Here is a 115,343-nt window from a genome sequence, read left to right as displayed (position 1 = left end):
CCGGTTTGAGCATGTTGGGCTACCTGGCGACCGATATGTATTTGCCCGCCTTTGGCGCCATGCAGCAAGAACTGCAAACCTCCGCCGGTTTTATCAGTGCCAGTCTCAGCATTTTTCTCGCCGGTTTCGCTATCGCCCAGCTCGTCTGGGGGCCAGTTTCTGATAAATTAGGCCGTAAACCCGTGTTGTTAGCAGGGTTGAGTTTATTTGCCATTGGCTGTCTGGGGATTTTATGGGTTGAAACGGCAACACAATTACTGGTTCTGCGTTTTATTCAAGCAATTGGTGTCTGTTCTGCCGCCGTGAGCTGGCAAGCATTGGTCGTAGATCGCTATCGTGACGGCAAGGCCAACCGGGTGTTTGCGACCATTATGCCATTAGTGGCGCTATCCCCGGCGCTGGCCCCATTACTGGGCGCGTGGTTATTAAACCACTTCAGTTGGCGGTCAATTTTTGTAGTTTTATTGATAACCACATTGCTATTGCTTATCCCGACTGCATTGCTTAAAGAGCGGAAAAAGACCGCGTCAGACAGCGCAACTAACAGCAAAACTGCCCTTAGTTTCTGGCAGTTGCTCAAATTCCCGACTTTCAGCGGCAACGTGATGATGTTTGCTGCATGCAGCGCAGGATTTTTCGCCTGGCTAACCGGATCTCCGTTTATTTTAGGTGATATGGGATATAGCCCGAATGTCATTGGCTTGAGTTATGTTCCACAGACATTAGCTTTCCTGTTGGGGGGATTTAGTTGCCGCGCAGCACTGAGCCGAATGAAAGGCAACACCCTGCTACCGTGGTTGTTAGCCGGTTATGCTCTCAGCATGATTGCGCTCTATCTGATCGCAACGTTGACCACGCCTACACTGATTACCTTACTTATTCCATTCTGCTTAATGGCGCTGGTGAATGGTGCCTGCTACCCTATTATCGTAGCAAATGCATTAATGCCCTTTCCGGCCAATACGGGCAAAGCGGCCGCCTTGCAAAATACGCTGCAACTGGGCTTGTGTTTTATTGCCAGCATGTTGGTTTCGGCCTATATCAGCCAGCCCTTACTGGCTACCGTCACCGTGATGCTATCGACGGTCGTTTTGGCTGCATTGGGTTATGGCATCCATTGCTACGCGTTAAAGAAAGAAAAAAGCCATACTAACAGTGCTGACTATAATTGCGCGGAGTCATAATTCTCAATAGAAATAGTCACTAAGGAACATCGAGGCCGGGGGCGATTTATTATTGAGAAAGCATCCCGGCAAGCCTATACTCGATAAAACCGATTAGAATATCATTAAAAAAAAGCATTATCTTAAGCACTTTCTGAGCGCGTGGATTGCGTCACATTTACTCTTATGGATGAGTCACCCTAAATTAGGGTTTCTTCTTAATCTTCCTCTTTTACTCAAAGTCATTGAGGTTGCAGCCAGGCAGTAAGCGAATAACAAGTGGGTTACAAACCCTTTTGAACGGCGCTTGAATTGGCTCTTTGGGTGGGCCTCTGGTGAGGTTCATCAATCCGATAGCTTGCATAAGCAAGTGATTCGGATGGTGAGAGCCGCAAATACCGCTGCAACTTCAAGTACAAAGGGTATATCCGTAATGGATACCAGACACCAACTTTATTGGTATGTATTCGCGTGTAAAAGTGAATTGCGCGGGTCATAAGTCAGAAGAAAGTGATGGAGAAGCTATGAGTTCATCCTGTATAGAAGACCAGAGTATTCAAGAAAATCCGTGGTTCCGCATTGTTCAAGAAATGCTGAGCCGGGCTGATATTGAAATCAATGGCTCACGCCCCTTCGACATTAAAGTTAATAACCCAGACTTCTTTAAGCGGGTATTACAAGAAGGATCTTTGGCATTAGGTGAAAGTTATATGGATGGCTGGTGGGAATGTGACCGGCTGGATATTTTCTTCCAGCGGGTTCTCAGAGCTGGCTTAGAAAATCAACTTCCACACCATTTCAAAGATGTTTTACGGATTGCTGCCGCCCGTATTATCAATTTGCAGTCAAAGAAAAGAGCCTGGATTGTCGGTAAAGAACATTACGACCTGGGTAATGATCTGTTCAGCCTCATGCTCGACCCGAATATGCAATATTCTTGCGCTTATTGGAAAGATGCGACGACACTTGAGCAAGCTCAGGAAAACAAATTGCAGATGATCGGTGAGAAGCTGCAATTAGCGCCGGGCATGAAGTTGCTTGATATAGGTTGTGGCTGGGGCGGGCTTGCCGCATATGCTGCCCGCCATTTCGGGGTGTCAGTCACCGGTGTAACTATTTCAGCTGAACAACAAAAATTAGCGCAAAAACGTTGTGAAGGCTTGGATGTCACTATTTTATTGCAGGATTATCGTGATCTAAATGAGCAATTCGATCGCGTTGTCTCTGTGGGAATGTTCGAACATGTCGGGCCAAAAAACTATCGCACCTACTTTGATGTGGTTAAACGCAATTTGAAACCTGACGGATTATTCTTGTTGCATACCATCGGGGCTAATCGGACTGATTTGAGTGTTGACCCGTGGATTGATAAATATATTTTCCCCAATGGCTGCCTGCCCTCAGTACAGCATATAGCAAAAGCCAGTGAGCCTTATTTCATCATGGAAGACTGGCATAATTTCGGGGCTGATTATGACCGAACACTGATGGCGTGGTATGAACGTTTCCAAGCCGCATGGCCGACTTTAGCGGAGAATTACTCGCCGCGATTTGAGCGGATGTTTAGCTATTATCTGAATGCCTGTGCGGGTGCATTCCGCGCCAGAGACATTCAATTGTGGCAGGTATTATTCAGCCCAAATGGGGTAGACGGCGGTATTCGCGTTCCGCGTTAATCTCTTGAAACGTTATTTCTTAAAGCAGGAGGAATCGCCTCCTGCTTTTTATTATTCTATTCTCGAACAGCTTTTTCTGCGGCCACGACCATCTGATCTATATCGCGTTGCGCCAAGACGCGCTCAACGGTATCCACAACCGCCTGTGTTTGTGGATCTATCTCAATATTCACCCGATGCCCCAGGCGCTTTTTACCCAAAGTGGTGCGTGCCAGCGTTTCTGGAATTAAATGTACGCAAAAACGGTTTCCCACTACTTCACCAATAGTCAGGCTGATGCCATCAATACCAATAAAGCCTTTGTGTAATACATATTTCATCAAGTCAACATTTGGCATCCGGAACCAGATCTGACGATTATTTTCTGATGTATATATTTTGGCTATTTCAGCAGTACAAATAATGTGTCCGGACATAAGATGACCGCCAATTTCATCACTGAATTTAGCCGCCCGCTCCAGATTAACCACATCGCCAACTTTAATATCACCCAAATTGGTAATACGCAGGGTTTCCTTCATTAAATCAAAGCTGACTCGATTCCCGTCAACTTCTGTCACTGTCAAACAGCAACCATTGTGGGCCACAGAAGCCCCTAAGGCTAATTCAGGTAACATCTCACTTGGCATTTCTACCACATGGGTGCGGAAGTTGGACTTTTCCTCGATGGCAACCACTGGCGCGGTGCCTTGGACAATACCGGTAAACATACGCCATGCCTCTTGTCTGTTATCTATAGAAAGAAAATGTCATTACGCTAATTTTGCCTCAGAAGATAAGGAAAACCAAACCACTTACACTAAAAATCTGAATTCGAGGTATTTAGTTGATATTTAATTACAAGGATTGCTTAAGCTCGGTGAGAAGGTACAATCTTTTGTACTCTTTATGCTGCAAGAGTATGACGTTTTCCCGCTATTTTATTTATTGCTCAGTGCGATAAATAGTCGTTGTTGAAATTATAACTAGGTTATACCCCAGTCACGTCGAGATGCAGACTAGCGGCAACCGAGCAAATTCCCTGAAACTTAGGTAGCTAAGTGATTGGGATGAGTCAGGGTTCCCTGCATATTGAAGGGCAACGGGTAGAAAAAGGTGCATACGTGCAGAAGTATATCGTCGAAGCGCGTAGCTTATTGGCTCTCGCTATTCCTGTTGTTATCGCGCAATTGTCCCAAACTGCCATGGGCGTGGTTGATACTATAATGGCCGGTTCTGTCAGTGCGACAGATATGGCTGCCGTGGCGGTGGGAACCTCCATCTGGCTACCGGCAATTTTATTCGGTCACGGATTATTGTTAGCACTGACACCCACCGTCGCGCAACTTAATGGCTCAGGGCGACGCAACCAGATTGCTCATCAGGTCCGGCAAGGGTTTTGGCTGGCATTATGTGTTTCACTGCTCATTATGGTGGTTATCTATAATAGCGACCACGTCATTAAGCAGATGCACAATATTGACCCGGTGCTGGCCGATAAAGCGGTTGGTTTCTTGCATGCCATTATGTGGGGTGCGCCCGGCTACCTCTTTTTCCAGGTATTACGCAATCAGTGTGAAGGGTTGTCCAAAACCAAACCTGGGATGGTCATTGGTTTTATTGGCTTACTGGTCAATATTCCGATTAACTATATTTTCATCTACGGTAAGTTTGGTGCGCCGGCATTAGGCGGCGTTGGGTGCGGCGTAGCCACCGGGACCGTTTACTGGGTGATGTTCCTGATGATGCGCTGGTATGTCACTCGCGCCCGCTCACAGCAAGATATCAAGCTGGAAAAAGGGTTTGCTGCACCAGACTGGCAGGTGATGAAACGCCTTGGTGGCCTTGGATTGCCCGTGGCGCTGGCACTGTTTTTCGAAGTTACCTTGTTCGCCGTTGTGGCCTTGTTGGTTTCACCGCTGGGTATTGTCGCCGTGGCTGGGCACCAAATTGCACTCAACTTTAGCTCATTAATGTTTATGTTGCCGATGTCACTGAGTGTCGCGGCGACCATTCGCGTGGGCTTTCGCCTCGGACAAGGGTCTGTTGAAAATGCCAAAGTGGCCGCTTATACCAGTATTGCGGTGGGTTTAATGCTCGCGTGTGTCACCGCAGTGTTTACGGTGGTGTTTCGTGAACATATTGCCCTGCTGTATAACAAAACGCCTGAAGTCGTGGTGATGGCCTCACATCTTATGCTGCTAGCGGCGCTTTACCAATTATCGGATGCTATTCAGGTGATCGGCAGCGGTGTATTACGCGGTTATAAAGATACTCGCTCAATCTTCTTTATTACCTTTACTGCATATTGGCTACTGGGGCTTCCAAGTGGTTATATACTGGGGCTGACCGATTATATTGTGCCGGCTATGGGGCCAAGTGGTTTCTGGATTGGGTTCGTTATCGGCCTCACCTCGGCGGCCATATTAATGGCGTTGCGTATCCGTTGGTTACAAAAACAGCCAGCCGCTTTGATTCTACAAAAAGCCGCACACTAATAGCCCATTATTCTGGGCATTAATTGCTGGAGCCGATGCCGGCAGTTAATGCCCAAGTAAATGAGAAAAGATGGAGAAAAAAACAGCGCAATGAGTAAAAGCGCAGCAATTACGTGAGTTTGCGGTGAATATTACGTTTTTCCCCTTGCCAGCAGACGGGCGGCTCGTTAATATTCGTCCCCGCTGTCAGGCAATGATGGTTGGTAATAAGAGTAGAAGTCAGGGGTAAGCTACCCGGTAGAATGTGCGTCCGTAGCTCAGTTGGTTAGAGCACCACCTTGACATGGTGGGGGTCGATGGTTCGAGTCCATTCGGACGCACCAACATATCGTGTTACCCGAAGTGCTAAGAGTATAATGCGCGTCCGTAGCTCAGTTGGTTAGAGCACCACCTTGACATGGTGGGGGTCGATGGTTCGAGTCCATTCGGACGCACCACTCTCTGGTACTTTTCAGCAATATCAGATTGATAGTCTCCTATGCGTTCTTAGCTCAGTTGGTTAGAGCACCACCTTGACATGGTGGGGGTCGATGGTTCGAGTCCATTAGAACGCACCATTTCGTTATTCTCGATTTTCTCTCCCGTTAATCACTCCCTTGTTCGAATCCCTTAAATAACTCACATGGCTTTCTACAAAATTCATGCGTTTACTTGTTAAAATTGTTAAAATTTTTTTTTGTTGCGCAACAACCCCGGCATTATTGTAAGAGTTTGCGCGACTAATGGCCCGTTTTTATAAAAAACGGCAATGAGTTTCTGTTTTCTATTTCATTTCCCATTACTTACCGCTTATAATACGAACCGTCGTTTCAGTTGAATGGTTTCAGCATCTTGATCTGCCGATACGCTAAAAAAATACAACTCACATTTACGCCATCGTATACCGATCATGCGTTTAGCCTCGTGCTAAAGTTTTCCGCTCAATTTCCGCAACTGTCATCTATTCTTAGTAATGCTTTGCTTCTTGGTCACGTTTCGCTACACCAGACACTAATCAAATCTCACTCCGTTGCTGTAAATAACGGAACATTCGCTTTTTATCCATCACAACTTGTAGAAAAAATCCGTCATGAAAAAGACTAAAATTGTTTGTACTATCGGCCCAAAAACTGAATCCGAAGAAATGCTGACGAACCTGCTGAATGCAGGTATGAACGTTATGCGCTTGAACTTCTCTCACGGTGACTATCAAGAACATGGTCAACGTATCAAGAATATCCGTGCTGTTATGGCAAAAACTGGCTTGAAAGCCGGTATCTTGCTGGACACCAAAGGGCCTGAAATCCGCACCATGAAATTGGAAGGCGGCAAAGACGCGGCTCTGGTTGCAGGTCAAACCTTCACTTTCACGACAGACCAAAGTGTGATTGGCAACAACAACATCGTTGCTGTCACCTACCCGGGTTTTGCCGCTGACCTGAAAATTGGCAACACCGTGTTGGTTGACGATGGTTTGATCGGCATGGAAGTGACTGAAGTCACTGAAAGCACTGTGGTCTGTAAAGTGCTGAACAACGGTGATTTGGGTGAAAACAAAGGCGTTAACTTGCCAGGCGTTTCTATCCAACTGCCAGCATTGGCTGAAAAAGATAAAGCTGACTTGATCTTTGGTTGTGAGCAAGGTGTGGACTTCGTTGCGGCCTCCTTTATCCGTAAACGTTCAGACGTATTGGAAATTCGCGAACACCTGAAAGCTCATGGTGGCGAGCACATCCAAATCATCTCCAAGATTGAAAACCAGGAAGGTCTGAATAACTTCGACGAAATCCTGGAAGCATCCGACGGTATCATGGTTGCCCGTGGTGACCTGGGTGTTGAAATCCCGGTTGAAGAAGTTATCTTCGCGCAGAAGATGATGATTGAGAAATGTAACCGCGCACGTAAAGTTGTTATCACTGCAACTCAGATGCTCGATTCCATGATCAAAAACCCACGCCCTACCCGCGCAGAAGCTGGCGACGTTGCTAACGCCATTCTCGACGGTACAGATGCCGTGATGCTGTCTGGTGAAAGTGCTAAGGGTAAGTACCCATTAGAGTCTGTCACCATCATGGCGACCATTTGTGAGCGTACAGACCGTATCATGCCTAGCCGCATCGAATCGCTGAACGACAACCGCAAAATGCGTATTACTGAAGCCGTTTGCCGTGGTGCGGTAGAAACCGCAGAAAAACTGGAAGCCAAAGTAATTGTTGTAGCGACTGGCGGCGGTAAATCTGCCAAATCAGTACGTAAATACTTCCCAACGGCCACCATTTTGGCGCTAACCACTAATGACACCACTGCACGTCAGCTAATTCTGACCAAAGGTGTGATGACTCAGTTGGTCAATGAGATTGCTTCAACAGATGACTTCTACCGTATCGGTAAAGAAGCCGCTCTGGCTAGCGGTCTGGCACAAAAAGGTGACGTCGTCATTATGGTTTCTGGCGCATTAGTGCCAAGTGGCACCACCAATACTTCTTCCGTGCACGTTTTATAATCGTAACGCACGACCAAACGCTAATTAAAAACGCCGCTTTCAATAGCGGCGTTTTCTTTTTAAACACGTCAAAATAAACTTTTCGAAAGTCCATTTTACCCCAAGCCCACTAAAGCCATTTTTCTGAGTAGGACTTATCTGAAAGAATCCGGCTGTTTTGCCTCGTTTTTTTAACTTTTTTTTAAAACAAGATGCTTCTTTGAGCGAACGATCAAAATAAACCCCTCTAATACTAAAAATTTATTCTCTTTCGAAAAAACTTTGTGTAATACTTGTAACGCTACATGGAGATTAACTTAATCTAGAGGGTGTTAATAATGAATCGTACTAAACTTGTACTGGGCGCGGTAATTCTGGCTTCTACTATGCTGGCTGGTTGTTCAAGCAATGCTAAAATCGATCAACTGTCTTCTGACGTTCAGACTCTGAACGCTAAAGTTGACCAACTGAGCAACGACGTGAACGCAATCCGTTCAGACGTTCAAGCAGCTAAAGACGATGCAGCACGTGCTAACCAACGTCTTGACAACCAAGCTCACGCTTACAAGAAGTAATATTACTTCCTGAATGAAAAATGGCGCACATTGTGCGCCATTTTTTTTGCCTCGTAGAAACTCGTTCTGATTGTTACCTTCCCTGAAATCCTCTGTCTGTCCTTACGACATGGTCATCATCGACGCATTTCACAGTACACAAGTGCTATAAAAAATTTTGCCACGACACCTTGATGGCTGTCGTGGCAAAAATAGCACTGCTTAAGACTTAGTTTGCAGCGGAGTAAACCGGGCCTGGCTGGACCAATTTAGGGATTGCTGGTTCAGCAGAGGGTTCTTCAGTCTGCGGTTGGGCCTGTTGCTCGCCCTGAGGCGCTACAGCAGCCGGAGCTTGCGCAGGGGCAGTCTCACCTACGGTTACGATAACCGGCATGCCAGCACGGCGTACAATCGCTTCCTGAACTACTTGCGCATCAGTCTGGCCGTCGTTAATAAACTTCTGCAGGCTGCTGCTGATTGCAATTGGCATTGTTTGTGGGTCATCACTGTCTACACGAGACAATGGCTGATGAACTTCCACATAACGTTTACCATCGGGTTCAACGGAATATTTGACTGGCTCATTGATGATTTGCACGCGAGTACCTTTAGGTACTGATTTGAACAGCGCTTCAATATCACCTGGGCGCAAACGAATACAACCCGAGCTAACACGCATGCCGATACCAAAGTTGGCGTTAGTACCATGAATCAGGTACTCACCACCACCCGCAGCCAAACGCATGGCAAACAGGCCCATAGGGTTTTCCGGCCCCGCAGGAACGACGGCTGGTAAGGTGACGCCGTCAGCCAGGTAGTGCTTACGGATATTGGCTGTTGGTGTCCAGGTTGGGTTCGGGATCTTCTGGCTGACAGATGTGGTCATGGTTGGGGTATTACGCCCTAACTGGCCGATACCGATTGGGTACACAATCACTTTGTTCTGGTCTTTAGGGTAATAATAAAGACGCAGTTCAGCCAGGTTGATGACGATACCTTCACGTGGGGTATCCGGCAGCAACATCTGAGTCGGGATAGTTAACACTGAACCCGGCAAAGGCAAATACGGGTCAGCACCTGGGTTTGCTTCCAACATCCCCAACAAACCGATTTTATAATCGGCAGCAATAGCCTCAAGCGGACGGCCATCATTTGGAACGGTATAAGTAGTATTTTCACCAATCAGACGACTATTGGCTGGTGGCAGAGGATACTCGGTCGCATTGGCAGCAGTGATACTTCCCGCCAGACAAGTTGCGAATAACATACCAATCAAAGTTAATGCACGTTTCATGCTTAGTTCCTACATCACTTCTTAAAATTCGGTTTACACGGCTATCTACGTTAATTTTAGCAGCCAATAATAAGGCCACCATATAGTAACAGCCCTTATTATAAAGGCAATTTATATCTCTAAAAATCAAGGTGTTACAATGTAATTTATTGTGCTTTTCCCAGCATGATGCCTGATTTAAGCTGCTGAAATTTCACCATTTTAATACTGTGACTGATGACGCAAAAATACTCAGTCACCGATGAATAAAGCACAAAATGTTGGCGGAGTTTAGTGGGTTTTTAAGGTGGCCGCTTTCGCACGAATCGCACGAATCATGGCTTCAAGCCCTTGGGAGCGCGAGGGAGTCAGATGCTGACTTAGCGCTAAATCGGCAAAAAATGGCCGAACGTCCAAATCCACGATCTGTTGCGGGGTCAAACCCTGATAGAGAATAAAGACCACGGCAACCAAACCTTTGACGATAGCGGCATCACTGTCACCCGCAAAAATCACCTGCCCCTCGGTTGACTGCGTCATGGCGATCCAGACCTGACTTTGGCAACCGGAAATAAGATTCTCGGGCTGGCGCTGTTGCTCAGTTAGCGGCGGCAACTGTGCGCCCAGCTCAATAACATACAAGTATTTCTCTTCCCAATTTAAGCAACGGGAAAAGTTACGAATCAATTTATCTTTATCTGGCAAACCCGCCATAACATGCTTCCTGTTCTTGAATAAACGCCAAAATAAAAGCCGACTGTCTAAAATGATAGTCGGCTTCAGGGGGCATTGTCGCGGACTGTCTGCGCTTAGCCCAGCAATTTTTCGATGCGTTGTAGCCCACTGACCAGCCGGTCAACTTCTTCGCGGGTATTATAAAGTGCCAGTGATGCGCGGCACATGCTCGGCACCTGGTAAAACGCCATTAGCGGCATGGCGCAATGATGCCCGGTACGAATAGCAATCCCGTATTGATCAAGGAAACTGCCGACATCATAAGCATGATGCTGGCCCAGATTGAAAGCAATAACCCCTGCCCGCTTGGCCGGGCCGTAAATTTTCAAACTCGGGATCTGGCTCAGTTGCTCCAATGCATACTGCATCAGCGACTCTTCATACTGCTGTATATGGGTCAGACCTAACTGATTCACATAACTGATAGCCGCACCCAGCCCCAAAATTCCGGCGGTATTCGGCGAGCCCGCTTCAAAACGCCACGGCGCGTCAGCAAATGTGGTGCCTTGTGTCAGGCTGACGGTTTTAATCATCGAGCCGCCCCCTTCCCATGGTGGCATTTGCTGTAATAATTCGCCCTTGCCGTACAAAATGCCAATACCCGATGGGCCATACAATTTGTGGCCCGAGAACACATAGAAATCACAGCCCAGCGCTTGTACATCCACGGGTTGATGCATGATGGCTTGTGCGCCATCCACCAGCACCACCAAGCCCGCAGCTTTAGCTTGCGCGACGATGTCTTTGATAGGATTCACCGTCCCCAACACATTGGAAACCTGAGTGATAGCCAGTAATCGGGTGGTGTTATCAATCAAACTGGCCAACGCGGTGAGCTCAAGCTCACCTGTTGCCGTCAGCGGCCAAACACGGATTTCAATACCGATATCTTTTGCCAGCATCTGCCAAGGCACGATATTGGCGTGATGCTCCATCTCGGTGATGATGATGCTGTCACCGGCTTGCAGGTAATGGCGACCATAACTGTTAGCCACCAAATTAATGGCCTCAGTCGTACCTTTAACAAAAACAATCTCTTCGACCGCCGCGGCATTGATAAAACCGGCAACCTGACTGCGAACAGCCTCCATCTGTTGGGTTGCGTCGGCACTCAGGGTGTGGATACCCCGATGCACCGCCGCATAACTTTCGCTATAAAAGTTAAGTTCTCTATCAATAACCACTTGTGGCTTCTGTGCGCTGGCGGCGCTGTCCAAATACGCCAGCGGCTGGCCATTAACCTCACGGCTAAGCAGTGGAAAATCGGCTCTGACCTGTTCAATTGGGAAATTCATAGCGTCTCCCTGGCCAGCCGCTCAGCAATTCGTGCCAACACCACTTTGCGAATGGACTCATTGTGGATGGCTTCGGTCAATTCGGCAGCAAAAGCAAAAATAATCATTTGCTGTGCATCCGCTTGATTGATACCTCGCGATTGCAGATAAAACAGTTGCTCCGTGTCAATGCGCCCAACGGTGGCCCCGTGGCTGCATTTCACGTCATCGGCGTAGATTTCCAGTTGGGGCTTGGTATCCACTTCAGCCAACTTGCTCAGCAACAAGTTATTGTTGGTCATCTGACCGTCGGTTTTTAGTGCGTGCTGAGCCACTTTAATCATGCCATTAAAGACCGCTTTCCCCCGCTCACGCACTATGGTTTTATGCAGTTGGCGGCTTTCACAATAGCCCTTGTTATGTTCCAGATAAGTGCGGGTGTCACAAATTTCGCGCCCTATTGGCAACAACAGACTGTTAATGGATAACGTGGCGCCCTCACCATTTAACTGGGCGCTGGTATTGTGGCGGGTTAGCCCTGCGCCGAGCAAGAAACTATAACTCCTAGCCCGCGCATCGCGGCTAAGGACGATATCATTATGGGCAAAATGGTAACTTTGAGGAGCTTCAAATGCCAGTTTGCAATGGCTCAACTCGGCGTTGTCGCCCACTGAAATCGTCAGCCGCGCGCCGGTAAAATGGGGCCGCTCATTGAGGCTAACAAAATGCTCAATGACCTCGGCCTGTGCGCTCGCCTCAATCGCCAAATGGTGACGGTAATGACTGGTATTCACGAAATCAGAACCATTGCCTGAACTGATATGCAGCAGATAAAGCGGCTTATCACTGTGTTTCCCGGCAGGTAACCGGATGTGTAAGCATTGCTGAGCCAGGCTTTCGGTCAGATGTAAAAAGACTTCCGATTGAATAGCCGCCGGAAACTGAGCATTTTCAGTGAGATGTGTCAGTTGGTAAGGGCCGCATTCGCTGTCACTCAATTCTGGAGCATATCGCCCATCAATGAAAACCACACGATGGGCATCTTTGATCAACGAAAAATCATCCCGCTGAGCCGCCGTGACTTCCGCCGCGCTGGCAAAGCTGAAATTGTGCGCGAGTAACCGCTCCAGTGGCGTATATTTCCAATCTTCATGCTTGATGCTGGGGAAACCCAATGTCAGCACCTGTTGCCAATGCGCCGTAGCTTCAGCGCCCTTGCCACTTTGGTGCTGTTTAAACAGTTGACCAAAATGCATCAAGGCATCAGTGCGCTGTTTTTCAAGAATACGCTGCTGTTCCAGCATATTACTGTTGGTCGGTAAGCCAGCCATAGCCTTGCTCCTCCAACTGTTTCACCAGTGTGAAATCACCAGATTTAATAATTCGCCCCTGATACAACACATGCACAAAGTCAGGTTTGACGTAATCAAGGATACGCTGATAGTGAGTGACAATAATAAATGCGCGATCTTGATTACGCAGCGAGTTCACCCCGTTGGCGACAATTTTCAGCGCATCAATATCCAGGCCGGAGTCAGTTTCATCCAGAATGCATAATGAAGGCTCCAGTGCTGCCATCTGCAAGATATCGTTGCGTTTTTTCTCACCGCCAGAGAAACCCACGTTAACTGAGCGCGTCAGCAAATCTGCGGGCATTTTCAGCAACTCAATTTTCTCTTCGATGAAATCGGCAAAATCAAAACGATCCAGTGGTTCTTGTTGGCGATATTTGCGCACCGCATTGACCGCAGTTTGCAGGAAGAAATGGTTGCTGACGCCCGGAATCTCTACTGGATACTGGAAAGCCAGAAAAACCCCTTCGCCCGCGCGATCTTCCGGGGCCAACTCCAGTAAGTCTTTCCCTTTGAATAGCACGCTACCGTCAGTGACTTCATATTCTTCACGCCCGGCTAACGCCGCAGACAAGGTACTTTTCCCAGAGCCGTTTGGCCCCATAATGGCATGCACTTCACCGGGTTTGATCTCCAGATTCAAACCTTTGAGAATCTCGTTACCTTCAACACTGACTTTTAAATTCTTAATGCTTAACATAGGTTTCCTTGGTGCGCAGAAGCGCAAAACTCTGCGGATACTGATTCAACTCACGCTTAACCAACACTGTGTTCCAAGCTGATGGCTAACAATTTCTGTGCTTCGACGGCGAATTCCAGTGGCAATTCGGAGAACACGTCCTTACAGAAACCATTAACAATCATTGAGATGGCATCATCTTCGCTGATACCGCGCTGCAAACAATAGAACAGTTGGTCGTCGCCAATTTTTGAAGTTGTCGCCTCGTGCTCTAACTGCGCCGTGTTATTGCGCACTTCCACATAAGGGAAGGTATGCGCTCCGGAATCCGGGCCAATGAGCATCGAATCACATTGCGTGAAATTACGGGCGTTATCCGCACCGGGTAAGATTTTTACCAGTCCACGATAAGTATTTTGGCTGTGTCCGGCGGAAATCCCTTTGGCGATAATGGTTGATTTGGTGTTTTTGCCAATATGGATCATCTTGGTGCCGGTGTCCGCTTGCTGATGACCATTGGTCAGTGCGACGGAGAAAAACTCCCCAATGGAGTTATCGCCCTGCAAAATCACACTGGGGTATTTCCAGGTAATGGCCGAGCCGGTCTCAGATTGGGTCCACGACATTTTGGAACCCTCGCCTTCACACAGCGCCCGTTTCGTCACAAAATTAAGAATGCCGCCGGTACTGTCAGCCCCCGCAAACCAGTTCTGGACAGTCGAGTATTTCACTTCGGCATTTTTGTGCAAAATGACCTCAACCACCGCCGCATGCAATTGATAGCTATCACGAACTGGTGCAGAACACCCTTCGATATAACTGACATAACTGCCTTCGTCAGCAATCAGAATGGTGCGCTCAAACTGGCCTGTTTTGGCCGCATTAATGCGGAAATAGGTGGATAACTCCATTGGGCAGCGCACACCTTTGGGCACGTAGACGAAGGTGCCGTCAGAGGCGACTGCTGCATTTAGCGCGGCAAAAAAGTTATCTTTGGGCGGAACCACGGACCCCAAATACTGGCGCACTAAATCTGGGTATTCCTGAATGGCTTCACCGAATGAACAGAAAATAATGCCTTGTTCAGCCAGTTTCCCACGGTAAGTCGTCGCCACAGAAACCGAGTCAAAAATAGCATCAACGGCCACCTCAGACCCTTCACGCACCGGCACCCCTAGCTGGGCAAAGGCAGATTCCACCTCAGCGGTAAGGTACTCATTCATCTCGTGTTCAGACAAGTCTCGTGGTGCTGCGCTGTCGGCAGACGATTGCTGTACCGCACCGGGCTGCGAATCACAGCTATCATCACAACTGCCACATGATGGTGCCGAGTAATAGCTGTAATCCTGATAATCCAGACTCTTATAATGTGCTTTCAGCCAGTGCGGCTCTTCCATTTCCAGCCAGCCTCGATAAGCCCCGAGACGAAATTCCAACATCCATTCGGGTTCATTACGTTTGGCTGAAATGGCGCGAATGACATCCTCATTGATGCCCTTAGCCAACTCATCAGTCGCAAGTTGTGTAAAAAAACCTTCTTTGTAGCGACCATCGCTGACCCAAGCCTGCACATCATCTGGAACTTCTACATTGCTTCGTGTCATTTCGTTTACATCGCTCAAACGCCAAAGCTCTCGCCGCACCCGCAGGAATGCTGAGCTTTAGGATTATTAAATTTAAAAATCTGATTGAGTCCTTCGCGGACATAATCCACCTCGGTGCCATCGATAAATGGCATCGCTTTCAACGGCACGTAAAGTCGGGCGCTACCTTGCTCGAAAACCAGTGCGTCGCTAGCTGGCTCCTTAGCCATATCCATGACATAAGCAAAACCGGCACACCCGGATTGCTTGACCCCAAGCTGCAACCCTTTTATTTCAGGGTCTTGCTGCATGAGCCGCGTAATTTGTGCTGCTGCACTGTCTGTTATCGTAACGCCTTGCCAAACATTATCATCGAGGGAAAACGTCCCGACTGATTCCTGTTGCATATGCCCTACCTTATCTTTAATCACTTAACGATTAGCTGGCTGATTATAAGTAAATCAACACAGATTGTTCACAATGGTAGTGATAATAATTATCACTTCAACCGTTTGTTTTGCAGGGATATTAAGAAAAGTGCCGTTTAGCCCCCAAATGAGGCGGCAACGAATGAGCATGCTGCGATGGCCGGAGAAGTTTGGATAAACAAGTACACTTTTATCGCCATGAAATAAAAGAATAATTATGACAGCGATGCTCGAATCCCTTGCTATATCAGAGGCTAATCATCGTTAGCCCCTGTCTTTTTAAACATTCATAAAAAATACCTATTTCTCCATTAACTTTAGCTGAAAACCCCCTCAGGTGAAACCTATCAGAGAGATTCGCCGCATTTATCGGATAAACAAAATTATTAGGGGGCGAAATAAGAGGAAAACGATGGGGGATTTACATTGCTCCAGGCCAACAAATAGCCCGGAGCAATATATAGACTTGTATTATTGAGGGTTATTCCGTGGGCGATAGCACCGCAGTTGTTAAGCGGGAAGTACAACACAGGCGATTTTGTTGATCAAAAATCTCAATCTGCCAAACCTGATGACGGCGGCCGACATGAATAGCACGACAACAACCACGAACCTTTCCAGACCGCACGGCTTTCAGGTGATTGGCATTGATCTCCAACCCCACTATATGCTGCCCCTCAGTGGTACATAAATACCCGGCCATTGAACCCAGTGATTCCGCCAACACCACTGACGCCCCGCCATGCAGCAGGCCAAAGGGTTGCGTTGTCCGGTTATCTACCGGCATAGTGGCTTCCAGTTCGTCATCGGAAAGTCGTGTAAATTCAATGCCTAAATGCCCGACCATGCAATCTTGGCTCTGTTGATTTAGCTGTTCCAGTGTCGCCGTGCGTTTCCATAACATCCACGATCCCTCTCATTAGTGAGTTATAGCCTTTGCCGAGCATTAAACCAGTTCAAGCAGCGCCTGCAATGGATGCCGCAGCCCGTTGCCTTCAATGCGCTTAACTTGACTGCGGCAAGAATAACCGGTGGCCAAACAACGTTTACTCGGCAACTTTTGCAATGCCTGCTGCCAGGATAATGCATAAATACCTAATGAATTATCGATGTTTTTTGCTTCGTGACCATAGGTTCCGGCCATGCCACAGCAGCCAACGCTGATATTTTCCAGCTTAGCACCATAGCGGGAAAATATCGAAGCCCAGTGCTGGCTACTGGCAGGCAGTGCGGTGGTTTCGGTGCAATGGCCGAACAGATACCAAGATTCACCGGTCATTTGTTGTTCGGGCAGTTCAACCACTGCCACCTGTAGCCACTCATGAACCAGTTGCACATTAAAATCACCCCGGCTATCACCCAGAATCTCTTTATATTCATCGCGATAACACAGCACCAGCGCCGGATCAACCCCGACCATTGGCATCCCCAATAAAGCAATGCGATTCAGAAAATCTGCGGTTTTCCGCGCCGTTTTGGCAAAACGTTGCAGGAACCCTTTGATATGCTGCGCTTTACCGTTGGGCGAGAATGGTAGCAATACCGGATTGAACCCCAGTTTCTCCACCAGCCGGACAAAATCGGCCACAACCTGGGCATCGTAGTAACTGGTAAAGGGGTCTTGCACTATTAAGACATGCTGGCTGCGCTCAGACTCGGGCAGTTTTTCCAACTGTTCCAATGTCATAGTGCTGGCATAATGACCGGATAATGACTGCTTCAATGTTGGGCTGGAAAGCTGCGGGAGATCCACCATGCCGATGCTTTTGCGGCTTAACGCGCCAACCCAAGGTTGCTTGAGGAAGAAGTTAAACACTTTGGGCGCTTTAGCCATCAACGGGGCATAGTCTTCCACCCCCGCGACAACATAATCACGCAGCGGACGATGATAGCGAGTGTGATACAACTGCAAGAAGCGGGAGCGGAACCCCGGCACATCAATCTTTATCGGGCATTGCGTCGAGCAAGCTTTACATGCCAGGCAACCGGACATCGCGTCTTTGACTTCATGAGAGAAATCATAATCCCCTTTGCTGGCATGCCAGGTATTTCGCGTTTTTTCGATTAACCCGCGTAAACTCGGCCGCTTAGTCGCCAGCCCATTCTCCAACGCCACCGGGTCAACCCCTTGCTCGGATAGCAGCCGTAACCATTCGCGCACCAAAGTTGCCCGCCCTTTTGGCGAGTGAATTCGGTCACCGGTTATCTTCATTGACGGGCACATTGGGCTACGAGCATCAAAGTTGAAACATAACCCGTTGCCATTGCACTCCATCGCCCCACGAAATGAGGTTCTGACATCCAAAGGAATACGCCGGTCCATGGTGCCGCGTTTATCCGGCGAGTCGACTTTCATCATCGGAGCATCGCTACCCAATGGAGAGCAAATCTTCCCCGGATTGAGCCGGTTATCGGGGTCAAATGCTGATTTTATCTGTCGCAATTCATGATAAAGCACGTCACCAAAGAACTCAGGGCTGTATTCTGCACGGAATCCTTTACCATGCTCGCCCCACAACAACCCGCCATAGCGCGCCGTCAACTGCACCACTTGGTCCGAAATCTGCTTCATCAGCATTTCTTGCTGCGGAGAGCACATATCCAGTGCTGGACGGACATGCAACACCCCCGCGTCTACATGCCCAAACATGCCATAGGTCAGATGATGACTATCCAATAATTGACGAAATTCAACGATATAATCGGCTAAATGTTGTGGCGGCACACAGGTATCTTCGGCAAATGGGATAGGTTTAGCCCGCCCTTTACTGTTTCCGAGCAACCCTACCGCCTTTTTGCGCATACCATAAATACGCTCAATTCCGGCTAAATCACTGCAAATCTGATAGCCAATCACCCCGCCCTCACTGGCCGCCATTAAATCGTCCAACCGCTGACAAAGGGACTCCATTTGGCTGTCAATCAGCGCCTTATCATCACCAGCGAACTCAACAATGTTCAGCCCCAGCATCTCTTTATCAGGAACATCAGTAATCAGTTCTTTGACCGAGTGCCAAACAATATCCTCTTTCGCCAGATTGAGGACTTTGGAGTCTACGGTTTCCACCGACAGCGCTTTGGCTTCCACCATAAAAGGGGCATTGCGCAGTGCGGAATCAAAAGAGTCATACTTCACATTCACTAAGCGGCGAACCTTCGGCAGCGGCGTAATATCCAATGTCGCCTCGGCAATAAAGGCAAGCGTACCTTCAGAGCCGGTTAGAATGCGAGTTAAATCAAATATTTGCAGATCATCACTGAACACGTGACGCAAGTCATAACCCGTCAGGAAGCGATTTAATTTAGGAAATTTCTCCAGAATGAGCGCGCGTTGGTCACGACAGCGATTGAGCACGGTCTGGTAAATTCGGCCGGTGACGGAATCCTCCTGCGCAATCGTTTGTGCCAGCGACGTCGGCATCGCGCGGGTGTCCAACATCTCACCACCCAGTAAAATAGCGCGCAGCCCAAGGACATGGTCGGACGTTTTGCCATAGACCAAGGAGCCCTGACCGGAGGCATCCGTGTTAATCATGCCCCCCAATGTGGCGCGATTACTGGTAGATAATTCCGGTGAGAAGAAATAGCCAAATGGCCGCAGGTATTGATTAAGCTGGTCTTTAATGACGCCAGCTTCAACCCGCACCCAACCTTGCTCGACATTGATCTCGAGTATCCGGTTCATATGGCGTGACATATCCACCACAATACCCGTGTTCAATGCCTGGCCATTCGTCCCGGTTCCGCCACCGCGTGGGGTGAAGACCAATGATTTAAAATTCTCCTGCCCGGCCAAACGGCCAATTAATGCAACATCCGCAGTTGAACGCGGAAAAATGACAGCATCGGGCAGCAGTTGATAAATACTGTTGTCTGTCGCCATTGTCAGGCGATCGGCATAATTAGTGGCGTTATCGCCGGTAAATCCGTTTTGCTTCAAAGCATCCAAAAAATCCAGCACCAATTGAATAACGCCCGGCGCTTGAGAAATCTGTGGGATCATTAGTGTGACCCTATCTATAGTGTGTTTGTTTTAAGAACTGTTCGCTGAAAGATTATCTGCTAGCAATCACCTTTGTCGAACGATTTATACCAATACAGAATGATGCGAAAGTGATGGCTATCCGCTAAGGTCAAATACAGTCATAAACTATTCAGTATCAAAATTTTATATTGCACAAATAATAGTCAAAACATCAACAAGGCGCGCTATTTAGACACTTTTCCTGTTATCAAATTTATATTATGCCGAGCGCCTTGCCATTTTTAGATAAAATTGCAGGAGTAAAACTCAAGTGATCTGTTAAAAACGGGGGAAATACACCATGATTACTCCTAAGGCTTAATGAGATTGGTGCAAATACCTCATTAGTGCAGAATCTAATGAGTAAAGAGAAAACAGTGCGATGGCCACCTTGCCATGATTTGTGAAGTGAGAACCCTCTGATGAATTACCCGCAACTACGTCGTCTCGATTTACCTAAACTGATGTTTGGGGTGATGTTCATTATGATAATGATTATCGCCAGTGTTTGGGTGGTGCAGCCTTTTATTATGGGCTTTGCCTGGGCTGGCATGGTGGTCATTGCCACTTGGCCGCTGCTGATTAGGCTACAAAATGTGCTTTGGGGCAAACGCTGGTTGGCCGTCATTATTATGACCCTCTTGCTGATTTTACTGTTTGTTATCCCCATTGCACTGTTAGTCAGTAGCTTGGTTGAGAACAGCGGCCCGCTTATCCAGTGGGCATCCAGCCCCTCTAATTTGAAAATACCCGATGTCACCTGGTTGAAATCAATACCCATGGTGGGCAACAAGTTGTATAGCAGCTGGAATTCATTGATTGCGGGGGGCGGGAATGTGCTTATCGCCAAAGTTCAGCCCTATATCGGTGCCTCCGTAACTTGGTTGGTCGCGCAAGCCGCTCACATTGGCTATTTTTTGATTCATTTGGCACTGATGGTGCTGTTTAGTATTTTGCTCTATTTCCATGGCGAGCAGGTCGGCTTGGGTATCCGCCATTTTGCGGTGCGGGCTGCTGATAAACGCGGTGATGCGGTAGTTGTACTGGCGGCAAAAGCGATTCGAGCAGTGGCATTGGGGGTGGTAGTGACCGCATTGGTACAAGCCGTGTTGGGCGGGATTGGCCTGGCCATTGCCGGGATTCAATACGCGACGTTGTTTACAGTATTAATGTTTATTTGCTGTGTGGCGCAACTCGGGCCACTGCTGATACTGATCCCCGCGGTCATCTGGCTCTACTGGACCGGTGACTCAACCTGGGGCACGATATTGCTGGTATGGAGTTGTATCGTCGGAACAATGGATAACGTCTTGCGGCCTTACCTGATTCGTATGGAAGCAGATATGCCGATGATATTAATTCTGTCCGGCGTTATTGGCGGCTTGCTGTCATTTGGCATGATTGGCTTGTTTATTGGCCCAGTCGTGCTGGCTATCTCCTATCGATTGACATCAGCTTGGGTCAATGAAGCGCCGGAACCCGAAGAAAGCATTACCGAAGTCGTTAAACATTTAGAAGAGCTTTGATATGTAATAGGGGTTTTGCGGTTATGCTGCCGAACCCCTATTATCCAGCAACATCCGCTACCGGCAATAAATAATAGCCTTTTAAATATTCACATTTATATTTGAAACAACCGTTCGTATCAGTGATTAAATAAAGTCGTCATTAATAACAATATGAAATCACTTTTATTATAAATATATACATTCAATTATATTCAGAGGATTCTTAATGACTAACCCACGGAATTTACTTATTATTATCAACTAGTGTTTCCCCTGTAAAATTTAAATAAATCATCTAATAATGACTTATTTAAATATCTGCAATCAAATACACGTATTGCTGTGTGTAGTCTTTGCCTGTCACCTAAGACGGGCTTTTTTTTTATATTCTGCTTAATTAAAATGACAGCTGGGTTAGCCACAGTGATTCACTTCGATCATTTGTATTACTGCTGGCAAGAGCAAAAAAATCCGCAACCTAAGCTGCGGATGATAAATATATTGCCGTTAGCGCCCTCTGATCAATGTTTAGTATGCTCGGCCAGACTTAACCAGGTTTGCACCACGGTATCGGGGTTAAGAGACAAACTGTCAATCCCTTGTTCCATCAGCCACAAAGCAAAGTCTTCATGATCTGATGGGCCTTGCCCACAGATACCGACATATTTTCCCTGACGTTTAGCCGCTTGAATTGCCATTGATAACAATGCTTTTACTGCCTCATTGCGCTCATCAAACAATGCTGACACCACGCCAGAGTCACGGTCTAGCCCCAGAGTTAACTGAGTCATATCATTGGACCCAATGGAGAAACCATCAAAATGCTCAAGGAACTGATCGGCCAGTAAAGCATTCGACGGGATTTCACACATCATAATGATCTTCAGGCCATTTTCGCCACGTTTAAGCCCCTGCCGGGCAAGTTCCGCCACGACTGCCTCCGCCTGAGCCACAGTGCGCACGAAAGGCACCATCACTTCGACGTTGGTCAAGCCCATCACATTGCGCACCCGCTTAACTGCGTCACACTCAAGTGCAAAGCAGTCACGGAAACTGTCTGCGACATAACGCCCCGCCCCACGGAAGCCCAACATCGGGTTCTCTTCGTGTGGCTCATAGGCTTCCCCGCCGACCAGATTGGCATACTCGTTAGATTTGAAATCTGATAAACGCACAATCACGCGTTTCGGCCAAAATGCCGCCCCCAAGGTTGAAATCCCTTCAGTTAAGCGGCCGACATAAAACTCAACCGGATCGTCATAACCATTCATCAGAGCTTTGATTTCGGCCTGAATAGCCGGCGATTGAGTATCAAACTCCAGCAGGGCTTTAGGATGCACACCAATCATGCGGTTGATGATAAACTCCAGCCGCGCCAACCCAACCCCTTCATTTGGCAAGCGAGCAAAGTCGAATGCCCTGTCCGGGTTACCAACGTTCATCATGATTTTTAAAGGCAAATCAGGCAATTCAGTGACTTGTGAGCTTTGAATAGAGAAGTCGAGCAACTCATGGTAAACATAGCCGGTATCCCCTTCAGCACAGGAAACCGTCACATTTTGCCCTTCATGCAAGATGTCAGTGGCATTACCGCAACCCACAACTGCGGGTATCCCCAACTCACGGGCAATAATCGCCGCATGACAGGTTCGCCCACCACGATTAGTGACGATGGCAGATGCCTTTTTCATGATGGGTTCCCAATCAGGATCGGTCATGTCTGTTACCAGAACATCACCAGGCTGAATTCTATCCATCTCGCTGATATCGTGAATGACCTTAACTGGCCCTGCACCGATGCGATGGCCAATAGCACGGCCCTCCACCAGCACATTACTCTGATTATTTAGCTGATAGCGCTCCATGACCTGTTCATTGGAACGTACCGTTTCCGGACGCGCCTGCACGATAAACAGCTTGCCAGTATGGCCATCTTTCGCCCACTCGATATCCATCGGGCGGCCATAGTGTTCTTCAATCAGCAATGCCTGATGGGCCAGTGCTTCAACTTCATCATCACTCAGAGCGAAACGATTGCGTTGGGCATCTGGCACATCTTCAATTTGGACTTGTTTACCATGCTCCTTGTTTTCGGCATAAACCATACGGATCTTTTTCGACCCCATATTACGGCGCACAATGGCCGGATTGCCATTTCGCAATGTCGGTTTATGCACATAAAACTCGTCAGGGTTTACAGCGCCCTGCACCACCATCTCCCCCAGCCCATGGGCGGCGGTGATAAAGACGACTTGATCAAAACCCGACTCGGTATCAATGGTAAACATAACACCAGAAGAGGCGAGATCTGAGCGCACCATCCGTTGTATACCCGCCGACAATGCCACGCCGCGATGGTCATACCCCTGATGTACCCGATAAGAAATGGCCCGGTCATTAAACAGTGAGGCGAAAACATGCTTGATGGCAATCATCACCGCATCAATTCCCTGCACATTAAGGAAAGTTTCTTGCTGTCCGGCAAAAGAGGCATCCGGCATATCTTCCGCCGTTGCGGATGAACGCACAGCAAATGAGGCTTGCGGATCATCCGCTAATTGCTTGTACGCATCGTGAATTGACTGTTCGAATTCAGGATGGAATGGCGTCTCAATTACCCATTGACGAATCTGCGCACCGGCTTTGGCTAACGCCGCAATATCATCAACATTGGTTTGGTCCAACAGTTGATAGATGCGGTTATTCACGCCGCTTTGCTCCAGAAAATCATTAAAAGCCTGCGCGGTGGTCGCAAAACCATTGGGCACCGAGACACCCAGTTCAGAAAGATTGGTTATCATTTCACCCAGGGAGGCATTTTTGCCGCCAACCCTTTCAACATCGTGCATGCCAAGCTGGTTGTACCAAAGCACATTACACAGATTTAGGCCATTGTTGGACATCGAAACAATCCTTTTTACATTGTCATTAGTTACGGACGATCAGTAGGGTACGGCTAGAGGTTATCAGGCCTCTCCCCGATGTCATTTGGGCGGCAAGTTAGCTGGATAAACTGACTCACGGATAATCGAGCACAGCTCACGTCTCAGCAACGCCCAATGGCAAAGGAGATAATTTCAGACTAGCACAATCATCCATAGCCCATGGACAGGTGAATCGATCAACCCAACAAGAAAAGTTATTTTCAGGCGATTCTGACAGCAAACTCTTTACCGATAGGCTGAATAAGGCACACTGATGCAGATAATCAGCCGCAACATCAGCCAGAGAATTATTCAGGAGTCTGTGTGGAAAGAAGTGTGTTTTATATTTCAGATGGGACGGCAATCACGGCGGAAGTTCTCGGCCATGCGGTTCTGTCACAGTTTCCGGTTAAGGCCACCACCTTTACGCTGCCCTTTGTTGAAAGTGCTGCGCGAGCCCAAGAGGTGTGTGAGAAAATCAATGAAATATATCGCGAAACTGGGGTCAGACCTCTGGTTTTCTATTCGATAATCAGCCCTGAAGTTCGGGAACTCATTCAGCATAGCAATGGATTCTGCCAAGATATCGTGCAGGCGCTGGTCGCCCCCCTTCAGGGCGAATTGGGGGTATCACCACAACCCATACTCAACCGCACCCATGGTTTAACAGAAAGCAATCTGGGCAAATATGACGCGCGCATCGCCGCCATCGACTATGCACTGGCTCACGATGACGGTATTTCTCTGCGCAATCTTGATCAAGCCCAAGTGATTTTACTAGGCGTTTCCCGCTGCGGTAAGACCCCCACCAGCTTGTATTTGGCCATGCAATTTGGCATTCGTGCTGCAAACTACCCTTTTATCGCCGATGATATGGACAACCTACAGCTTCCCGCGGCACTGAAACCCTTTCAACATAAATTATTTGGCTTGACCATTAACCCCGAGCGACTGGCGGCAATTCGTGAAGAGCGGCGAGAAAACAGCCGCTATGCATCCCTGCGCCAGTGCCGGATGGAAGTCGGAGAGGTCGAGGCGCTGTTTCGTAAAAATCAGATCCGCTATCTGAATTCCACCAACTATTCGGTCGAAGAAATCTCAACCAAAATTCTGGATATTTTGGGTATGAGCCGCCGGATGTTCTGATTTAGAGCATTCGCTAGAAATATTGTTTACAGTTTATTTCATCAAAATTTCTATGAATCATGACTCTGGCGGTTGAATTCATTTGTTTTTGGTTTATTGTGATCGCCATCACTTCCCGGTATTCCTGCCGCAGAGAAGAACAGATTTAGAGAATTTTCATGCACAAAACTGATGAACTGCGGACAGCGCGCATCGATAGCTTGGTCACGCCACAACAATTGGCAGAAAAGTTACCGATTTCTGAAGCCGTTGCCGATAACGTGACAGCGTCACGCAAGCGAATTGAAAAAATACTGACCGGCGAAGACTCACGTCTTTTAGTTATTGTTGGCCCCTGTTCAATTCATGATCTGGATGCTGCAATCGATTATGCAACCCGGCTGAATGTATTGCGGGTTCGTTACCAAGACCGCCTCGAAATCGTCATGCGCACTTATTTCGAAAAACCGCGGACGGTGGTCGGCTGGAAAGGGTTAATTTCAGATCCCGCCCTCGATGGCTCATGCCAGGTCAATTTGGGCATCGAGATGGCGCGCCGGTTGCTGCTGGCCGTCAATGAGTTGGGCTTGCCCACCGCCACCGAATTCCTTGATATGGTGACCGGACAGTATATTGCCGACCTAATTAGCTGGGGTGCGATTGGGGCGCGGACCACCGAAAGCCAAATCCACCGGGAAATGGCCTCGGCCCTTTCCTGCCCGGTGGGTTTCAAAAATGGTACAGATGGTAATACCCGCATTGCGATTGATGCTATTCGTGCTGCGCAAGCAAGCCATATGTTCTTGTCTCCGGACAAAACCGGCCAAATGACAATTTACCAAACCAGCGGCAACCCCCACGGGCACATCATTATGCGCGGCGGAAAAACCCCCAATTATGGTGCCTCAGATATCGCCGCAGCTTGCGATAGCTTACGTGAATTTGATTTACCCGAACATTTAGTCATAGATTTCAGCCACGGCAATTGCCAGAAAATGCATCGCCGCCAATTAGAAGTTGCCGCCGATATTGGTCAGCAGATCCGTGCGGGATCCACCGCTATCGTCGGTGTGATGGCGGAAAGCTTCCTGGTTGAAGGCACCCAGAAAATTGTTGCCGGCCAACCTCTGACTTACGGGCAATCCATTACCGATCCTTGCCTGAATTGGGTGGATACTGAGCAGCTATTAAGTTTATTAGCAGATGCTGCCAGCAGTCGGTTTTAAGACGTATTAGCTTGACGTAACACAGTGATGGAATGACTTTAGTCCCGTGGTTATTCCATCACTGATATAAATGTATTTACCCATCCAATTGATACCCCCCATTTCTTACCCTCCCGGTTCATTCAAAATATACATAACTAATGAAAAATAACGTTTTGAAATAACAACTAATAGAGATTAGGATTGAAACAGCTCGCAAATGGAGATGATAATCATTATCAATTTATAATGATATGAACCCTAAAGAAACACCTTATGCACAAAGCAACATATCGCACTCAAAAATACGCAGACCAGACATCTTCCGCAGTGCCATTTTCATTCATTAACAGCCAACAATTGCTTGGGTTACATGATGTCGTCGCCATCAACCACCAAGGTCAGATTTATTATTTGCGCCAAACCAAAGCAGGAAAACTCATATTGACTAAATAACGCTGAGTCAATTCTCTTGCCATACACAATATTCACCACGCCAGCCACCTCATGCTTAGCACTAAGGCAGCCAGCAATCCATTGATTATATTAAACAATATATGGAGAGCTGTTTATGCCACATTACTTTCGTTTGTCTACATGCAGTTTGGTTATCACCTGTGCTTTGTCGTCAATGGCAACCGCCAGCCTATCGACAAAAAGCCACTATGACACGCTAAAAGTGACGGGTATCCAGGCGATGCCCGACAGCTTTAATCAGCCCGGCATTCTGACCGTCATTGATGCTTCACTGCCACACAAGCAAACGGCCACCAGCGCCATCGACATGCTAAAAAATGTGCCGGGGGTGAATGTCACCGGGGCCGGTCGTACCAACGGGCAGAATGTCAATATCCGAGGTTATGACCAATATGGTGTACTGGTGCTAATCGATGGCATCCGTCAGGGAATCAAAGGGGCGCACTTTAATGGCACTTTCCTTGACCCGGCATTAATAAAGAAAGTCAGTGTTATCCGTAGCCCATCAACCTCTCTATTTGGTAGCGGTGCGATGGGCGGCGTTATTGCCTACCAGACGGTTGATGCCGCTGACTTACTGACCGGTTCACAAAAGTTGGGGCTGCGCGTCAGCCACCATAGCGCCAGTGCATATCATAGTCAGGGTATGGCAATGTCTGCTTTTGGCCGAACTGAACATCTGGACGGTATTATTGCCTTGAGTAAACGCGGGGTGGGAAATATTCGCCAAAGTAATGGTTATATTGCGCCCAACAGTGAAGCCATTGATAATCTGATGCTTAAGAGCACCCTCTTCTTTTCTGATAGCCAGTCATTAACCACGGCTCTGCGTTATTACAATAACCATGCCCAAGAACCACGAATGGCCAATCAGAGTGCGCCAGACCCAAAACATAACAAAAACCCAATGATGGCGCGCTCGACTATCCAACGCGACGCCGAGCTAACCTATCGCCTGCAACCGCAGCATCTTTCCTGGCTGGATGCCACCACTCACATTTATGCTTCTGAAATTCATGTCAATGATGATGTGCGTTATGAAGGTTATGGCAGCCGCCGACAGCTGACCCGTGGTGCAAAACTGGAGAATCGCAGCCAGCTTTTAACCGACAGCCCGGCAGCGCATTTACTGACTTATGGTGTGGAGGCTTATCACCAGCGGCAAATCCCCAAAGGGTTTATCCGCAGCTTTCCACCGGCTGAAATCAAATTTTCTTCCGGGTGGCTACAAAATGAAGTGACCATTCGCGATTTGCCGATAACTTTGCTGGTCGGCACCCGTTTTGACCGCTATAAAAACAGCCGCGAAGGGTTTGCGGATAGAGAGGCCAAAAACCAATCAACACGCGGTGCGGTCACTCTCAATCCAACCGATTGGTTAATGCTGTTCGGCGCATACAGTCAGGCGTTTCGCACCCCCACATTGGCTGAGCTTTATAACAATTCACAGCATTTTCCTTTTAATTATTGGACACCTAACCTAAATCTAAAACCGGAAAGTAACGTCACACGTGAAGCCGGTTTTGGGTTGCATTTTGATAATCTGCTGGCCGATAACGATACCGTCAAATTTAAGGCCAGCTATTTCAATATTGACGCCAAAGACCGTATTACTAGTGAAGTTAAGGTTGGATTTGATAAGTTTAAATTTGGCCCTAAAGATAATTATTCCACCTATATCAATATCCCCAATAGCAAAACCTGGGGCTGGGATGCCTCACTGGATTATCAAAATCGCTGGTTTGACTGGAGTTTGGCCTATAACCGCACCCGTGGCATCAATCTTGATACCCGCCAATTTATTAACAGCATCAACCCCGACACGGTTACCAGCACCCTAAATATTCCTATTGCAAACAGTGGGTTGAGCGCTGGCTGGATAGCCACACTAGCGGAAAACACCAAATTTATGAAAGACAATGATGCCAATTCATCACCCAACCCCGATAAATCGCAAGCCGGTTATGCCGTGCATGACTTTTATATGAGCTACCGCGGGCAAGGTGCATTCAAAGGTGTCACCACCACGGCCGTGCTGGCGAATGCCTTTGATAAAGAATACTACTCGCCGCAGAACATCACGCAGGATGGACGCAATGCCAAGTTATTAATCAGCTATCAGTGGTGATTTTTCATCCATTCAAACATGGTAACTGGTCAATAAGTGACCATAATTAAGTAGCGCAATGGACCCTGTCGCAGTGATACAAGCTGCGACACTATATGATAAAGGAATTCATAAATGGAAATGACACTGTCCCAACACTATCTCAACACCAAGCAATCTCACCCAGAGCTTTCCCCCCGTGAATTAGCACACAAGCTGAAGATCAGTGAGGCGGAACTGGCCTATGCCCGAGTGGGTGAAGATGCGCAACGGTTAGATATCAGTGCCAGTATCTTGCTTACCGAGTTAGAAAATGTCGGCCTCACCCGCGCCATTACGTCTAATCAACATGCAGTACATGAGGTTATAGGGGAATATCGGAACTTACGCCTACATGGCCATCTCGGTTTGATTCTTAACCCCCGCGCGCTGGATTTAAGATTATTCTTTCGCCACTGGAACTCTGTTTTCAGTCTGCGCGAAACAACAAAACGAGGTGAAGAACTCAGCATTCAGTGTTTTGATTTCCAAGGTAATACCGTTCATCGAATCTATTGTATTGAGGAAACCAATCTGGATGCCTGGCAGGCGTTGGTAGAAAAATACCGCACCCCCGATAATCCGCTGCTGGTATTAGAACCCGCCGATGAAATCCCCCATGCCGAACCTGATATCGACGGTGCCATCATTGATGCCGAATGGCGAAAAATGAATGATATTCATCAATTTTTCATGCTGCTCAAACGCCATAATATCACCCGCAAACAAGCTTTCCGGGCTGTCGGAGACGACTTAGCTTATCGCGTCGATAATAAAGCCTTAATACAAATAATTAACGCCGCACATACTTGCCGGAATGAAATCATGCTCTTCGTGGGAAACAACGGATGCATGCAAATATTCACCGGCATCATTGAGAAGTTCGATATTTCTGATGATAATCATTCGGTTAAAGTGAAAAGCCATCAGTTTGATTTGTATTTAAACCAACAGGCCATCACCGAAAGTTGGGTAACACGTAAACCCACCAAGGCGGGTTTTGTCACGAGTCTGGAATTGCTTGATAAGCACGGTAAGCATATTTTGCAAATTTTTGGTCAGCGCAATGAAGATCAACCCGAGCAAAGTCAATGGCATGAGCAAATTGCCGCATTGGCTGCCATAGGTTCTGTGAATGAGTAAATTGGTCGTTGCACTTATATTTTTTCTTTCAATGAACTGCATTGCCACGCAACGTATTGTCACTATTGGCGGTGATGTTTCTGAAATCGTCTATGCATTGGGAGCTGGCGAACTTATTGTCGGCCGGGATAGCACCAGCCTAAACCCGGTGGCGCTAAAAACATTGCCCGACGTCGGCTATATGCGACTGCTCAACACGGAAGGCATTCTGGCGCTAAAACCCACATTGATTTTAAGTAGTGAGCGCGCGGAGCCATCACGAGCATTAAGACAAGTCAAGGAATTCGGGGTCCAGCTTATCTATGTTCCGGCCGATAAATCGCCGGAAAAAGTGATAGATAAGATACAGTTAATTGCCGCCGCCGTGAATCAAGAAGAAAAAGGCCAACAACTGATAGAACATTACCAACAGCAGTTGGCCACAGTTGTGTCAACGCCGCTGCCAGTAAAAGCCTTATTTGTCATGATTCATGCGGGAATCCCCCCGTTGGCGGCCGGTTTGGATACCGCTGCTGATAGTATGTTCAGGGCTTCAGGATTGAAAAATGCAATTGAGGGATTTAGCGGGTATCGGCCCTTATCTCAAGAAGGGATCATTGCCAGTGCTCCCGACTTGCTGATTGTGACCACCCATGGGGTCGCGGCACTTAAGGACATAGACAATGTCTGGCGTTTACCCGGCCTCGCGCTAACACCTGCGGGTCAACAAAAACGGCTGTTAGTGATTGATGATATTGCTTTACTGGGGTTCGGCTTGCAAACCCCGGATATCCTCAAACAACTTCGTGCGGCGGCGCAATCACATTGACGTGGTGCCCAAACGTCGAGCAAGACGGTGGCAGGGATGTTAAATCTGCCACCCATACTGACTAACTGGAACAGGAAATTTCCAGATGTTTTCCCCAATCCGGTGGCAATGCTGCGAACTCATTGAACTCAGGTTGGTCAGCAAAAGGTTGCTGTAAGGCCTGATGCAAACGTTGCAATGGCTGAATATCATCCTTTTCTGCGTGATCGATAGCAAGTTGTGCCAAATAATTCCGCAATATGTACTTAGGATTGACCGCTTTCATGGCTTGTTGGCGCTGTGCATCACCAATTGATTCTTGTTGCAAACGTGTGCGATAACGGCGGAACCAACTGTCAAAAGCCGCTCGGTCGATAAAATCATCCCGCAATGGCGATTGCGCCGAGTGTATTTCAACGTCACTCAGCATGCGGAAGGTTCGGGTATAATCTCGCCCTTCTTTTATCATCAAACTCAATAATCCCGCCAGTAAGTCATTATCCTGACTGTCACGTTCAAAAAAGCCTAATTTTGCGCGCATTTGCTGACCGTAAGCCGCCATTAATTCTGGTTCATAAGCTTCTAACGCCCGCTGCAATTGCCCAGTGGTCAGTAAACCTGACAGCGCCTGCCCCAGCCGATGCAAATTCCACAGTGCAACCGCGGGCTGATTGTCGAAAGCATAGCGCCCTTGATGATCTGAATGGTTACATATATAACCGGGCACATAATCATCAAGAAAACCGAATGGGCCATAATCCATGGTAATGCCCAGTATCGACATATTGTCGGTGTTCATCACTCCATGGGCAAAACCAATGGTTTGCCAATGCGCCATCAGCCGTGCAGTGCGCTCGACCACATCAGTAAACCACAGCAGGTAGCACTCCTCTTGTCCGACAAGTTGCGGCCAGTGCCGGGCAATCACATAATCCGCAAGCTGTTTGACTTGCGTGGGCTGTTGCCGATAGTAAAAATGCTCGAAATGGCCAAAACGAACATGACTTTCAGCCACCCGCAGCAACATCGCCCCTCTCTCTGCTTGCTCGCGATAAACCGGATGGTCGCTGGTCACGATGGTTAATGCACGGCTGGTGGGAACACCTAAGTGGTGTAAAGCTTCGGAGGCTAAGAACTCGCGGACGACTGAGCGCAGCACCGCCCGTCCATCCCCCATTCGAGAATAGGGCGTTAATCCGGCCCCTTTCAAATGCCAGTCCATATGGCGGCCATCACTAAGTTGTTGTTCACCCAGCAAAATACCGCGCCCATCGCCTAACTGCCCAGCCCACATACCAAATTGGTGACCACTGTACACTTGTGCCAAAGGATCCATACCGGGTAATAGCGTTTCGCCCGCCCACACCGCCGCTTTCGGCGCACGGAACCAACTGGCATCAAGTTCCAGCTCTCTGGCAAGCGGCTCACTGTGATATAGCAGGCGCGCCCCTGTTAAGGGGGTTGGCTGCAAGTGAGTATAAAAACCGCTCAGTTGTTGCGCATAACTGTTATTAAACTGAGGTGTTTTATCATTCATACTCATATGCCCTAAATAATTCGAGTTGCCGAAAGGCGACAACTGAGTGACAAAGTGTTCGAACGGCGTTTATGCCAGCCCGTGGCTAAGCCTCTAATAAGGCTCATTATAAACATCAGCGTAATACCTCCGCCAACCAGTGGCGAACTTGCAGTAACTCAGCTTGTGACTCGGGAAAGTCTTCACTTAATCGCAAGCAAACGGCATTAATGGCATCAGGACGATAAGTCACTCCCTGTAATCGTTCAGCGAGTGCCTCCAGCGGGGCCGGATTCAAGCTGTCAGTGAATATCTGGCAGCGATCAATTGCACCGTGCAATACATCAAAATGTAGTTCAATTCCGCCCCAGATAAAGCGGGTATCGACCAGATGACTAAATGCCGGGGCCTGACCGAAATTCCATTCCCAGCTACTCTGCCGGGCAAATTGTTCAGCGAAACCGGGGAGATCGGGTAATGCTTGTGGAGAGATTATTTCTGCGGGGACTTTTTCATCATAATAGTTGAAGAAAGCATGCTCAATGGCGGCGCAAATTTTCTCGTGATCAATGCCCGGTAACAACTCTACCAAGTTAGTCACTCGTGATCGTACGGAGGTAATCCCTTTCGCTTGTAATTTTTTCGGGTCTGGATTGAGATAATCAGCCAAACGATTGAGGTCGGCATTCAGTAACAATGTCCCATGGTGAAAACCGCGATCTTTGGTTTCTTTATAAGCGGAGCCAGAGACTTTGCGCTCACCATCATCCGTCACCACCACCAAGTCGTTACGACCTGATGCTGTGGCCTGGACGCCAAGGGCGGCTAACGCATTCAGAATAATTTGAGTTGATATCGTTTTATCATATTCCGGCTTACCCGCCATAAAGGTGAAGCAGGTGTTACCCAAATCGTGAAATACCGCCCCGCCGCCGCTGCTACGCCGAGCCAGCTTCACACCGTCTTGTTCCATGCGCCGGGTATTACACTCTTTCCATGGATTCTGCGCACGGCCGATAACCACGGTATCAGCATTACGCCATAAAAACAGAACCCGTTGTTCCGGTGACATTTGACGGAAAATACACTCTTCTACCGCCAGATTAAACCAGGGATCATAGGAATCAGAAATGAGTAACCGAAGGGATGACATAAACGCGGCTCCGAACCAAAATAAGCAGCCACTAAGATAACATAACCGGCATAGATATCTTTAAGTTCGGCCTATCGATTCAATGCCCTATTCACATCCGACGCGCTTGCCAATACACACGTTTCCAGTAAACATTCTCGAGCGAAGAGCGAATGACCCCTTTGCTTGTTGAGGCATGGATGAATTCATCATTGGTATCATAAATACCAACGTGTAATCCATTCTGGCCGCTACCGGTTTTAAAGAACACCAAATCACCCGGCATCAGTTCATCACGGGAGACTTTGGTGCCTAAGGTGGTTTGCGCGAGAGTCGTGCGAGGTAATTGCATATCAAACCGATCGCGGAATGTGCGGTAAACAAAACCAGAACAATCAACGCCGCGTTGATCTAACCCGCCATTACGATAAGGTGTACCTTCCCATTGGCGCAGTTGTTCATTCAGCTTGGCAACCACCACAATTGAATCAGACAGATGGCCACTGGGTGTTGGGGCATGGCTGCTACAACCCGCGAGGATCATACTGATAAGAAAGATCCAGAAACGTATCCGCATCGATAATTCACCAAAGGTAAGACTTAGCCAATTCACCAGACAATCAGCTATTGGCTAATGAACGACTTCTATAGGGGTAATTTAGCTATCGAGTTTGGAAAAAACAAGTAATATGAATGAGATAATAGATTTAACCCTTTTTTACTGGTTTTGTATTAATCAGCCATATTCCCAACAGGATAAAACCGGCGCCTAATGTTTTCAGTAAGGTTGCAGACTCACTGAACCAAGGCAGTGATACCGCCCCCAAATAAACTAACGCATAACTCAGACTCAACAGTGGATATGCGCGATTAAGTGGCAAATATCTTAATGCAAAAAACCAACACAGCATTGATAAGGCATATCCCACCAGCCCACAAATAACCGCAATTAATTGTGGCAGATGATTGACTAAGAATTGCACATTAATATCAGCCAATGACATTAATGGTGTATTCATCATGCCCCATTTGAGTATTAGTTGGGCGGCAGTCACCAGCACCACACTTCCTATTCCCCAGCAATACCCTTTCATAAATGCCAACTAATCAAAAGAATACCCAACATAATGGCAGCAATCCCTAACCAATGGCGAGAAGTTGCCTTCTCACCATAGAACAGTTGGGCCGCCAAAGTGACCAGCACGAAATTAAAGCTGAGGATCGGATAAGCGACACTCAGGGGCAAATGTTGCAGTAAACGTAACCATAGCAACATCCCCACCCCGAGTAACAACACGGCACTGGCAAGCCAGCACAATGTGGGCGTCAGCCGTTCTTCTCGTGACAGCGCCCAAGATTGCACCGCTTGCTTTTGACACAATTGCCCGGCACAGGTCAATAAACTGACCATTATCAAGAGCAGATAACTTGTCATGGTGTTTTCTTGTACCACAAAAGTGCCAAGCGATTCATTAGGTTAACCTTATCTGCTGCGGGTAGATTATCTGGAATTTTCTCATTACGAGATAATTGAATCACCAGAGAAACGTCACCTTGCTGCCGGGCATGAGCCAACCAGTCATTGAAATCTTGTCCATTGATAAAATTATCTTTACTGTCAGCATAATTCAACCCATAAGTCAGCTCGCCTTTCTCGCTGAACATCAAGATATCACTACGTTTGAGTTCCCACGCCAACCCAGCCGCAACACCCACACTGTCGGCCGCCACATAACGGCTGCTATTGAGCTCATCAAAATTTCTCTGAATAAAGTTTTGCGGCTGTTTGGAGTCAATGACCTGTTGCGGAATCAAATAGCCAACCAGCAAAATAAACAGTAATGGGCAAGCCGCAGCCCAGCGCCAATGCCGTGCATTATGACGTAAAGTGACAAAACCAACGCCCCCCCACACGGCAAAAGCCACGGTCGCCAGAATGACTTTTTGCTGCTCATGAGGTTCGTAAGCCACCAGATGAGCCACCCATCCCATACCAATAACGAGGATAGCCAGTGCGCAAATAAGCCCAAAAACCAGATTTATCGCGCCATTAATCCTCAGTGCGCGCATCCGCATCTTATCAGCACAATCAGTGGCATAGGCGGCCATCAGCAAAGATAATGGTGCCATACAGGGCAGGATATAGGTTGGAAGCTTGCCTTTGGCCACACTGAAAAACAGTAGTGGCATTAACACCCAACTGAGCAGGAAGAATAACTCAGGTCTGGTAACCCGCTCGCGCCACCCTTTAAGTAAGGCACCGGGTAATAATCCTAGCCATGGCAAAACACCCGCGGCCAAAACGGGCAGGTAATACCAAATAGGGGCTTTGTGCTGAGCATCCTTTTCCGCAAATCGCTGAATATGTTCAACCCAGAAAAAGTAATGCCAAAAATCAGGCTCGCGTTGAGCAATCGCTAATGCCCACGGCAAGCTCAATATCACCGCCCCCACAATGGCTATCGGACCAAAAACGACGAGATCTTTTATCCTTTTTTGCTGTATCACAATCGGCAATACTGAGATAACCGGCACAGCCAATGCCAGAAAGCCCTTGGTCATAAAGCCCATACCGCAAGCCAAACCGAGGAGAAGATAGGCACCTGCTTTTTGTTTCGTCGTCTCAGCGCGTAAAGTGAGATAAAAACAGACCATTGAAGCGGTGAGCCACAATGAAATCATCGGATCCAGCACGGCATAAGAGCCAATACTAAATACTAATAGCATGGAGAGGTAAATTAAGGCGGCCAAAAATGAAGTGGAGCGATTACGCCACAATAAGTTGGCCAACCAATACACCAAGACAGCACTCAAAGCGGTACTGAATATTGAACCAAATCTTACGGCGAAATTAGTATCACCAAAAATCCACTGGCTAATATTATTAAACCAATAGCCCGCGATAGGTTTTTCAAAATAACGAATCCCGAGCAAATGCGGGACGACCCAGTCGCCGCGCTGTAACATCTCACGACTGATTTCAGCATAACGAGTTTCATCGGGCTGCCATAATAAACGGCTATTAATCGGTAAGAGATAAACCAGAGCAAAAAACAGTGACAGCAGCGCAGCGCCACTTCCTTTTAACAACTTCATTGCGTACCCTTTATATCTGACTGACACCCTAACCACCCCTCTCGGCCTGGAAAGGCAGCACGCACAACTTTCCCCACAGGGAGTGAGTCCTGATTTTCTGGCAATAGCGAACTAAGAGTACAAAATTGGATACCGCGCGCTCTCGCCATAATTAATAATTGCTCGAACATCAATGCCTGTGACATCCCTTCGACCTCAGCATGAATGGTGTAAACCGGCACACCGTTATCGTGCAAAATGGCATTCATGATGAAATCATTAAAATCTTCCGCTCGAACCTCACTGCCCACGACTTCATCGTAAGTAGGTAAAGTCACAGGGATTTGTACGCTGCCAATGCTGCCATCGGGCAGTAATGGGCGGAAAGGATGCGTACCGCGACAATCACTGTTATAGCTGAATGCGAACAACTGCTTGACGGCCAGAACGCGTTCATCTGCGCGCCAGCCAGCCGCCGCCGAACAAGTCACTGGCTGCTGAATGCTCTTTTGTAATGCATCAACGCCTAATTGTACTTGTTCAGTTAATTGTTGTTCCGACCAGGTCGCCACTTTAGCTTGCCACCCTTGATGATCCCAAGCGTGCAAACCAACCTCGTGCCCCGCCTGTAAAGTCTCTTTCATCAACGGGCCAAAGTCCTTGGCGATCTGTTTGCCCGGCCACGCAGTGCCAGCCAGCAAAATATCCCAGCCATACAATGAGGCGGCATTAGAACGTAGCATTTTCCACAAGAAACGCGGGCGGAAAAGGCGCCATAAATGGCGCCCCATATTGTCCGGCCCGACACTGAAGAAAAAGCTGGCACTAATCTCATACTTTTCCAGTACAGCGAGCAATGATGGCACACCCTCCTTCGTTCCTCGGTAGGTATCTACATCAATCCTCAAGCCAACTTGCTTCATACGTGATGCTCATCCTTCGGTGTTTCATGCTGCTCAAATACAACGCCACGCAGGAAGAAATCCAATGTTTCGGTGACAGTTTGTTGCAAGGCGATTTCTGGCTGCCATTGCAGGATACGGCGCGCATTGCGAATGCTTGGCGTACGATGTTCCACATCCTGATAGCCTTTGCCATAATATGCGCTGCTTTCAATATCTTTAAAGCCGGCAAATGGCGGGAATTTATCGCGTAATTCGTGTTTTTCGAAACTGCTTAATAGCATTTCCGCTAACTCACGAATACTGGCCTCATTCGTTGGGTTACCAATATTGATTATCTGACCATCACAAGCGCCATCACGGTTCTCTATAATACGGAATAAAGCTTCGATACCATCATGAATATCGGTAAAGCAGCGTTTTTGTTCCCCACCATCGACAAGTTTAATTGGAGAGCCTTCGACCAGATTCAATATAAGCTGGGTAATCGCACGGGAGCTGCCAATACGGGCGGCATCAAGGTTATCCAGTCGCGGCCCCATCCAGTTGAATGGGCGGAACAATGTAAATTTCAGATTTTCTTTAGCGCCGTAGGCCCAGATAACTCGGTCCAAAAGTTGCTTAGACACGGAGTAAATCCAACGTTGTTTATTGATTGGCCCAACAATCAGTCGCGAACTATCTTCATCGAATTCCTTATCATCGCACATACCATACACTTCGGACGTCGATGGGAAGACAATACGCTTATTGTATTTCACGCAATCACGGACAATTTTTAGATTTTCTTCAAAATCCAATTCGAAAACGCGCAGCGGATTACGGGTATATTCAATTGGCGTCGCAATTGCCACCAACGGCAAAATAACGTCACATTTTTTAATGTGGTATTCAATCCATTCAGAATGAATACTGATATCGCCCTCGACAAAATGGAAGTAAGGGTTATCCAGGAAACGGCTGATGGCATCCGAACCGATGTCTAAACCATAAACTTCGTAGCGGTCATCACGTAACAAACGCTCAGTTAAATGGTTACCAATGAAACCGTTGACACCCAAAATCAGTACCCGAGTCCGTCTTTTCAGGATATTGCTTGGCTTATTACCCAGACGGATGTCAGTGACAATACCCATCTCTTGCGCCAAACGGTTGCCCTGAACATATAGGCCGTCCTCGCCCTGACCCGTCACAATTTCCAATGCACCGTTACCACAAGCCACCACCAATGGAGATGTTGATAACACAGTACCGGGTTGCTTGCTATGAGCAATGTCGAGTGGGCGTGAGCGCCAGATGATCAACTTGCGTTGCCCAAGATAACTGAATGCGCCGGGGTAAGGCTCTGTCACTGCGCGCACCAGATTATTGATTGCTGATGCTGATTTTTGCCAATTAATCTCGCCATCGGCTGCCGTGCGGCGGCCAAAATAGCTGGCTTCCGCTTCTTTTTGCGGCACCAAGGGCAGAGAGATGTTTTTCATCTTAGGCAGTAAATCGCTCAGTAATTCATGAGCAGCATCGCGCATTTTTGCATGCAGAGTTAATGCTGTATCTACCTCACTAATCATGACTTTATGCTGACCAACAATCGGGCCTGCATCGGCTTGCTTCACCATTTTGTGCAGGGTTACGCCGGTTTGCGTCTCACCATTGACTAAAGCCCAATTGATCGGCGCCCGCCCGCGATATTTGGGTAGCAAGGAGCCATGTAAATTGAACCCTCCACGCGAGGCCGATGATAAAAGCTCATCACAAAGCATATTGCGGTAGTAGAAAGAGAAAATGATATCCGGTTGTAACTGCTGAATGCGTTCAATCCACAATGGGTGGTTAACATCTTCCGGTGCAAATACAGGCAATTCTAAATCCGCCGCCACTCTGGCAACGGAAGAGAAGAAACGATTCTCATTAGGGGAGTCAGTATGGGTAAATACTGCCTGAATATCGTAACCTGCATCAACAAGGGCTTTCAGACCAACACAGCCAATATCATGATAGGCAAATACAATCGCTTTCATTTTTCTACTTCCTGATTATTTTCGGTCTGCTCAGCGCCGACCACTTTCTGTATGAAATAACGCGGGCGCGCACGCACATCGTTATAAATACGACCGATATATTCACCGAGTAACCCCATACCAACAAATTGGGCACCAATGAACATAAACAACACGGCAAATAGGGTAAAGACACCGCCGCCGGCCCATTCAGGGCCAAATACCAAGCGTAAAACCACTAACAATACGGCGAGAGTGAAACCAGAAAGTGCAATGACACTGCCAACCAGACTTAATAAACGTAATGGTGTTGTCGTCAGGCAAGTGATCAAGTCATACATCAGATTGATGAGCTTCATCAGGCTATATTTTGAATCACCAAACTCACGCTCTGCGTGATGGACAGTAATTTCAGTAGTACGGCGGGCAAATGTGTTTGCCAGAATGGGGATAAAGGTACTGCGTTCGTGACAGTGTAACATTGCTTCAACGATATGGCGGCGATAGGCGCGTAACATGCAGCCGTAATCGCCCATCGATTTCCCGGTGGCACGTTGAATCATCATATTGATCATGCGCGAAGCTGTTTTGCGGAACAAAGAATCTTGGCGATTCGCGCGCACAGTCCCCACGACGTCATAACCCTCTTGCGCAACACTGACTAACCGAGGTATCTCCTCCGGTGGGTTTTGCAGGTCAGCATCGAGGGTAATGACTAAATCCCCACTGACCTGATTGAACCCCGCCATAATGGCTGAGTGCTGCCCATAATTACGGTTAAGTAAAACAGCAAGAATATGGCTTTCCGGCGCCTTTGCCGCCGCCGTCAGAAGCTCAGCCGAATTATCACTGCTCCCATCATCAACAAGAATAATCTCATAAGCTTGGGACAACAATTTACAGGCAGCCGACGTCCGCTCTATTAATGCCGGCAAACTTTCTTGCTCGTTATAGACAGGGATGACGATTGAAACTTTTTTGATTTCTTCACTTTCAGACACAGCGCGGCCCTATAATAGTTGCTAATGCATCAATTACCCGGTCAACATCGCTATCTAGCATGTCGGGGAAAAGGGGCAATGTGCATAATCTGGCGGAATTCCACTCGGTATTCGGCAAATGTAATGATGGATAGCGTTCGCGATAATATTTCTGGGTATGTGCCGCGCGAAAATGCAGGCCAGTCCCTATTCCCGCTTCTTTGAGACGCGCCATCAATAAATCCCGGTCAATACCACAACGTTCTTTATCAACACGCACCATAAAAAGATGCCAGGCATGCAGATGGGGGTAATCGGGAACAGTTAATGGTTGTAACGGCGAGTCAGCTAATGCTTGCTGATAGCGGGCAACCAATGCCTGGCGGCGAGCATTAATCTCCGTTAAACGCTGGAGTTGAACAACCGCAATAGCCGCATGAATATCGGATAAGTTGTATTTATATCCCGGCTCAACAACCTCTGCTTGTGGGCTACGCCCTTGAATCTGACGATCGAAAGCATCAACCCCCAAACCATGAAACTTGAGCCGCCGCACTCTGGCTGCCAGTTCATCATCATCGGTTACGATTAAACCGCCTTCAGCGCAAGTGATATTCTTGATAGCGTGGAAAGAGAAGATAGCAGTACCTTGCTCACCCACCCATTGATCGCCATAACGTGTACCTACAGCATGGGCTGCATCTTCAATTAATGGAATTCCGTATTGCTTGGAAATATGGCGCAAGGCATCAAGGTCGCAAGGTGCCCCCGCATAATGCACGGGAATAATCGCTTTAGTTTTGGGCGTAATCGCAGCTTCGATATCCGCAGCATTCACCATTAATGTGTCACGGTCGATATCAACCATTACGGGTTCTGCGCCCAGTAACACAATCATATTAATGGTTGAAACCCAAGTTTGGGATGGCGTAATAACCTCATCACCGGGGCCAACCCCTAACGCCATTAGAGTGATATGCATACCTGCCGTAGCAGAACAGACAGCGACCGCGTGTTTGCAGCCAAATGCGTCACAAAAGTCGGTTTCCAACTGCTGATTCTGAGGGCCTGTAGTGATCCAGCCGGATCCTAGCACTTTGACTACCGCATTAATTTCGTCCGTACCAATTGCTGGACGAGAAAAAGGCAAAAAATTCTGCATTGATAAATCCCTAGGATACTTGGCACTTCGGGAAACTATATTCCCCTATAAGTTAACGAAAACTAAACGCTATTCAGATAGGCTCATACTGGGCTGAATATGGAGTCTAGTTTATTAACCTTAAACAAACCTTAAGATAGGAATTATTTTTTGCGGTCGTCTTTGGCGGGATTGTTGCAGATTGACATCAGCGTTTTTTGGTATTATTAATTGTATAAAAAACACACTAATACCATTAAATATCAGCGCTAATTGTCTTCATCAGAGATGAAATACCGAAATAAAAACTATCGATAAATTTTCGTCATTGGGAATAATAGACGAGGAATAATGGCTAAATATTACGGTTAAAAGCCTTGTGTAATAATCCAGTTTTGTTGATTAAAGCTGTGTATTTGAAAATCAACTTCAAAGACCTCTGAGAGAATACTTGTTTGCATTACCTGTTGGGTTACCCCTTGAGCAAGAACATGGCCACGCGCCATTAACCAAACCTGATCGGCCTGTTGTAAAGTGTGGTTAAGGTCATGAACACTCATTATTACACTACGACCCGCCGCACAAAACTCGCGTAACAAACTGTCCAGCGCCACTTTTTGCGCGACATCAAGGCCAGTGTATGGCTCATCAAGTAACAACAATTTACTCTCCGGATTAACGTCGGGCCACACTTGCAGAAAAACAGCCGCCAGCCGAACTCGCTGCCACTCTCCGCCCGAAAGTTGTGACAACATACGGGGCAATTTGTCCGTTAATCGTAATCTTTCACAGAGATAGCCAATCGTCACCGCGATGGCGTCCGAAGGTGCAGCGGTGGGTTGATAAAGAGAAAGGTATTGGAAGACCGGCATCATGGTCAAAGCCGATTGCTGTTGAGATAAATAAGCCCGCCGGCGAGCTAAATCGTGCCCCGAATAGAAAGATAGCGGCGTCCCCTCGAGTGTAACGGCCCCTGCCGAGGGTAATAATCCGGCCAATGCGGCCAGCAAGGTGCTCTTCCCTGCCCCATTTGGGCCTATCACATGCGTTTGCAACCCAGCAGCGACTTGCGCAGAAAAAGGAGCAAGACGTGTATCTACACTGACTTTGCTGAGTTGCAATAACATCAAAATAAATCTTTCATCCGTAAATTAGTGAGCAGCCAATGCGCGAGTAATCGCATTGATCAAAATGGGATCTTCTGGCGTCATATCAGGAGCAAAACGCTCAAGTACTACACCATCGCGACCAATCAAGAATTTTTCAAAATTCCACAGAATGTCACCGGCCTGCTTTGGCTCACGCCCTTTGCTCGCCAAACGCTGATAAAACTCACTACCTTCAGGTTTTACAGCAACAGGTTTCGCCGCGATCAGTTGCTGATATAAAGGATGCCGCTGCGGGCCATTGACTTCAATTTTGCTGAACATCGGAAAATCAATACCAAAAGTACCGCGGCAGAATGCCTGAATGTCTTCATCACTCCCCGGCTCTTGCCCCGCAAACTCATTGCTTGGAAAACCCAACACCTCAAAGCCCTGCTGCTGATATGTTTTATAGAGCCTTTCTAAACCTTCATATTGCTGGGTTAAACCACATTGGGAAGCCACATTAACCACGAGCAAAACTGAACCTTTATACTTTTCCAGTTTAACTGATTGGCTTTCAATCGTTTTTACTGGGATGGAATAAATTGAATCACTCATCAGGGGAGTCCTTATTTCAGCAATGATAAACAGGTGAACCTACCGGAACATTAACCCGTGTAAGGAAAATCACTTTACACTTTTAACACGTGTCAGCAACCAGATAAATAATGGCGCCCCCAAGGTTGCTGTCACTACCCCAATAGGCAATTCTGCCGAGAATAAGGCAATACGTGCGACAACATCAGCGAATAACAGTATTCCGCCCCCTGCCAGTGCGCACCCTGCCAATAATCGGCGCTGATCGGTCAACCCCGTCAAACGTAAAATATGCGGAATGACCAAACCAATAAAACTGATAACACCAGCCAGCGCCACACTAATACCCACTAATAGCCCAATAGCGAGCACTAATAAGTTTCTCCATAGATGAAGAGAAATGCCTAATTGCTGAGCTTGCTGCTCACCAAGTGACATAAAATTAAGGACATGCCCTTGGCAGCAAAGCCAGAAAACAATGGGGGCCAAAGCGAGCACTAACCCCTGCTGTCGCCAGTCAATACCGCTGAATCCCCCCATCATCCAATACATTAGCTGGCGTAAATCCAGGCTGGTACTGAAATAGACGGCCCACGTCATAATAGCGCTGCAAACGATCCCTAAAGCGACGCCGACTAACAACAAACGGGCATTGGTTAATAAACGTCGGCGGGCAAAACTCAACAGCAGCACCGTCATAAATAAGGCTCCCGCAATTGCGCAAGCACTTAAAAACCAGATGGGCAGCAACCCGTGCCCGAGCAAAACAGCCATGACCAATGCAACACCGGCACCATTTGCTACACCTAACAAGCCGGGTTCGGCTAATGGATTCTCAAACAATGCCTGCATCACGGCACCCGATACCGCAAGGCTTGCCCCTACCATCATCACCGCCAATGCTCGAGGCAAACGCAACTGCCAAACAAACAATTGTCCGGTTTCGCTAAACCATTGAGTCGGCCAAATCCAAATATCACCAACACACAAGCTAATGAGCAACGCGAAAAATAATATAACCACCAGCCCTTTGAGATATCGGTGATCACGTTGTTGTTGCCGCTGTTGAAGTGCGGTAAATAACTGACTGGTCTGCATGACATCCTCGGTCATTGCCTCAGGACTTACCTGAAGAGCGCTGATAAGTATCAAAGTTTGATATTCATTGTTAGGCACTGATAGTAGGGGGTTAAGCGGATGAGGGGAAGTTTTGCATGAAGAATATGACTTTTTATTGCAAGAAAACGCTAACGTTGCCCACTGATTCCAGTGGCAACGTTAGCGCTGCCTTTTATTGATTATCGGCGATTGCCATTATTTTGCTGCGGGTAGACCTGCTGATGACCTTGGCCACCATTATTATTCTGACCACCGGGGTTATTTGCGCCCCCCCGGCTTACCCCTGTTGTCTGGCCCATTATTTCCTGCTGGGTTATGCCCATTATTTTCATTATATTGCGGCTGATTGCCACTGGGGCCACGAGAATTATGCTCTTGGCCTCCATGATCCTGCCCGCGGAAAGGATTATGTCCATCACCCATAGGTGGGTGCTGCCAACGCCCGCCATCCCAATAATAACCGCGTTCATTGCGATCGCCGATATGACCGCCACGGTGCTCATGCCACCATTGTGGTGGACGCCAATCATAACCATCCCAGTAATAACCACGGTTATCCTGGTCACCTAAATGCAAACTGACTCCGGGTATATTGATGTCCAGTGATACATCAGCCTGCGCGACCAGGGGCATTAATGACAGGACGCCCAGTAATAGCAGATATTTTTTCATATCAATCCGAATATATTATTTAACAGTTGATAAATTTATATCAGCGAAAATAAATTCCATCTATCGGACAATTTCCCATTTTCGATTTCATTGCATACTGCTTACTAAATTCATACAATCATTTCATGTCGCATATTTTTATTCCCTACCGTTTCTAACACTTCTTAACACACAACTGACAATCACTAATTTTATATTGTATTAGAATCGCTTTTCTTGTTTCAATCCTCTGATTAAACTGTGAGATAAATATAATGCGACATATCACATTAATGTTGAGCGTGCTCTTATTGAGTTCTATGCTTTCGGCTTGCTGTCTCTTCCCGCCACATGGTGGCGGTGGTGGACATGGTGGGGGTGGGCCTCACATGCATTACAATAATCATTATTAATTAAAGACCATAACAGCCAGATAGATTAAAATTAATTTTCAATAAGAAAATCCAATTTTTATTATTGAATAATTGAGCGTGAGTCAGGCTGTTTTATTAAAAACACCCTCATTCACATTCAGCATGATTTTTATTATTGCAGATTGAAAACTGAACATCATTAGCACCATTGAATTTAATAGCCTATCTCATTGTATGCTCCCACCCATTGCTGAGATATTAAATTATAGCAATACCCGTGTCTCTCATCACATGACCGAGGTAAGTTAAGCCCGAATATATCAACTCTCTTGTCCCTAACTCGGAGGCAAGAAAAAGGCCGCTTGCGCGGCCTTTTGTTTCGGGAAAAAATCACTCTTTTGGAGTGGCACTCTCTACCCGGCTTTTTAGCTTTTGCCCTGGACGGAAAGTCACCACACGGCGCGCCGTAATAGGAATGTCCTCACCCGTCTTCGGATTACGGCCCGGACGTTGGTTCTTATCTCTCAGATCAAAATTGCCAAAGCCAGACAGTTTGACCTGTTCGCCATTCTCAAGAGCACGACGTACTTCTTCAAAGAATAACTCAACCAGATCTTTTGCATCACGTTTGCTAAGCCCAAGCTTTTCAAACAGATGTTCTGACATTTCAGCTTTAGTAAGCGCCATAGGTTCAATCCCTCAAGGATGCTTGGAATCGCTGTTTTAACGCCTCTACACATCTTGCGACAGTAGCGGCGATCTCCTCTTCTTCCAGTGTACGTGCGGTATCCTGCAACACCAGACTAATAGCCAGACTCTTATAACCTTCTGCTACGCCCTTGCCACGATACACATCAAACAAGTTTACGCCAACTACCTGATTTGCGCCAACTTTCTTACACTCCGCCAAAATATCTTCTGCGGGAACGTTTTCAGCCACCACAACAGCGATATCACGACGGTTTGCTGGGAAGCGCGAAATCTCGCTGGCCTGAGGCACAGCGCGGTCTGCAAGCTTGTTCCACTGCACTTCAAACACCACAGTGCGACCATTCAAACTCAGCTTACGTTCCAGTTCAGGATGAACTACACCAATGAAACCAATGTGTTCGCCTGATAAATAAATTGCAGCACTCTGCCCAGGATGCAGTGCAGGATGAGCTTCTGCGCGGAACTGAACATCAGATAATTTGCCGGTAAGTTCCAGAATTGCTTCCAGATCACCCTTCAAATCATAGAAGTCGATTGGCTGACGCGCCAGATCCCAATGTTCATCATAACGGTGACCCGCGATAACAGCAGCCAGCATTACGTCCTGCCGAACACCAAGATCTGCATTACTATCAGGCACAAAGCGCAGACCACTTTCAAATAAACGTAAGCGCGATTGCTGACGGTTCTGGTTATAAACCACTGCGGACAGCAAACCTGTCAATAATGACAAGCGCATCGCAGACATCTCAACAGAGATTGGATTTGGCAAAATTAATGCGTCTTGTTGTGGATGCAGTAACGCTTGTACTTTAGGGTCAACAAAACTGTAAGTAATTGCTTCCTGATAGCCATGATCGACCAAAGCTGTTTTGACACGCTTGAGAGACAAGTTCGCTTCGCGATGTTTTGTCATCACCAAATCAGCTTTAATAGGCACGTCTGGAATATTGTTATACCCATAAATACGCGCAACTTCTTCCACTAAATCTTCTTCGATTTCCATATCGAAACGCCAGCTTGGTGCCACGGCTTTCCAATCAGCACCCTGCTGCGTCACCTGGCAACCCAAGCGGCTCAGAATGTCGCTGACCTGCTCGGAAGCGACATGATGACCGAGCAAACGATCCAGTTTTTCACGGCGTAATGTAATAGTGGCGCGTTTTGGTAATTCTTCCGGCGCCGTGACATCAATAACAGGGCCAGCTTCACCGCCACAGATATCAATCAGCAGGCGTGTAGCACGCTCAATCGCCTTGTGCTGCAATGCAGGGTCAACACCGCGCTCATAACGATGGGAAGCATCCGTGTGCAGACCATGGCGACGCGCACGACCAGTAATTGACAATGGGCTAAAGAATGCAGACTCCAGCAATACATTGCGAGTTTCTTCATTAACACCTGAATGCTCGCCGCCGAAAATGCCCGCCATTGCCAAAGGTTTCTGCTGATCGGCGATGACCAAAGTGTCTGCATTCAATTTGGCTTTTGCGCCATCCAGTAACGTTAACTCCTCACCTTCAGATGCCAGACGAACAACGATCCCGCCCTCAATGTGGTCCAAATCAAACGCATGCATCGGTTGCCCCAACTCCAACAGAACGAAGTTAGTGACATCAACAACAGGATCAATTGAACGAATACCACAGCGGCGTAATTTCTCGCGCATCCACAATGGTGTGGCCGCTTTAACATTAATCCCCTTCACAACACGGCCCAAATAACGTGGGCAAGCTTGTGGAGCATCAACTCGAATTGGGAAGCTGTCATTGATAGACGGTGCCACCGGGCTCATATCAGGCTCAGTTAATGGCAGCTGATTCAGAACCGCGACATCACGTGCTACACCAATAATACCCAAGCAATCCGCACGGTTAGGCGTGACACTGATTTCGATAGTTTTGTCATCCAGACTCAGGTATTCCCGCACATCAACACCAATCGGCGCATCAGCAGGTAGCTCAATAATACCGTCGTGATCTTCTGAAATAGCCAGTTCTGAGAAAGAGCACAACATGCCCTCAGATGGCTCACCACGCAGTTTAGCCGCTTTAATTTTGAAATCACCTGGCAGCACCGCGCCGACAGTAGCCACCGCAACTTTCAGCCCCTGACGGCAGTTAGGCGCACCACAAACAATATCGAGCAAGCGGTCACCGCCCACATCAATTTTGGTTACCCGCAATTTATCTGCGTTCGGATGCTGACCACATTCCACAACATGACCAATAACGACACCATTAAATTCGCCAGCGACGGCATCTACACCATCAACTTCTAAACCGGCCATGGTAATTTGATGCGCTAAATCATCACTGCTAATGGTTGGGTTTACCCATTCGCGTAACCAAAGTTCACTGAATTTCATGAGATATTCCCGCCTTACTTAAACTGTTTGAGGAAACGCAGATCATTTTCGAAGAATGCGCGCAAATCGGTGACACCGTAACGCAGCATCGTTAATCGCTCCATCCCCATACCGAATGCAAAACCTGAATAAACCTCAGGATCGATACCTACGTTTCGCAATACATTTGGGTGCACCATGCCGCAACCCAGCACTTCAAGCCATTTACCATTTTTGCCCATCACATCGACTTCAGCTGATGGCTCGGTAAACGGGAAATAAGATGGGCGGAAACGAATCTGTAGATCTTCTTCAAAGAAATTACGCAGAAAATCATGCAGAGTCCCTTTCAGATTGGTAAAGCTGATATCGCGGTCAACGATAAGCCCTTCCATTTGATGGAACATCGGTGTGTGTGTTTGGTCATAATCATTACGATAAACACGGCCGGGCACAATAATTCGAATCGGGGGCTGCTGGCCCTGCATGGTACGAATCTGCACACCAGATGTCTGCGTACGCAGCAATCGAGTGGCATCAAACCAGAATGTATCATGGTCAGCACGAGCGGGATGATGAGCAGGAATATTCAGTGCATCAAAGTTATGGTAGTCATCTTCAATTTCTGGACCTGACTCAACAGAAAAGCCCAATTCACCAAAGAAAGTCTCAATGCGGTCAATAGTACGAGTGACCGGATGCAACCCACCATTTTCCATACGACGCCCCGGAAGAGAGACATCAATGGTTTCAGCTGCCAGTCGGGCATTCAGAACCGCTGATTCCAGCTTTTCCTTGCGAGCGTTAAGTGCTTCTTGTACTTCTTGTTTGGCCTGATTAATGACAGCGCCTGCAGCTGGACGTTCTTCAGCTGGTAGTTCGCGCAGTGATGTCATTTGAAGGGTCAAATGGCCTTTCTTGCCTAAATATTCGACGCGTACCAAATCCAACGCGGCAACATCTTGGGCATCTTCTACGGCTGCTTTCGCTTTGGCAACCAGCTCTGCGAGATGTGGCATTGTTTTCTCTTCCTCTGGCCAGTATGGCCCGCTTATAGTTATATCCATCATATTTCAAGCTGCATGTGCGCTGTTCAAAGTGGTTTACAACCCATTTGCTGCTCAATTGCCGCCTTCTTGCAACTCGAATGATTTAGGATACATGTAATTAGTTAAAATTCGATGACCTGAATAAATTTTCGCACAAAATCAGCAAGATACCTTATTCGCGATACCCTCACTCTCATCACCATAAATGGTGTAGAGTAAAAACAAAAAAGCCTCCACAATGGGAGGCTTAGGCGTTATTTTTCGTTTCTATTCTTACGCGCAAGCCTCTTGGAATCAGGCGCTAAAGTAAAAAAAGAAGCGAAAAGTAACTGTATGCATCATAACAATGACCTTTTTACTAATAAGCTAAAGATTAAAAGAGGGAGACAAGCTCCCTCTTCAATTCTGACTTACGCCAGAGCTGCTTTCGCTTTTTCGACTAGTGCAGAGAATGCCACTTTATCGAATACTGCGATGTCAGCCAAGATCTTACGGTCAATTTCAATAGAAGCCTTTTTCAGACCATTAATGAATTTGCTGTAAGACATGTCATTCTGACGAGCAGCTGCGTTGATACGTGCAATCCACAGTTGGCGGAATTGACGCTTCCGTTGACGGCGGTCACGGTAGGCGTATTGGCCTGCCTTGATTACTGCCTGGAAAGCAACACGATAAACGCGCGAACGGGCACCGTAGTAACCTTTCGCCTGCTTTAAGATTTTTTTGTGACGTGCACGAGCTACCACACCACGTTTTACGCGAGCCATTTACTTCTCCTATCGTCTTAATTCAAACCAAAATTACTTATGCGTATGGCAGACATGCTACGACCAAACCTAGATCGTTCTTAGATACCATGCCTTTTGGACGTAAATGACGTTTACGCTTAGTAGCTTTTTTGGTCAAAATATGACGCAGGTTGGCATGCTTACGCTTAAAACCACCGGCACCGGTTTTTTTGAAGCGCTTAGCGGCGCCGCGTACTGTCTTAATTTTTGGCATTGAATATATCCACTTCGCATTGTTAATTACAACGAGCTAGCTAGGCGAACAGACTTCTTAACTACGCAAGCGTAGAGAAGCCTGTTGCTTGAATGCCTTACTGTCTCTTCTTAGGTGCGAGCACCATGATCATCTGACGACCTTCGATACGAGTCGGGAAAGACTCCACAACGGCCAAATCAGAATCCTCAGTCAGATCTTTTTTGACACGGTTAAGAACTTCCATGCCGATCTGTTGGTGCGCCATTTCACGTCCACGGAATCGCAGAGTGATTTTGGCTTTATCGCCATCTTCCAGAAAGCGAATCAGGTTGCGTAGTTTGACCTGATAGTCGCCATCATCGGTACCAGGACGGAATTTGATTTCCTTGACCTGAATAACTTTTTGCTTCTTCTTCTGTTCTTTTGTCGACTTGCTCTTCTCATAGAGGAATTTGCCGTAATCCATAATACGGCAAACCGGCGGTTCGGCATTCGGACTGATTTCTACTAAATCAACACCAGCTTCCTCAGCTTTTTCAAGAGCTTCATTCAGACTGACAATGCCAATCTGCTCACCATCGACGCCTGTTAAGCGAACTTCTGTGGCGCGAATCTCTTTGTTGATGCGATTAGGACGCGCCGGTTGAACTCGTTTTCCGCCTTTAATACTTTATTCCTCCAGTTGATGAAGACTACGGCTGCGAATTTCTGTTAGCAGCTGGTCTACGACCACGTTGACGTCCAAGCTTCCTAAGTCTTTCCCGCGGCGGGTACGAACGGCAATCTTGCCTGACTCGACCTCTTTATCGCCACAGACCAACATATATGGAACCCGACGCAACGTATGTTCACGAATTTTAAAGCCAATCTTCTCATTTCTCAAGTCCGCTTTTGCCCTAATTCCTGCATCTTGCAGTTTTTTGGTCACTTGTTGGACATAATCAGACTGACTATCGGTGATATTCATCACCACGACCTGTACCGGAGCTAACCAAGTTGGGAAGAAGCCTGCATATTCTTCGGTGAGAATACCGATGAAGCGCTCCATTGACCCCAAAATAGCCCGGTGAATCATTACTGGCACCTGGCGATCGTTATTTTCGCCGATGTAAGACGCACTTAAGCGGCCCGGTAATGAGAAATCGAGCTGTACGGTACCACACTGCCACGCACGATCCAAACAATCATGCAAGGTAAATTCAATTTTCGGACCATAGAAGGCACCTTCACCCGGCTGATAATCAAATGGAATGCCATTTTCAGTCAGCGCAGCGGCCAAATCATCTTCAGCACGGGTCCATAACTCATCGCTACCAATACGTTTTTCAGGACGAGTGGATAACTTGACGACAATCTTCTCGAAGCCAAAGGTGCTGTACATGTCGTACACCATCTTAATACAGCTATTCACTTCATCGCGAACCTGCTCTTCAGTACAGAAGATGTGCGCATCGTCCTGAGTAAAGCCACGTACGCGCATTAAGCCGTGCAGCGCGCCTGATGGCTCATTGCGATGACAGCTACCAAATTCAGCCATACGCAGTGGCAGGTCACGGTAGGACTTCAGCCCTTGGTTGAAGATTTGGACATGCCCCGGGCAGTTCATTGGTTTGATGCAGTATTCGCGGTTTTCCGACGACGTCGTAAACATATGCTCAGCATAGTTTTCCCAGTGGCCAGTTTTTTCCCACAGAACACGGTCCATCATGAACGGCCCTTTCACTTCCTGATACTGGTACTCTTTGAGCTTCATGCGCACAAAAGTTTCCAGCTCACGGAAGATGGTCCAGCCGTCATTGTGCCAGAACACCATACCAGGGGCTTCTTCCTGCATGTGGTAAAGGTCCAACTGCTTACCAATCTTGCGATGGTCGCGCTTGGCCGCTTCTTCCAGACGTTGCAGATAAGCATTCAGTTGCTTCTTATCACCCCAAGCCGTGCCGTAAATACGTTGCAGCATTTTATTTTTGCTGTCGCCACGCCAATAAGCTCCAGATGTTTTCTGCAGTTTAAAATGATGGCAGAAACGCATATTCGGCACATGTGGGCCACGACACATATCAACGTATTCTTCATGGTGATATAAACCCGGACGATCATCACGGCTAATATTCTCATCAAGAATAGCCACTTTATAATCTTCACCACGAGCAGCAAAAATGTCACGGGCTTCTTGCCAACTGACTTTTTTCTTGATTACGTCGTAATCTTTATCGGCAAGTTCATGCATCCGCTTTTCCAGCAGATCCAGATCTTCCTGCGTCAGAGTGCGGTCAATATCAACATCGTAATAGAAACCGTTGTCGATAACTGGGCCGATTGCCATTTTGGTATCTGGCCAAAGTTGCTTGATGGCGTGCCCCAACAAGTGCGCACAAGAGTGGCGGAGAATCGCCAAACCTTCAGCATCTTTGGTGGTGATAATGGCCAATTGCGCATCGGATTCTATCAGGTCACTGGCATCGACCAGTTCACCATTCACTCGGCCAGCAATACAGGCTTTTGCCAGACCAGGGCCGATGTCTAATGCAACATCAAGCGCAGAAACGGCGTGATCATATTGACGCTGACTGCCGTCAGGAAGGGTAATAACAGGCATTCTAATTCCTTATCTACAGTGGTGACCCACACGACAGATCACATGCAAGACGTAATTATTGTTTAATTTCAAAAAGTTACGACATCAATTTAACCCACGTTTGTTATATTGGTACGCAACTGTACACACAGTTTACTTTGTGACACAGATCATGTCATAAAGTGGAGTCATATTATCATCACTTAATACAATGACAATAATACCTAGCGAATAATCTATTAATACTACGACCAAACAGTGATAATGATCGCCGACAAAGTTATCATCCTTAAACTGCTCTACGATCAGCACAATATCAACACCGTATAACTGAGGGTCAACTATTGCAGCGACAACCTGTTACATCCTCCAGAATTTTGTCGATTGGCTATGATCTTGAAAATCGCATGCTGGAGATACAGTTCCGTGAACAAGGGATTTACCAATATCTTGGCGTCCCTGAACGCGTTCACCAGAATTTTATGTCTGCCGTTTCGAAAGGTCGTTTTTTTGATGGCGTAATAAAAGGCAAGTTTTTGTGCCGTAAAATTGGCTAGCCAGAAAATAATCAAATAAAAACATATCATTACACCACACTGAAACGGTCGCTTCTATGATAAGTATTTGCAAAGAAGCCTACCGTTTCAGAAACCTATCCGCACTGCATCAGCAAATTTTATGTCATGAAATGACGCCACAAATAAGAGATGGGCACTACGAATAGTAATGCGGGCAGAAAATTTACCACGGCAAATACTTTAATTTGAGCAATTCGTAATCCTACTGCAATCATAATAATCCCACCGCAAGCCGAAAAATCAGCAAAAGCGATATCATCCATGTAGGGCATAATAAGTTTTGCCAGTAAAACCAACGCGATTTGGATGAGTAGCTGAGGGATAGCAATTGCGATCAGCGCAATACCCAGTGAAATGGAAAATATTAGTGCGGTGAAAAAGTCCATCAGGGCTTTCACAAATAGCAGTTGGAAATCACCAGTAATACCTTCCGTTAAAGAACCAACAACCCCCAACCCACTGGCACAAAACAGCACAATCATTGCTGTAAAACTTTGGGCAAACTCCTGTGGCGGCAAAGTGCTACGTGAAGGAATAATACGCTCCAATAAGCCACGGGTTTTGTTTGCCCCCCATTTCACACCCTGTTCAAGTGATAATAACTCCCCCATCGCCGTCCCGATAATTAATGCCAAAATCACGGCGGGCATAAAACTTACTTTCACCACCATCACAATACCAATAGAGATGGATGCCAGCGCAAATGTTGCTGGTAATCCCTCTTGCAAACGTTTGGGGACATGACGAGCAAGTAATACCCCCAAAATACCGCCAAGGATTATTCCAGCGCTGTTAATAAATGGGCCAACCATAGCAAACTCCCAATCGCTAAAACGCGTACTGAGGATTGAAAATGTGTCTGTTTTAGAATTAGGCGTTTTCGATAATAGCTAAAGACAAACAATTGAATCGCCTGGGTATTTTTGTGAAATATAACTTTTGGCGAAGGAATAAAATTTTATCATACAGATAGCAAGTGTCAGTTATGTATAGGTGCTTACCTTCACCAACAATGATTTACATTATGATCTATTGCTTTTGAGTAACACTGGGTGTATTGCTATTTCTACAGGAAGTGCCCATAATAAATTTCCGTTTCCGTGTAGCAATGGTTACTGGAACGCCGCCCCGATTGTTCACGCAATCGGGGCGTTTTATTTTTAGTCATTATCCGCACCACAGCGAAAGCTGCGCCCTCCAATCGATATTTCCTTCTTTAATACGGCTAAACCCCATATCCCTAAATACTGAACAAGAAAATACATTCCATCCGTTTTTCTTCTGTATTTCATTGCCTATGATTTGCTCACTGGTCAATGAAAGGGATAAATACGATGAAACAGATCAATGACGTTCTGTCAGGACTTGAACTTTACTTTCGCCAAACCCACCAGCAGTGCACGGAGAAAACACCTTGGTTTACGCGTTGGCTGTATATTCCCGTAGAAGAAAGAATGCAGATATTGGATGACTTACTAATGCCATACCCTGCTACAGAACAGAAAAAGAAATAAGCTTCGCGAGTTGAGGTGGATTGGAATAATAAAGGGTAGCAGAAGACAACGGCTGAAATGCTTTCACTCTGATGAATGCATTTTGGCCAGGTCTATTGCCGCCTGAATTGCCGAGCGTGCTTGAGGGCTATTTTTCCAACACGTTGATCCCACCATGGCTGCGGCACTGCTCACAATTTCATTCATATCAGCCTGACCAAGTTGGGCCAGCGAAGTAAAACCGAGTTGCTCCAGACGGGCAACAACGGTCGGCCCTACGCCCTTAACGGCCAACAACGCGCTACGTTCATTATCCGTAAATGCCATGTCAGCCTCCGGCCGAGATAGAGAACATTGTCAAAAAACCGAAATGCGCCGAATAAAAGGCCATTAGAGCCGCTTCCTGGCCGCATTTTCCGCACTGAAAAACCACAGTTCGGGCAGGCGATTAGGATAAAAGCGAATTTCATAGCTGTCTTTGAGCGGTGCCAGACGCCAGCGTGGCCGGGCTTCACGTTTAGGTTTTAAAAAACGTAACCGCCCGCGAGCACGTGCAGCTTGGGTATCTAACACCCATGCTGCGGAAGCCGATAATGGCTGACGAATATATTCATCTTCAACACTGATATCACAAATGCACAAAACCCTATTCCTTGCCAAAATTGATGCCGATATGATTATGCTCTAAATAATTCGAGTTGCAAAAAGGCGGCAGTTGAGTCAATTCCCTGAGACTGACTCAAGTAAGTCACTGGGGCGAACAACGCGGCCAACACCCATGCAGCTTGAAGTATGGCGAGTATATTCTGGATCTACCGTGTTGAAACAACTGTTGCTAACCAGAGATTTGATCTCCATCACATATCTGCAAGGACTTGAAATAGCATTGGTACAAGTCGCGTTGTCATACAGCCCGTCACTTTGGGAAATAATACCGATATAGCCTTTTACCTCACGTATCGCGTAGAGTGGCAAGGTAAGTAATAATGTCGTGTGCAAACATATTGACCGGGCGCAGGGCTAATTACCTGATATGTTTTACTTTCATCGGGTACGTTTGAGATCTTTTTTGGAGCAAGATTAATGCAGAGTATTCTCGAATTATTTAAAGCTATTGGCTTGGGCTTAGTTCTCCTGCTGCCACTGGCAAACCCATTGACGACAGTGGCCCTATTGCTCGGTTTATCCGGCAATATGACCAGCGAAGAGCGTAACCAGCAGTCGAAAATGGCATCAATCTATGTCTTCTTTATCATGACTGTGGCTTATTACGCCGGTCAGGTCGTCATGAGTACCTTTGGCATTTCCATTCCAGGGTTGCGCATTGCTGGCGGATTGATTGTGGCATTTATTGGTTTTCGAATGCTTTTCCCACAACAATCAACCGAGGATACTCAGTTAGAAGCAAAATCACAGGATTTAAAGAAACGAAAATCTATCAATATCGCCTTTGTTCCATTGGCCATGCCCAGCACCGCAGGGCCAGGAACCATTGCGATGATAATCAGTTCTGCGGCCTCGGTAAAAGGCCATGCGATGTTCAGCCCATGGGTTGTAACAGTAGCGCCGGTACTGATTTTCCTCAGTGTTTCACTGATCCTCTGGGGCTCGCTGCTCAGTTCTGGCGCCATTATGCGCTGGGTCGGTAAAAGTGGCATTGAAGCCATTTCACGGCTGATGGGATTCTTGCTGGTGTGTATGGGCGTGCAATTTATTATTAATGGAGTGCTGGATATTATCGCAAATTACCAGCCTGCCATTGCATAACCCATTATCAGGATATATGCCCTAGATAATTCGAGTTGCAGTAAGGCGGCAAGCGAGAGACAAATTGGGCGAAACTTATGCTAGCACACAGGATGACCCCGATGAATTTACCGAAAGGTTATTGAGATAGCCAACGCATGTGCAGCTTGAGGTATGACGGTAATAGAGGGAAACGCTAGCCGATGTTTATACTGATACAAATTACCGAATCCATAAACTACATCGGTTAGCGTTTTAATATTACTCTGACATCGCCCGATAAGCGGTATCTACTTTCCACAAATAACGTGGCGCTTGTGCGGCCGGATGTTTCTTTTGTATATGCTGATAAAATTCGTTCGGGCTAAGACTATTAATTTTATTCACTGCCAGACGTTTATCCGATGAGAAAGTCCGCAGCATGGCACCTGCCCCATTAGCATAAGAAACGATAGTGGCATAACGCAATGTTTGCGGATCACTGATTCCCGCTAACTGCTGGTTTTGCAAAATATTGATATAAGCCGTCCCAATATCAATATTCTTCACCGGATCTTTTAATTCGCCAGAACTTGGTTGACCATTGCGCCCTTTCATCCGATACGCATCGCGACCGGCGGTAGAGGCTTTAATTTGCATCAACCCTACCGCATTTGAAGTACTCACCACATCAGGATTGTAACCAGACTCCACTTGGATAATAGCTTTAATCAAAGTTTCATCAACACCATAATGGCTGGCTGCTTGTTTAATTACATCGCTATACGCAACTGTACTTGAACCTGCGCTGCTTTTCGGTGCGTTAAGGAAACCACCTTCAGGGGCTTTCTTCAGCCACCCGTTATTTGCTTGCGGTGGAGGGGTTTGTTTAGCACACCCCGCCAGCAATAAAATTGCCATTAGGCAACCGACTTTTGGATTCACAGTATTCCCCGTGCTGATAAGCCGTTTTGTAGCATATACAAGTTGTCACCTCGTCCAAATAGATTTTTTGGCCTAGTTTGACCATTATCAACATAATGATCAGGCTATATTCGGTAACTGTCGGTAAATTTTAGTTTATTGTATGGCAAGGCTTGACTTCATCGCTAATGATATTGATAATCATTTTCATTTAAAGAAAGGGAACATCGCCATGTTTACTAAGCAAAAAATACCCTACCTGCACTCTATTAGCGGCTTTTCACCTCATTTTTTACGTGCTGTGACCTTGTTTACAGTCATCGCAATTTCAGCGCTGATCAGCACCTCAGCGTTGGCAGAAAATAAACCCAGCGACTCAAATAAAAAATTCAAAATTGTGACGACATTCACAATTATTCAGGATGTCGCGCAAAATGTCGCCGGTGATGCCGCCGTAGTCGAATCAATTACCAAACCCGGCGCTGAAATTCACGACTATCAACCGACCCCACGGGATATTGTCAAAGCGCAATCCGCCGACCTAATTTTATGGAATGGCATGAATTTAGAACGTTGGTTTGAACGTTTCTTCGAAAATATCAAAGATGTCCCTTCTGCCGTAGTGACTGACGGCATTGCCCCCCTCCCTATCCGTGAAGGGCCTTATAAGGGCATCCCTAATCCACACGCCTGGATGTCACCTTCAAATGCATTGATCTATATAGAAAATATTCGTAAAGCATTGGTGGAGCATGACCCCGCCCATGCTGAGACGTATAATCGCAATGCTAAAACCTACGCTGAGAAAATTGCCGCACTGGATGCCCCATTACGCGAGCGTTTATCCCGTATCCCTGAAGAACAGCGTTGGCTGGTCACCAGTGAAGGCGCTTTCAGTTATCTGGCAAAAGATTATGGTTTTAAAGAGGTTTATTTATGGCCCATCAATGCTGAAGAGCAAGGCTCTCCGCAGCAGGTGCGCCGCGTCATCGATACCATGCGCGCAAATAAAATCCCGGTAGTATTCAGCGAAAGCACTATTTCTGATAAACCCGCCAAGCAAGTCAGCAAAGAAACCGGTGCGCAATACGGAGGGGTGTTATATGTTGATTCTCTATCGAATGAGAAAGGACCTGTTCCTACGTATATCGATTTGATTAACACCACAGTGCAAACTATCGCGAAAGGATTTGGCCAATGAGTCATGCTGTTTTTGTCCGCCCGGAGCTGATAGTGGATAACGTCACTGTCACTTATAACAATGGGCATACCGCCATTTATGACGCCAGTTTCTCCCTCACTGGCGGGACTATCTGCGCCTTGGTTGGCGTCAATGGCAGCGGTAAGTCCACCCTGTTCAAAAGCATCATGGGGCAAGTGAAACCCAGTGTGGGCAAAGTCGAACTGAGCAATAAGCCGGTTAGCCACGCTTTAAAGCAAAATACTATCGCCTATGTGCCGCAAACAGAGGATGTAGACTGGAACTTCCCAGTATTGGTCGAAGATGTCGTGATGATGGGCCGATACGGCAAGATGAATTTCTTGCGTATTCCAAGCCGCGAAGACAAGGCCATTGTAGATAAGGCCATTGAACGGGTGGGATTAACCACATTGCGTTCACGTCAAATAGGCGAGCTTTCTGGGGGGCAGAAAAAACGGGTGTTTCTGGCGCGAGCACTGGCGCAGCAGGGTTCAGTATTACTGCTGGATGAGCCTTTCACTGGCGTCGATGTCAAAACGGAAAATGCCATCATTGACTTGCTGCGAGCACTGCGCGATGAAGGTCACCTGATTTTGGTTTCAACCCATAACCTCGGTAGTGTGCCGGAGTTCTGTGACCATGTGATACTGATTAATCAAACTGTACTGGCGGCTGGCCCAACAGAAACCACCTTTACCCAAAAGAACCTTGAAATGACCTTTGGTGGTGTCTTGCGCCATATCAACCTGTCGGGTAATACGCTGCACGATGATAATGACCCCCGCACCGTGACAGTCATCACCGATGATGAGCGCCCGGCGGTATTTTATGGTCATACTAAAAATGACCCACCGGCGCAAAGCCAGTCCAAGGAGAAAAACCCCTGATGCTGGAAATTTTACTGCAACCCTTTAACTACAACTACATGGTCAAGGCCATTTGGGTCAGCGCAATTGTCGGGGCGGTCTGTGCTTTCTTATCCGCTTATTTGATGCTGAAAGGCTGGTCGCTAATGGGCGATGCACTCTCGCACTCGGTGGTACCCGGTGTGGCCGGTGCATATGCCCTCGGCCTGCCCTATGCCGCAGGGGCATTCTTTACCGGCATGCTCGCCGCATTGGCAATGACATTAGTTCGCCATATCACCCGCCTACGTGAAGATGCCATTATTGGTTTTATCTTCTCCACATTCTTTGCTGTCGGGCTCTTAATCGTTTCGCTCAACCCCACTTCCGTCAATGTGCAGTCGATTATTTTCGGAAATATTTTGGGTATTGCTGATGAGGACGTCCTGCAAGTCGAAATCATCATTCTGGTTTCATTTGTGATTTTGTGTCTGATTTGGAAAGATTTACTGGCGGTGTTTTTTGATGAGAGCCACGCGTTGTCGATTGGCCTGTCGCCACTGCGATTAAAGATTTTATTCTTCACCCTGCTGAGCGCCTGTACTGTGGCGGCGCTACAAACTGTTGGCGCGATTTTGGTGATTGCCATGGTGGTCACACCGGGAGCCACCGCCTACTTACTCACTGACCGCTTCGGCCGCTTACTGATAATCGCGATTGCTATCGGGGCATTGACCAGTGCCTTTGGCGCCTATCTTAGTTTCTATCTTGACGGTGCAACCGGCGGGGTCATTGTCACCTTACAAACACTGGTATTCCTGTTAGCCTTTTTCTTCGCCCCTAAACACGGTTTGCTGGCGACTCGCTATCAGACGCGCCAAAAACGTCGTCACCCTGCGGCCCCACGTCCGGAGGATATTGTATGAATACCTTGTTCAGTCTGGTCAGCGAACCTTTCGCCTATCCTTTTATGCAGCGGGCGATAATTGCCGCCATCATTACCGGTGTGGTGTGCGCGGTCTTATCTTGCTACCTGGTATTAAAAGGTTGGTCATTGATGGGGGATGCTATCTCTCACGCCGTGTTACCGGGCATTGTATTGGCCTTTTGGCTCGGAATACCCTTGGTCATTGGGGCATTTGTCTCGGGGATATTTTGCGCTGTTGCCACTGGCTATTTAAAAGAAAACAGCCGGGTTAAAGAAGATACTGTCATGGGGATTGTCTTCTCCGGCATGTTCGCTTTCGGTCTGGTGCTGTTTTCGCGCATGGATACTGACCAGCACCTCAGCCATATCTTGTTTGGCAATATGTTGGGGATCTCACTGGCCGAGCTTAAACAGACCTTATGGATAGCTGGGTTCACTCTGCTCGTGGTGCTTTTAAAGCGTAAAGATTTCATGCTCTACTGTTTTGACCCAAACCATGCCCGAGTCATTGGGCTGCCAGTCAAATTTTTGCACTATGGTTTACTGTGTTTGCTGGCATTAACCATCGTGGCCTCATTACAGGCGGTTGGGGTTATTTTAGTTATCGCCATGCTGATTGCGCCCGGCATTATCGCCTTTATGGTATGCCGCAGTTTTGATCAAATGCTGGTTATTGCCACACTGGTCTCTGTGGTTGCATGTGTATTAGGCACATTAATAAGCTTTCATATTGACGGTGCTACTGGCCCCTGCATTGTCATTATTCAGGCATTATTTTTTGTCGTTGCGCTAATTTACAGCCGCATAAAACCGGCAAAAAACCACCCAATCGCAGTGAAGATCAAAGATGAAAGCACTGAAAACAGCCCTAAAGGTAACCTGCTATAATTAATTGAGTTTTAATATATCTCCCAATTAATTCGCCGCAGGATGAGGCTCATTATTATTGACTATCCGCTCGGTATATTGTTGTCGTCATGGTAATAAGTCATCGGCCAGAACGTTAATAAGTTGCCAATAAGCAACAGAATACGTCGTTTGTTTGATCCCGTACGGGTATCCCTGCGCACTGGCTCTTGTTCTTCACATCATAAAGAAGTTAACCTAATTCTGTAACCAACGTTATTTGGCTTACAGGTAGGCAGCAAGCGAACAACCCTTCAATCATCATGAATGAAGGGTATAACTGGCAGCTGATAGGGGGTGAATCATGTGGCAAGCAGTGAATCGTCTGTTAAGTGAGTATTTTGGTCCCGCTGAAATTCGAGAACGAACCGAACTGCCCGGCGGAGATATTCATGATGCCTGGCGTCTCAGTTATGGTGACACAGAGGTTTTCGTTAAATGTGACACCCGCGAGATGCTGCCCATATTTACCGCAGAGGCCGACCAACTCTCTCTATTGGCCCGCAGCAAAACGGTCCGGGTACCTGAAGTTTATGGTGTCGGCAGTGACCGTGAATACAGTTTCCTGCTACTTGAATATATGCCACTAAAACCCCTGGATGCCCATAATGCCTATTGTCTGGGGCAACAACTGGCACATCTGCATCAATGGAGTGAACAGCTGCAATTTGGGCTGGATTTTGATAATGATTTGTCTACCACGCCACAACCCAACAGTTGGCAACGCCGCTGGGCGCAATTTTTTGCTGAACAACGCATCGGTTGGCAATTACAATTGGCTGCCGAAAAAGGTATGTCATTTGGCGATATAGACCATATTACTCATCTGGTTCAAGAGCGCTTGCAGAGCCACCAGCCGCAACCTTCTCTGCTGCATGGCGATTTATGGCCAGCGAACTGTGCTTCCAGCGCCCAAGGCCCCGTTATTTTTGATCCCGCCTGCTATTGGGGTGATCGCGAGTGTGACCTTTCCATGTTGCCACTCTACCCAGAACTCCCAGCGCAGATTTATGATGGTTATCAGAGTATCTGGCCACTCCCTGCTGGCTTTATTGAACGCCAACCTATATACCAACTTTATTACTTATTGAATCGCAGCAATCTGTTCGGCGGACAGCATTGGATTAATGCGCAGAAAGCCGTTGAGCAACTACTGCGCCCCGACAGATTGTAGTGCGCCAGAGATAAAGCCAATAGCGCCCTAAAAGTGAGCAGCCAAACTTTTAGGGCGCTTTTTTATTTCCCTCATATGCTGCAATAAAATACTTTTTCTAAAAAAGTATGAACAAAGCCACAGATTAGACTCATCTCTGCCGTCTAATAATGACAGTAAACCCTGTTCTTTTTTGCCTGCGACAACACCCACGAAAAAGCGCTTACTTAAATAAAATCAAGAGCCTTCATTAAGGAAGTTTCACACTCCTTAATAGGGATTCTATTGCCAATAATTAGGAGCCATAGAATGGTCGATATCCGCGAGTGGGAAAACCTTGCTAATAAAGAACTCAACCGGCGAGGAAAAAAAGTTGAAGACTTGGTCAGCCAAACACCGGAAGGTATCGCGATAAAAGCGCTGTATACCGCCAGTGATCTTGACGGATTGGAAGTGACAGGGTCACTCCCCGGAATGGCACCTTATGTCAGAGGCCCGAGAGCCACAATGTATGCTGCTCAGCCCTGGACTATTCGCCAATATGCAGGTTTTTCAACCGCTAAAGAGTCAAATGCCTTTTATCGCAGAAATCTGGCGGCGGGGCAAAAAGGCCTTTCTGTCGCATTTGATCTCGCCACCCACAGAGGTTATGACTCAGACAATCCACGGGTTTCGGGCGATGTAGGAAAAGCTGGCGTGGCAATTGACAGCGTCGAGGACATGAAAGTCCTGTTTGACCAGATCCCATTAGATAAAATGTCTGTCTCAATGACAATGAATGGCGCAGTACTGCCCATTATGGCGTTTTATATTGTCGCCGCTGAAGAACAAGGTATTGCCCCGGCATTGCTGACCGGCACAATACAAAACGATATTCTGAAAGAATATCTGTGCCGCAATACCTACATTTATCCCCCCAAACCCTCCATGCGCATTATTTCAGACATCATCGCGTGGAGTTCCCAAAATATGCCCCGCTTTAACACTATCAGTATCAGCGGTTATCACATGGGGGAAGCCGGTGCCAACTGTGTACAACAAGTGGCCTTTACTATCGCGGATGGCATTGAGTACATCAAAGCGGCGCTGAAAGCCGGTTTAAATATTGACGATTTTGCGCCTCGCCTCTCATTCTTCTTCGGCATTGGCATGGACTTGTTTATGAATATTGCCATGCTGCGCGCGGCGCGCTATCTGTGGAGTGAAGCGGTAAGCCAGTTTGGTGCCACCGATCCTAAATCTTTGGCACTGCGCACACACTGCCAGACTTCGGGTTGGAGTCTGACCGAACAAGATCCCTACAACAATATCATTCGCACCACCATCGAAGCTCTCGGCGCGACACTTGGCGGCACTCAATCTCTGCATACCAACGCCTTTGATGAAGCACTCGGCCTCCCGACCGATTTTTCTGCACGTATTGCGCGTAATACGCAAATCATCATTCAGGAAGAATCAGAAATTTGCCGCACCATTGACCCACTGGCCGGTTCGTATTTTGTCGAATCACTGACGGACCAAATGGTCAAACAAGCCCGAAAAATCATCCAGCAAATTGATGATGTTGGCGGGATGGCAAAAGCAATTGAAGTCGGGCTGCCCAAACGCATGATTGAAGAAGCCTCTGCCGGCGAGCAATCACTCATTGACCAAGGCAAGCGTGTCATTGTCGGCGTGAATAAATACAAGCTTGAGAAAGAAGCTGAAACTCAAGTTCTGGAGATTGATAACGTTAAAGTGCGCAATGAACAAATTGCGCAGTTGAAAGATATCCGCGCCCGTCGTGACAATGCCGCCGTACAACAAGCATTGGCACAATTGCGCCATGCGGCTGGACATAATGAAAACTTATTAGAAGCAGCCGTTCAAGCCGCGCGATTACGGGCGACATTGGGTGAAATTTCAGATGCCATGGAGACCGAGTTTGACCGCTATCTGGTGCCAAGTGAGTGTGTGACTGGCGTGATAGCCCACAGTTATCACCAAAACGAAAATGATGCGCAGGAGTTTGATCAAATTCTCGCCCAAACGCAAAATTTCCTGGCAGAAAATGGGCGACATCCCAGGATCCTGATTGCCAAAATGGGTCAGGACGGCCACGACCGAGGGGCGAAGGTGATTGCCAGTGCCTATTCTGATCTTGGCTTTGACGTAGACCTTAGCCCGATGTTCTCCACGCCCGATGAAATCGCCCGACTGGCGGTTGAAAATGATGTCCATGTTATCGGTGCCTCGTCACTGGCGGCTGGCCACAAAACGTTAATTCCTGAATTGGTCGAAGCATTACGCCAATACAAACGTCAGGATATTTGTGTCGTGGCCGGCGGTGTTATCCCCCCACAAGACTATGCCTTCTTACGCGAACACGGTGTTGCCGCCATTTATGGGCCGGGCACCCCGATGTTAACCAGTGTGCGAGATGTCTTAAAACTCATTAGTGCTCACCATGATTAATACCGGCAATCTTGACGATTATATCCGCCGTTTACGTCTCGGAGAGCGGGCTGCACTGGCGCAAGCGATGACACTGGCGGAAAGCAGCCTGCCCCAACACCAAGAGTTAAGCGCCCGGTTATTGGACAGCATTATGCCCTATACCGGGCACGCTAAGCGGCTGGGAGTCACGGGCACCCCCGGCGCGGGGAAAAGCACATTTCTCGAAGCACTCGGAGAGGAATTGTTGTCGCAAGGCCACAAGGTGGCGGTCATTGCTGTCGATCCCAGTAGCCCGGTCAGCGGCGGCAGCATTTTAGGCGATAAAACCCGCATGTTGAATTTGTCTCGCGCTGAGCATGCTTTTGTCCGGCCAGTCCCCTCAAGAGGGCATCTTGGCGGAATAAGCCAGAGCACACGCGAGCTGATTTTACTTTGTGAAGCAGCAGGTTACGACATCGTTATTGTGGAAACTGTGGGGGTGGGTCAATCGGAGACAGAAGTAGCGGCCATGGTGGACTGCTTTCTCTCACTACAGATTGCCGGCGCTGGTGATGACCTGCAAGGTATCAAGAAAGGCATTATGGAAATGGCTGATTTTATCGTCATCAATAAAGATGATGGCGAGAATCATATCAATGTCGATATTGCCCGCCACATGTACCACAGCGCGCTGAATATCATCCGCCGGAAATATCCAACATGGCAACCCCGCGTACTCACCTGTAGCGCCCTGGAAAAACGCGGAATTCGCGAAGTCTGGCAAGCAATACAAACCTTTTGGCCGGTGATGGCCCAGAGCGGGCAATTGGCCCGCTTACGCCAGCAGCAAAACATGGGCTGGGTTCGTCATCAAATCGAGGCTAATGCACTAATAGCGCTGTTTTCTCACCCCGAGGTTCGCGAGCACTATCAGCAAATAGAAAATCTGCTACAGCAAAACCAAATCTCGCCACGGGCCGGAATCAGCGCCGTCACCGATTTTATTACGCAACAGATTATCAATTAAAGGAAATAATCATGTCTTATCAGTATGTAAAAGTGTTGATTGCCAATCGGGTTGGCATTATTGAGTTCAACCACGCCCGCAAACTCAATGCCTTAAGCAAGGTATTTATGGATGACTTAATGCAGGCGTTACATGATCTCAATAATACGGATATTCGCTGCATAATTTTACGAGCAGCCGAAGGCTCAAAAGTGTTTTCAGCCGGCCATGATATCCACGAATTACCCACCGGCCGCCGTGATCCGCTGTCCTATGACGACCCGCTGCGGCAGATAACCCGTGCAATCCAAAAGTATCCTAAACCCATCATTTCAATGGTTGAAGGCAGTGTCTGGGGCGGTGCATTCGAGATGATCATGAGCTCAGATATCATTATTGCTTGCAGTAATTCGACCTTTTCAATGACACCGGTGAATCTGGGAGTGCCCTATAATCTGGTCGGCATCCACAACCTCATCCGTGATGCCGGCTTCCACATTGTGAAAGAATTGATTTTCACAGCAAACCCCATTAGCGCCGAGCGCGCCCTGTCAGTTGGCATTCTTAATCATGTGGTTGAACCGAACGAGTTGGAAGATTTCACACTGAAATTGGCACACGTCATTTCTGAAAAAGCCCCGTTGGCCATTGCGGTCATTAAGGAGGAACTTCGCGTTTTAGGGGAAGCCCACACCATGAATTCTGATGAATTTGAGCGCATTCAGGGCATGCGGCGCGCGGTCTATGACAGCAATGATTATCATGAGGGCATGAGCGCCTTCATGGAGAAACGTAAACCTAAATTTCTCGGGCATTAACCCTTCTCTGCTAAAGGATTTCTCTATGAAACGGTCATATTGCACATTGACATCTGATGAAGCTGCCGAGTGTATTGAGCATGGAAATATGGTGGTGTTCAGCGGTTTTACCCCAGCCGGAGCGCCAAAAGTGCTTCCCGCGGCCATTGCCCGGCGAGCAAATGCTTATCACCAACAGCAGAAAGACTTTCAAATCCGCTTGCTGACGGGCGCGTCAATCAGTGCTCAAGCAGATGACGAATTAGCCGCTGCCGATGCCGTTGCATGGCGAGCGCCGTATCAAACCGCCTCATTATTAAGAGAAAAAATCAACCAAGGGGCGGTCAGTTTTGTTGATTTGCATCTGAGTGAAGTCGCGCAAATGGTCAACTATGGTTTCTTTGGTGACATTGACGTGGCGGTGATTGAGGCCTCAGCAATAACAGCCGATGGCAAAGTTTATCTCACTAGCGGGATTGGTAACTCTCCTATTTTTTTGCATAAAGCCAAGAAAATTATCATCGAATTAAATCATTATCACAGCCCTCGCGTCGCCGAGCTGGCCGATATTGTGATACTGGGCGCGCCTCCACGGCGCAATACCCTGCCCATATTCCATACACTGGATAAAGTGGGCCAATCTTATGTACAAATCGACCCCGCGAAAGTGGTTGGTATCGTCGATACACAGTTGCCTGATGCCAGTAACAGCCTTGACCGCGAAAACCCATTGTGTGAGAAAATTGCGGACAACGTGGTCATTTTCTTACTGAACGAACTTAAATTAGGGCGCATCCCGCCCGAGTTTCTCCCCCTACAAAGTGGTGTCGGGAACATCAATAATGCCGTCATGAAGCGCTTGGGCGAAAACCCCGATATACCGCCGTTTATGATGTATTCCGAGGTGTTACAAGAATCCGTGGTGCAGTTGTTGGAAACAGAAAAAGTGCTGGGTGTCAGTGCCTCTAGCCTGACAATTTCACCTGCCACGCTGAAAAAAATCTATGACAACATGGATTTCTTCGCCAATCGAATTGTCCTGCGGCCCCAAGAGATTTCTAACCACCCGGAAATCATTCGCCGCTTAGGTATCATTGCACTTAATGTGGGGCTGGAATTTGATATTTATGGTCACGCCAACTCCACCCATGTCGCGGGGACAGAGTTGGTTAATGGTATTGGTGGCAGCGCTGACTTTGAGCGCAATGCCTATCTGTCGATTTTTATGGCCCCCTCCATCGTCAAGGGCGGGAAAGTCTCCACCATTGTGCCGATGTGTACCCATGTTGATCACAGTGAACACAGTGTAAAAGTTATCGTCACTGAACAAGGAGTGGCGGATTTACGCGGTCTATCACCAATGCAACGTGCCAGTACGATTATCAATAACTGTGCGCATCCTATGTATCGTGACTATCTGCATCACTATCTGGCGCAGGCCAAAGGGGGACATTTGCATCACGATTTAGCGCAAGCTTTCCGGCTACACCAAAATTTGTTTGAGTTTGGCTCCATGCTGGCCCCTTAATCACCGTCACGATCGGAATGTATATAGCCCATGACTTGTTCTATATGGTGATTATTTTTGAGTGAATAGAGATACTCGCGCATATACATGGGCTGATTTGGCGCATCAAAATATTTCAGCTTAGCCGGATTGACTAACCGATAAGCAAACTGCGGGACGACAGTGAGAAATTGCCCCTGCTCTACTGCGCTAATTTTCGCCATAAAGCTGTATGGGCGATATATGATAGTCGGGTTAATCCCAATAGAGCGGAAATGCGCATCTAATAAGGATTCAAAATTAGCCCGATTCTGAAATCGCATTTGTAACCACGGCAATGTATTCAATAATTCAAGCGATTGGCAATTTTCAAAACGGCGTGAGACCAAAAAGCCGAGGCGTAATAAAGGAAGTTCCGTGGTTTGCAAACTATCAATATGCGTAACGCGGGGCGAGGCTTGCTGTGGAGAGATAATAAAATCCACGCGCCTGTCGAGTAAATCGTCTATCACACTGTTTTCACTAAACTCAAAAGGCTGAGCCGTGACGCCATCATATTTATCACTGAGACTGAATAACTGATCAAAAATGATCGTGGGATAAGTATTGTCGATACCAATGACGATATTTTTCTGCCGATGGGACATAGACACAATCGTATTATCAATGGCCGATAATCGCTGATAAATAGGGAATAATTCCTGATATAGCTCCTGTCCGGCTTTATTTAGGCTGATGTTTTTCTCATTGCGAGTAAACAGTGAATACCCCACCAGCTCTTCCAAGGCCGCGATACTCTTACCGAAAGGTGAAGCTGTCATGTGTAATTTTTCAGCGGCCTTCGCCATGCTGTTTGTTTGAGCCAAAATAATAAAATTACGCATCTTCTTTGAAATGAAAACGTTCATGACTCTACTGATATAACAGGGGAAATAGGCCCACAGCATAAGGGAATCAGTGACGCAATATTGTGAGTGCAAGACGAGTATCGCCAGTCACGGGTCAGAAAATTCTTTCAAGACATTAATTTTCTTTAATTTCAAATGGATAAATATAGAAAGGCCCTAAATTAGGGGCCTTTTTATGATGCGGCAAAATGATTGTCAGATAATGGCGTTATCCTTGAGCCATCAATCCCAATAGTTTTATGACAAAATAGAACACCACACCTATCACTAGTGGCAGGATATATAAGGTAAAAAACTGCAAAAAGATGGTGTGATGCGGTAAGACTATTTTCTCTTCCAACTGTTCCCGGCTGCGCCCTTCACTGCCCTTGGCTTGCTCCAAAATCAGTTGATCTTCAATACCTTCGCGAATGTGACGTACTTGCCGTGACATTCGCGCACCGGACGCCTGCAATGACAAACCCACAAAAATCAGCATATAAATGATAAAGAACATAATATTCGATGCTGAAAAACCTTGTTCGAAATCAGGCACTGGCGAGTTGTACCAGAAGATATCCAGAAAAGTTGTGTTGAAGCGGATCATATCGGTCATGACGTGGATAAAATCCAGCATAACCGCATTAATTCCCGTGCTTTTTTGACTATATTGATAGGCAAAACTGATAATTGAAATCAATGTTGACAGCAGTGCTGGAATAAAAACGAGCCACCCGGCTATCCGTTTGATAACAGCGACACGCCCAGCCTGTTGATAGGTCATGACTTCTCCTTGTAAATACCACTACTTATGTGGCCTTAGTTTACCCGCTACATCCCGGTCTTGTGCAGAATTTTGCGCAAGTTCTTGCGATTCACACAAATTCAAGACTAGCTCATCCAGCGCAATATCATTAAGTTAATAAGTTATGCCGCAATAAAGACAGAGAATTGCGCTCCACCGGTTCAATCATTATGAACCAATGATAAAGTGTTAAACCCGTAGCTAGAGACCAAACAGGAGTAATAATAAATGGCAACCCCGCACATGATTAAGGCCGCAATTTTCGATATGGACGGCTTGCTGATTGACTCGGAGCCTTTATGGCTACAGGCTGAACTCGATATTTTCACCGAATTGGGACTGGATACCTCCTCAAGGGATTCCTTACCCGACACCCTCGGATTACGCATCGATTTAGTCGTGAAGCTTTGGTTCCAGTCCATGCCATGGCAAGGGCCGAGCCAGGCTGAAGTTTGCAAACGCATTATTGCCCGAGCAATAGATTTAGTGGAAGAAACTCGCCCAGTATTGCCGGGGGTAGAATACGCGCTGGAGCTTTGCCGTGAGCAAGGGCTAAAAATTGGCCTGGCATCAGCTTCTCCACTGCATATGCAAAAACGTGTCCTGGCCATGTTAAATATTGAAAAATATTTCGACCGCCTGGTTTCAGCAGAATACCTGCCCCACAGCAAACCGCACCCAGAAGTGTATTTGAATGCTGCCTCTGATCTGGGTGTTGACCCTCTGGAATGTGTCACGCTGGAAGATTCAGTCAACGGAATGATTGCCACTAAAGCGGCGCGTATGCGCTCAATTGTCATTCCGACAGCAGAATATCGTGCCGACAAGCGCTGGGTACTGTCAGATATTCAGTTAGAATCGCTGGAACAATTGCGCAAAGAAGATATTTCGTAGCGGACAGTGACGTCACGATAGATTGAGATAACGACGATTTTATCAAAAGTTAATGATTTTTGTGATAGTTAAGGCGGCTGAAGTGGGTATACAGCCGCCTGAATATGCTTTACAGGAAATCATCCCGCTTAGGATTAAAGGTATCAATCAAAATACTGTTATCTTCCAGTGATACCGCCCCGTGCATCTCGTTTTTAACCGCACGATACGCATCCCCTGCTTTCAAAATACGTTTCTGCCCTTCGATTTCCACTTCAAAGCTACCAGCCGCAACATAAGCAATCTGGTCATGAATATCATGTTTGTGCGCAACACCAATAGCACCTTTATCAAAGTGAACGCAGACCATCATCAGGTTATCACTCCAGGTCATGACTTTACGTTTAATGCCATTACCTAATTCTTCCCAAGGTGTTTCATCATTAATGAAAAACATCTTCATAGTTTCTCCTCATTATTATGCAAAATAGTTTCAGATGTAGCGTAGTCACAGTTTTACGCTGAATTTGGCTTATTCTACGGCCAAAATCTGCAGTTTGATCATAATTAATCCAAAAATCATGACGCCCTTCAAAAAATAATAAAACATCATTTCATTTTTATTGAATTAACTTCCCGCAAATACTATCATCACCACATCAAAAGAAACACCGGTCCGTACTCAAAGAGAGGCACCGATATGCAAGTTCGTCAAAGCATTCATAGTGACCATGCAAAACAACTCGATACTGCAGGTCTGCGTCGTGAATTTCTCATCGAAAATATTTTTGTCTCAGATGAATACACCATGACCTATAGCCACATTGACCGCATCATTGTGGGGGGTATTCAGCCTGTCGAGAAAACGGTCAGTATTGGCGATGAAGTGGGCAAGCAGCTAGGTGTTAGTGACTTTTTGGAACGTCGTGAACTCGGCGTCATCAATATTGGTGGGCCGGGCCTGATAAGCGTCGATGGGCAGGTTTATGAAATCGGTCACGAAGAAGCTTTGTATGTCGGGAAAGGGGCTAAAGATGTCACGTTCAGCAGCCTCGAAAGTCAAAAACCGGCCAAGTTCTATTACAACAGTGCGCCGGCACATACTTCTTACCCAAATAAGAAAATCACACTGGCAGACGTCACACCGCAAACATTGGGTGACGACGCGACCAGTAATCGTCGCACTATCAATAAATACATCGTGCCCGATGTGTTGCCGACCTGCCAGCTAACCATGGGTTTGACCAAGCTGGCCCCCGGCAACCTCTGGAACACCATGCCTTGTCATACCCATGACCGGCGCATGGAAGTGTATTTCTACTTTGATATGGACGAAGAAACAGCGGTATTCCACATGATGGGCCAAGCGCAGGAAACACGTCATTTACTCGTTCATAACGAGCAGGCGGTTATCTCACCGAGTTGGTCTATCCATTCCGGTGTAGGCACTAAGCGTTACACCTTCATCTGGGGCATGGTGGGTGAAAACCAAGTCTTCGGTGATATGGACCACATCGCCGTTAGCGAACTGCGCTAAATGTTTGTCAACAGCGTTAAGCGTCACCCATCAAAGCCGTCCTTTGGGCGGTTTACTCCCCAATAGTATAATCGCGGTACTCTTTGACCGCCTTGAGAGAGATGTTAGCTATGATCTTAGATTCCTTTGAGTTAAAGGGTAAAGTTGCTCTGGTTACCGGCTGTGATACAGGTTTGGGCCAAGGCATGGCGATTGGTTTAGCCGAAGCGGGTTGTGATATCGTTGGTGTGAATATTGTTGAGCCAAAAGATACCATTGAGAAAGTGACCGCATTAGGCCGCCGTTTCTTAAGTCTGACGGCTGACCTGAGCAAGATTGATGGCATCCCTGCCCTGTTGGAACGTGCTATCGCTGAATTTGGCCAAATCGATATTCTGGTCAATAACGCCGGGATCATCCGCCGTGAAGATGCGATCAACTTCAGCGAAAAGGACTGGGACGATGTCATGAACGTTAACATCAAGACTGTGTTCTTTATGTCTCAAGCTGTCGCTAAGCAATTTATCAAACAAGGCAATGGCGGCAAAATCATCAACGTTGCGTCCATGTTGTCTTACCAGGGCGGTATCCGCGTTCCTTCTTATACTGCATCGAAAAGTGCAGTGATGGGTGTGACCCGTCTGCTAGCAAACGAGTGGGCTAAACATGGCATCAATGTCAACGCCGTAGCACCTGGCTATATGGCCACCAACAACACCCAGCAGTTGCGTAAAGATGAAGAACGCAGCAAAGAGATCCTTGACCGTATCCCGGCGGGTCGTTGGGGCTTGCCGGATGACCTGAAAGGTCCAGTGGTCTTCCTGGCATCCAAAGCTTCTGACTACATCAGCGGCTACACTATCGCAGTCGATGGCGGTTGGTTAGCACGCTAAACCAATAAACACGGCCAATTTGAGTTAAGTGCTATTTCCTGCGGTTATTCGCAATAATCCAGCTCAAAACACTATCAAGGCGCAACTTCAGTTGTGCCTTTTTTATTACTTATTTATCAAATAGTTAACAAATACATTCTGCCAAAAAAACCCGTCAAAAATGCAAAAATAAAAAATTCAAAACAACGTTCCGACTCCGATCACACTTTTGTCATTCGCCCAATGACTCGCCAGTAAATACAAATATAATAGATTGAAACGATGTTTCTATTTATAAGGAACCTTAAACCGGTTCCGACCTGGCGTTTCTATGATGGGGTTACGGTGATGGATTTTGTAGGCAACATTAAAGGCAGCGACGCAGTGATGATTAACTGGCTCAGTGCTATACGAAGCTATGTTGATTTAGTCCAGTCCGTTAGCCACAGTAATCAAAACCCCACTCCACTGATGGCCGATGGTTTTGATGTGCTGACACACCAACCGGTGGCCTGGAAATTCCCTGATGGTCGTAATATTCCGATATCTAACTTTGCCAGTCAACAAAACTGGTTACGGACACTGGACGCACTCAGTCTGGTGACCCAAGACCCGCAATATCATCAACAAGCGCGGGTACAAAGTCGTTATTTCATGCAACACGGAACTCATGAACAAAGTGGATTGTTTTATTGGGGTGGCCACCGCTTCCTGAATCTGGACACGTTAAAAACCGAAGGGCCAGAATCAAAAGCGCAAGTGCATGAACTTAAACATCATCTGCCCTATTACGATCTGCTGGTAAATGTTGACCGGGAAAAAACACTTAATTTCTTACAAGGCTTTTGGCATGCCCATGTCGAAGATTGGCACACGTTAGATCTGGGTCGCCATGGGAGTTATGACAAACAACGTGACCCGCATGTTTTCACTCATGCGCGCAATGATGTTGTTAACCCTGAAGCATTACCACAATTGCCCGAGACCAAAGGCCTGACTTTCGTCAATGCGGGCACCGATCTGATTTACGCAGCGTATAAATATGCTGAGTACACCGGTGATATCGCGGCAGCTGCTTGGGGCAAACATTTATACCGTCAATACGTCTTAGCCCGTAATTGCGAAACAGGGTTGCCGGTTTATCAATTCAGTTCGCCACAACAACGCCGCCCTATACCGGCAGATGATAATCAAACCCAATCTTGGTATGGCGATCGCGCTAAGCGTCAGTTTGGCCCTGAGTTTGGTGAAATTGCCCGTGAAGCCAATGTTTTATTCCGCGACATGCGGCCATTATTAATTGATAACCCATTGGCAATGCTGGATATCTTGCGCCAACAACCTGATGCAGAAGTTCTGCATTGGGTCATTGATGGGTTAAAAAATTACTATCGTTTCGCCTATGACGTCGAGAGTAATACATTACGCCCGTTATGGAACGATGGGCAGGATATGAGCGGTTATGTCTTACAGCGTGATGGTTATTATGGCGCTAAAGGTAAGGTCATATCCCCCTTCCCATTAGAAGTTGATTACCTGCTGCCATTGGTTCGTGCATGGCGAGCCAGCAACGATGACGAATTACTCGACTTGATTGGTGTATTGCTGCACCGCTGGCAGTTAGCTGAATTAAACAAACAAGAACGCCGTGCATCACTGATAGACGGAAAAAAACCGACTGCTACCCCTTATCTGCTACTGGCATTAGTTGAGCTGGCCGAGCATTGCCAATGCCAGCAATTATTTGCATTGGCCTGGCAGATTGGGGATGACTTATTTCAACAACATTACCATCGCGGCCTGTTTGTCGAATCAGCGGAACACCGTTATTTCCGTATCGACAATCCGATTGCATTAGCTTTATTAACCTTGATTGCCGCGAAACAGAATAAGTTGGCAACAATACCTCAATTTATTACCAATGGTGGTTACGTCCATGGAGATTATCGGGTGAACGGAGAAATCCGCACTTTGTATGATGTCGATTTTATTTATCCGACGCTTTTGAATCAGTAGTTTTATTTATCTTTCATGTTATTAAAAATAGGTAAGCATTATGAATGAAAACAGAATGCTGGGGTTAGCCTATATATCACCTTATATAATAGGGTTGATAATATTCACGGCTTTCCCCTTTGTATCATCTTTCTTTCTCAGTTTTACTGAGTATGACTTAATGAACCCTCCCGTTTACAACGGGATCGAGAATTACCGTCATATGTTCCTTGAAGATGATTTATTCTGGAAATCCATGGGCGTTACTTTCGCTTATGTATTTCTTACTATTCCATTAAAACTGGCATTTGCTCTGGGGATTGCTTTTGTACTGAACTTTAAATTACGGGGTATCGGTTTCTTCCGTACCGCATTCTATATTCCGTCAATTCTTGGCAGTAGCGTAGCCATTGCGGTGTTATGGCGCGCTCTATTTGCTATCGATGGTTTATTAAATGGTTTTATTGGGGTATTTGGGCTTGACCCCGTCAACTGGCTGGGAGAGCCAGCTCTGGCACTGACATCGGTGACATTACTGCGTGTTTGGCAGTTTGGTTCTGCCATGGTTATCTTCTTGGCCGCTTTGCAGAATGTGCCGCAGTCCCAATATGAAGCCGCCATGATTGATGGTGCCTCTAAATGGCAAATGTTTATGAAAGTGACCGTGCCATTAATTACGCCGGTTATTTTCTTCAACTTTATTATGCAAACCACTCAGGCATTCCAAGAGTTTACGGCGCCTTATGTCATAACCGGTGGTGGGCCAACTCATTATACCTATTTATTCTCGCTCTATATCTACGATACAGCGTTTAAATACTTTGATATGGGATACGGCGCTGCACTGGCTTGGGTATTATTCCTGGTAGTCGCTCTCTTTGCCTCAATTGCATTTAAATCTTCTAAATATTGGGTCTTCTACTCCGCCGATAAAGGAGGAAAAAATGACTGACGTACAACAAAATTCCAACCAGAAGAAATTAGATCTGGCGCAGGATATTGCTGATGCGGAAATTAGCCGCACCTTACGTAAAGCTAAAATCAGTGCCGCTTTCCGCTATATCGTTCTGCTTATTGTCGGACTGATGATGCTTTATCCGTTGCTGTGGATGTTCTCCGCCGCCTTTAAACCTAATAATGAAATCTTCACCACATTAGGTTTATGGCCAGAACACCCAACAAGTGATGGTTTCGTTAATGGTTGGAAAACCGGTACTGAATATAACTTCGGTCATTACATGCTTAACACCTTTAAGTTTGTTATCCCGAAAGTCATTCTGACCATTATTTCTTCCACCATTGTGGCGTATGGTTTTGCGCGCTTTGAAATCCCATGGAAGAAATTCTGGTTCGCAACATTAATCACCACCATGTTGCTGCCAAGTACCGTGTTATTGATTCCGCAATACATTATGTTCCGTGAAATGGGCATGCTCAATAGCTACATGCCGCTGTATCTGCCATTGGCGTTCGCGACACAAGGGTTCTTCGTCTTCATGCTTATCCAGTTCCTGCGCGGTGTTCCTCGCGATATGGAAGAAGCGGCGCAAATTGACGGATGTAACTCCTTCCAAGTGTTGTGGTACGTGGTAGTGCCAATCTTGAAGCCGGCCATTATCTCCGTGGCATTGTTCCAGTTCATGTGGTCAATGAACGACTTTATCGGCCCGCTGATTTACGTCTACAGCGTAGATAAGTACCCGATAGCGCTGGCTCTTAAGATGTCAATTGACGTGACCGAAGGCGCACCTTGGAACGAAATTCTGGCAATGGCGAGCATCTCCATTCTGCCGTCCATCATTGTTTTCTTCCTGGCTCAACGCTACTTCGTGCAAGGCGTAACCAGCAGCGGAATTAAAGGTTAATAGAGGATTTATCATGGCTGAAGTCATTTTCAATAAATTAGGCAAAGTTTACTCCAACGGTTTCCGCGCAGTTCATGGCATTGATCTGAAGATCCATGATGGCGAATTTATGGTGATTGTTGGGCCATCTGGCTGTGCTAAATCCACGACCCTGCGTATGTTGGCCGGGCTGGAAACTATCAGTGATGGTGAAGTGCGAATTGGTGATCGGGTAGTCAATAATCTGGCACCAAAATCACGTGGTATTGCCATGGTGTTCCAGAACTATGCGCTGTATCCGCACATGACCGTGAAAGAAAACCTGGCTTTTGGCCTCAAGCTGAGCAAGCTGCCAAAAGACCAAATTGAAATGCAAGTTGCTGAAGCAGCGAAAATTTTAGAACTTGAAGACCTGCTTGACCGTTTGCCGCGCCAGTTGTCTGGTGGTCAGGCACAGCGTGTAGCGGTTGGTCGCGCCATTGTTAAAAAGCCCGATGTATTCTTGTTCGATGAGCCATTATCGAACCTGGACGCCAAACTGCGCGCCTCCATGCGTATTCGTATCTCAGATTTACATAAGCAGTTGAAAAAAAGCGGTAAAGCAGCAACCACAGTTTACGTAACCCACGACCAGACTGAAGCAATGACCATGGGCGACCGAATCTGTGTGATGAAACTGGGCCATATTATGCAAGTCGATACCCCAGATAATCTCTATCACTACCCTACCAATATGTTTGTCGCCGGTTTTATCGGCGCGCCGGAAATGAATATCAAACCGAGCACGCTGGTAGAAAAAGACGGGAAAATTGGCCTGACAGTCGGTCAATACACCCTGGTATTGAATGAAAGACAGCAAGCCAAAGTCGCTGCCCACGCCGGGGAAAAAGTGTTCTTTGGTGTACGCCCTGAATTCGTCAGCATGTCTATGAATCCATTTACTGATAATCACTCACAAGGTGAATTAGTGCGCGTGGAGAACATGGGTCACGAATTCTTTATGTATATCAAAGTTGATGACTTTGAGCTGACCTGTCGTCTGCCGTCTGATGAAGCACGACCTATTATTGAAAATGGTCTGCATCGCACCGTGTACTTCCAGTTTGATATGGATAAATGCCATATCTTTGATGCAAAAACAGAAAAAAATATCTCTCTTTAACAGGAGCAGTACCCAATGAAAAAAGCGATCCTACACACGCTGATAGCATCCACTCTGGCACTATTATCACATCAAGCCTTTGCTGCGCAGGACGAGATTAATTTGCGTATGTCATGGTGGGGCGGTAACGGTCGTCACCAAGTAACATTGAAAGCATTAGAAGAATTCCATAAACAGCATCCGAATATTAATGTTAAAGCAGAATACACCGGTTGGGATGGTCACTTATCTCGTCTGACAACACAGATTGCCGGTGGTACTGAACCTGATGTTATGCAAACTAACTGGAACTGGCTGCCTATTTTCTCTAAAGACGGCACCGGCTTCTATAATTTGTTTAGCGTAAAAGAACAATTGGATTTAGCGCAATTTGATCCAAAAGAACTGCAACAAACTACCGTTAATGGCAAGTTGAATGGTATTCCAATTTCAGTCACTGCGCGTATCTTCTATTTTAATGATGCAACCTGGGCTAAAGCTGGCGTAGAATATCCTAAAACTTGGGATGAATTACTTGCTGCGGGTAAAGTATTTAAAGAAAAACTGGGTGACCAATATTATCCAGTGGTATTAGAGCATCAGGATACTTTAGCGTTAATCCGCTCTTACATGACACAAAAATATAACATTCCTACTATTGATGAAGCCAATAAGAAATTCGCTTATTCGCCTGAACAGTGGGTTGAGTTCTTTACCATGTATAAAACCATGGTAGATAGTCATGTTATGCCATCCACCAAATACTATGCTTCATTCGGCAAGAGTAATATGTATGAAATGAAGCCGTGGATTAATGGTGAATGGGGGGGTACTTATATGTGGAACTCCACTATAACTAAGTATTCCGATAACTTGACCAAACCAGCTAAACTGGTGCTTGGCCCATATCCAATGTTGCCAGGGGCAAAAGATGCCGGTTTATTCTTTAAACCAGCACAGATGCTTTCCATTGGTAAATCAACTAAATATCCACAAGAAAGTGCAATGTTAATCAACTTCTTACTTAATAGTAAAGAAGGGGTTGAAGCATTAGGTCTGGAACGTGGCGTGCCATTAAGTGCTACGGCGGTGACTCAATTACGTGCCAGTGGCGTCATTAAAGATGAAGATCCTTCTGTTGCCGGTTTAAATATGGCGCTGGAATTGCCACATAAAATGACAACTTCACCATACTTTGATGACCCGCAAATTGTTTCATTGTTCGGTGATGCAATTCAATATATCGATTATGGTCAGAAGACCGTACAAGAGACTGCAGAATACTTTAACAAACAAGGTGACCGTATTCTTAAACGCGCTATGCGTTAATAAAGTCATTTAATTTAACTTAAGTATCCACCCTAGCCCTGTCATTAATTTGGCGGGGCTATTTTTTTGTGAAAATTAATTACCAATTAAGATCGACATCACAATTTAATATCTGTTTAAAAAAAGAATCATTAAGACAGATCTGGATCACATAAATATTTACCAATATAAATAGAATGTGCATTCACAATAAATGAAACATCGTTTCCTTGTTGTTGGAATTGTTTTTCAGTCGTATGTTGATTCTTTATAGATTTGTTAATGACTTTTGATTTAGATAACCATAACCCTGGGATTATATAAAAATGAAATTTAAATTACTGACTCTTGCAGTGGCATCTGTAATCAGCTTTAGTTCTGTTGCAACAACAATTGACTACCGGCACGAAATGAAAGATACCAGTAAATCTGATCACAAAGATCGTTTACTGATTTCCAACCGTTTTGCAAATGGCTTTGGTTTGTCTTTAGAAGGTAAATGGGGCCAGCACAGCTCTGATACCACGCCAAATAAACCTTTCAATGAGCAAGTGAGTAATGGTACCGAAGTGGTTGCCAGCTATGTTTATCAATTCAATAAAACCTTCTCACTGGAGCCTGGTTTCTCATTAGAGTCTTCTTCTGATTCTAATAACTACCGCCCTTACCTGCGCGGAAAAGTGGCCTTAACTGATGATTTCTCAACCTCGCTGCGTTACCGCCCATACTACAAACGTAACCAGCCTGCTCAGACTAAAGCAACAGAGAAAGGCCATGAGTTCACTATGTTGTTTGCCTATAACTTCTTGAAAAACTATTCCGCTGAATATGAGTTGAACTACAAGAAATCTGAAGACGAAATTCTGGCTAATAAAGAGAAAGAAGAATGGAGTCATGATCTGAAAGTGGCTTACAAATGGGATAAAAACTGGAAGCCTTATGTTGCTATCGGTAATGTTGCGGGTAGCAAAACCACTGACGAACGTCAAACTCGCTACCGTGTAGGCGTGCAGTACAGCTTCTAATTTTGGCCTTATAAATAGACGTGCCGTTATTAGTGAAAGTTTAGTTATTAGTAAAAGTTTAGTTGTTAGTACCCTCATCATTATTTGTAATTATGCCCATACCCGTATTACTTTGGGGAAAAGCTGACTCCCGGTCACTTTTCCCCTTTTTTCGGCCTATACCATTGTTAGCATCGCGGGTCGCCCAACTTAACCTCACTATTTCAGCCCAACCCCCGACGCTTTCATTACAAACCCTCAAGTTCAATGACACTGCCTTAAACCACGTAAAAAGAGACATTTAGTTACAGCGTAACGGCTATTCATGTCAGGAAAAATCTCATATACTGGATAAATCAACAGCTACAGATTCGGAATTCAAGTATGACAGGGGAAGGACACCTTATTTTTTCTGTCGCCTGCGTTATTTTTGCCAAGAAAGTCGGCCTCACACCTGAACTGGCACATGGCGACTGGTGGCATATAATACCTGGCGCCCTGTTAACCTCCTTGCTGCCAGATATTGATCACCCAAAATCAATCCTTGGTCAGCGACTAAAGTGGATATCAGCCCCTATTGCTCGCGCATTTGGTCATCGCGGGTTTACTCATAGCCTGTTGGCCGTGATAGGTGGCATTGCCCTATTTCAAATGGATATTTCCCGCGATTGGATTATTCCTGCTGATGCATTCCACGCGATGATTATTGGCTATTTCAGCCATCTATTGGCCGATATGATTACGCCGGCCGGTGTCCCACTTCTATGGCCGTGCCGTTGGCGTTTTTGTATTCCAATACTACGCCCACAGAAAGGTAATCAGTTAGAACGCGTATTATGTGTTCTATTAGTTTGTTTTTCCGTCTATTGGCAAACTGACACCACCATTCCGCTGCTATCCTATATGGAGCAATTGAAGAATTTTAGATTGTGATCACACTTTGATGGGCAAACAATCACCTAATTGAATATATTCCATACAAATAATGGCAAAAATTTATATAACATTCTTTTTGGATATAAGTGAGCCTACTGAGGAACTGCTAACATACGCGGCTAATTGCACAGTTGACTGTGCCTGGCTCTATTCTAGATAAAAATAGAAATAGAATAGAAAGCCAGTATTTAAAATAATAATTTGGAGATTTGGGGATGAACCTACCGCTTGTGATTAACGTGCTGTTATTTGTAGCACTGCTATTACTATTGGCACAAACCCGGCATAAACAATGGAGTCTGTCCAAGAAAGTTTTGGCCGGTCTGGGATTGGGTGTGCTATTTGGTCTGGGGCTGCAATGGGTCTATGGCGCAGAAAACCCAGTGCTAAAAGAGTCTATCACTTGGTTTAATATTGTCGGTAATGGCTATGTGCAATTATTACAGATGATTGTTATGCCATTGGTATTCGCCTCTATCTTGAGTGCGGTGGCCAAACTGCATAATGCATCTTCACTGGGTAAAATCAGTGTACTGACCATTGGCACATTGCTGTTCACGACATTAATCGCAGCATTGGTCGGTGTCCTGGTCACTACTGTGTTCGGTTTAACTGCCGATGGCCTGGTGCAAGGCACACAAGAATCCGCGCGTTTAAGTGCTATTGAAAGCAATTATCTCGGCAAAGTGACTGACTTGACAGTCCCTCAGTTGGTTCTGTCCTTTATCCCGAAAAATCCGTTTGCTGACTTGACGGGTGCCAGCCCAACCTCAATCATCAGCGTGGTTATCTTTGCAACATTCCTTGGTATAGCATCTTTGCAATTACTGAAAGATGATGTGGAAAAAGGCCAGCGGGTACTGGTGGCTATCGACACTCTGCAAGCCTGGGTAATGAAACTTGTGCGTCTGGTGATGAAACTGACACCATACGGCGTACTGGCATTGATGACCAAAGTGGTTGCGGGTTCTAATATTCAAGACATCATCAAGCTGGGCAGTTTTGTTGTCGCGTCTTATTTGGGTCTGGCCATTATGTTTGTGGTACACGGCGTGCTGTTGTCCTTCACCGGCATTAACCCACTGAAATTCTTCCGCAAAGTTTGGCCCGTACTGACGTTTGCATTTACCAGCCGCTCCAGTGCTGCCAGTATTCCACTGAATGTAGAAGCCCAAACTCGCCGCTTAGGTGTACCTGAATCTATCGCCAGCTTCTCAGCGTCTTTCGGGGCAACTATCGGCCAAAATGGTTGTGCAGGTCTTTATCCGGCCATGTTAGCCGTGATGGTCGCCCCAACCGTCGGCATTAACCCGCTAGATCCAATATGGATTGCCACACTGGTCGGCATTGTCACCATCAGTTCCGCCGGTGTAGCCGGTGTGGGTGGCGGTGCGACCTTTGCAGCGCTTATTGTATTACCCGCGATGGGCTTACCGGTCACATTGGTTGCTTTGCTCATCTCAGTTGAACCCTTGATTGACATGGGCCGTACCGCATTGAATGTGAGTGGTTCAATGACTGCGGGCACCATTACCAGTCAATTGATGAAACAAACAGATAAAGAGATTCTCAACAGTGATGATGATGGCGATTTAGCCCATCAATAACTATCACTTGTGAATCATTAAAAGCCAGTCAGCAGTGACTGGCTTTTTTGTTTTTTAACCATTCGCAGCAACCCGCACTCCGGCAGAGTTAAGGGCCAACAGACCGATACTTTTCGACTAATGCCAACGCAATCGCTTCCGTTTCTACATCCGGTACACCACTGAAATCTTGCGCCCTGAAGTGCATCTGAAATGCTTTAATGACCTGGCGAGTTTCATCATCTAGCTCACCTGTCTGTGGGATCTTATAGCCATAGCGAGCCAACGCCTGCTGGATGACAGCAACAGAAGCCTGATGATTTTTATTTCGGCCATCAATATATTTTGTCACTGTCGCGTCATCTGGCCAGGCACCGATACCCTGCTCAGCTAAACGTTTCCATGGGAACAAGGGGCCGGGATCAGATTTTCGCTGGGGAGCAATATCGCTATGAGCAACAACATCTGTCGGGTCAATATTATAACGCTCGACAATGTCCTTGGTTAGCCGCTCAATCAATTGAATCTGTGATTCGTTGTAAGGGTACCACTGCCTGCCCAACATCTTCTCAGTGAACCCCCTATTGACGATTTCAATACCTATCGAGGTGTCATTGAGGCTACTGCGCCCATGCCAATCACTGACACCGGCATGCCAGGCGCGCTGAGACTCAGGAACCAATTGCAAAACCACGGGTTTGCCATCAATGCTATCAGGCTGCGTTTTGACCAGATAATGGGCGCTGACATTGCCATCTTGAGTCAGTATCTTCAGCGATTGAGCATCATCTGTTGCTGTATAGTGAAGAACCAAAAACCTCACCCGCGCATTTTGAGCAATTGAAGGGATGCTGGTATCCACTTTATATTCACCGCGGTCAATCAATTGATGCGGATTATCACGATGAGAACTACTACAACCGGCCAGCAGCAGTAATAGCCCTGTGCTTAATAACTTCCTCATTCTCTTTCTCCCTATAATTATGCTTAAGCACGGTTATAGTGAACCCACTGAATTAAATGGTCCCTCAACAATATATTTAAATGATAACTAATATCACCAGATAATACTTATGTGCAAAAATCTATTCATATCGCCTCGCCGTGTATCCGACTCTCCAACAATAAAAAAACGGCTCCTGATAAGAGGAGCCGTTTGGGATGGGAAGGAATAAATAGTTATAATTAACAGCTGATTAAAAATATCCAATAATTATACAGTATTTACCCTATTAAGTGATTTCCTCAGAAAGGATAATCGCGATAGCCCATCTGCTCTGAAATATTGCGTGCTGCGCGATGTAAAGATTTCACAATATCGCTCTTGCTGTCTTCAGAAAAGCGCAATGTCGGATATGAAATACTTAACCCGGCAATTACGACGCCGAAGCGGTCGAAAACAGGGACTGCGATGCAACGTAAACCTTCTTCTTGCTCTTCAATATCTTCGCCGAAGCCCTGCTCACGGACTTGGTCCAACACCGGCAACAGTTCTGCGGCACTGCCCAAAGTATGTTTGGTGCTGCGAGTAAACTCGATATGAGACAAGATTTCTTCGACTTCACCACGGTCACGCCATGCCAGCAGTACTTTACCAATTGCCGTACTGTGCAGTGGATTACGACGACCAATGCGAGAATGCATCCGCAGGTTATACATAGAATCGATTTTATGGATATAAACAATGCTGTCTTCATCCAAAGCACCCAAGTGAAGAGTTTCACGAGTTTCATTGGATAATTCACGCATTTGTATATCCGCACTACGGATCAAATCAACGTTTTGTAATGCTTTAGCGCCTAACTCAAATAACTTCAGAGTCAGGGAATATTTCTCTGATTCGCCTTCCTGGGCAACATATCCCAAGGACTTCATGGTCTGTAGGAAGCGGTACACTGTACTCTTAGGCATCATTACACGCTGAGAAAGTTCGGTAATACCAATTTCCCGTTCTTCACCCAATGCTTGTAAGATGCCAAAAACTTTCAGAACCGACGAAACAGAGTCGGGCTGTTTATCTAAATCTGCAATAGCCATTTTTTTGTTACCCTACTCAGTTTTCTGTGTTTCATAAAACAATATGTTTTAAAAAAAATAGAACAGTGGTTTTATTATAAAGGGAAGTCGCGAGACTGTGCAATAAACCAATGTGAATAATCGGATAAAAGCCTTGCAGACAGCAAATTAGCCTCTTTCCAAGAAAGAGGCTAGTGCAAAATTCAATTATTTCCAGACTGACTCAGGTAATGTGGCTAAATATAAGGCAGGTTTACCGTGAACATCAGAGGTAAACAGGACTTGCTTATCATCTGGTGTAAAGGAAGGATGTGGATGAGTGACCTGGCGGTCACCTTCAAATACTTTCCATGAGGTGTCGTGGCGAGCAACGCGATGCTGAGTGCCATTCTTCATATTGAAAACATACAAGAAAGGATCATTTTCGATCTTATATCCGCTGTCATCTTGGACATCAACCGGTGCATCAGAACCATCGCCAACCATCAGCGAGCCATCATAGTTACTCATCAGATGTGAACAGGCTGGCATTGAAGTCAATTGGCGGTTTTCCAGCGTCTCTGGGTCAGCGCTGTAAATAAAGCGGTCCGGGCTGCCTTTTAAATAAGAAACATACACCAGCGCTGAGCCATCTGGCACCCAGAATTCGTGTGTGCAGCTTTCACCTTCCGCATGGGTTTTCACCTTGCGCATATTGCTGCCATCTTCATTGATTAGCCACATGCGGGCATCCACTAAATCATGCGGCCCCTCATGACAAAACGCCACGGTGCTATCATCATAAGGACGATAAATCGGATGGCCAAGCCATTGATTTTCTTGTAGAATAACCGTAGATTCTCCGGTTTTAAGATCAACGCGCATCAAGCGGCAGCACGGTTTGGTGAAATAGAACTCATGGAATTTCTTCCAGTCTGTCAGAGGTTGCCAATCTTCACGTTTGATCTCAATGCCAACCAGTTTGGTGCAATCTGAGTTTGCCACCCAAGTGCCGTAACCGACCCACTCTTCCGGCACCTGATAAACCACACTGTCTTCCAAGGTGGCAAGGTCAACGCGCATCAGATTACGGCCATCTTTGACATAAAACAGCGCATCATCCTCTGGAGACAAGAACCCACCAAAGGTATTGTCGCCACGCCCTTCTGTCAGTTGTGTTGCCACCTGAGTGTTAAGATCCAGCAAATAGTAGTTCCACGGGCCATCAAAAGCGCCGCCGAACAACAGTTTGCTACCATCACGGGTGAAACACTTTTGATAGAAATAGTTACGGTGGCAAGTCACATCTGGAGGCGTCAGCCGTGTAACTTGTGCACCGGTAGAGGCATCCTGATAAGTATGAAATGTCAGGGGGATTTGTTTACCTTTAGCCATCCGGAAAGTCCTTAAAATCATCAGAGAATTAAAATTTGCCCGCAGGGGAACCTGTTCGGCTTATACTATCTCACATTATAGAAACGATGTTTCATTTTTCCGTGATCGCGGTTCTATTTTTACTGATTTTAACAAATTATGGTCATTATCAAGTTGTTAATCTAACCCGAAAGGGAAATTCTTTCCGACCTCTCACCGATGATAGTCTGCTGTGAATATATTTTGTCGTAAAAAGGTCTTTTACAAATAACCCGACTTGCAAGGATGCATCCAAACACAATAGCCGTTAGCATAGAACGATTCACCTACCTTATTATTTTTACAGACAAAACCTATGACCCCACCTGTCACCGATGGAATGCCGGTTCCTCAGCGCTATGCTGCAATATTCGTTATTGCTTTAGGTATCATGATAGCGGTGCTGGACGGCACTATCGCCAACGTCGCGTTACCCACGATAGCCCGTGACCTGAATGCCAGCCCGGCCACGTCTATTTGGGTAGTGAATGCTTATCAGCTAGCCATTACCGTATCTTTGCTTTCGATGGCGTCATTAGGTGACATCATTGGTTATCGGCGGGTTTATCAAGCCGGTTTACTGGTATTTAGTGTGACATCACTGTTTTGCGCCCTGTCCGACTCCTTATGGACGCTGACATTGGCTCGCGTGTTGCAGGGGTTTGGTGCCGCCGCGTTGATGAGTGTAAATACCGCCCTGATCCGCATTATTTATCCCAAAGCACAGTTAGGCCGAGGGATTGGCATTAATGCCTTGATTGTGGCGGTCTCTGCCGCCGCCGGGCCAACAATTGCCGCCGCAGTGCTGTCAGTTGCATCTTGGCAGTGGCTATTTGCCATTAATGTGCCCATCGGATTGGTCGCCTGGGGGCTGGGCATGAAGTATTTGCCAGCCAACAATATGAAAAGCAACGGTAACCGTTTCGATATCACCAGTAGCATTATGAATGCGCTGACATTTGGTTTACTGATAACCGCTATCAGTGGTTTTGCTCAAGAGCAAAGCCCGACATTGATTGCCGCCGAAGTGATAGCATTGTTGGTCATCGGCTTTTTCTTTGTGCGCCGCCAACTCAGCCAGCCCTTCCCATTATTGCCGGTCGATTTACTGCGCATTCCTATCTTTGCGCTGTCGATCGGCACATCCGTTTGTTCCTTTGCCGCACAAATGCTGGCAATGGTTTCACTGCCCTTCTTCCTGCAAACCGTGTTGGGGCGTGATGAAGTTGCCACCGGGCTGCTATTAACCCCATGGCCACTCGCCACCATGGTAGTCGCGCCGATCGCCGGCCGATTAGTTGAGCGTTATCATGCCGGATTACTGGGCGGAATTGGCTTAGCGGTATTCTCCAGTGGTTTATTCCTGTTGGCCGTGCTGCCAGCCGACCCCAGTGATGTAGACATCATCTGGCGTATGGTGTTGTGCGGTGCCGGTTTTGGCCTGTTTCAGGCCCCCAATAACCACACGATTATCTCCGCTGCACCACAACATCGTAGCGGTGGAGCCAGTGGGATGCTGGGCACTGCGCGCCTATTAGGGCAGACATCAGGGGCGGCATTGGTTGCCTTGATGTTTAATCTGTTTGCAACCAATGGAACCCATGCATCACTCATACTCGCCGGCTGTTTCGCCAGTATCGCCGCACTGGTAAGCCTATTGCGAGTGAGCCAAAAACGCAGTTAATCTGATTTTAGTGCTAAAAAAACCCCGCCGAAGCGGGGTTTTTTATTGAGTTTCAATGCGCGTTATTTCAGGTACTCACCTGAACGCAAAGCTTCAATACGTTTGTCCAGCGGCGGATGGGACATAAACAGCTCGCTGAATGATTTAGATTTACCGTTAATGCAGAAAGCCATCATGCTACCCGCTTCCTGAGGTTCATAGCTGGTTTTCAACCGCTGCAAGGCCGCAATCATCTTCTCACGCCCAACCAGTCTCGCAGAACCGGCATCGGCATGGAATTCACGATGACGCGAGAACCACATGGTAATAATGCTGGCAAGAATACCAAACACCAATTCCAAGACCATTGAGACAGCAAAGTAAACCATCGGGTTACCGGCGCTGCTTCCTTCATTATCACGATCACCCGACAAGAAGCCGGCTGCCACCTGCGCAATCAGACGCGAAATGAAAATAACGAATGTATTCACAATACCTTGAATCAGGGTCATGGTGACCATATCACCATTCGCCACATGACTGATTTCATGGGCAATAACCGCTTCCGCCTCATCGCGGCTCATGTTCTGCAACAAACCGGTACTGACGGCAACCAGTGACGCATCACGGCGGGCGCCGGTTGCGAAGGCATTAATATCCGGAGCCTGGTAAATAGCCACTTGCGGCATGGCAATACCAGCCTGCTGTGACTGACGGCGCACAGTCTCTAATAACCAGCGCTCAGTTTCATTACGTGGCTGTTCAATAACTTCACCACCGACGGAGCGCAAAGCCATCCATTTGGACATCAGCAACGAAACAAATGCGCCGCCAAAACCAAACAGACCGGCCATAATCATCAGCCCCTGCACACTGCTGGACTGAATACCTGTCAGGCTAAGCACCAACCCGAACACCAACATGACAGCCAGGTTGGTGAGTAGGAATAGAGCGATACGCATCATAAAAATTTATTTCCTTATTCTGTTAATTGACGACCGTATTAAATCAACACCGTATTGAGCCAAAGTTGACATGATGACTTAGCCAAATGACTACTGAGATATGCTGATCGTATGGGCATCTGATAAATTTTCAAGGCTTGTTAAGTTCTAAGAGAGGAAATCAACATAACTTTACAAATTTGGATACTTTTTATTACATCTTGAGCTGTTTTTTCGCCAGATCAGATGAAATGGTATGGAAAAAAAGTAAAAAAAATCCGGGCTCTAAGAACCCGGATCATGTCTATCACCCGCTAATTATTTTGCAGCTGTTGCTGTCGCCGGCGCTGCTGGTTGAGATTCAACCTGCGGCTGCGCTTTTTCTTTATGCGCTAAATCCAATGCAATATGCACCGTTTCATCCAGATAAGGGTCTGGCTCCTGATAGTCTTTTGGCAAATCTTCCAATGACTTCAGCGGCTTTTTACCTTCACGTTTGAAACGCTCATTTAAGCGGTTCAGGCGCGTGGCATCATCATCATGATTCTCTTTTTCGCGCTGGGCGTAGTTGAGAGAAACAATGTTTTTCTTATCTTTCAGAGCTTTATAACGCTCAATATCTTGCTGAATATGCTGGAATTCAGGATCAGCGGTGATACGAGTTGCATGCACTTTGAGTAATTCCGGCTCCAGTGGTTTCAGATCACCCGTCTTGGTATAACTGGCAGCATTGATACTGTCCCAAGGCAAAGCATTATCTTCGAAACTTTCACCGGTTTCTGCCGGATCAACCCCTGTCGGCATCACAATATCCGGGGTAACCCCTTTGCGCTGAGTGCTGCCGCCATCTACCCGATAGAACTTCTGGATAGTATATTGCAGTGAACCCAATGCCGGCCATTCAGGGCGCAGCATCTGATCGTAAATACGATTCAGCGAACGGTACTGTTGCACCGTCCCTTTACCAAAGGTTGGCTCACCGACGATTAATGCCCGGCCATAATCTTGCATTGCCGCCGCGAAAATCTCGGATGCAGACGCACTATAGCGGTCAACCAATACCACCAGCGGGCCTTTGTAATACACCACGCCGTCAGTATCACTGTCTTCTCGCACTTTGCCGTTGTTATCCCGCACCTGAACCACTGGGCCACTCGGAATAAACAGGCCAGACAGAGAAACCGCCTCAGTCAGCGCCCCACCACCATTGCTACGTAAATCAATGATAATACTGCTAACATTCTGTTTTTCCAGCTTTTGTAGCTGTACCTTGACATCTTCTGTCAGGCCAACATAAAAACCGGGAATATCCAGTACACCGACGCGTTCTTTGCCGATGGTTTTCACCGACATTTTCACCGCCCGGTCTTCCAGACGAATACGTTCTCGCGTCAAAGTCACAGTGCGAGGTTTAGTCCCTTTACCGGCAGGTAAAATTTCCAAACGCACTTTGCTGCCTTTCGGCCCTTTAATCAGCGCAACAACATCGTCAAGACGCCAGCCGATGACATCCACCATCGGTTTACCTGTTTGGCCCACACCAATAACCCTATCACCCACGGCAATAGTTTTACTTTTCGCCGCCGGGCCACCCGGAACCATAGAGTTGATTAATGTGTAATCATCATCCATTTGCAGGACTGCACCGATACCTTCCAGAGACAAACTCATTTCGGTGTTGAACTGCTCGGTATTACGTGGCGACAAGTAATTGGTGTGCGGGTCAATTTCGTGTGCAAACGCATTCATAATCAGCTGGAAGACGTCTTCGCTGTTACTTTGCGTCAAGCGCTTAATCGCGGCCTGATAGCGCTTCGTCAGCGTCTCTTTGATTTCTTTATCCGTTTTACCGGTTAACTTCAAATTGAGCTGATCATATTTAACTTTCGCGTCCCAAAGCTTGTTCAGCTCTGCTTCGCTGGTCGGCCAAGGTGCTTTGCTGCGATCAATATCAATGGTGTCATTACCCGTGAAGTCCATTGGCCTGTCCAAAACGGACAATGCATATTGATAGCGTTCAAAACGGCGTTTTTGTGCCAGATTGAATAACGCATATGGCGTATCTAACTGACCGGATTTTAACTCATCGTCCAGCGAATGTTTTTTACCCGCGAACTTTGCCACATCTGATGCCAACAACACGTTATGGCTGTAATCCAGCATGTTGAGGTAGCGATCAAATATTTTGGCGGAAAACTGATCATCCAATGCAAACTGACGATAGTGAGAGCGAGTGAAGCGCGATGTTACGCGCTCACTCACGGTTGCATGCTCTGGTTCCTGGTGTAACTGAGGAAGTTGATCGGCGCGATACGTTGTATCAGCCGCGTAACTTGCCCCCGCCAGTAACAAGCCTGCGATTGCTGTTAGTCTGACAAATTTGTTCATGCCTAGGTTGGCCTCCGTATCAGAACTGCAAGTGTTCTGCGCGCACAATCATCGCCAGACCGGAAGATAGCTGCACCCGTACGCCATCTTTAGCGATTTCTAATACGGTTGCGTCCATCGCGCTCTTGCCTGCTCTGACTTTGATTTCTTGACCAATTTGCAGTTTAGAGATATCTGTGACCGGCACAGGGCGTGGCTGGTTTTCCTCGGCCTGTGGACGAGGTGGCCGAGCTTGTTGCGGGCGAGGTGACTGACGAGGCTTGCGGTTTTCCACAGGCGCACCCGCTTCACGACGCGGCGCAGGTTTTTTACCTGCCGGACGTGGGCGACGTGGCTCTGGGGTTTCACCCGCAGCAATGGCAGCTTCGCGCTTTTTAGCTTGTTGTTCAGCACGTTGTGCTTGAACACGGGCTTTCGCCTCTTCCAGCTGTTTGCGGGCATGTTCTACATGTTGCTCTTCCAGCACACCACAAGGGTTGCCATCCAAATCAACACGTTCAGCACCGACTTTGACCCCATAAAGATAACGCCAGCTTGAGGTGTAGAGACGCAGCGCAGAACGCAATTGCGTTTTGCTTAAATTCTCTTCCCCCTGAACGCGTTCGACCAGATCTTGAAAGATTCCGATCTTCAGTGGACGTGCTTCGCCTTCGGCGGTGAAGCAAAGTGGGAACCGCTCAGCCAAAAAGGCTATGACTTCTTTACTACTGTTCAACTTAGGTTGATTTTCCATGAAATTTCCTGATTACAACGGGTTGCCAACAAGCCGCAGGCATGAACAGGCGTCATTATAATGACGCCATCAGCAATTGCCACGTTATCCGTATATCAACTTGCGGTCTGTGTAACATATTTTGAACTATCACACAGCTCAAGATGCTCGCAAAGCCCCGCCACGACTGAGATTAAGCCTAATTCGTCGTCTTTATCGAAACGATCATAAACAATGCTATCGATATCCAAAACGCCGATAACTTTTCCCTTAACTGTGATTGGCAGCACAATTTCTGCATTACTGGCCGCATCACAAGCGATATGACCGGGGAATGCATGCACATCACCGACCCGCTGAACGCGATTTTCTGCCACAGCAGTTCCACATACTCCCTTCCCGACAGGAATTCGCACACAGGCGATTTTTCCCTGAAAAGGGCCTAACACCAATTGATTACCATCGAGCAAATAAAAACCCGCCCAATTCAAACCATCAAGACGTTCATAAACTAAGGCGCTGGCATTAGCCAATGTGGCGATGAAATTGGTTTCACCTGCAATCAGGGCACTCAAGTCACGTTTTAATTCCGCGTAGAATTCTGCTTTTTTCATGTAATGACCGTTAGAAACCTAAGAATAGCCAGAGGCAATTGTTACGCCTAGCTTATATAAAATAATCATTAAATGCGTATTGCTACAAGGTTATTCGGCGCTTCCCCTGCAAAAGAGTTGCCGACATCGTGAGTTTGGCCCTTTTTGCCCCTTGTTTTGACTCATTGCTCTGCTACCATCCGCGTTATTCTTGCTATACCCTAACTCATTCGAGTTGCACGAGGCGGCAAGCGAAAGCCCCCCGATGAGCTTACAATAAAGAAGTGATTCGGATGACAAATGGGTCGGGAATCGATTTGAACGCGGTTTGTCGCAGCCTCGCAAAGGCGAGGCTCATGGTGGACGGGCAAAGTAACTCACATAGCCAACGCCCCAGCAGTTTGAAGTATGACGTGAAAACCGGAGTCAGGACTAGGGTGCTTAATAGATGAAGATACATGCCATTCAACGCCCATTGTCCACAGCGCGGGTTCAACGATGCTGCCAGTGTGATGCGCTGTTTACCCTGCCACCGCTGAATGGCAGGCAGACGGCGTATTGCCCGCGTTGCAGTGCGAAAATAGCCAGCGGGCGCGATTGGTCACTGACTCGCCTAACTGCTATTGCCGTCGCCATGCTGTTGTTGATGCCATTTGCGTTTACCGAGCCACTAATTACTATTCGCCTGCTCGGCACGCGCATTGATGCCAGTTTGCTGGAGGGGATCTGGCAAATGAGTCGTCAGGGCCACCCGATCACGGCCAGCATGGTGGCCTTTTGTATTCTGGGCGCCCCGATTACCCTCACCATTTCAATCCTGTATCTGCGTATTGGTAGCCGGATTGGTATGAACTTGCGGCCAATCTTACTGATGCTGGAGAGGTTGAAAGAGTGGGTAATGCTGGATATCTATCTTATCGGCATGGCCGTGGCCTGTATTAAAGTGAAAGAATACGCCGACGTGATGCCCGGTAGCGGGCTAATCGCCTATCTGACGTTAACATTGCTCAGTATTCTGGCGCTGGTGCATTTGAATCTGGAACAATTGTGGGAGCGATTTTATCCGCAAGAGCAACCCCCCGGCCCCCGAGAAACACTGCGCGTTTGTCTCTCTTGTCATTACACTGGGCATCCTGATGCGCTAGGGCGCTGCCCGCGTTGCCATATCCCTTTGCGCTATCGTCGTCGCCACAGTATCCAAAAAACTTGGGCGGCATTAATTGCCTCTATCGTGTTGCTGTTGCCTGCCAACTTATTGCCGATATCAATTGTTTATGCCAACGGCACTCGTATGGAGGATACTATTTTCTCAGGTGTGGTTTCCCTCGCTTCATCGGGTAACCTGCCAATTGCTGCCGTGGTATTCATCGCCAGTGTGCTGGTGCCCTTTACCAAAATCATTGTCTTGATAACATTGCTGCTCAGCATTCATCTTAAGACACAGCACAGTCTGAAAACCCGAATGCGGCTGCTACGCCTGATTACCTGGATTGGCCGTTGGTCAATGTTAGATCTCTTTGTTATTGCACTAATGATGTCGCTGATTAATCGTGATCAGCTCCTTTCCTTCACTATGGGGCCAGCAGCCTTCTATTTTGGGTCTGCGGTCATTTTGACTATCCTTGCTGTTGAATGGCTGGATAGCCGATTGATTTGGGATGCACATGCAACAGGAAACGCCGAGTACACCGACTGAGGCACAAATTAAACATAAACGCCGGATATCGCCTTTCTGGTTGTTGCCTTTTATTGCCCTGCTGATTGCGGGGTGGCTGGTTTATAACAACTGGCAAGAACGTGGCACCGAAGTCACTATTGACTTCCAGTCTGCGGCTGGGATTGTTGCAGGGCGTACCCCGATTCGGTATCAAGGTGTGGAAGTTGGGATGGTGCAATCCATTAGTCTGGATGATGACCTGCGCAATATTAAAGTTACCGCCAGTATCAAAAATGACATGGAGGATTCGCTACGCGAAGGAACTCAATTTTGGTTAGTGACGCCAAAAGCCTCTCTGGCGGGGGTTTCCGGTCTGGATGCTTTGGTGGGCGGTAACTATATCGGGATGATGCCGGGAGAAGGCAAACCTCAGAGCCACTTCACGGCACTGGATACGCAACCCAAATTCCGCCTCAATACCGGCGAGTTAATGGTTCATCTGCATGCATCGGATTTAGGTTCGCTCAATAGTGGATCACTCGTGTATTACCGTAAAATTCCGGTGGGTAAAGTCTACGATTACAACATCGCACCTGATAATAATGGAGTAGTCATTGATGTGCTGATTGACCGGCGCTTTGCCAAACTGGTCAAAAATGATACTCGTTTTTGGAATGTGTCTGGTTTTAAAGGTGATTTCAGCCTCAATGGCGCATCCGTACAAATGGAGAGTCTGGCCGCATTGGTCAATGGTGCCATTGCCTTTGACTCGCCACCAAACAGCCAGAATGCAAAGCCAGACCAGCCTTTCCAGCTTTACACAGATTTGGCACATAGCAAGCGCGGTGTGGCTATCACGTTGGATTTACCCAGTGGCAGCAGCTTGAGCGAGGGGCGCACTCCACTGATTTATCAAGGGTTACAAGTGGGCACCCTGACCAAAATGGCACTCCAGCCAGACAGCAAAGTCACTGGCGAACTGACCATTGACCCGTCGGTGGTGGATTTAATGCGTACTGGTACGCGTATTGAAATGAATAGCCCACGAATTAGTCTTAATGATGCCAAATTGAGTGAGCTTTTAACTGGCAATACTCTGGAGCTCATCCCCGGCGAGGGCGAACCACAACAGCGCTTTACCGTGCTGCCCAGCAGTAAAAGCCTGTTACAGCAGCCCAATGTGCTCGAATTGCAATTAACAGCACCGGAAAGCTATGGCATTGATGTCGGCCAGCCCATCTCACTGCATGGTATTAAAATTGGTCAGGTATTAACTCGCGAGCTCTCCGCCAATGGCGTGAGTTTTACCGCCGCTATTGAAGCGAAATATCGGCATTTGGTGCATCAAGACAGTAAGTTTGTCGTGAACAGCCGCATTGAGGTAAAACTCGGTATTGATGGCGTTGATATACAAGGAGCCAGCGCACAAGAGTGGATTGATGGCGGTATTCTGATTCTGCCGGGCGGCAAAGGCGCAGCACTCAGCAAGTATCCACTGTATAGCAGTATAGACAAAGCGACGGATGGGATTTTAGGCAATGGCCCGGCCACCACGCTATCACTGACGGCAACTAGCCTGCCCGATGTGCAAACCGGCTCAGTGGTGTTGTATCGCAAGTTTCAGGTGGGTGAAATAACCCATATCAAACCGAAAGCCAATGAGTTTGAAGTGGATGTGTACATTCAGCCGGAGTATCGCAAGCTACTGACCGATAAGAGCATCTTCTGGGCCGAGGGCGGCGCGAAAGTGCAGTTGAACGGGAGCGGCCTGACCGTGCAAGCCTCCCCGCTGAACCGGGCATTAAAAGGGGCAATCAGCTTTGATAATCTCGAGGGTGTCACGCTAGATAAAGGCGCGAAACGCACTCTTTATGCTAATGAAACCGCTGCGCGTGCGGTCGGCAGCCAGATTATCTTGCGCACCTTTGATGCCAGCAAACTGGCAACAGGCATGCCAATTCGCTATCTGGGTATCAATATTGGGCAGGTTGAATCACTGAAACTGGCCCCCGAGCGCAATGAGGTGTTAGCCAAAGCCGTGCTCTATCCCGAATACGTACAGAGCTTTGCGCGTGCGGGCACCCGCTTCTCGATTGTGTCACCGGAGATCTCCGCCGCAGGGGTCAATAATCTGGATACCCTGTTCCAGCCCTATATTAATGTAGAGCCGGGTAAAGGTGGCACATTGCGTTCATTTGAGCTGCAAACCGCCACTATTACGGATTCGCGCTATCTTGATGGCCTGAGCATTATTCTTGATACGGCAGAGGCAGGATCATTGCAAATTGGCACGCCGGTCTTGTTCCGTGGGCTGGAAGTGGGGACGGTGACTGGGTTTAATCTGGGGGCGATGTCTGATCGGGTACAAGTCTCTTTGCGCATCAGTCAGAAATTCCAACAGCTGGTGCGGCAGAATTCGGTTTTCTGGTTGGCATCGGGCTATAACCTTGAATTTGGCCTGACGGGTGGAGTGGTGAAAAGTGGCACCTTCCAGCAGTTTATTCGCGGAGGTATTGCTTTCGCCACGCCACCGACCACGCCACTGGCACCGAAAGCCAGTGTGAATCAACACTTCTTGCTTAACCCGGAAGAGCCGAAAGACTGGCGAAACTGGGGAACCGCGATCCCACGGTTCTAGTCCTGATGACCTATCAGGGGGGCGCGAATGTGTCGCCCTGATAGGTATTCCCACACACATCCAGTACACATTGGCGCAACCAGCGGTGGGCCGGGTCAGCATCCATTCGCGGGTGCCAGAGCATCGAAACCGTCATAATCGGTGAGGTTATTGGCAGCGGAAAACTGAACATCCCACTGCGCAGATTCAAGGTGTGCCGTTCCGGTACCGTGGCCACCAAATCCGAGCCTTTCACCAAGGCCAACGCGGTCGAGATGCCGTCCACATAAGTCACCCCGTTTCTTTCCAGCCCGACTAACTGCAAAGCATCATCAACCGGCCCTTTATGGCCCTGACGCCGTGAAATCATAATATGATCTTGGCGAGCATAGCGCTCGGGTGATATCTCCCCTTCGCACAGTGGATGCCCCGCCCTGACAACACCAATGAAGCTATCGCGAAATAGCCCGCGCGTGCGCAACTCAGGGCTGGCCGACGCCCCCACAACACCGGTTTCCAGATCGACAATGCCATCGCGAAGTAATGCACTGTCTTTGTTCATCTTTTGCATAAAACACAGCCGCACACCCGCAGCATCTTGGTTAACCCGCGCCAACAGCGCCGCACCAAAATTTTCGACAAAACCATCACTGGTACGCAATGTAAAAATGCGTGTTAGCTGGGCAAGATCCAGTTTCTCCGCCGGGCGCAGCACAGATGTCGCGTCCTGCACCAATTGGCTAACCTGCTCACGCAACTCAAGTGCTCTGGGGGTAGGAACCAGCGCCCGCCCCGCTCTCACCAACAATGGGTCACCGGTGGTCTGGCGCAATCTCGCCAGCGCGCGGCTCATCGCCGATGGGCTTAGCCCCAATCGTTGGGCGGCAAGTACCACACTGCCTTCCGCAAGCAGAACATTGAGCGTGATTAATAAATTGAGATCAGGTTTTGTCATCTCATGACTCTAGCACAATCCGCCGTGACATGGCGTTGGATGCAGTAATAAGCTGCATCTCGTGCGTCTTCCGCCCTGTCACACAATGAAATAGTCTCCTGAATAGGTCTTTTGGGAGCTCGCTAAAAATGAAAATCAATACCCGTAACAGTCATTCACTTACCGTTGAAAACGCCGCCCTACGAAAAATACTGCTCTGCCTCTCACTGCCGATGCTGCTTTCCTCATTAGCCACCAGCATCGCCAATGTGGGATTACCCACGTTAACACGAACTTTTGATGCCTCTTTTCAAGACGCGCAGTGGGTGATATTGGCCTACTTATTGGCGATTACCACATCGGCCATCAGTATTGGCCGAATGGGAGATATCATCGACAAACGCCAATTATTAAAAGTGGGGATCACACTCTTCACCGTGGCCTCTCTGGGCTGCGCCTTTGCCCCCAGCATTGGAGTATTGATTACCGCCCGCATCCTGCAAGGGCTGGGGGCCGCCGCCATGATGACACTCACTTTGGCACTGGTCGGTGAAACAGTCGGTCAGGAAAAAACCGGGCGCGCCATGGGGATGCTCGGCACAGTATCCGCTATCGGAACCGCCCTTGGCCCCTCTCTCGGCGGCATGCTCATTGCGGGCTTCGGTTGGCCTGCCATGTTCTTCATCAATATTCCTTTTGGCTTATTGGCCTTGTTCCTCATCTCACGTTACTTACCTGCCAGTCACACTCAATTACCTCACTCTCATTCTGGTTTTGATCCCATCGGAATGATACTGCTGGGCTTGACTCTCGCGCTATATACGCTGTCCATGACTTTGGGGCATGGCACATTCAGTGCCCATAACTGGATACTATTAGGGGCCGCGGCCCTCGGCGGGGGATTATTTATCTGGGCAGAAAAAAGAGCGAAATCCCCCTTAATTCAGGCCCCCCTATTACAGCACCCGGTGTTGCGCGCAGGATTAATCATAAGCGCATTGGTCACCACCATCATGATGTCCACCCTGATTGTCGGGCCATTTTATCTTTCCCGCGCCCTGGGCTTACGCACTGAATGGGTTGGGTTAGCGATGTCTGCTGGCCCAATAATGGCGGCGTTAAGCGGTGTTCCGGCGGGTTACTGGGTGGATAAATTGGGGGCCAGAATAATGGTTACCGGCGGATTAGGGGGGATAACTGTCGGCACCCTGCTCTTGGCGATAATCCCCGCTAATTTTGGCGTACTCGGCTATATCGTGCCGGTGTGTGTGATGACTATCGGCTATGCCACCTTCCAGGCAGCCAATAATACCCAGATGATTAAGTCGGTGAGTGCGGATAGACGAGGTGCCGTTTCCGGTATGCTCAACCTTTCACGCAACCTTGGGCTTATCACTGGCGCATCCGTCATGGGCGCGGTCTTCGCTTTCGCATCAGCAACTGAAGATATTCAATTAGCCAGCGCAATAAATATTACCCAAGGTATGCAATTTACTTACGGTGTGGCGGCACTATTGGCGGTGATCGGGTTGGGAATTTCTGCAACCCACTTCAGAAGCGAAACTAATCAATAAAGATTTTTTGCTCTATAGATGCATCTCAATTATAACGCTGCTGAATGGATTCATATTAAGAATTAAAAGCCAAAAACATCAATTTATCTTGAATGTAGGGATTAACCCATCCCTCTTGTTTTTCCAGCAAAATACACAATAAATGATAGATATGAGATGGATGAGTAATTTTTTGATCAAAATTGAACACTTTTCTAATCTTACTGCTATTAATTAATCATCTGGTTTTTTTAATTATTTTTGCCGTAAACATCAGTTTCGCTACGTCATTGGCGCAACTTAACGCGATATTACTTGGCTGTAAATTATATGATTAAGGATGAAACAATGAAGAAACCTTTACTTATTCTTAGTGCTATAGTTTTACTACAGTCAGCTCCCTCAGTAGAGAGTGCGGGAACGGTCACTGGGACATTAGGCGCATCTCTCACGATTATTACAGGATGTTATATCAATGACGGGACGACTCCTGGCGGGTTAACAAACTTAGGCACCATCAATTTCGGCACCGTCGCGACCTTAAATGCCGCCCTGAAACAGGCCTACAGCAGCACAACCAATGGCGCGCTGAATTTATACTGTAGTGCTGGTACAGCCTACAATATTGGAATTGATAACGGCGCACATGCGTTGAGTACCCAGCGCCGCTTATCTGGCGGGACAAGTGAGTTTGTAAATTATAATTTGTATAAAGACAGTGGATATTCCCAAGCATGGGGAACCACAGGCTCTGGTCTGCTCGCCGGCACCGCGGCTGCAATAGGTACCGCCATCCCCCTCACCGTTTATGGTGAAGTTCCTATACAGGCTACGCCAAGTGTCAGCACTTATACCGATACGGTAAACGTGACTGTCAATTGGTAGTCAATATGACATTAGATACTCATCCGGGTAACTCGCTGACTATTGACGATAAAAAACGGCTTTTGTGGTTAATCGTCGGCCTGCTATTACTGCGCACTTATCCGGTGTATGCCGTCTCTAAAACGGCCAATATCAATGTCAATGCGACATTATTGCCAACCTGTATTGCCGGCACGACCGTCGGTGGCTCCACCACCTTTGGCACCTTGAATTTTGGCTCAGCGACTGTGCTAAACGCCCCGATAGCAGTTATCGGCCAGGCCAATACCGGGGCGATTTCCGTGCAATGCAGTAAAAACACCAGCTTTACCGTGTTGCTCAGTGCCGGACAAAGCGGCAGTGTCAATGGCCGCTATTTGGCCGGTGGCCCGACAAGTCAACATGTGAATTACAACCTGTATACCGACTCCGCCCACAGTCAGATTTGGGATAATACCGTGGGTGTCTCACAGGTTGCTACCGGGCAACCCATGACCCTCCCCGTGTATGGACTGATCCCGATACAAAGCACGCCAGCGGCGGGTGTTTATACCGACACAATTCAAGTCACTGTTAACTGGTAGGGAGGAAACAATATGATGCACGGCAGTTTCTATCCCACCTTAATTCAATTACTGGTGTTGAGTTTATTGGGCTTATCCGTGTCGGGCAGTTATGGGGAAACCTTAAGCAGCCCCTTTGCAGTCAAAGCCACAATATTACCCGGCTGCATCTTGGGAAGCGGCACGGCTGATAGCAACAGTTTTGGCACACTGAATTTTGGCAATGTCTCTTCACTGGCAACAGCAATTAATATCGTCTCCAGCCAAAATGCCGGTTCAATCATTATTCAGTGCAGTGGTACGCCCAGCATCACTCTGGCGTTAAATAGCGGCGCAAATACTACCGGCAATATTTCTGCCGGTCGGCGGCTACTCAATAGCACTACCGGTGAATACCTGTTTTATCAAATATTCCAAGACAGCGCCCGCAGTGTTATTTGGGGCAATGGCAGTAACGGCGGAACCGCGCAAGTCATTAGTGCGAATAGTACCTTGCAGCAAATCATTCTATACGCGCAATTGTTTGCCACCAGTGCCCTCCCTACGGCGGGAAATTACACAGATACATTATTAGTGACTGTCACTTATTAAATGACTCTTTATTTAATATGGGTACTTTACCGACAAGGAGTTCACCATGATTAAATTAACATCACTCTCTTCAGTGGTTTTATTCGCGACAACATTGGCCAGCAACTCACTTTATGCGGCCTCTTCAGTGCTTATCTGGCCTATAGATCCGGTGATAAACAGTCATGAGAAAGCCACCGCGCTGTGGCTGGAAAATAAAGACAGCCAGCCCGTTTACATGCAAATTCGTGTATTAGGGTGGCAACAAAAAGCCGGGCAGGAAGATTACAGTCATCAGTCAGCAATCCTTGCCAGCCCGCCAGTTGCGACTATTTTACCCGGTAAACGCCAGTTGATCCGACTGATTAAAAATACGCAGGTGCCCGCTGGGCAGGAGCAAGCATTCAGGGTGCTGATTGATGAAATCCCGCGCAAAGACCCCAATGAAGATGCGCCCATGCCCGATTTGAATATGGGGCTGAAGTTTCAGATGCGCTATTCCATCCCTTTATTTATCTATGGTGAAGGGCTGAAATCTGAAGATGCCAATAACCCAGCCACCTTTTTCCCACTGAGTCTCGGCTACAAACTCATTCAGGATAACGGGAAAACATGGTTGTCCATTCGCAATCAAGGGCAGACTCACGCCCGGATTTCCCGCGTTAGCTTACAAAATAAAAACATGAATAGCGGGCTGATGGGCTATGTTTTGCCAGGTAATGAAATGCGCTTTCTCATTCCTGCTTCAGCCAGTATGGGGCCATTGACTGCGCTGGTGAATAGTAATCCCAAACCTATAGTTATTCCCCATCAATAGACGGGCCAGATAAAAGCCATTATCGATTAATGCACAGGTAATGCATTGATAAACGGGAATAACTGTCAATACGCTAGGGTCTGGGATGATGATCAACTTTAGGCTGTCGCCAATTTTGACATTGATGTATGCCTCAATGATATCCCCCGTATTCATACCACTAACGGTAAGAGGGGGGGATTTGCCGCCTCCGCCATCAGCTGCGGTGATGCCTGACACGACCTTATATCTTGAGCTGGTCGTCAATGGGCGTCACTTCGGCGAAGCTGTGCCCGTGGTGTATCGCGACGGACATTATTTTCTGACACCTGAGCAGTTAAAAGCGGTGGGTTTCCCCTCATCGGCTCTAAATACGACAGACGTTGCTATTGATACTATGGATAAAGTGCATGTCACCTATCAAGGTGACAGCCAGAAGTTGCTCATTGATATCCCTAGCGAATGGTTGCCACAACAGCGGGTAAACCTCGCCGCAACAGAGGATTATCAACGGGCGCAAAGCAGCCTCGGCCTGCTATTTAATTATGATGTCTATGCCAGTCAGGGGAATAATAGCGGCCAACCCAGTAATACATCGGCCTGGAGTGAGCTGCGCCTGTTTGACCACTTCGGCTTGATCAGTAACACCGGGATTTATCGCGCTAACCTGACGGATACCGATAACATTACCGTCGAAAAAGGGTATATCCGCTACGATACTCAGTGGCGATTAAATGATGAAAATCACATGCTGAGCTACACGGCTGGCGACCTGATAACCGGCTCACTCCCGTGGAGCAGTTCAGTGCGATTGGGGGGGCTTCAGGTATCACGTAACTTTGCCATTCGCCCGGACTTAGTGACTTATCCACTGCCCCAGTTTGCCGGTCAGGCCGCCATCCCCAGCACGGTTGATCTCTATATTGATAACTTCAGAACTCAATCCACCGCCGTTAACCCCGGCCCGTTTGTCATTGATAATGGCCCCAGAATCAATGGTGCCGGCCAAGCGACTGTTGTCACCACCGATGCATTAGGACGCCAGGTCAGCACCTCAATCCCCTTCTATGTTGCCAGTGATTTGCTTAAGCCCGGCTTATGGGATTTCAGCCTGGCGAGCGGCATGTTGCGCCAAAACTACGGTATTCGTTCTGCTGATTATGGTGACCTAGTTGCCAGCGGAGTGCTCCGTTACGGCGCGACCCCTTGGCTGACACTGGAAGGCCGGTCTGATGTCGCCAGACAGTTGAATGTCGCGGGAAGTGGCGTCAGTTTACGTGTCGGAAATTATGGTGTTCTGAATAGTTCTTACAGTATCAGCCATGCCGGTGATGAGGTATTGGGGAGCGGGATAGCCCCCACTGAAACAGATGTTAATACACCGCCATCTTCCTCCGCTCAGCGCTACGGCGGGCGCGGTAATCAATACTCGCTGGGCTACAGCTATAGCAATGCGTTTTTCAGCTTAAATGCACAGCGCATTAACCGCAGCGAAAATTACGGTGATCTGGCAAATTATAAAAGTGAATACCGGCCCAGTCGCCGGACTGATCAAATCACTGGAAGCCTGGGGTTGGGGGCATATGGCGCTATCGGTTCAGGTTATTTTGATGTCCGTGATGCATTAGGGAAACGCACACGGCTGGTTAATATTAGCTACAGCACTTCCGTATTGGGCAATACCAGCTTTTATTTCTCGGTCAACCGGGAGCTGGGCAGCAAAGGCTATAACGCGCAGATGGTATTCAGCATTCCTCTCGGTGATTGGGGCGCGGGGAGCATTAGTAGTATGCGTGACACCAATAATAGCTGGAGCCAGCGGGTCAACTATAGCCGTGCAACCCCGACCAACGGCGGGCTGGGCTGGAATCTGGCCTATGCTAATGGCACGGGTGAAAGCAGCAGCTATCAGCAAGCTGACCTCATCTGGCGAACGCGGGTGATGGAAAGCCGGGTCGGTATCTATGGCAATGCAAGCGATTACCGTAGCTGGGGCGAAGTCAGTGGATCACTGGTCGTCATGAACCATGGGGTATATGCCAGCAACACAATCAATGATGCCTTCGCACTGGTATCAACCCGTGGTTTTAGCCAAATCCCTGTCAGTTACGAAAATCAGCTAATAGGCACAACCAATAATGACGGTTATTTATTAATTCCTAATGTCACTTCTTATTATCAGGCAAAATTCCAAATTGACCCAATGAGCCTACCGGCAGATGTTACCATGCCAGAAGTTGAGCGACGTTTGGCAATTAGTGAACGCAGTGGCTATTTAATCGACTTCCCGCTGGAGCAAATTACTGCCGCGATCCTGCATATTACCGATGAATCCGGCAAAGACTTGCCTAAAGGCAGCCCGGTATTTACCTCTGATCCCAAACCCGTCAGTTATGTCGGCTGGGACGGCATTACTTATATTGAGCAAGCGAAACCACAAAATAAATTGAAAATAATCCGAGCTGATAATGGTGCTTATTGCAACCTACAATTCGGCCTGAAGGCCCATTCAGGGATACAACATATAGGTACCGTGAAATGTATATAAGTCAACACTGGCGAAAATAATGGAGAAAATATGATTCTGCATAAAATCGGAAAGAAAGGTGCAAATAATCGCTCGCTCATTGGCGCGTTGCTGATATTACTAATATGCCTTATTGCTCCTCCCGCCCAAGCTGACTCTTGCACTTTTTCCCCCGGCACAGTCACTCTGCCGCCAAGTTCGTCGGTGGTCGCCAATACCACGGCGGTCAATGCCCAAGGGACTACGGCCATGACATGCACCGGAGCATTAATATCTATTTCACTATTAGGTACATTTACATTATCCGCAACAATATCCAGCACAACCAATAATCTTAACCTCAAAAACGCGGCTGGCGACCTCATCCCCTACTCTATTTATCGCACCGGGACATTTAGCCCGGCGTTACTGGTCGGCAATAAATTGGATTATAGCGGTTCAAACCTGTTAACCATTAATTTAGGGACACTGAGTGCAAATTTACCTATCTATATTCGCACAGGTATTAACGGGGTTATCAATACCAATATAAGCGCAGGAACCTATACAGATGTGATTAATTTGGCCTGGAATTACAACATTTGTAAACTGCTGGGTGCCCTGGGGATCTGCACGAACTCTTGGACAGGAAACGGAACAGGTACTGATATCTCCACTGTCACCGTCACCCTGGTGGTCAGCAAAGATTGCGCCATTAATAGCTCCCCAGATGTGAACTTCGGTGGTTTTGCTTTAGTGGGCCAATTCAACCCCGTTAGCCAAAATATCACCCTCACCTGCACTAAAGGCTCGACTTTTAATACTTATGTCACGCCCGGGGATAACCCGGTGACCAATTGGCGACAAATGAAACTGAATGCCACCACTGCCACTGACTATTTGCAATATCAGCTGTATCAGGGCGCTTCCGGCACCACGCTATGGAACTCAACTTCAATGCAAACAGGGTCGGGCACCGGCAGTCCACAATCTATTCCTTATCGGGCCGTTATTAACCCCAATCAGAACCAACGGACTCCTGGCGACTATCAGGATAATGTCAGTTTGGTACTTGTGTATTAATTGTTAATTTTTAAAGAGAGAACATTTGCCAAAAATTAAAATTATTCGCAACTATTTTCCTTTATTTCTCAGCATGATAATTTCCGTAAAATAATTTGTAGATAAGAAAAATCCGATTGAGCTGTACTAAATCTGTCCCTGTTATACAATCTGCGGGCTTAAATAATAGCCGACAGACTTCTACTTAAGGAAAGCCGCGATTAAACAGGAGTGGGCATCATGACTGATTATGATAATCGGGAAAAATCAGCTGACATTACTCTGTTAAAAGAAATGAACAGCTTACGGGATATCATCGAAAATAATTCAGACTGGATCTGGGAAGTTGATGTTGCCGGCCGCTATACGTTTTCATCTGCAAAATCTATCGAGCTGCTGGGCCGCCGTCCTCATGAAGTGATCGGTAAAACTCCGTTTGATTTTATGCCCGAAGAGGAAGCTGATCGGGCAGGTAAAATATTTGCCCAAATTGCAGCAGAACGTGCCCCTTTTGCCGGGTTACGAAGCCGAAATATCCGCGCAGATGGCAGTGAAGTCTTGGTCGAAAGCAGCGGTATTCCGCTGTTTGATGATAATGGGGAATTCAGAGGTTATCGAGGAATTGACCGTAATCTCAGCAATTTACCCTATCAAACCAGTAAACATCTGTTTGAGTTGGAATCAATTTATTCCAGTGCGCCAGCAGGCTTGTGTTTTATCGATACCACCTTGCGCTACCTGACGGTAAATGACTATCTGGCTGAGTTATTAGGTAAAAAAACCGTCGAAGTGAATGGCCATAACGTGGCGGATTTCTTGCCCAGTCTCATTCCTATTCTGCAAAATGCTCTGCTAAAAGCCTACTGTAACGAGAGTATCCCTAATGCTGAGTTTCAGATGCTGGAGAAACAACGGGTATTTTCCATGCGCATCAATGCCGCCAAATACCCGAGTGGTCAGGTAAGCGGCCTGTGTGTCGCCATGATTGATATATCTGCGTTGAAAAAGATGGAAGAGCAGCTGCGCAGCAGTAAACAACATTATCGCAATATGGTGGAGCTGAACCCGCAAATCCCTTGGACGGCCTCCCCAGACGGAATGATCACCAATGTCAGTTCGCGCTTTGAGAAAATCACGGGTTTAACCCGTGAAGAAGCACTGGCTGATCGATGGCTTCGAACCATCCATACGGATGACCGTCACCCTACCCTGATAAGCTGGGAACACTCTCTGCAGACACACGAACCACTTGACGTTGAAATACGTTTTTGTCATGTGGAAAAAGGGTGGAATTGGATGCGTATTCGCGCGGTCCCCAGTGTAGATGATCACGGTAATGTGGAGTGCTGGTACGGCACTGCCGAAGACATCCATGAACGTAAGCTGTTAGAACTTAAGCTTATTAAGGCCAACCGACGCCTGGAAATTCAAGCCAGAACAGACTCGCTGACTAAATTGCCTAATCGCCGAGAATTCAAAAAAGTGCTAGCCCATGAATTTATGCGAGCAAGGCGCTCAGACTCGCCATTAGCGGTCTTGATGATTGATATTGATTACTTTAAGAATTTCAATGATTGCTATGGCCATATCTCAGGTGATGCATGCCTACGGCTCGTGGCTCGAGCATTACGTAAATCATTGAAGCGCAGCACTGATATTGTTGCGCGTTATGGTGGCGAGGAGTTTGCGGCTATTTTACCGGATACTGACCAAAACGGTGCCAGTCTGGTTGCAGAGCACATTTTGCAATCTATCCGGGCTATGGGTATCAAGCACAGTGAAAGTAAATTTCGCAAAGTCACCATCAGCCTGGGTGTCACCGTCTATCAATCCCGTCTGCATCGCGGCATTACTGATCAAGCAGATTTAGTGCTCACGGCGGATCAAGCGCTTTACTATTCTAAAAAGAATGGACGCAATCAATTTAACTTAGCTGAACTCCCTTGCTAGCAGCACATTGCTTTTTTTCGCGGCAACTTCTGGCACTTTTTTTAAGCTCGGCTATTCTCAATAAAGCGGCCAATCTGGTCATACCTCATACCACTCGGTAAGGAAGGCGTCTTTATGGGAAAAACTGTGGTAAAAATCAGAAATTTCGAAGTTGACGACGCAGTGTTATCCGCCCCATTGGGTAAAGATGAAAACACCGTCAGCATTCCGTGTAAATCGGACCCGGAATTGTGTATGCAGCTGGATGGTTGGGACGAAAATACCAGTATTCCTGCAACATTAGATGGTAAAGACAAGCTGCTCTATAAAAAACATTACGACCGACATCAAGACGCCTGGGTTATGAGGGTAACTTGATGCTTCAAAGAGCCGCCCCCATAGCTAAAATTTATGAGTGGCGGTTTTTTCATTTACATTTAATAAGACTCGCTTGCCAAAACGAATTCGCTATTCGTTGCACAAACTCCGCTATCAGAATGTTTCCAGCACTTTGAATTGCATACAAATCAGCATCATATCTGGGGAAAACATATCGTATTGCTCAAAAAAACGCTGTTGCGTTTTACGCCAATAAGCCAAAGTACGATCGCCCTCACCTTCAGCCAAAGCATGCGCCTCATCAACCTGATCAAAGGTTTTCAATTCGACGTCAGTCAGCTCGACTGCACAAACCGGCTCATTGCGGCCATTAACCACAACAAATATATCACCCGCCTGCGGGACACCCTCATCATCTAGTGCCGCACAGGTAGCCGTTTTAGTGCCATTGAGGACCAACGCCAATAAATCATCCGCCACTTGCTCGGTATCACCAAAAGCCCAACGCTCGGCGTTTTCATATTTTTGTGGAATTGCAGCCATCGTTTCATTATTCCTATTCGTCATATTCTTGATGCAGCTCATATTATACTTTAACGCTATGAACTCACTCTCGCATCACCATAAATTTTCGCTACTATACCTAAGTTGCGGTAAACAAATAAATCCCGCAAAACAATTTCAAATCAAACAAATCTATCGAGGTAAAAATAAAAGCCTATGGCAACCAAACGCTTACATACAAAACATTGGAAAATGTTTGTGGTGTTACTTTGCATCTGTGGTGCATTAATGCTACTGCGGTGGGCATCAATGATCTTTGGTTAATATCGCCACCGCTAGTGTTTGTCTTTAGGCAAAAATAAGCAGCCGCATTTAGGGCAGACTAATGCCGTATTTTTATGCACTTTTTCTGTGCTTTGTTCTGATGTGGCACCACAATCCGGGCACTTAATTTTCACTTTGACACTGCTAACCAACTTTCTGATGCTATCAATAAATGACATACGCTCGCCTCTCAGTTGTACAACCTCATTAGATTACGTTAACCGACGGCATTAAACCGTGGAGTGGTCAGCGTTACGCAGATTATCTTTACCGGATCTGATTTCCCTCAGTGGAAAGAACCGGCTTTGCAGGAGACAATGGAAAGAAACAAGCAGAAAATGAGAAGGTACGGGGGAGAAACATTCACCACGCAGCATGGCTGGCATGCTTGGCGTAGTGAAATGGTAGGCAGGTTATTAGAAACCCTAAGTCTGGTATCAGTGATTCCATAATTCTTGGATCAACCCTCTGACCCTCACCTTGGAAGCACCAGCCACCAGGCTGATAATACGGTTTGCACTCAACGTAGAAACATCAGTATTCCATTCATCAAACGAGTGTTCGGCGTAACTGTCGTTGAAAACCTTTTTTATCGAGGATTCAGCTTCGGACATCTCACTGAAACTCTTAGCGTTTATTAAGCACTGAGCAATGATTGAGACTTTTTTCATGTTTTATCCTTGATTATCGGTCGCATAGTGTAGCACAATTACGACCTCTCTGCTCATATGCTGGTTAAATTGTTTTCAATTGAAGCTAACTGATTGATTAAACAATACATTCAATAAATTCCATCCATAAACCAAAACTTCTCCCTCTTGCTTAATTTATGTTCTTATTAGCCCTCAAAATCTGACCTTTGACTGCTATATTTAGCAAAAAACCCGACTTCGTCACAAATAAGCAACAATAAATTCATTATTTATTCATTTATTGTACGTTTTCTATTCAACTAACATGCTATATTGTAGTGGCTCTGACATGACCAAAAGTTTTACCCCTATAGGTAACCGAGGTGTCAAATGATCAGCAATTTCTTTCTCTATTCACTCTTTATTATCTATATCGGTGCTGCAATTTTTGACGGCTCGCTACCTTTGCTAGCTCTCATGTAGCTCAACATCATCTGAGTCAGGGCACAGCCTCAAACAAGCCTATCACCCCCTTTTCACTCCTTTGCCTCTCGGCAACTTCTTGCAGTAATGCCTCCATTTCGACCATTTTGGCCCGCCTCCCGATAATGCCAAATGCGGATAAACAAGAGCCCCATCAGCAACGCGGCCATTGGTGACTCACTAAATCTATATTACTTTCATAAAAATCACCCAACAGAGAACTATCGGTTATGCCTGTGTTGATGTGAGATGTGAGGCCAGCAATGCCGGCACCTACTTTTGCGACAACGTACACCATTGCCGCACTGAAGGCCGCTGCCATTGATAACTTGCATACTTGTGCAAATACGCCGGTAATTCATCACCATTGAGCGCCAATCGATTAAGCATTAGCGCCAAATCTATATCTGCAATACACCATTCATTGAACAAATTCTTTCGGCCATCTGAAAGTAAACGTGCCAGACCTGAAATAAGCTTGTGAGCAGCAAGTTGCCCTCCCTCAGATAATGACGGCATTTTCATTCCGGCAAAGACAACTTCAGTGGGGCGCTCAGACCTAATCGACATAAAATCACTGCGCAACCATGCTTGAATTTCACGGGCTTTAGCGCGTTCTTGCCTATCCTGCGGATAGATTCTCGCGTATCCCGGTGAAGGAAATCGCTCTTCTAAATACTCAGAAATAGCTGAAGATTCAGATAATTGGAAATCATCAATAATCAACGTAGGCACACGGCGAGTTGCCGATAACTTGCCAAATGCGTCACCTAAGTTCTCACCAGCAGAGAGATCAATGGCACTCAGTGTGAAAGGAAGTGCTTTCTCTGTCAGTGACACAAAGACGGACATGACATAAGGGCTGAAAAAATCCGCATCAGTATACAACGTCATAGTTTGCTGACTCATTGAAGCTCCGGCTGATTATCACGAAAAGATTACGTTAATCGGTTTTCAGGTGGCTGCAAAGCATCTTCTGCAAAAAATTAATTATCAGTAATCACGTCGCGTCTTCTTATTCAGACGCTGCGTCTAACGTTTATATCCCAGCGCCTGCAACCAGAAATCAACCCATGCAAACTAGTCTTCGGAGTGGGGCTCATCTAAAATTGTCAACAGAATATCGGCATCCGGAGTGGTGATATGTTTCCCCTCAAGGAAGCCGGCAAGTTTGGCTTCTGCATTGTGCTCATACACTTCATAACCATCAATTCGATAGCCTGGAATACCATCTTGACTACGAATATATTCATCACCGTCAATATAATACTCAACAATACCGCTGGCATCTTCAATCTCGTAACGTTTATCAAAAGGAAACTGTTTCATCATTCATCCCAAAAAACATGCATGTCTATATAATGCCAAATTGGCGCTATTTTAGGAAGCATCAACCGCCACACTATTAAACCGTACCGTTCCTCATTATATTTAGGCCACGCGATATAGATGTTAATTAACCTGAAATTCTTATCGAACTTTAGATCCCATTAATTTCTCACCGTGAAAACTCTATTTAACTTTCATAACAAACCAATTCAAGGTAAACCCGGTGGCTGCACTCTGCGAAAAACCAGCGGACTCTTCGCGAGAGTTATTTCTATCCGGATGTTAAAAGAAAAACCCTCACTATTACACCTGATAGCAAGCGCCATTATTATGACCAGAGTTGCTACTACCGAGTTTGGCTAATCTTTGAGCACCTATGGGAATATCGATTACTTCGAGATAAAACGAGTGTGCGACCTCTCCTGTAAACACGCTATACTCATATAAATCCTATAAATAAGGAGAATATATGCTCATAGGATTTGTTTTACTGGTTAGCACCTGCGGAATGGATGCCTGTGAGGCTCTGCCCGTGACTGACGACGTATATGCAACACGCCATGAGTGCATGGCTGTAGCGGCCAGAATTCATCAAAGAAGGCCCGATGTGGTACTGATTTGTGGTGAAGTCTACCGCCACGCTGATGGTGATGGTGATAAAACTGAATGACTTCTCAAAGTCTTTACGGTCTAAACCTGATGCTTTGATTACAATAATAACCCAACCTGCCCTACGGGATAAATGTACCTCATATTTTTGCTGGCAGGTCATGCGAAACTAAAAGGAAGTAGGACGATATTGATTGTACGATTTTTCCTATCGAGTCAACTTACACCAGAAAGCAAATTAAGCCGATAAATCTGAAGTCTCGAAGTCTCTCCTTCCTATTAAAATAAATCCATTAAAAACCGGGCTCGTTACCGAGATTACTGGGGACGTGATAAAGCTATCTGTATTACTGCCCATGTTTACGCCATTAGACTGATTTAATTAACAGCCCTCTTAACAGGGCTGCCAATGTTGTCAATTCACTGCGAACCGTGAAAATAACGCGAACTTAGCGTCCCTTTTTCTTACGTCCAGGTTGAGTAAAACGTTTACGGGCAGTAGAGTTACTTTCGGATTTTTCGACGGTTTTCGGCCGGCTGATAACTGTTTTTTTATCGACGGCAGGTTTAGCCTTCGCTTTTTTTAGCGGCTTTTCATCAGACGATGAATTTTCAATCAACTTAAATAATTCCGTCAGTTCATCATCACGCAAATCTCGCCACTCCCCCATTGGCAGACCTTTCAAATTGATATTCATGATGCGCGTTCGCTCAAGTTTAGTAACTTCATAACCAAAGTGCTTACACATACGACGAATTTGACGGTTAAGGCCCTGCACCAGAGTGATACTAAATACAAAGGGAGCTTCTTTCTTTACTTTGCATTTTTTAGTAACTGTTCCCAGCATCGGCACACCAGCACCCAAGCCAAGAATAAATTCGTCAGTCACCGGTTTATTGACCGTCACCACATACTCTTTTTCGTGATCGTTTCCGGCGCGCAGAATTTTATTAACCAAGTCGCCATGATTCGTCAGGAAAATCAGGCCCTGCGAGTCTTTATCTAAACGCCCAATCGGAAACACACGTTTGCTGTGGTTAACGAAATCAACAATGTTATCAGACTCTCCGTCTTCCGTAGTGCTGATAATACCCACCGGCTTATTTAACGCGATCAGCACCAGGTCATTTTCGTTACGCGGTTCAATCAGTTGACCGTTAACCTTCACCACATTCCCAACATATACTTGATCGCCAACCGCAGCGCGTTTGCCATTAATAAAAACATTACCCTGCTCGATATAGCGATCGGCATCGCGACGTGAACAAATACCACTCTCGCTGATGTATTTGTTAAGACGAATGGATGAATTGGTCAGCATAATTTTCCGTAAAAATTGGACTATACCACGTTAGGTTACGAATCCTACAGGACTGCTTAGCAGAGAAATAGCGAAGTCATACCGACATCACAGATAGCCATTAGGCGTCGGGGCTAGCGCTGCTATTGAAACTCAATATTGCACAGTCATTATTAAATACAGTCATACCCAGATAAATACTGTGGAAATTCCGTAGCCTTCATTGTTTTCTCTATTTCAAAATCGCACTTACCTTCCCTTAAAAAAATGACTGGCATCAAATCCAACACCTCCATTATATTGTGATTCAAGGTCAGTATTTCTATTACCGATGCACTACACTGTGACGTCCAATGATGGAATAACGTACTGACTACAGTGGATATAGACAGAAATTACTGTCTATTATTTAATAATCCAGGGAAGATATCCTTACAATGAAAAAGCCTATTATTCGTTCTCTTATTCTTGCCATGCTTGCAGCCTCCCCGCTATATGCATCTGAGCAACAGAGCCTCACACAGCAACAGATAGCCACTATTGTCAATAAGACCCTGACTCCGCTGATCGAAAAACAGGATATCCCCGGTATGGCCGTCGCTGTATTTTATGACGGAAAGCCAATGTTCTTTAACTATGGTGTGGCTGATATAAAAAGTCATCGCCCTGTGACGGAAAATACCCTATTTGAACTCGGCTCAGTCAGTAAAACATTTACGGGCATCGTCGGAGGATATGCTGAGCAAACAGGTATTCTTAACCTCAGTGATCCGGCGACAAAATACAGTTCAGAGTTAACCGGCGACCAGTGGAAAAATATTAGCATGCTGAATCTGGCGACATACACTGCGGGAGGTCTTCCTCTCCAGATCCCAGACTCTGTCACTAATATGAAGTTATTATGGCAGTATTATCAGCAATGGCAGCCGCAATGGGCACCAGGCGAAATGCGCAATTACTCCAATGCAAGTATTGGGTTATTCGGTGCACTGGCGGTGAAGAAAAGTAATCTGTCGTTTGAAGATTATATGACTCAGTACGTTTTCCAACCTTTAAAACTCACACATACGTTTATAACGGTTCCCGACTCAATGCTCTCAAATTACGCGTGGGGTTATAAAGAGGGTCAACCTGTTCGTGTCACTGCGGGAGTGTTGGATGCTGAAGCTTATGGAGTCAAATCTACAGCGCAAGATATGATGACATTTATGCAGGCAAATATGGATCCAGATAGCCTTCTTGCTGATAATGATACATTAAAGAAAGCCATTATTTCGGCCCAATCTCGTTATTACCAAGCAGGAAATATGTTCCAGGGGCTAGGATGGGAAATGTATAATTGGCCTATTAATTCACAGGAAGTAATTGCAGCCAGCAGTAATGAAATCGCCTTGAAGCCCCATGAAATCAAAGCATTAACGCCACCATACTCTGCCGTGTCCGCATCTTGGGTACATAAAACTGGCAGCACTAATGGCTTCGGCGCCTATATTGTTTTTATCCCAGAAAAGAAGATTGGCATCGTGATGTTAGCGAATAAGAACTACCCTAACCCTCTGCGAGTGGCGGCAGCTAATCAT

At 46.9% G+C, this 115,343-nt stretch carries 104 protein-coding genes, 3 tRNA genes, 1 other RNA gene, 1 pseudogene and 1 other annotated feature (2 of these 110 running past the window's edge); of the genes and pseudogenes, 54 read left to right on the top strand and 55 right to left on the bottom strand.

Annotated features, from left to right (window positions below):
- A protein-coding gene (punC, locus tag F0T03_RS10115) for a purine nucleoside transporter PunC (protein WP_145556691.1) crosses the window boundary here: on the top strand, nt 1-1,184 show its 3' portion. The gene continues 34 nt to the left of window position 1, outside the view; 1,184 of the gene's 1,218 nt are visible here — the last part of the coding sequence; its start codon lies off the left edge, out of view; it ends in the stop codon at nt 1,182-1,184.
- Nucleotides 1,185-1,687: 503 nt separating this feature from the next.
- Nucleotides 1,688-2,839, top strand: a complete 1,152-nt coding sequence (cfa, locus tag F0T03_RS10110; protein WP_145556692.1) for a cyclopropane fatty acyl phospholipid synthase — start codon at nt 1,688-1,690, stop codon at nt 2,837-2,839.
- Between the two features lie 56 nt (nt 2,840-2,895).
- Here the strand turns inward: cfa and F0T03_RS10105 are convergent, their stop codons facing one another.
- Nucleotides 2,896-3,549, bottom strand: coding sequence for a riboflavin synthase subunit alpha (locus F0T03_RS10105; protein WP_159678169.1), 654 nt, complete (start codon nt 3,547-3,549; stop codon nt 2,896-2,898).
- A 393-nt stretch (nt 3,550-3,942) separates the two neighbouring features.
- Here F0T03_RS10105 and F0T03_RS10100 point away from each other — a divergent pair, with 393 nt between their 5' ends.
- The 6 genes from F0T03_RS10100 (at nt 3,943) to F0T03_RS10075 (ending at nt 8,352) form a co-directional block, all read left to right on the top strand.
- A complete protein-coding gene (locus F0T03_RS10100) occupies nt 3,943-5,316 on the top strand; it encodes an MATE family efflux transporter (protein WP_145556729.1) in 1,374 nt (457 codons plus the stop codon).
- 246 nt (nt 5,317-5,562) lie between these two features.
- Nucleotides 5,563-5,639, top strand: a tRNA-Val gene (locus F0T03_RS10095).
- Between the two features lie 37 nt (nt 5,640-5,676).
- Nucleotides 5,677-5,753: transfer RNA gene (locus F0T03_RS10090), tRNA-Val, on the top strand.
- Nucleotides 5,754-5,796: 43 nt separating this feature from the next.
- Nucleotides 5,797-5,873 (top strand) — tRNA-Val (locus F0T03_RS10085).
- Nucleotides 5,874-6,385: 512 nt separating this feature from the next.
- On the top strand, nt 6,386-7,798 hold the full coding sequence (pykF, locus tag F0T03_RS10080; RefSeq protein ID WP_159678168.1) for a pyruvate kinase PykF: 1,413 nt from the start codon (nt 6,386-6,388) through the stop codon (nt 7,796-7,798).
- A 317-nt stretch (nt 7,799-8,115) separates the two neighbouring features.
- On the top strand, nt 8,116-8,352 hold the full coding sequence (locus F0T03_RS10075) for a major outer membrane lipoprotein (RefSeq protein ID WP_005165631.1): 237 nt from the start codon (nt 8,116-8,118) through the stop codon (nt 8,350-8,352).
- A 208-nt stretch (nt 8,353-8,560) separates the two neighbouring features.
- Here the strand turns inward: F0T03_RS10075 and F0T03_RS10070 are convergent, their stop codons facing one another.
- The 9 genes from F0T03_RS10070 to ydiJ all read right to left on the bottom strand — a co-directional run bounded on the left by F0T03_RS10070 (nt 8,561) and on the right by ydiJ (nt 19,658).
- A complete protein-coding gene (locus tag F0T03_RS10070; protein ID WP_145556695.1) occupies nt 8,561-9,625 on the bottom strand; it encodes a L,D-transpeptidase family protein in 1,065 nt (354 codons plus the stop codon).
- Nucleotides 9,626-9,895: 270 nt separating this feature from the next.
- On the bottom strand, nt 9,896-10,318 hold the full coding sequence (gene sufE, locus F0T03_RS10065) for a cysteine desulfuration protein SufE (RefSeq protein ID WP_159678167.1): 423 nt from the start codon (nt 10,316-10,318) through the stop codon (nt 9,896-9,898).
- A 95-nt stretch (nt 10,319-10,413) separates the two neighbouring features.
- Nucleotides 10,414-11,634 carry a cysteine desulfurase SufS gene (gene sufS / locus F0T03_RS10060; RefSeq protein ID WP_159678166.1) on the bottom strand — a complete coding sequence of 407 codons (1,221 nt, stop codon included), beginning with the start codon at nt 11,632-11,634 and terminating at the stop codon, nt 10,414-10,416.
- Nucleotides 11,631-12,944 (bottom strand): Fe-S cluster assembly protein SufD, encoded by a 1,314-nt coding sequence (gene sufD / locus F0T03_RS10055; protein WP_159678163.1) that lies wholly within the window; start codon nt 12,942-12,944, stop codon nt 11,631-11,633. The genes sufS and sufD overlap by 4 nt, the downstream gene beginning before the upstream one ends.
- Nucleotides 12,919-13,665 (bottom strand): Fe-S cluster assembly ATPase SufC, encoded by a 747-nt coding sequence (gene sufC / locus F0T03_RS10050; protein ID WP_145556699.1) that lies wholly within the window; start codon nt 13,663-13,665, stop codon nt 12,919-12,921. Before sufC ends, sufD begins: the two co-directional genes overlap by 26 nt.
- Before the next feature lie 56 nt (nt 13,666-13,721).
- A complete protein-coding gene (gene sufB, locus F0T03_RS10045) occupies nt 13,722-15,248 on the bottom strand; it encodes a Fe-S cluster assembly protein SufB (RefSeq protein ID WP_159678160.1) in 1,527 nt (508 codons plus the stop codon).
- A gap of 14 nt (nt 15,249-15,262) precedes the next feature.
- Nucleotides 15,263-15,634, bottom strand: a complete 372-nt coding sequence (gene sufA / locus F0T03_RS10040; RefSeq protein WP_145556701.1) for a Fe-S cluster assembly scaffold SufA — start codon at nt 15,632-15,634, stop codon at nt 15,263-15,265.
- Between the two features lie 502 nt (nt 15,635-16,136).
- Nucleotides 16,137-16,559 (bottom strand): hotdog fold thioesterase, encoded by a 423-nt coding sequence (locus F0T03_RS10035; RefSeq protein ID WP_159678158.1) that lies wholly within the window; start codon nt 16,557-16,559, stop codon nt 16,137-16,139.
- Between the two features lie 42 nt (nt 16,560-16,601).
- Nucleotides 16,602-19,658, bottom strand: coding sequence for a D-2-hydroxyglutarate dehydrogenase YdiJ (gene ydiJ / locus F0T03_RS10030; protein WP_159678155.1), 3,057 nt, complete (start codon nt 19,656-19,658; stop codon nt 16,602-16,604).
- A 443-nt stretch (nt 19,659-20,101) separates the two neighbouring features.
- Between ydiJ and ydiK the strand changes: the two genes are divergently transcribed.
- Both ydiK and rprA read left to right on the top strand, forming a co-directional pair.
- The gene (ydiK, locus tag F0T03_RS10025) at nt 20,102-21,205 is read left to right on the top strand and encodes an AI-2E family transporter YdiK (protein WP_145556704.1); all 1,104 of its coding nucleotides are present in this window, start codon (nt 20,102-20,104) and stop codon (nt 21,203-21,205) included.
- 262 nt (nt 21,206-21,467) lie between these two features.
- An RNA gene (rprA, locus tag F0T03_RS10020) (antisense sRNA RprA) lies at nt 21,468-21,572 on the top strand.
- A 136-nt stretch (nt 21,573-21,708) separates the two neighbouring features.
- Here the strand turns inward: rprA and ppsA are convergent.
- Complete coding sequence (ppsA, locus tag F0T03_RS10015) at nt 21,709-24,090, bottom strand: phosphoenolpyruvate synthase (protein WP_159678153.1); 2,382 nt, start codon at nt 24,088-24,090, stop codon at nt 21,709-21,711.
- A 345-nt stretch (nt 24,091-24,435) separates the two neighbouring features.
- Here ppsA and ppsR point away from each other — a divergent pair, with 345 nt between their 5' ends.
- The 6 genes from ppsR to F0T03_RS09985 all read left to right on the top strand — a co-directional run bounded on the left by ppsR (nt 24,436) and on the right by F0T03_RS09985 (nt 31,015).
- On the top strand, nt 24,436-25,257 hold the full coding sequence (gene ppsR / locus F0T03_RS10010) for a posphoenolpyruvate synthetase regulatory kinase/phosphorylase PpsR (RefSeq protein ID WP_145556706.1): 822 nt from the start codon (nt 24,436-24,438) through the stop codon (nt 25,255-25,257).
- Nucleotides 25,258-25,415: 158 nt separating this feature from the next.
- Entirely contained in the window at nt 25,416-26,462 is a 1,047-nt protein-coding gene (locus F0T03_RS10005; RefSeq protein ID WP_159678150.1) for a 3-deoxy-7-phosphoheptulonate synthase, read from the top strand.
- 255 nt (nt 26,463-26,717) lie between these two features.
- A complete protein-coding gene (hemP, locus tag F0T03_RS10000) occupies nt 26,718-26,897 on the top strand; it encodes a hemin uptake protein HemP (RefSeq protein WP_145556708.1) in 180 nt (59 codons plus the stop codon).
- Between the two features lie 115 nt (nt 26,898-27,012).
- Nucleotides 27,013-29,046, top strand: a complete 2,034-nt coding sequence (locus F0T03_RS09995) for a TonB-dependent hemoglobin/transferrin/lactoferrin family receptor (RefSeq protein WP_159678147.1) — start codon at nt 27,013-27,015, stop codon at nt 29,044-29,046.
- A 114-nt stretch (nt 29,047-29,160) separates the two neighbouring features.
- Nucleotides 29,161-30,207, top strand: coding sequence for a hemin-degrading factor (locus F0T03_RS09990; RefSeq protein WP_159678145.1), 1,047 nt, complete (start codon nt 29,161-29,163; stop codon nt 30,205-30,207).
- The gene (locus F0T03_RS09985) at nt 30,200-31,015 is read left to right on the top strand and encodes a heme/hemin ABC transporter substrate-binding protein (protein WP_159678141.1); all 816 of its coding nucleotides are present in this window, start codon (nt 30,200-30,202) and stop codon (nt 31,013-31,015) included. Before F0T03_RS09990 ends, F0T03_RS09985 begins: the two co-directional genes overlap by 8 nt.
- Before the next feature lie 61 nt (nt 31,016-31,076).
- On the opposite strand, the gene F0T03_RS09980 is transcribed toward F0T03_RS09985, so the two are convergent.
- The 22 genes and pseudogenes from F0T03_RS09980 to thrS all read right to left on the bottom strand — a co-directional run bounded on the left by F0T03_RS09980 (nt 31,077) and on the right by thrS (nt 53,259).
- A complete protein-coding gene (locus F0T03_RS09980; RefSeq protein WP_159678138.1) occupies nt 31,077-32,537 on the bottom strand; it encodes a protein adenylyltransferase SelO in 1,461 nt (486 codons plus the stop codon).
- Nucleotides 32,538-32,646: 109 nt separating this feature from the next.
- Complete coding sequence (lplA, locus tag F0T03_RS09975; protein WP_159678135.1) at nt 32,647-33,663, bottom strand: lipoate--protein ligase; 1,017 nt, start codon at nt 33,661-33,663, stop codon at nt 32,647-32,649.
- Between the two features lie 91 nt (nt 33,664-33,754).
- A complete protein-coding gene (locus F0T03_RS09970) occupies nt 33,755-34,219 on the bottom strand; it encodes an NlpC/P60 family protein (RefSeq protein ID WP_145556714.1) in 465 nt (154 codons plus the stop codon).
- A gap of 130 nt (nt 34,220-34,349) precedes the next feature.
- Nucleotides 34,350-34,736, bottom strand: coding sequence for a 4-amino-4-deoxy-L-arabinose-phosphoundecaprenol flippase subunit ArnF (gene arnF, locus F0T03_RS09965; protein ID WP_159678132.1), 387 nt, complete (start codon nt 34,734-34,736; stop codon nt 34,350-34,352).
- Nucleotides 34,733-35,077 (bottom strand): 4-amino-4-deoxy-L-arabinose-phosphoundecaprenol flippase subunit ArnE, encoded by a 345-nt coding sequence (arnE, locus tag F0T03_RS09960; protein WP_145556716.1) that lies wholly within the window; start codon nt 35,075-35,077, stop codon nt 34,733-34,735. The genes arnF and arnE overlap by 4 nt, the downstream gene beginning before the upstream one ends.
- Complete coding sequence (gene arnT, locus F0T03_RS09955; protein ID WP_159678128.1) at nt 35,074-36,738, bottom strand: lipid IV(A) 4-amino-4-deoxy-L-arabinosyltransferase; 1,665 nt, start codon at nt 36,736-36,738, stop codon at nt 35,074-35,076. The genes arnE and arnT overlap by 4 nt, the downstream gene beginning before the upstream one ends.
- Complete coding sequence (gene arnD / locus F0T03_RS09950; RefSeq protein ID WP_145556718.1) at nt 36,735-37,640, bottom strand: 4-deoxy-4-formamido-L-arabinose-phosphoundecaprenol deformylase; 906 nt, start codon at nt 37,638-37,640, stop codon at nt 36,735-36,737. Before arnD ends, arnT begins: the two co-directional genes overlap by 4 nt.
- Entirely contained in the window at nt 37,637-39,640 is a 2,004-nt protein-coding gene (gene arnA, locus F0T03_RS09945) for a bifunctional UDP-4-amino-4-deoxy-L-arabinose formyltransferase/UDP-glucuronic acid oxidase ArnA (protein ID WP_145556719.1), read from the bottom strand. Before arnA ends, arnD begins: the two co-directional genes overlap by 4 nt.
- Nucleotides 39,637-40,620: an undecaprenyl-phosphate 4-deoxy-4-formamido-L-arabinose transferase gene (gene arnC, locus F0T03_RS09940; protein WP_145556720.1), complete on the bottom strand. Its 984-nt coding sequence runs from the start codon at nt 40,618-40,620 to the stop codon at nt 39,637-39,639. Before arnC ends, arnA begins: the two co-directional genes overlap by 4 nt.
- On the bottom strand, nt 40,613-41,761 hold the full coding sequence (arnB, locus tag F0T03_RS09935) for a UDP-4-amino-4-deoxy-L-arabinose aminotransferase (protein ID WP_145556721.1): 1,149 nt from the start codon (nt 41,759-41,761) through the stop codon (nt 40,613-40,615). The genes arnC and arnB overlap by 8 nt, the downstream gene beginning before the upstream one ends.
- A gap of 347 nt (nt 41,762-42,108) precedes the next feature.
- Entirely contained in the window at nt 42,109-42,867 is a 759-nt protein-coding gene (gene btuD / locus F0T03_RS09930; RefSeq protein ID WP_162526930.1) for a vitamin B12 ABC transporter ATP-binding protein BtuD, read from the bottom strand.
- Nucleotides 42,868-42,891: 24 nt separating this feature from the next.
- Nucleotides 42,892-43,446: a glutathione peroxidase gene (locus tag F0T03_RS09925; protein WP_159678124.1), complete on the bottom strand. Its 555-nt coding sequence runs from the start codon at nt 43,444-43,446 to the stop codon at nt 42,892-42,894.
- A 69-nt stretch (nt 43,447-43,515) separates the two neighbouring features.
- The gene (gene btuC / locus F0T03_RS09920) at nt 43,516-44,523 is read right to left on the bottom strand and encodes a vitamin B12 ABC transporter permease BtuC (protein WP_159680809.1); all 1,008 of its coding nucleotides are present in this window, start codon (nt 44,521-44,523) and stop codon (nt 43,516-43,518) included.
- A gap of 200 nt (nt 44,524-44,723) precedes the next feature.
- Nucleotides 44,724-45,216, bottom strand: a pseudogene (locus tag F0T03_RS09915) (DUF2502 domain-containing protein).
- A 743-nt stretch (nt 45,217-45,959) separates the two neighbouring features.
- A complete protein-coding gene (gene ihfA / locus F0T03_RS09910) occupies nt 45,960-46,256 on the bottom strand; it encodes an integration host factor subunit alpha (protein ID WP_002211830.1) in 297 nt (98 codons plus the stop codon).
- 4 nt (nt 46,257-46,260) lie between these two features.
- Complete coding sequence (gene pheT, locus F0T03_RS09905; protein ID WP_159678122.1) at nt 46,261-48,648, bottom strand: phenylalanine--tRNA ligase subunit beta; 2,388 nt, start codon at nt 48,646-48,648, stop codon at nt 46,261-46,263.
- A 14-nt stretch (nt 48,649-48,662) separates the two neighbouring features.
- Nucleotides 48,663-49,646: a phenylalanine--tRNA ligase subunit alpha gene (pheS, locus tag F0T03_RS09900; protein ID WP_145555583.1), complete on the bottom strand. Its 984-nt coding sequence runs from the start codon at nt 49,644-49,646 to the stop codon at nt 48,663-48,665.
- Nucleotides 49,647-49,896: 250 nt separating this feature from the next.
- Nucleotides 49,897-50,019 (bottom strand) — a sequence feature (Phe leader region).
- Entirely contained in the window at nt 49,971-50,015 is a 45-nt protein-coding gene (gene pheM / locus F0T03_RS21890; protein WP_353739714.1) for a pheST operon leader peptide PheM, read from the bottom strand. It overlaps the preceding feature by 45 nt.
- 67 nt (nt 50,020-50,086) lie before the next feature.
- Nucleotides 50,087-50,443: a 50S ribosomal protein L20 gene (gene rplT / locus F0T03_RS09890; protein WP_004393357.1), complete on the bottom strand. Its 357-nt coding sequence runs from the start codon at nt 50,441-50,443 to the stop codon at nt 50,087-50,089.
- 37 nt (nt 50,444-50,480) lie between these two features.
- Complete coding sequence (gene rpmI, locus F0T03_RS09885; RefSeq protein WP_004713020.1) at nt 50,481-50,678, bottom strand: 50S ribosomal protein L35; 198 nt, start codon at nt 50,676-50,678, stop codon at nt 50,481-50,483.
- 97 nt (nt 50,679-50,775) lie between these two features.
- A complete protein-coding gene (infC, locus tag F0T03_RS09880) occupies nt 50,776-51,327 on the bottom strand; it encodes a translation initiation factor IF-3 (RefSeq protein WP_011816226.1) in 552 nt (183 codons plus the stop codon).
- A gap of 3 nt (nt 51,328-51,330) precedes the next feature.
- Nucleotides 51,331-53,259: a threonine--tRNA ligase gene (gene thrS / locus F0T03_RS09875; protein WP_159678120.1), complete on the bottom strand. Its 1,929-nt coding sequence runs from the start codon at nt 53,257-53,259 to the stop codon at nt 51,331-51,333.
- Between the two features lie 323 nt (nt 53,260-53,582).
- On the opposite strand from thrS, the gene F0T03_RS09870 reads away from it, so the two are divergent.
- Nucleotides 53,583-53,795, top strand: a complete 213-nt coding sequence (locus tag F0T03_RS09870) for a KTSC domain-containing protein (RefSeq protein WP_145555567.1) — start codon at nt 53,583-53,585, stop codon at nt 53,793-53,795.
- Between the two features lie 119 nt (nt 53,796-53,914).
- On the opposite strand, the gene F0T03_RS09865 is transcribed toward F0T03_RS09870, so the two are convergent.
- Nucleotides 53,915-54,628: a DUF554 domain-containing protein gene (locus F0T03_RS09865; protein ID WP_159678118.1), complete on the bottom strand. Its 714-nt coding sequence runs from the start codon at nt 54,626-54,628 to the stop codon at nt 53,915-53,917.
- A 522-nt stretch (nt 54,629-55,150) separates the two neighbouring features.
- Here F0T03_RS09865 and F0T03_RS09860 point away from each other — a divergent pair.
- A complete protein-coding gene (locus F0T03_RS09860) occupies nt 55,151-55,330 on the top strand; it encodes a hypothetical protein (RefSeq protein ID WP_159678116.1) in 180 nt (59 codons plus the stop codon).
- A gap of 63 nt (nt 55,331-55,393) precedes the next feature.
- Here F0T03_RS09860 and F0T03_RS09855 read toward each other — a convergent pair whose 3' ends face one another.
- From F0T03_RS09855 to F0T03_RS09845, 3 genes are all read right to left on the bottom strand, one after another.
- The gene (locus tag F0T03_RS09855; RefSeq protein WP_145555564.1) at nt 55,394-55,636 is read right to left on the bottom strand and encodes a helix-hairpin-helix domain-containing protein; all 243 of its coding nucleotides are present in this window, start codon (nt 55,634-55,636) and stop codon (nt 55,394-55,396) included.
- A gap of 63 nt (nt 55,637-55,699) precedes the next feature.
- On the bottom strand, nt 55,700-55,951 hold the full coding sequence (locus tag F0T03_RS09850) for a hypothetical protein (RefSeq protein WP_162526929.1): 252 nt from the start codon (nt 55,949-55,951) through the stop codon (nt 55,700-55,702).
- Nucleotides 55,952-56,029: 78 nt separating this feature from the next.
- The gene (locus F0T03_RS09845; RefSeq protein WP_159678114.1) at nt 56,030-56,308 is read right to left on the bottom strand and encodes a hypothetical protein; all 279 of its coding nucleotides are present in this window, start codon (nt 56,306-56,308) and stop codon (nt 56,030-56,032) included.
- Nucleotides 56,309-56,392: 84 nt separating this feature from the next.
- On the opposite strand from F0T03_RS09845, the gene F0T03_RS09840 reads away from it, so the two are divergent.
- Nucleotides 56,393-57,076: a MarC family NAAT transporter gene (locus F0T03_RS09840; protein WP_145555561.1), complete on the top strand. Its 684-nt coding sequence runs from the start codon at nt 56,393-56,395 to the stop codon at nt 57,074-57,076.
- 240 nt (nt 57,077-57,316) lie between these two features.
- Here F0T03_RS09840 and F0T03_RS09835 read toward each other — a convergent pair whose 3' ends face one another.
- Entirely contained in the window at nt 57,317-57,979 is a 663-nt protein-coding gene (locus F0T03_RS09835) for a transglycosylase SLT domain-containing protein (protein WP_011816222.1), read from the bottom strand.
- 211 nt (nt 57,980-58,190) lie between these two features.
- On the opposite strand from F0T03_RS09835, the gene yfeA reads away from it, so the two are divergent.
- The 9 genes from yfeA to scpC all read left to right on the top strand — a co-directional run bounded on the left by yfeA (nt 58,191) and on the right by scpC (nt 68,737).
- Entirely contained in the window at nt 58,191-59,159 is a 969-nt protein-coding gene (yfeA, locus tag F0T03_RS09830) for an iron/manganese ABC transporter substrate-binding protein YfeA (protein WP_159678112.1), read from the top strand.
- Nucleotides 59,156-60,046, top strand: coding sequence for an iron/manganese ABC transporter ATP-binding protein YfeB (gene yfeB / locus F0T03_RS09825; protein ID WP_159678110.1), 891 nt, complete (start codon nt 59,156-59,158; stop codon nt 60,044-60,046). The genes yfeA and yfeB overlap by 4 nt, the downstream gene beginning before the upstream one ends.
- Complete coding sequence (yfeC, locus tag F0T03_RS09820) at nt 60,046-60,930, top strand: iron/manganese ABC transporter permease subunit YfeC (RefSeq protein ID WP_159678108.1); 885 nt, start codon at nt 60,046-60,048, stop codon at nt 60,928-60,930. Before yfeB ends, yfeC begins: the two co-directional genes overlap by 1 nt.
- Entirely contained in the window at nt 60,927-61,820 is an 894-nt protein-coding gene (gene yfeD / locus F0T03_RS09815) for an iron/manganese ABC transporter permease subunit YfeD (RefSeq protein ID WP_159678106.1), read from the top strand. Before yfeC ends, yfeD begins: the two co-directional genes overlap by 4 nt.
- 322 nt (nt 61,821-62,142) lie before the next feature.
- Nucleotides 62,143-63,012, top strand: a complete 870-nt coding sequence (locus F0T03_RS09810) for a fructosamine kinase family protein (protein ID WP_145555554.1) — start codon at nt 62,143-62,145, stop codon at nt 63,010-63,012.
- A 288-nt stretch (nt 63,013-63,300) separates the two neighbouring features.
- Entirely contained in the window at nt 63,301-65,445 is a 2,145-nt protein-coding gene (gene scpA / locus F0T03_RS09805) for a methylmalonyl-CoA mutase (RefSeq protein ID WP_159678104.1), read from the top strand.
- Nucleotides 65,438-66,433, top strand: coding sequence for a methylmalonyl Co-A mutase-associated GTPase MeaB (gene meaB, locus F0T03_RS09800; RefSeq protein ID WP_159678102.1), 996 nt, complete (start codon nt 65,438-65,440; stop codon nt 66,431-66,433). Before scpA ends, meaB begins: the two co-directional genes overlap by 8 nt.
- An 11-nt stretch (nt 66,434-66,444) precedes the next feature.
- Nucleotides 66,445-67,230 carry a methylmalonyl-CoA decarboxylase gene (scpB, locus tag F0T03_RS09795; RefSeq protein WP_145555549.1) on the top strand — a complete coding sequence of 262 codons (786 nt, stop codon included), beginning with the start codon at nt 66,445-66,447 and terminating at the stop codon, nt 67,228-67,230.
- Nucleotides 67,231-67,255: 25 nt separating this feature from the next.
- Nucleotides 67,256-68,737: a succinyl-CoA:acetate CoA-transferase ScpC gene (scpC, locus tag F0T03_RS09790; protein ID WP_159678100.1), complete on the top strand. Its 1,482-nt coding sequence runs from the start codon at nt 67,256-67,258 to the stop codon at nt 68,735-68,737.
- Here scpC and srsR read toward each other — a convergent pair.
- A complete protein-coding gene (gene srsR, locus F0T03_RS09785; protein ID WP_145555547.1) occupies nt 68,734-69,624 on the bottom strand; it encodes a LysR family transcriptional regulator SrsR in 891 nt (296 codons plus the stop codon). The genes scpC and srsR overlap by 4 nt on opposite strands.
- Nucleotides 69,625-69,832: 208 nt before the next feature.
- Nucleotides 69,833-70,387: a YniB family protein gene (locus tag F0T03_RS09780; RefSeq protein ID WP_159678098.1), complete on the bottom strand. Its 555-nt coding sequence runs from the start codon at nt 70,385-70,387 to the stop codon at nt 69,833-69,835.
- Nucleotides 70,388-70,636: 249 nt separating this feature from the next.
- On the opposite strand from F0T03_RS09780, the gene hxpB reads away from it, so the two are divergent.
- Nucleotides 70,637-71,302, top strand: a complete 666-nt coding sequence (hxpB, locus tag F0T03_RS09775; protein WP_145555544.1) for a hexitol phosphatase HxpB — start codon at nt 70,637-70,639, stop codon at nt 71,300-71,302.
- A gap of 109 nt (nt 71,303-71,411) precedes the next feature.
- On the opposite strand, the gene F0T03_RS09770 is transcribed toward hxpB, so the two are convergent.
- Nucleotides 71,412-71,744 carry a cupin domain-containing protein gene (locus F0T03_RS09770; RefSeq protein WP_145555543.1) on the bottom strand — a complete coding sequence of 111 codons (333 nt, stop codon included), beginning with the start codon at nt 71,742-71,744 and terminating at the stop codon, nt 71,412-71,414.
- A 237-nt stretch (nt 71,745-71,981) separates the two neighbouring features.
- Here F0T03_RS09770 and kduI point away from each other — a divergent pair, with 237 nt between their 5' ends.
- The 10 genes from kduI to F0T03_RS09720 all read left to right on the top strand — a co-directional run bounded on the left by kduI (nt 71,982) and on the right by F0T03_RS09720 (nt 83,504).
- Nucleotides 71,982-72,818, top strand: coding sequence for a 5-dehydro-4-deoxy-D-glucuronate isomerase (kduI, locus tag F0T03_RS09765; RefSeq protein ID WP_145555542.1), 837 nt, complete (start codon nt 71,982-71,984; stop codon nt 72,816-72,818).
- A gap of 110 nt (nt 72,819-72,928) precedes the next feature.
- Complete coding sequence (gene kduD, locus F0T03_RS09760) at nt 72,929-73,690, top strand: 2-dehydro-3-deoxy-D-gluconate 5-dehydrogenase KduD (protein WP_145555540.1); 762 nt, start codon at nt 72,929-72,931, stop codon at nt 73,688-73,690.
- Nucleotides 73,691-74,017: 327 nt separating this feature from the next.
- Entirely contained in the window at nt 74,018-75,685 is a 1,668-nt protein-coding gene (locus F0T03_RS09755; RefSeq protein ID WP_145562165.1) for a pectate lyase, read from the top strand.
- Between the two features lie 40 nt (nt 75,686-75,725).
- Complete coding sequence (locus F0T03_RS09750) at nt 75,726-76,616, top strand: carbohydrate ABC transporter permease (protein WP_050116414.1); 891 nt, start codon at nt 75,726-75,728, stop codon at nt 76,614-76,616.
- A complete protein-coding gene (locus F0T03_RS09745; RefSeq protein WP_145555538.1) occupies nt 76,609-77,529 on the top strand; it encodes a carbohydrate ABC transporter permease in 921 nt (306 codons plus the stop codon). Before F0T03_RS09750 ends, F0T03_RS09745 begins: the two co-directional genes overlap by 8 nt.
- A 13-nt stretch (nt 77,530-77,542) precedes the next feature.
- The gene (locus F0T03_RS09740) at nt 77,543-78,670 is read left to right on the top strand and encodes an ABC transporter ATP-binding protein (RefSeq protein ID WP_145555536.1); all 1,128 of its coding nucleotides are present in this window, start codon (nt 77,543-77,545) and stop codon (nt 78,668-78,670) included.
- A 15-nt stretch (nt 78,671-78,685) separates the two neighbouring features.
- Nucleotides 78,686-79,978: an ABC transporter substrate-binding protein gene (locus F0T03_RS09735; RefSeq protein ID WP_145555535.1), complete on the top strand. Its 1,293-nt coding sequence runs from the start codon at nt 78,686-78,688 to the stop codon at nt 79,976-79,978.
- A 305-nt stretch (nt 79,979-80,283) separates the two neighbouring features.
- Nucleotides 80,284-80,982, top strand: a complete 699-nt coding sequence (locus F0T03_RS09730) for an oligogalacturonate-specific porin KdgM family protein (protein ID WP_145555534.1) — start codon at nt 80,284-80,286, stop codon at nt 80,980-80,982.
- Nucleotides 80,983-81,345: 363 nt separating this feature from the next.
- Nucleotides 81,346-81,894 (top strand): metal-dependent hydrolase, encoded by a 549-nt coding sequence (locus F0T03_RS09725; RefSeq protein ID WP_145555531.1) that lies wholly within the window; start codon nt 81,346-81,348, stop codon nt 81,892-81,894.
- Nucleotides 81,895-82,112: 218 nt separating this feature from the next.
- Entirely contained in the window at nt 82,113-83,504 is a 1,392-nt protein-coding gene (locus F0T03_RS09720) for an L-cystine transporter (RefSeq protein WP_162526928.1), read from the top strand.
- Between the two features lie 88 nt (nt 83,505-83,592).
- Here F0T03_RS09720 and F0T03_RS09715 read toward each other — a convergent pair whose 3' ends face one another.
- The 3 genes from F0T03_RS09715 to ogl form a co-directional block, all read right to left on the bottom strand.
- On the bottom strand, nt 83,593-84,447 hold the full coding sequence (locus tag F0T03_RS09715; protein WP_159678096.1) for an N-acetylmuramoyl-L-alanine amidase: 855 nt from the start codon (nt 84,445-84,447) through the stop codon (nt 83,593-83,595).
- A 281-nt stretch (nt 84,448-84,728) separates the two neighbouring features.
- Nucleotides 84,729-85,520 (bottom strand): DNA-binding transcriptional regulator KdgR, encoded by a 792-nt coding sequence (gene kdgR / locus F0T03_RS09710; protein WP_145555527.1) that lies wholly within the window; start codon nt 85,518-85,520, stop codon nt 84,729-84,731.
- Between the two features lie 186 nt (nt 85,521-85,706).
- Nucleotides 85,707-86,873, bottom strand: a complete 1,167-nt coding sequence (gene ogl, locus F0T03_RS09705; protein ID WP_159678094.1) for an oligogalacturonate lyase — start codon at nt 86,871-86,873, stop codon at nt 85,707-85,709.
- A gap of 334 nt (nt 86,874-87,207) precedes the next feature.
- On the opposite strand from ogl, the gene F0T03_RS09700 reads away from it, so the two are divergent.
- Nucleotides 87,208-88,575, top strand: coding sequence for an MFS transporter (locus F0T03_RS09700; protein ID WP_145555525.1), 1,368 nt, complete (start codon nt 87,208-87,210; stop codon nt 88,573-88,575).
- 62 nt (nt 88,576-88,637) lie between these two features.
- Here F0T03_RS09700 and htpX read toward each other — a convergent pair whose 3' ends face one another.
- From htpX to F0T03_RS09680, 4 genes are all read right to left on the bottom strand, one after another.
- A complete protein-coding gene (htpX, locus tag F0T03_RS09695) occupies nt 88,638-89,519 on the bottom strand; it encodes a protease HtpX (RefSeq protein ID WP_145555524.1) in 882 nt (293 codons plus the stop codon).
- Nucleotides 89,520-89,816: 297 nt separating this feature from the next.
- Nucleotides 89,817-91,886 carry a carboxy terminal-processing peptidase gene (gene prc / locus F0T03_RS09690; protein ID WP_159678092.1) on the bottom strand — a complete coding sequence of 690 codons (2,070 nt, stop codon included), beginning with the start codon at nt 91,884-91,886 and terminating at the stop codon, nt 89,817-89,819.
- Between the two features lie 19 nt (nt 91,887-91,905).
- Nucleotides 91,906-92,619, bottom strand: a complete 714-nt coding sequence (gene proQ / locus F0T03_RS09685) for an RNA chaperone ProQ (protein ID WP_004706516.1) — start codon at nt 92,617-92,619, stop codon at nt 91,906-91,908.
- Between the two features lie 95 nt (nt 92,620-92,714).
- Nucleotides 92,715-93,212 (bottom strand): GAF domain-containing protein, encoded by a 498-nt coding sequence (locus F0T03_RS09680; protein WP_159678090.1) that lies wholly within the window; start codon nt 93,210-93,212, stop codon nt 92,715-92,717.
- 427 nt (nt 93,213-93,639) lie between these two features.
- On the opposite strand from F0T03_RS09680, the gene yebS reads away from it, so the two are divergent.
- Nucleotides 93,640-94,887, top strand: coding sequence for a membrane integrity lipid transport subunit YebS (gene yebS, locus F0T03_RS09675; protein WP_145555521.1), 1,248 nt, complete (start codon nt 93,640-93,642; stop codon nt 94,885-94,887).
- Nucleotides 94,856-97,486, top strand: a complete 2,631-nt coding sequence (locus F0T03_RS09670; RefSeq protein WP_159678088.1) for a PqiB family protein — start codon at nt 94,856-94,858, stop codon at nt 97,484-97,486. The genes yebS and F0T03_RS09670 overlap by 32 nt, the downstream gene beginning before the upstream one ends.
- A gap of 13 nt (nt 97,487-97,499) precedes the next feature.
- Here F0T03_RS09670 and F0T03_RS09665 read toward each other — a convergent pair whose 3' ends face one another.
- The gene (locus tag F0T03_RS09665; protein ID WP_159678086.1) at nt 97,500-98,420 is read right to left on the bottom strand and encodes a LysR family transcriptional regulator; all 921 of its coding nucleotides are present in this window, start codon (nt 98,418-98,420) and stop codon (nt 97,500-97,502) included.
- A gap of 128 nt (nt 98,421-98,548) precedes the next feature.
- Here F0T03_RS09665 and F0T03_RS09660 point away from each other — a divergent pair, with 128 nt between their 5' ends.
- The 9 genes from F0T03_RS09660 (at nt 98,549) to F0T03_RS09620 (ending at nt 108,620) form a co-directional block, all read left to right on the top strand.
- A complete protein-coding gene (locus tag F0T03_RS09660) occupies nt 98,549-99,973 on the top strand; it encodes an MFS transporter (RefSeq protein WP_159678084.1) in 1,425 nt (474 codons plus the stop codon).
- Nucleotides 99,974-100,300: 327 nt separating this feature from the next.
- Nucleotides 100,301-100,837: a Csu type fimbrial protein gene (locus F0T03_RS09655; protein ID WP_162526927.1), complete on the top strand. Its 537-nt coding sequence runs from the start codon at nt 100,301-100,303 to the stop codon at nt 100,835-100,837.
- A 5-nt stretch (nt 100,838-100,842) separates the two neighbouring features.
- Nucleotides 100,843-101,400 (top strand): Csu type fimbrial protein, encoded by a 558-nt coding sequence (locus F0T03_RS09650; protein WP_145555516.1) that lies wholly within the window; start codon nt 100,843-100,845, stop codon nt 101,398-101,400.
- Nucleotides 101,401-101,412: 12 nt separating this feature from the next.
- Nucleotides 101,413-101,970, top strand: a complete 558-nt coding sequence (locus F0T03_RS09645; RefSeq protein ID WP_159678080.1) for a Csu type fimbrial protein — start codon at nt 101,413-101,415, stop codon at nt 101,968-101,970.
- Between the two features lie 46 nt (nt 101,971-102,016).
- The gene (locus tag F0T03_RS09640; RefSeq protein ID WP_159678077.1) at nt 102,017-102,766 is read left to right on the top strand and encodes a fimbrial biogenesis chaperone; all 750 of its coding nucleotides are present in this window, start codon (nt 102,017-102,019) and stop codon (nt 102,764-102,766) included.
- Between the two features lie 85 nt (nt 102,767-102,851).
- A complete protein-coding gene (locus tag F0T03_RS09635) occupies nt 102,852-105,293 on the top strand; it encodes a fimbria/pilus outer membrane usher protein (protein WP_159678075.1) in 2,442 nt (813 codons plus the stop codon).
- Nucleotides 105,294-105,323: 30 nt separating this feature from the next.
- On the top strand, nt 105,324-106,334 hold the full coding sequence (locus tag F0T03_RS09630) for a Csu type fimbrial protein (RefSeq protein WP_159678073.1): 1,011 nt from the start codon (nt 105,324-105,326) through the stop codon (nt 106,332-106,334).
- A gap of 219 nt (nt 106,335-106,553) precedes the next feature.
- Nucleotides 106,554-108,263, top strand: coding sequence for a sensor domain-containing diguanylate cyclase (locus tag F0T03_RS09625; RefSeq protein WP_159678071.1), 1,710 nt, complete (start codon nt 106,554-106,556; stop codon nt 108,261-108,263).
- Nucleotides 108,264-108,377: 114 nt separating this feature from the next.
- A complete protein-coding gene (locus F0T03_RS09620) occupies nt 108,378-108,620 on the top strand; it encodes a DUF1480 family protein (RefSeq protein WP_145555510.1) in 243 nt (80 codons plus the stop codon).
- Between the two features lie 114 nt (nt 108,621-108,734).
- On the opposite strand, the gene F0T03_RS09615 is transcribed toward F0T03_RS09620, so the two are convergent.
- Nucleotides 108,735-109,124 (bottom strand): ASCH domain-containing protein, encoded by a 390-nt coding sequence (locus F0T03_RS09615; RefSeq protein WP_145555509.1) that lies wholly within the window; start codon nt 109,122-109,124, stop codon nt 108,735-108,737.
- Nucleotides 109,125-109,301: 177 nt separating this feature from the next.
- Here F0T03_RS09615 and yniD point away from each other — a divergent pair, with 177 nt between their 5' ends.
- Nucleotides 109,302-109,409 carry a small membrane protein YniD gene (yniD, locus tag F0T03_RS21690; protein WP_246169945.1) on the top strand — a complete coding sequence of 36 codons (108 nt, stop codon included), beginning with the start codon at nt 109,302-109,304 and terminating at the stop codon, nt 109,407-109,409.
- A gap of 11 nt (nt 109,410-109,420) precedes the next feature.
- Here yniD and F0T03_RS21615 read toward each other — a convergent pair whose 3' ends face one another.
- From F0T03_RS21615 to F0T03_RS09600, 4 genes are all read right to left on the bottom strand, one after another.
- On the bottom strand, nt 109,421-109,588 hold the full coding sequence (locus tag F0T03_RS21615) for a YnfU family zinc-binding protein (RefSeq protein WP_215727477.1): 168 nt from the start codon (nt 109,586-109,588) through the stop codon (nt 109,421-109,423).
- Between the two features lie 258 nt (nt 109,589-109,846).
- Nucleotides 109,847-110,080 (bottom strand): hypothetical protein, encoded by a 234-nt coding sequence (locus tag F0T03_RS09610; RefSeq protein ID WP_025378460.1) that lies wholly within the window; start codon nt 110,078-110,080, stop codon nt 109,847-109,849.
- Nucleotides 110,081-110,797: 717 nt separating this feature from the next.
- Nucleotides 110,798-111,433 (bottom strand): glutathione transferase, encoded by a 636-nt coding sequence (gene yfcF / locus F0T03_RS09605; protein ID WP_159678068.1) that lies wholly within the window; start codon nt 111,431-111,433, stop codon nt 110,798-110,800.
- Nucleotides 111,434-111,604: 171 nt separating this feature from the next.
- Entirely contained in the window at nt 111,605-111,853 is a 249-nt protein-coding gene (locus tag F0T03_RS09600) for a hypothetical protein (RefSeq protein WP_145555577.1), read from the bottom strand.
- A 469-nt stretch (nt 111,854-112,322) separates the two neighbouring features.
- Between F0T03_RS09600 and F0T03_RS09590 the strand changes: the two genes are divergently transcribed.
- The gene (locus F0T03_RS09590; RefSeq protein ID WP_159678066.1) at nt 112,323-112,523 is read left to right on the top strand and encodes a hypothetical protein; all 201 of its coding nucleotides are present in this window, start codon (nt 112,323-112,325) and stop codon (nt 112,521-112,523) included.
- 388 nt (nt 112,524-112,911) lie between these two features.
- Here the strand turns inward: F0T03_RS09590 and rluF are convergent, their stop codons facing one another.
- Nucleotides 112,912-113,784, bottom strand: coding sequence for a 23S rRNA pseudouridine(2604) synthase RluF (gene rluF, locus F0T03_RS09585; protein WP_145555506.1), 873 nt, complete (start codon nt 113,782-113,784; stop codon nt 112,912-112,914).
- 416 nt (nt 113,785-114,200) lie between these two features.
- Here rluF and ampC point away from each other — a divergent pair, with 416 nt between their 5' ends.
- Nucleotides 114,201-115,343 carry the 5' portion of a class C beta-lactamase gene (gene ampC, locus F0T03_RS09580; protein ID WP_159678063.1) on the top strand. It continues 21 nt past the right edge of the window, so the window shows 1,143 of its 1,164 coding nt (coding positions 1-1,143); its start codon is at nt 114,201-114,203; its stop codon lies off the right edge, out of view.

The sequence above is a fragment of the Yersinia canariae genome (genome assembly GCF_009831415.1).
Classification (GTDB): domain Bacteria; phylum Pseudomonadota; class Gammaproteobacteria; order Enterobacterales; family Enterobacteriaceae; genus Yersinia; species Yersinia canariae.
This window is presented reverse-complemented; position numbering and strand designations above follow the sequence as displayed.

Excerpts from the sequence above, each read along its gene's own strand:
- arnE (WP_145556716.1), bottom strand. The coding sequence starts at position 35,077 with ATGACAAGTTATCTGCTCTTGATAATGGTCAGTTTATTGACCTGTGCC.
- kduI (WP_145555542.1), top strand. The coding sequence starts at position 71,982 with ATGCAAGTTCGTCAAAGCATTCATAGTGACCATGCAAAACAACTCGAT.
- sufE (WP_159678167.1), bottom strand. The coding sequence starts at position 10,318 with ATGGCGGGTTTGCCAGATAAAGATAAATTGATTCGTAACTTTTCCCGT.
- F0T03_RS09980 (WP_159678138.1), bottom strand. The coding sequence starts at position 32,537 with ATGAGTATGAATGATAAAACACCTCAGTTTAATAACAGTTATGCGCAA.
- F0T03_RS09855 (WP_145555564.1), bottom strand. The coding sequence starts at position 55,636 with ATGGCATTTACGGATAATGAACGTAGCGCGTTGTTGGCCGTTAAGGGC.
- yfeC (WP_159678108.1), top strand. The coding sequence starts at position 60,046 with ATGCTGGAAATTTTACTGCAACCCTTTAACTACAACTACATGGTCAAG.
- srsR (WP_145555547.1), bottom strand. The coding sequence starts at position 69,624 with ATGAACGTTTTCATTTCAAAGAAGATGCGTAATTTTATTATTTTGGCT.
- F0T03_RS09670 (WP_159678088.1), top strand. The coding sequence starts at position 94,856 with ATGCAACAGGAAACGCCGAGTACACCGACTGAGGCACAAATTAAACAT.
- yfeB (WP_159678110.1), top strand. The coding sequence starts at position 59,156 with ATGAGTCATGCTGTTTTTGTCCGCCCGGAGCTGATAGTGGATAACGTC.
- htpX (WP_145555524.1), bottom strand. The coding sequence starts at position 89,519 with ATGATGCGTATCGCTCTATTCCTACTCACCAACCTGGCTGTCATGTTG.
- pheT (WP_159678122.1), bottom strand. The coding sequence starts at position 48,648 with ATGAAATTCAGTGAACTTTGGTTACGCGAATGGGTAAACCCAACCATT.
- ydiJ (WP_159678155.1), bottom strand. The coding sequence starts at position 19,658 with ATGATCCCACAGATTTCTCAAGCGCCGGGCGTTATTCAATTGGTGCTG.
- ogl (WP_159678094.1), bottom strand. The coding sequence starts at position 86,873 with ATGGCTAAAGGTAAACAAATCCCCCTGACATTTCATACTTATCAGGAT.
- F0T03_RS09650 (WP_145555516.1), top strand. The coding sequence starts at position 100,843 with ATGACATTAGATACTCATCCGGGTAACTCGCTGACTATTGACGATAAA.
- F0T03_RS09700 (WP_145555525.1), top strand. The coding sequence starts at position 87,208 with ATGACCCCACCTGTCACCGATGGAATGCCGGTTCCTCAGCGCTATGCT.
- F0T03_RS09865 (WP_159678118.1), bottom strand. The coding sequence starts at position 54,628 with ATGGTTGGCCCATTTATTAACAGCGCTGGAATAATCCTTGGCGGTATT.
- arnD (WP_145556718.1), bottom strand. The coding sequence starts at position 37,640 with ATGAAGCAAGTTGGCTTGAGGATTGATGTAGATACCTACCGAGGAACG.
- F0T03_RS09810 (WP_145555554.1), top strand. The coding sequence starts at position 62,143 with ATGTGGCAAGCAGTGAATCGTCTGTTAAGTGAGTATTTTGGTCCCGCT.
- hxpB (WP_145555544.1), top strand. The coding sequence starts at position 70,637 with ATGGCAACCCCGCACATGATTAAGGCCGCAATTTTCGATATGGACGGC.
- F0T03_RS09740 (WP_145555536.1), top strand. The coding sequence starts at position 77,543 with ATGGCTGAAGTCATTTTCAATAAATTAGGCAAAGTTTACTCCAACGGT.
- F0T03_RS09635 (WP_159678075.1), top strand. The coding sequence starts at position 102,852 with ATGATGATCAACTTTAGGCTGTCGCCAATTTTGACATTGATGTATGCC.
- F0T03_RS09625 (WP_159678071.1), top strand. The coding sequence starts at position 106,554 with ATGACTGATTATGATAATCGGGAAAAATCAGCTGACATTACTCTGTTA.
- F0T03_RS10005 (WP_159678150.1), top strand. The coding sequence starts at position 25,416 with ATGCACAAAACTGATGAACTGCGGACAGCGCGCATCGATAGCTTGGTC.
- F0T03_RS09770 (WP_145555543.1), bottom strand. The coding sequence starts at position 71,744 with ATGAAGATGTTTTTCATTAATGATGAAACACCTTGGGAAGAATTAGGT.
- F0T03_RS09680 (WP_159678090.1), bottom strand. The coding sequence starts at position 93,212 with ATGAAAAAAGCAGAATTCTACGCGGAATTAAAACGTGACTTGAGTGCC.
- F0T03_RS10105 (WP_159678169.1), bottom strand. The coding sequence starts at position 3,549 with ATGTTTACCGGTATTGTCCAAGGCACCGCGCCAGTGGTTGCCATCGAG.
- F0T03_RS09725 (WP_145555531.1), top strand. The coding sequence starts at position 81,346 with ATGACAGGGGAAGGACACCTTATTTTTTCTGTCGCCTGCGTTATTTTT.
- sufB (WP_159678160.1), bottom strand. The coding sequence starts at position 15,248 with ATGACACGAAGCAATGTAGAAGTTCCAGATGATGTGCAGGCTTGGGTC.
- btuD (WP_162526930.1), bottom strand. The coding sequence starts at position 42,867 with ATGTTATTGCAACTCAGCAAAGTCAGTGTAGATACACGTCTTGCTCCT.
- F0T03_RS10035 (WP_159678158.1), bottom strand. The coding sequence starts at position 16,559 with ATGTTATGGAAACGCACGGCGACACTGGAACAGCTAAATCAACAGAGC.
- F0T03_RS09780 (WP_159678098.1), bottom strand. The coding sequence starts at position 70,387 with ATGACCTATCAACAGGCTGGGCGTGTCGCTGTTATCAAACGGATAGCC.
- F0T03_RS09730 (WP_145555534.1), top strand. The coding sequence starts at position 80,284 with ATGAAATTTAAATTACTGACTCTTGCAGTGGCATCTGTAATCAGCTTT.
- F0T03_RS09615 (WP_145555509.1), bottom strand. The coding sequence starts at position 109,124 with ATGGCTGCAATTCCACAAAAATATGAAAACGCCGAGCGTTGGGCTTTT.
- cfa (WP_145556692.1), top strand. The coding sequence starts at position 1,688 with ATGAGTTCATCCTGTATAGAAGACCAGAGTATTCAAGAAAATCCGTGG.
- sufC (WP_145556699.1), bottom strand. The coding sequence starts at position 13,665 with ATGTTAAGCATTAAGAATTTAAAAGTCAGTGTTGAAGGTAACGAGATT.
- sufS (WP_159678166.1), bottom strand. The coding sequence starts at position 11,634 with ATGAATTTCCCAATTGAACAGGTCAGAGCCGATTTTCCACTGCTTAGC.
- F0T03_RS09860 (WP_159678116.1), top strand. The coding sequence starts at position 55,151 with ATGAAACAGATCAATGACGTTCTGTCAGGACTTGAACTTTACTTTCGC.
- F0T03_RS10070 (WP_145556695.1), bottom strand. The coding sequence starts at position 9,625 with ATGAAACGTGCATTAACTTTGATTGGTATGTTATTCGCAACTTGTCTG.
- sufD (WP_159678163.1), bottom strand. The coding sequence starts at position 12,944 with ATGGCTGGCTTACCGACCAACAGTAATATGCTGGAACAGCAGCGTATT.
- rpmI (WP_004713020.1), bottom strand. The coding sequence starts at position 50,678 with ATGCCAAAAATTAAGACAGTACGCGGCGCCGCTAAGCGCTTCAAAAAA.
- F0T03_RS09630 (WP_159678073.1), top strand. The coding sequence starts at position 105,324 with ATGATTCTGCATAAAATCGGAAAGAAAGGTGCAAATAATCGCTCGCTC.
- F0T03_RS09995 (WP_159678147.1), top strand. The coding sequence starts at position 27,013 with ATGCCACATTACTTTCGTTTGTCTACATGCAGTTTGGTTATCACCTGT.
- yniD (WP_246169945.1), top strand. The coding sequence starts at position 109,302 with ATGGCAACCAAACGCTTACATACAAAACATTGGAAAATGTTTGTGGTG.
- yebS (WP_145555521.1), top strand. The coding sequence starts at position 93,640 with ATGAAGATACATGCCATTCAACGCCCATTGTCCACAGCGCGGGTTCAA.
- F0T03_RS09610 (WP_025378460.1), bottom strand. The coding sequence starts at position 110,080 with ATGAAAAAAGTCTCAATCATTGCTCAGTGCTTAATAAACGCTAAGAGT.
- arnF (WP_159678132.1), bottom strand. The coding sequence starts at position 34,736 with ATGAAAGGGTATTGCTGGGGAATAGGAAGTGTGGTGCTGGTGACTGCC.
- F0T03_RS09755 (WP_145562165.1), top strand. The coding sequence starts at position 74,018 with ATGGATTTTGTAGGCAACATTAAAGGCAGCGACGCAGTGATGATTAAC.
- scpB (WP_145555549.1), top strand. The coding sequence starts at position 66,445 with ATGTCTTATCAGTATGTAAAAGTGTTGATTGCCAATCGGGTTGGCATT.
- btuC (WP_159680809.1), bottom strand. The coding sequence starts at position 44,523 with ATGCAGACCAGTCAGTTATTTACCGCACTTCAACAGCGGCAACAACAA.
- F0T03_RS09715 (WP_159678096.1), bottom strand. The coding sequence starts at position 84,447 with ATGAGGAAGTTATTAAGCACAGGGCTATTACTGCTGCTGGCCGGTTGT.
- F0T03_RS09655 (WP_162526927.1), top strand. The coding sequence starts at position 100,301 with ATGAAGAAACCTTTACTTATTCTTAGTGCTATAGTTTTACTACAGTCA.
- F0T03_RS21615 (WP_215727477.1), bottom strand. The coding sequence starts at position 109,588 with ATGTCATTTATTGATAGCATCAGAAAGTTGGTTAGCAGTGTCAAAGTG.
- ppsA (WP_159678153.1), bottom strand. The coding sequence starts at position 24,090 with ATGTCCAACAATGGCCTAAATCTGTGTAATGTGCTTTGGTACAACCAG.
- F0T03_RS09745 (WP_145555538.1), top strand. The coding sequence starts at position 76,609 with ATGACTGACGTACAACAAAATTCCAACCAGAAGAAATTAGATCTGGCG.
- arnB (WP_145556721.1), bottom strand. The coding sequence starts at position 41,761 with ATGCAGAATTTTTTGCCTTTTTCTCGTCCAGCAATTGGTACGGACGAA.
- F0T03_RS09840 (WP_145555561.1), top strand. The coding sequence starts at position 56,393 with ATGCAGAGTATTCTCGAATTATTTAAAGCTATTGGCTTGGGCTTAGTT.
- F0T03_RS09620 (WP_145555510.1), top strand. The coding sequence starts at position 108,378 with ATGGGAAAAACTGTGGTAAAAATCAGAAATTTCGAAGTTGACGACGCA.
- F0T03_RS09970 (WP_145556714.1), bottom strand. The coding sequence starts at position 34,219 with ATGCGGATACGTTTCTGGATCTTTCTTATCAGTATGATCCTCGCGGGT.
- kduD (WP_145555540.1), top strand. The coding sequence starts at position 72,929 with ATGATCTTAGATTCCTTTGAGTTAAAGGGTAAAGTTGCTCTGGTTACC.
- proQ (WP_004706516.1), bottom strand. The coding sequence starts at position 92,619 with ATGGAAAATCAACCTAAGTTGAACAGTAGTAAAGAAGTCATAGCCTTT.
- F0T03_RS09990 (WP_159678145.1), top strand. The coding sequence starts at position 29,161 with ATGGAAATGACACTGTCCCAACACTATCTCAACACCAAGCAATCTCAC.
- rplT (WP_004393357.1), bottom strand. The coding sequence starts at position 50,443 with ATGGCTCGCGTAAAACGTGGTGTGGTAGCTCGTGCACGTCACAAAAAA.
- F0T03_RS09735 (WP_145555535.1), top strand. The coding sequence starts at position 78,686 with ATGAAAAAAGCGATCCTACACACGCTGATAGCATCCACTCTGGCACTA.
- F0T03_RS09590 (WP_159678066.1), top strand. The coding sequence starts at position 112,323 with ATGCTCATAGGATTTGTTTTACTGGTTAGCACCTGCGGAATGGATGCC.
- meaB (WP_159678102.1), top strand. The coding sequence starts at position 65,438 with ATGATTAATACCGGCAATCTTGACGATTATATCCGCCGTTTACGTCTC.
- F0T03_RS09750 (WP_050116414.1), top strand. The coding sequence starts at position 75,726 with ATGAATGAAAACAGAATGCTGGGGTTAGCCTATATATCACCTTATATA.
- pykF (WP_159678168.1), top strand. The coding sequence starts at position 6,386 with ATGAAAAAGACTAAAATTGTTTGTACTATCGGCCCAAAAACTGAATCC.
- kdgR (WP_145555527.1), bottom strand. The coding sequence starts at position 85,520 with ATGGCTATTGCAGATTTAGATAAACAGCCCGACTCTGTTTCGTCGGTT.
- arnT (WP_159678128.1), bottom strand. The coding sequence starts at position 36,738 with ATGAAGTTGTTAAAAGGAAGTGGCGCTGCGCTGCTGTCACTGTTTTTT.
- F0T03_RS09985 (WP_159678141.1), top strand. The coding sequence starts at position 30,200 with ATGAGTAAATTGGTCGTTGCACTTATATTTTTTCTTTCAATGAACTGC.
- F0T03_RS09665 (WP_159678086.1), bottom strand. The coding sequence starts at position 98,420 with ATGACAAAACCTGATCTCAATTTATTAATCACGCTCAATGTTCTGCTT.
- F0T03_RS10075 (WP_005165631.1), top strand. The coding sequence starts at position 8,116 with ATGAATCGTACTAAACTTGTACTGGGCGCGGTAATTCTGGCTTCTACT.
- prc (WP_159678092.1), bottom strand. The coding sequence starts at position 91,886 with ATGAACAAATTTGTCAGACTAACAGCAATCGCAGGCTTGTTACTGGCG.
- F0T03_RS09925 (WP_159678124.1), bottom strand. The coding sequence starts at position 43,446 with ATGAGTGATTCAATTTATTCCATCCCAGTAAAAACGATTGAAAGCCAA.
- pheS (WP_145555583.1), bottom strand. The coding sequence starts at position 49,646 with ATGCCACATCTCGCAGAGCTGGTTGCCAAAGCGAAAGCAGCCGTAGAA.
- arnA (WP_145556719.1), bottom strand. The coding sequence starts at position 39,640 with ATGAAAGCGATTGTATTTGCCTATCATGATATTGGCTGTGTTGGTCTG.
- F0T03_RS09660 (WP_159678084.1), top strand. The coding sequence starts at position 98,549 with ATGAAAATCAATACCCGTAACAGTCATTCACTTACCGTTGAAAACGCC.
- yfeD (WP_159678106.1), top strand. The coding sequence starts at position 60,927 with ATGAATACCTTGTTCAGTCTGGTCAGCGAACCTTTCGCCTATCCTTTT.
- sufA (WP_145556701.1), bottom strand. The coding sequence starts at position 15,634 with ATGCAACAGGAATCAGTCGGGACGTTTTCCCTCGATGATAATGTTTGG.
- F0T03_RS09645 (WP_159678080.1), top strand. The coding sequence starts at position 101,413 with ATGATGCACGGCAGTTTCTATCCCACCTTAATTCAATTACTGGTGTTG.
- F0T03_RS09720 (WP_162526928.1), top strand. The coding sequence starts at position 82,113 with ATGAACCTACCGCTTGTGATTAACGTGCTGTTATTTGTAGCACTGCTA.
- scpC (WP_159678100.1), top strand. The coding sequence starts at position 67,256 with ATGAAACGGTCATATTGCACATTGACATCTGATGAAGCTGCCGAGTGT.
- scpA (WP_159678104.1), top strand. The coding sequence starts at position 63,301 with ATGGTCGATATCCGCGAGTGGGAAAACCTTGCTAATAAAGAACTCAAC.
- lplA (WP_159678135.1), bottom strand. The coding sequence starts at position 33,663 with ATGTCATCCCTTCGGTTACTCATTTCTGATTCCTATGATCCCTGGTTT.
- yfeA (WP_159678112.1), top strand. The coding sequence starts at position 58,191 with ATGTTTACTAAGCAAAAAATACCCTACCTGCACTCTATTAGCGGCTTT.
- thrS (WP_159678120.1), bottom strand. The coding sequence starts at position 53,259 with ATGCCTGTTATTACCCTTCCTGACGGCAGTCAGCGTCAATATGATCAC.
- hemP (WP_145556708.1), top strand. The coding sequence starts at position 26,718 with ATGCACAAAGCAACATATCGCACTCAAAAATACGCAGACCAGACATCT.
- rluF (WP_145555506.1), bottom strand. The coding sequence starts at position 113,784 with ATGCTGACCAATTCATCCATTCGTCTTAACAAATACATCAGCGAGAGT.
- yfcF (WP_159678068.1), bottom strand. The coding sequence starts at position 111,433 with ATGAGTCAGCAAACTATGACGTTGTATACTGATGCGGATTTTTTCAGC.
- ihfA (WP_002211830.1), bottom strand. The coding sequence starts at position 46,256 with ATGGCGCTTACTAAAGCTGAAATGTCAGAACATCTGTTTGAAAAGCTT.
- F0T03_RS09640 (WP_159678077.1), top strand. The coding sequence starts at position 102,017 with ATGATTAAATTAACATCACTCTCTTCAGTGGTTTTATTCGCGACAACA.
- F0T03_RS09600 (WP_145555577.1), bottom strand. The coding sequence starts at position 111,853 with ATGAAACAGTTTCCTTTTGATAAACGTTACGAGATTGAAGATGCCAGC.
- ydiK (WP_145556704.1), top strand. The coding sequence starts at position 20,102 with ATGAATTACCCGCAACTACGTCGTCTCGATTTACCTAAACTGATGTTT.